The organism is Terriglobales bacterium (assembly GCA_035573675.1).
In the GTDB taxonomy this organism is placed as follows: domain Bacteria; phylum Acidobacteriota; class Terriglobia; order Terriglobales; family Acidobacteriaceae; genus DATMAB01.
Window position 1 is genome coordinate 1 of the sequence record DATMAB010000006.1, and the last position, 115,343, is coordinate 115,343.

Here is a 115,343-nt window from a genome sequence, read left to right on the forward strand (position 1 = left end):
GCCCGCCGCTGGCTGAAGGCGTACTCGGCCTGCATCTGCCCGATAGCTGCCTTCATGGCTACCAGCTCCAGCCGTTTTTTCGGATCACCGACTGCAGCGCCTCTTTGTCCAGACTCAGGTCCGCCACCAGCTTCTTCAGCCGCCCGTTCTCCTCCCGCAGCTGCTTCAGCTCCTGCGCCTGGCTCACCTCCAGACCGCCGTACTTCGCCTTCCAGGCGTACAACGTGTGCTTGCTGACGCCGATCTCGCGGGCCACGTCCTCCGCCCGCCGCCCTGCCTCCATCTGCTTCAGGGCCCCGATCATCTCCGCTTCACTGAACCGGCTCCTCGACATGCACTCCTCCCCTTTCCTTCGCTCCCGCGAAAGTGTGAAATCATACTCAGCTCTGTGCGGTTTTAGGGGAGCAGGTCAATCTTTCGCCGGGTGGACGAATCTGTTGCCCGGGTGAAGGTAACTTGTTCCGCAGAGGAGGCTGCTGCATACCAGAAGGCGGCCGGAAGGGTGGCGTGCGCAGTCGTCATGGATGTCCTGGAACCGCTGTATGCAAAACATCCAAATCTCAAACCGCACAACTGGGACGAAGAGCAAGGGGCTTGACCTGCCCCCCTCGGAAACCGCACAGCGGCAGGTATGATTTCGGACGAAGGAAAGGGGGAGACGCGTCTCGAAGGGCAGACACAGTCGAACCGTGCGGGTCCGGCATGAGTGTTCGTTAGGACGGGGTAGGGGGCTGCCCGCTGGCGCCGCTCGTCTCGCCGCCCGCTGCGCGCAGCCGTCGATTCACGATGATGATGTAATGCAGCCCGGAGAGCACGGTGAAGGCCATGGTGGCCCACAGCCCGACGACGGCCGCCGTCGCCACCCAGGCCTCCGGCCGCACTTCGCGCAGCAGCACGAAGAACAGCGTCACGATCTGCGCGCCGGTGTTGGCCTTGCCCAGAAAGCTGGGCGGGAACTCGCGCAGCGATGTGGTGGCATAAAGGATGGCGCTGGTCACCACGATGCCCACGTCGCGGCTGAACACCAGCACCGTGAACTTCCACGGGATCTTGTGCACCAGCGAGAGCACCAGAAAGAGCGTCGAGAGCAGCAGCTTGTCGGCGATGGGATCGAGATACTGGCCGAGCACCGTCTTCTGCTTGAGCAGGCGCGCCAGCAGGCCGTCGAGGTTGTCGGTCAAGCCGGCCAGCACGAACAGGCCCAGCGCCCACTTCCACTCCTCGTCCAGGATGGCGATGACGATGAAGGGGATGAAGATCAGGCGCAGCAGCGTGAGCTGGTTGGGGAAAGTGCGAAGCTGTGAGATCACCGCGCCGTCTCCGGCTGCGGCCGGCCGCCGAGGAACGCCGCCAGGTCCACGCCCGCTTTTTCTGCGAAGCGCTCACCCAGCGAGGGGATGTCGCCGCTGCGCGCGTCGGCTTCCATGCGCTCCACGCGATGCATGGGGAAGAAGACCAGGCCGGGCGTGAACAGCTCGCCGGCGCGCAGCAGGCGCGCGCAGTCGTCGAAGGAATTCAGATCGATGCCGCGCACGGCCACGCCGGCCACGGTGATCTCCGCCACCGCGCCCCAGAACTTTTCGCGCGGCGAGTTCAGGGTGATCAGGACGACCGTCCCGCTGCCGAAAGCCTGCCCGCTTGCGGTCTCGAGCTGCATGCGGAGATTCTCCGCCCGCCGAGGTCGTGGTTGCAACTCCAAGCGGATTTGCGGCAGCAGGCTCCGTTGCCCGAACCTTGGGGCGCGCGTAAAATGTCACTGTCCCTCCGTAGGCGCGTAGCTCAGTTGGTTAGAGCGCTACCTTGACACGGTAGAGGTCTGGGGTTCGAGTCCCCACGTGCCTACCATCGTTTTGCCCGCTGTTTATGCGGCTGTCCCGCACCAGGCCTTCACAAAGATCGGACCTGATAACCCACCGGTATGTCGGCGGTCTCGTCCGGCGGGCGCCCTTCACCGAGGCATGTGCCGGCATAGCGACAAAACCGGGCACGTGAGCAAGGGACCTTCACCGTCCCGGGCTCGGGTGGGACCAGGCACAGCGCCAGGAGCTTGGGACGTACGGTGATGAAGCACGCCAGCGCGAAAACGCCCAGCAGGACGAATCCGTACGTGTAAGCTCCCGTTGCTTTCAGCACGACGCCCAGCACCAGCGGCGGGAAGAATCCACCCAGACCGCCGGACGCGCCCACCAGTCCAGTGACCGCGCCGACGGAGTCAGGAAAATAGTCGGGGACGAGCTTGAACACGGCGCCGTTGCCCAGGCCGATAGCCGCCGCCATGCCCAGCGCTCCGATGGTGAACGGGATCATCATGGGAAACGTGAGCAGCGCCGACATGGCAGCCACGAAGGGAAACACCAAGGTCAGCACGGCGCGCCCACCGATGCGGTCGGCCAGCCAGCCACCCACGGGACGCATGGCCGTGGCCAGGACGATGAAGCCGGCGGTACGGAAGCCGGCGTCCCTGGGCGTGAGGCCGAAAATCTCGGTGAGAAAGATCGGCAAATATACCGCCATAGCGACGAATCCGCCGAACGTAAGGAAGTAGTACAAACTAAGTTCCCAGCTTCGGCGATTGGCCAGCGGGCGCATCATCTGCCGGAACGTCCGGGCGGGCTTGAGCCGGGGCGCATTGCGGGCCAGCAGAACAAACACCGCAAGCCACACAGCGAGCAGGACGCCGAAGGTGCGGTAGCCCCAGACATATCCCAACGTGCCGGCCAGTACCGGCGAACCAAACGCCGCCAGAGACTGGCCGATATTGCCGGCGCCATAGATGCCGAGCGCCTCTCCCTGACGCGCGGGCGGATACCAGTCGCTCACAAAGCCGACGCCGATGGCGAAGCTCGCCAGGGCGATACCGATGAAGAAGCCGCAGATCACGACCTGGGTAAAGGTTTCCACCGACCCCATCAGCAGCGCGGGGATGATGGAAGCCACCATCACCACGGAAAAGACTTTGCGACCGCCGTAGCGGTCCGTCAGGATGCCCAGCGGAATGCGCCCCAGACTGCCCAGCAGGATAGGAATGGCCAGCGCGATGCTGACCTGCATCGGTGTGAAATGGAGGCGTCCCCTCATGATGGGCATCATGGCCGAGACGGAGCCGAACACGGCGAAGCAGAGCGCAAAAGCGCCCGTCGCCAGCACCAGCTGAAGCAGGTTTCCCTCTGGCTTCCAGGGAGCGGACGGTGCGGGAGCAGCCGATTCTCTTGCAGTGGCGGCGGTTTCGGTCGGGGTCATAGGTCGTCTCTCACGCGTGATAATGCAAGCTGTCGGCCAGGTGCGGGTCCTTCACCGGGATGACCGGCGCCTGTTCGAGCACGCGCAGGAAAAGCAAGGCGAACAGGCCAGCGGCTCCCGCCGCCATGGCCAGCTCCCAGATGCCGATGCAAGGCCGGCCGGGACATAACGGGGGAGCGATCATCAGATGCAGATCCAGCCAGCGCCCCGCCAGCAGCACCAGCGAGATGCGCAGCAGCACACCGGGTTTGCGCTTGCTGGCCCGCCGCATGAGCAGCAGGAACGGCGCCACCCAGTTGACGAACACGTTCAGGTAGAACAGCGGCTCCCACATCCCCTGATGGCGGCGGATGAAGTAGGCGGTTTCTTCCGGAATGTTGGCGTACCAGATGAGCATGAACTGGCAGAACCAGAGGTACGCCCAGAAGGTGCTGAAGGCAAACAGCAGCTTGCCCAGGTCATGCAGATGTTGCGTGGTGAAGAAGCCCTGGAAGCGACTCTGCCCATGCAACCAGACGACAACCACGGTGATGGCGGCCAGCCCGCCGAGGAACAGGCCGGCGAAGTTGTAGAGCCCGAAGACGGTGCTGTACCACTCCGGCTCGAGCGACATGATCCAATCGAAGCTGGCCAGCCAGTAGGTCAGCCCAAAGGCCACGAGGAACCCGGCTGACAAGCGCTGGTTGCGATGCGTGTATTCGACGTCGCCTTCGGCATCCTGCCGGCGCGAAGCGCGCAGCATGGCCCAGATGAACAGCGTCCACAGCAGCAGATAGACGACAGTGCGCAGGCGGAAAAACGGGAGGCTGAGCCACATCTGGCGGAAGGCCGGCATGTGTCCGCTGAAATCCGCGTTGGCCCAGGGATAGACCTCAGGATGGAGGAAGATCACCGCCAGCAGTCCGGCGCCGCCGACCGGCAGCAGATACGCCATGGCTTCCGGCACCCGTCGCAGAGCGATGCTCCAGCGCGCGTCGGCGACGTATCCCAGCGCGACAAACACCACGCCTGCCAGCGACAGACCCGTCAGGTAGTAGCTCACAAGCAGCAGATTGGGCCAGGCGCGCTCCGGGGCGAACAGCAAAGCGGCAACGAAGGCGAAGCCGCCCAGCGCCGCCAACAGCCGCAACTGGCGGATGAGCGTGGGGGAGGGTTCGAACACCACGTCGAAGCGCTTCATGGCTTTCCCCCCTGAGCATGCGCCGGAGCCGCTCCGGCCGGCTCCGCGGCGGTCGCAGCCGGAGGCGGCGCAGCCTTCTCCTGCATCTGCCGCACATACGCGATCACGTTCCAGCGATCTGCGCGCGAGATCTGGCTGGCGTACGGCGGCATGTTGCCCTGTCCGTAGGTGAGCAGATGGAAAAGCTGCCCATTCTTCATGCGTACCGCCTTGGTCCCGAGCAGGGAAGGCGGGGGCGGGAAGCCGCGCATGGAAACCGGGCCATCACCGGCGCCGGTTGCGCCGTGGCAGGTGGCGCAGTAGTTGGAATAGACGGTCGCGCCGCGCTGGCGGGCCCACGCGTTGTCGGGCGTGATGGGACTGGACAGTTCCTCGCCCGCACGCACCTGATCCACGGGGGACGGACTGTAATGCAGAGGCATGAAGCCGCGCGGGATGGTCCCCGGAGCGGGGGCTTGCAGGGTCTTGCCGTCGGCAAAGTTCGGATTCGCCGCGAAAGCACCGTAGCGCGGTGCATGCGCCATCTGCGGCAGGAACTCGAAGTTAGGGCGGTCCGGCGCGGGCGCCAGCCAGTTCACCGCCAGCAACCCCACGAGCGCGGCGAAGAGCGCGAGATTGAGCACGACGCGTCCCATCATTGTTTCTCCGCCTGGATCTGTTCCTCCATGTGCACGGCATGGAAGCCGCGGAACAGCCGCTGCATCTCGGCGACGTCGAAGGTGGAGTCGCTTTCTTCCACGATCACAGCAAAGCGATTGTTCGTGACGCCCGCCACCGGCATCACCGCCCGCTTGCCGGGATACAGCCGACACACGATCAAGAAGCTGAATACCGCAGCCAACCCCGCACAGAGCACCATCACTTCGAAGGTGACCGGCACGAAGGCGGGCCAGGAGTTGTAGGGCTTGCCGCCGACGTTGATGGGCCAGTCGACGGCGGTGGTCCAGAACTCGAACCAGACCTTGAAGGCGGCGCCGGCCAGTCCCAGCAGGAACACGATCCAGGGCAGGCGCGACGGCGGCAGCCCCATGGCCTCCTCCACGCCGTGAAAGGCGTAAGGCCCGTGGACGTCCACGATCTTCAGGCCGCGCTCGCGCGAGGCGCGGATGGCGTTGAGCGTGTCGTCCTCATCCTCGAAGACTCCGATAAAGAGTCGCCTACTCATCGCTGGCCTCCAGGATGGGCCGGCCGTGCTTGAGCACGCCTTTGATCTCCGCCATGGCAATCACCGGCAGGAAACGGCAAAACAACAGGAAGAGCGTGAAGAACAGCCCGAACGTCCCCACCAGAGTGGCGATTTCGACTTTGGTGGGAGCGTAGCCGAACCAGTTGCTGGGCAGGAAGTCGCGCTGCAGCGAAGTGACGATGATGATGAAGCGTTCGAACCACATGCCCACGTTCACCAGGATGGAGATGGCAAACACCGCGGGCACACTGCGGCGCACGGCCCGGAACCAGAGCAGTTGGGGCACCAGCACGTTGCAGCCGACCATGGTCCAGTAGCCCCAGAAGAGCGGTCCCAGGGCGCGGTTGAAGAACACGAATTCCTCGTAGGCGTTCCCTGAGTAGAGCGCGGTGAAAAATTCGGTGGCATACGCCAGGCCCACGATGCCGCTGGTGGCGATGACCAGCTTGCACATGGCTTCCACGTGGTTGAGGGTGATGTATTCCTCCAGGCGCATCACCTTGCGCGCCACCAGCATGAGGGTGAGCACCATGGCCATGCCGGAGAAGATGGCGCCGGCCACGAAATAGGGCGGGAAGATGGTGGTGTGCCATCCGGGCAGGATGGCGGTGGCGAAATCCATGCTGACGATGCTGTGCACGGAGATGACGAGCGGAGTGCCCAAGCCGGCCAGCATCAGATACACGACCTCGTAGCGCTGCCAGTGGCGATAGGAGCCGTTCCAGCCCAGGCTGAAGAGCGCGGCCAGGCGACGCCGCCAGCGGTTGTGCGTGGTGTCGCGCACGCTCGCGATATCCGGCAGCAGACCGACGTACCAGAACATCAGCGAAATGGTGAAGTAGGTAGAGATGGCGAAGAAGTCCCAGACCAGCGGCGAGCGGAAGTTCACCCAGAGCGAGCCGCGGGTGTTGGGGTAAGGAATCATCCAGTAGGCGAACCAGGGACGCCCGGTGTGAATGATGGGAAAGAGACCGGCGCAGATGACGGCGAAGATAGTCATGGCCTCGGCGGCGCGGTTCACCGAGGTGCGCCAGCGCTGTCTAAAGAGAAAAAGGATGGCGGAGATCAGCGTGCCCGCGTGACCGATGCCGATCCAGAAGACGAAGTTGGTGATGTCGAAGGCCCAGCCCACCGTGCGATTCAAACCCCACGTGCCTACGCCCACGGCGATCTGGTAGCCGATGGCGGCTGCGCCCAGCGCCAGCAGGCCGAGGGAAACCACAAAAGCGGCCCACCAGAGCGGGCCAGCGCGCTTCTCCAGCGGCGCGGTGATCTCCGCCGTCACCTGGGCCAGGGACTTCTCGCCATGGACGAGCGGCTGGTGCAGCACGGTGGCGGCTTCAGCCATGGTGCTCCTTCTCCGGCTCTTCTTCGCGGTTGCGCACGATGCTGAGGTAGCCCACCGAAGGCGCGACGTTCAGCTCGGCCAGCAGGCGGTAGCGGCGCGGGTTGCTCATCATGCGCGAAACCTGGCTGTGCGGATCGTTCAGGTCGCCGAAGAAGACCGCCTGCGCCGGACAGGATTGCTGGCAGGCGGTCTGCAATTCACCGTCCTCAACGCTGCGTCCTTCGGTCCTGGCCTGGAGCTTGGCCTCCTGGATGCGCTGCACACAGAAGGTGCACTTTTCCATCACGCCGCGGGAACGCACCGTGACATCGGGGTTGAGCACCAGGTTCTGCAGGCGGTCGTCGCGCGCGTAATTGAACCAGTTGAAGCGGCGGCCCTTGTACGGGCAGTTGTTGGCGCAGTAGCGCGTGCCGATGCAGCGGTTGTAGACCTGCTCGTTGAGTCCTTCGGAGCTGTGCACCGTCGCCAGAACCGGGCACACGGTCTCACAGGGCGCGTTGCCACAGTGCTGGCAGAACAGCGGCTGGAAGGCCACATCCACATCTCCGGCGGCGTTCTCGGCGTAGTAGCGGTCGATGCGCATCCAGTGCATCTCGCGGTTGCGCCGCATCTCGTCCTTGCCCACGACCGGGATATTGTTCTCCGCCTGGCAGGCGAGAACGCACGCCGAGCAGCCGGTGCAGGCGCTCAAATCGATCACCATGCCCCAGCGATGGCCGGCGTAGGCGTGATCGGCGGGCCAGAGTTCTTCCTTGGTCTCATGTTCATGGACGCCGGAGTGCGGATCAGCCCGCCAGGCGGCCAGTGTCGTCTCCTGCACCAGCGGACGACGCTTGCCGTTGAGCGGCGCGAGCCTCTCCGGGACCGTGAGCGTGTGATGCGTTTGCGTCGAAGCCAGCGCATCGCGCCTTCCGTTGATGGTCGTCAGCTTCACCGGGCGGTGGTAGCGCAGCGTGCCGCGCAGGTCGGCGAGCGGCGCCGCATTCTTTCCGACCACTCCGTCTTCGTTCACGCTGGGCAGCGCATCCATCCAGGCCGGGCCGATGTTGGCAAAGCGCGCGCTCAACCGGCTGCCGTAGCCGAGCGCGATCGCCACCACGCGGTCGTGCTGGCCGGGCTGCACGTACGCAGGGAGCTCCAGAGCGAGCCCGTCTCGGGAAGTGACCCGCACCACGTCGCCCTCCGCGATTCCCAGGCGCCGGGCGAGGGCGGGACTGACGCACGCATAGTTGTCCCAGGCCACCTTGGTGATGGGATCGGGCAACTCGTGCAACCACGGGTTGTAGGCGTGACGGCCGTCCTGCATTCCGACCTTGGGGTACAGCACCAGCTCGAGCTCGTCCGGCGCGGGCGCGGAAGCGAACGCGGGCGCCGTGACCGCCTCCGTCCGGAACGAAGTCGAGGCCACGGTCTGGTACTCGACCTCGATCACACCGTCGTGCACGGCCTGATCCCAAAACGCCTGGAAGGGCTGCTTGCTCTGGCCGCGCGGGTAGACGTTCTTTCTCCAGCTCTCCTGCATGAGCTGGAGGGCGCTCTGCGGCTTCCCGCTCCAGGCCGCGAGAGTCTCGAGGAGCTGGCGGGTCGCGCCCAGCCGCTGCATGGCGGGCTGCGTGACCGCAATCAGGCCGCTGACCGGCTCGGCATCGCTCCAGGACTCCAGGAAATGCGGCTCCGGGCAGACGTAATGGGCGAGCGCGGCGGTCTCATCCACACGCTCGGCGAAACTGATGACGAGCGGGACGCGGCGCAGCTCGGCTTCCAGCTTTGCGGCCTGCGGCAAGTCGAAGAGTGGGTTCACGCCGTGCAGGAGAAGGGCCTGGACCGTCCCGCTCTCCAGCTCAGCGATCAGCTTCTGCAGGTTGCGATCGTCGCCCTGCGCCTGGAACGAGGGACGGTCGAGCTCGAGCGTCGCGCCGTAGTTGTCGAGCATCTGGTTGATGGCATTCACGAGAACCTGTTCGCCGACTTCCTGGCTGCCGCAAACGACCAGGCTCCGTCCGCGGGCATTCCACAAGCGCGCGGCCAGTTCGTCCAGGTAGGCCGCTGGAACCGGCGTGGAGGTCGCGGGAGCCAGCTTCAGCGCTGTCCCGGCCTTGGCCGCGATGCGCTCGGCCAGTTGCGCCAGCACGACTCCCAATTCGCCGGCCATGACCGCGAACCGCCGGTCGGCCTTGGCGCCGGTCAGTGACATGCGCGGTTCGAATTGCGTGTGGTAGGACATGCGCGGCGGGTCCGCCTCTAATTTCCGTCCGGCGCGGTAGCCTGCCGTGAACTCGACCGGAGAAATCCAGGTTCCTAGAAAATCGGCATCGAAGGCGGCGATGACTTCGGCCCTGTCGAAGCGATATCGCGGCAACAGCCGCACGCCGTGGGTCTGCTCATGCGCGTCCAGGATGGCCGCATGGGAAATGGCGTCGTAGATGACGTGGTTCGCGTCCTTGAAGCCGCCCAGGAACTCGGAAAGCGCTGCACGCAGCGTCGGGCTGGTGATAGTCCCTGAGAGAAAACGGATCGCACCCCCGCTCTTACGCAGTTCGTTGAGCCGGGCGGTGACCTCGCGGTCCACTTCTTCCCATGTGCCGGCCTTGCCATTCTTCATCGGTTGCATCAGGCGCTGCGAGTCGTACAACCCGAGCAGCGAGGCCTGGCCCACGGCGCACAGGCCGCCGCGCGACAGCGGGTGCTGCGGATTGCCTTCCAGCTTGATGGAACGTCCGTCGCGCACCTTCACCAGCACGCCGCAACCGGCGCTGCAAGCCCCGCAGGTGGAGGCGTAGAGCAGCGAGCGCCCCGGGACCAGCTCCTCAGGCTGCACCAGCATGGGAATCGCTTTTTCAACCGGCGCGCGGGAGCAGCCGGTCATGGCGGCTGCTAAAGCGAAGCCAGAAGCGCGCAGGAAATCGCGGCGCGGCAACTGTTTTCGGTTCGCGGTCTCCAGTCCCGAAAATTCGACCGCCGCCGCCTCCAGGAATTGCGGGTCGGCGTCGCGCTCTTCCGGGCTCTTCCAGTAGCGTTTTGTCGTCGGCTCGGCCACGTTCGTCCTCAGTAATGACAAGTGGAGCAGTCCGTCGATCCGTACACGCGATGCGACGCCGGTTGCGGACCGCGCGCCGCGGGAGCCGGGGCGCTGGTGAAATTTCCTTTGCCGTCGATACCCGTCTGATTCACCGAGCGATGGCAGTTCACGCACCAGCCCATGCCCAGGTCCTCGACCTGGCGCACGCGCTCCATGGTTTCCACCGGGCCGTGGCAGCTCTGGCAGGCCACGCCCGCATTCACGTGCGGCCGGTGATCGAAATAGACGAAGTCGGGCAGCGTGTGCACCCTCAGCCACTCGATGGGTTTCGGCGTCTTCGCCGGATCGGGCTTGCGGTCGTCGTTCAGCGCGAGGGCGTCGTAGATCTTGCGGATCTCCGGGGAGACGACGCGCTGCGGCGCGCGATTTTCCTTTTTCGCCAGTTCGTCTTCGGCGCGCACTGCGCCCCAGGGCGCGGTGACGAAGCTGTGGCAGTTCATGCAGGTGCTGGCGGCGGGAACGCCGGCGTGACGGCTGCGCTCCGCGCCCGAGTGGCAGTACTGGCAGGAGACCTGCAACTCGCCGGCGTGCAGCCGATGCGAGAAGGCAATGGGCTGCGTAGGCTCGTAGCCCTTCTGGTTTCCCGGAAGGCGCCCGGCCTCAAGGCGCGGCATGGCAGCCAGCAGCGCGAAGCTCGCGCCCACCAGCAGCACGATGCTCAACAGCGGGCTGCCCAGCCAGCGCACCATCGGCTTGTCGCCTTCGGTCATTCGCTAACTCCTTGCGCGCACTCCGCGTCCGGGTCGCATGCGGATGCCGTACCAGCGCACGACTTCAGGCTTTCTCCACAGATAGGGGATCGGCGCCACCAGCACGTGCACCAGGCGGGTGAAGGGGAAGACCGCGATGATCAGCCACCCGTTGATGATGTGCAGCTTCACCGACCAGGGCATGGTGGCGAGGAAACTCAAGTCGGGATTCAGCTTGAACAGTGACCAGAGATAAGGCGCAGCCGAGGTGGCGAACCACGACGAGCCCCAGGGCCGAAAGACCGCCACGTAAATGCCCGCGCCGATCTGCACAACCAGCAGCGCCAGCAGCAGCCAGTCGCCAAAGCTCGTTACCTGGCGCGGCTTGGAAAGCACCAGCCGCCGGTGCAGGATGCCCAGCAGTCCTACCAGCGCCATCAGGGCGAAGGCCAGGCCGGTGATCTCCAGCACGTAGAGGCGCAACGGCTTGCTGTTCCACAACAGCACCTGGCTGGGAATCAGGAGTCCCAGCAGATGCCCGAAGAGCACCACCAGAATCCCGTAGTGGAAGCTCACCACGCCCCAGAAGTGTTCGCGGTTCTCCAGGAACTGCGAGGACAGGCTGGAGTAGCTGAACGGCCGCGTCCGGTAGCGGTGGATGGTCACCAGAAAGAAGCTGAAGAAGGCCACGTAGGGCAACATGGCCAGCAGCAGGATGTCGATCACGGTCGCGTTCGTCATCACGTCACCTCTCAGGCCAGCACGCGCAGCGCGGGCTGGGGAGGCTCGGCCAGCGCCGGGACCTCCGGGAATTCGGCGCGCACCGCGCGTCTCGCCGCCAGCAGCAGGCTCTCGAACGGATTCTGCTTGCCGGAGAAGGCGGCCAGCAGCTTCTCCAGCGCGGGCAGGAGCACGGCGGCAGCGAAATCGGCGCCCGCTTCGCGCTCCATGCGTCCCACCAGGCGCAGCGCATGCGTCAGGTGGTCGGGAAGTTCGGTGGATTCCTCCAGGCCGTGCGACCGCAACTGCTGCCGCATGCGCACTAGCAGCAGTCCGCGGTCGTAGTTCTCGCCGAACAGGTGCCAGCCGATCTCCAGCGAGCACACCGGATTGAGGTCGAAGGTCTGGATGAACTGCTCCTGCAGCTCTTCCACGGAGAGCGCGTCCACATGCGCGACAAACGGCTCCAGCAGCGGCGCCAGTTCCGGCGGCGCGTTGCGCAGGCACTCGCGCGCGTCGTTGCGGTAGTCCGGACCGGGATACTCCAGCAGCCGGGCCAGAGCGTCGAGGGTGTCGCGCATCGCCATCACATCCCCCTCTCCGGCGCTTGCACAAACCCGAAGCCGGCGCTGGCTTTGTGCTCCATGGGGTCTTCCATCATCTGCAGCGCTTCCTCGCGGTGCATGGGCGGGATGACGAAGCGGTCCTCGAACGTGCACAGCGAGGTGAGCTGGTAGATGGCCTCGGCTTCTTCCGGGGTGCAGTCGGCCTCGGCCAGCATGCGCTGGGCGATCTCCAGGCTGACGTCGCCGACCGTGAGCGCCCTCCGGTACCAGCGCACGGCCTTCTGCTTGCGCAGCGCGTAGCGAACCTTGTTCTCCTGGCCGCCGCCGAACAGCTTGGCCAGGTAGCGCAGCGGCACGCGCGACTGTTCGATGTCGTGGAACAGGTCGCCGGAGGTGTGGTCGATCACGTCCTCCTGCTTGCTGGCCATGACCGGCGACATCGGCGGCACGTAGAACAGCATGGGCAGCGTGCGGTACTCGATGTGCGGCGGCAGCGCCAGCTTCCAGACCTTGACGAACTGGTAGACCGGCGAGCGCTGCGCCGCCTCGATCACCGACTCGTGCACACCGTTCTCACGCGCCGCCGCGACGACCCGCGGGTCGTTCGGATCCAGGATGAGCGAGCGCTGGCCTTCGATGAGCTGGTCGTCGGGCAGCTTGGCGACTTCTTCCAGGCGCTCGGCGTCGTACAGCAGCACGCCCAGGTAGCGGATGCGCCCCACGCAGGAGTGGAAGCACGCCGGGGCCTGGCCCGTTTCCAGCCGCGGATAGCAGAGGATGCACTTCTCCGACTTGCCCGTGGACCAATTGTAGAAAGTCTTCTTGTACGGGCAGGCGGCGATGCAGGCGCGCCATCCGCGGCAGCGCTTCTGGTCGATGAGCACGATGCCGTCCTCGCCGCGCTTGTACAGCGCGCCCGAGGGACACGCCGCCACGCACGATGGATTCAGGCAGTGATTGCAGATGCGCGGAAAGTAGAAGAACACCAGCCGCTCGGTGGCGAACAGTTGCGCACGCTGCTCGGGCGTCAGCGCGTCGAGATTGGGATCGTTCTCGGCGTAGACCGGCGAACCGCCGAGGTCGTCATCCCAGTTCGGCCCCGCCTCGATGTTGATGTACTCCCCGGTGATCATGGAGATGGGCCGCGCCGTCGGCTGGTCCGGCCCTTCGGGCGCGTTGAACAGGTGCTGGTAGTCGTACGTCCAGGGCTCGTAGTAGTCGTCGAGCGTGGGCTGCGCTGGATTGTGGAAGATCTTGAACAGCGCGTCGCCCTTGGTCTGCGACTTCAGTTGCAGCTTGCCGCTGCCATTGCCCTTCTTCTCCCAGCCGCCCTTGTACTTCTCCTGGTCTTCCCAGCAGGTGGGGAAGCCCGTCCCCGGCTTGGTTTCCACGTTGTTCCACCACATGTATTCCGTGCCGCGGCGGTCGGTCCAGATGTTCTTGCAGGCGATCGAGCAGGTGTGGCACCCGATGCACTTGTCCAGGTGGAACACCATCGAGACTTGGGACCGTACGTTCATCGCGTTCTCTCTTTCACCACTTCAGCTCCGGGAGACGGCGCACCAGCACGTGGGTGTCGCGGTTGCAGCCGATGGGCCCCCAGTAGTTGAAGTGGTAGGTGAACTGGCCGTAGCCGCCGGCCATCAGGTTCGGTTTCAGGCGCGTGCGCGTTAGGCTGTTGTGCCCGCCGGCGCGCCGGTTGCCGCGCAGCGGGGAAGTGGGCACAGAGTAGGTCCGCTCCGGCGAGTGGTACTGGATGCAGATGCCGCGGGGAACGCGCGCGCTCACTGCCGCCCGCGTCACCACCACGCCATGGTCGTTGTGAACCTCGACCCAGTCGTTGTCCTCGATGCCGATCTCTTCCGCGTCCTGGTCGTTCATCCAGAACGGCTCGACGCCGCGCGACAGCGTGGTCATGCGCTGGTTGTCGCCATAGGTGGAGTGGATGTGCCACTTCCCGTGCGGCGTCAGGTAGTTCAGCATTTTCGTCGGCCCGACCTCCCGGCTGAACTTGAGGTCGGCGTACTGCGTGGGCAGCGGGCGCGGCTTGTACACCGGCAGATGCTCGCCGAACTCCAGGTACAGCGGGTGATCGAGATAGAAGTGCTGCCGCCCGGTCAGCGTCCGCCATGGTACGTTGCACTCTTTGTTGTAGGTGAACGGTGAGTAGGCCCGGCCGTTCTCGATCAGTCCCGACCACATGGGGCTGTTCACGAAGCGGTGCGGGTGCGCCTGCAGGTCCTTGTAGCTGAGGCGGACGCCGCGACTTTTCTCCGCGAGCTGGACCAGCGGTACGCCCGCCCGCTCCTCCATTTCCTTGTACGAGCGATACGCCATCTCGCCGTTGGTGACGGTGGCGAAGCGCAGGATCAGGTTGCAGACGTGCTCATCGTCGTGCAGCGACGGATACGGCTTGCCGTTCCACTGAACGGTGGGCGTGTCTTTGAGCGCCCGGTCATACTCATCGGCGATGTCGTAGTGCGTGCCATGCGCGCCCAGTCCGTTCGCCCTCGCCAGCGGGCCGAAGGCGATGAACTGGTTGTAGAGGTTCTTGTAGTCCCGCTGGACCACCTTGAGCGCCGGCATGGTCTTTCCGGGGATAGCCTCGATCTCGCCGCGCAGCCAGTCTTTGATCTGCGGCTGCGCAATCTCCGCGGGCGTATCGTGCGCCAGGGGCGACGCCACCAGGTCACGCACGGGCTCCGGGAAGTGCTTGGCGGCCAGCTCAGAGAACTTGCGCGCGATCGAGCGGAAAATCTGCCAGTCGCTCTTCGATTCCCAGGCCGGTGGAACTGCGGCCGACAGCGGGTGGATGAAGCTGTGCATGTCGGTCGAATTGAGGTCGGCTTTCTCGTACCAGGTGGCCGCCGGCAGCACGATGTCCGAGTACAGGGCGGAGGTGTCCATGCGGAAGTTCAGGTCCACCACCAGGTCCATCTTTCCCTGCGGCGCCCGCTCGTGCCACGTCACTTCGCGCACGGCGTCGGCAGCCAGATCCTCCGCAATGGCGTTCGAGTGCGTGCCCAGGTAGTGTTTCAGGAAGTACTCGTGGCCTTTGGCGCTGGCCATCAGCGCATTGCCGCGCCAGATGAACCACAGCCGCGGCCAGTTTTCCTCGGCGTCCGGATCCTCGACCGAGAAGCGCAGCGTGCGCTCCTTCAGCGAGCGGACGACGTAATCCACGACTTCCTGGTCGTTCTTCGCGCCCGCGGCTTCTGCTTCCTTCACCAGCTCCAGCGGATTCCTGTTGAACTGCGGATAGAACGGCAGCCAGCCGGAGCGCACCGCGCGCACCTGCATGTCCATGGTGTGCCCCTGGGCGAGCGATCCGTTGCCGTTGGGGGCGGGCACGCGGTGGTACTCGGTGAAGGCGCGCTCATAGCGCCATTGATCGGTGTGGACGTAGTGCCAGCTCGGCGCGTTCTGCAGGCGCACGGCCGGCATCCAGTCGCGCGCGAACGCGATTGCCGCCCAGGACTCCCCTGGCGCCAGCTTTTCCTGCCCCACATAGTGCGCCAGGCCGCCGCCGTTCACTCCCACGCAGCCGCAGAACATGAGCGCGTGGATGGCGGCGCGGTACATCAGGTTGGCGTGGTACCAGTGATTGATCCCGGCGCCGATGATCACCGTGCATTTGCCGCCGGTCAGCTCCGCCGTCGTCGCCCACTCGCGCGCGAAGCGCAGCAGCATCTGTCGGCTCATCCCGGTGTATTTCTCCGCCCAGGCCGGCGTGTAGGGCAGGTTCTCGTCGTCGTAGTCGGCGGGATATTCGCCTTCCAGGCCGCGCGCCACGCCGTACTGCGCCATCAGCAGGTCATAAACGGTCGCCACCAGCACGGTTTCTCCTGCGGCCGTCTGTACGCGGCGCGCCGGTACCGCGCGGGAAAGCTTGCGGCCGCCGCCGAAGTCCTCGAACTGCACCCGGACGACTTCGTCGGATTTCCCCAGGAAGGTCAGAACCGGATCGATCTCGCTGCCATCCACGCCGTCTTTCAGCAGCAGGTTCCACTTCCCTTTTTCTTTTCCCCAGCGGAAGCCCACGCTGCCCATCGGCATCTTGGGACGATTCGCCTTCGCGTCCCACATGAGGAACTTCCAGTCGCCGTTCTCGATGCCCTCGTAACCGCCGACGCGTCTTGCGCGCAGCAGCTGTCCCGGCGCGAACGCCTGGCCTGACGCCTTGAGCTCCACCAGGTAGGGCGCGTCGGTGTAGCGTTTGGCGTAATCAAGAAAGTAAGGAACCTGCTTCTCGTGATGGAATTCCTTCAGCAGGACGTGGTTCACGGCCATCCACCAGGCGCCGTCCTGGCCGGCGTTGATGGCCACCCACTCGTCGGCGTACTTGGCGACCTGGGAGAAGTCGGGCGAGAACACCCACATCTTCGACCCGTTGTGGCGCGCCTCGGCGGCGAAGTGGCAATCGGGCGTGCGGGTCATGTTCAGGTTCGAGCCCATCACCGCCAGCAGCTTGGCGTTGTACCAGTCGGCGGACTCCGGCACGTCGGTCTGTTCGCCCCAGGTTTCCGGCGAGGCCGACGGCAGGTCGCAGTACCAGTCGTAGAACGAGAGCGAGATGCCGCCCATCAGTTGCAGCATGCGGGCGCCCGAGGCGTAGCTGATCATCGACATCGCCGGGATCGGCGAGAAACCCGCGATGCGGTCCGGCCCGTGCTTCTTGATGGTGTGGATCGCCGCGGCCGCGATCAGCTCCAGCACCGTCTCCCAGTCGCCGCGGCGGAACCCGCCCTTGCCCCGTGCTTTCTGCCAGCGCGCGCGCTTTCCCGGGTCTTCCACCAGCGAGCGCCAGGCTTCCACCGGATCTTCGAATTGCGCCCGCGCCTGCTTCCAAAGGTCGAGCAGCGCCCCGCGCAGGTAGGGATACTTCACGCGCAGCGGGCTGTAGAGGTACCAGGAATAGGAGATGCCACGCTGGCAGCCGCGCGGCTCGTACGGCGGCAGGCCGTTCTCCAGCGACGGATAGTCGAGTCCCTGCATCTCCCAGGTAACGATGCCGTCCTTGACGTGGATCTGCCAGGTGCAGCCGCCGGTGCAGTTGACCCCGTGCGTGCTGCGCACGATCTTGTCGAACTGCCAGCGGTTGCGGTAGAACTCCTCCCAACCGCGCAGCTTGGGGTCGAATTCATCCTTGATCCACGAGATCGCGTCCCGCACTTTCATGGCTCACCTCGTTCCCGCTTGCTGACCAGCTCACGTCGTACGCCCCGCAGCCGGTTCTTCCATATAGCGTCGAGCGAGACCATCGCGATCACCATCACGCCCAGTCCAAAGAGGAAGAAGTTCAGGGGCGCGGCGGAACTGTCCTGGCCGCCTTTGCGCGCGCTGTCCTCAAAAAACGCGACAAGGGCCAGGATCTCTTCCGGCTCGAGCGGTTTGCTCTTGAACACCGGGCCCATGGTCGGGCTGGCGGGGCTCATCATCCACGCACTGAGGCCTTTGCGGCCTTGCAGACGCTCGTACACCAGCGTGAGGTCCGGGCCCAGCCGGCCGCCGCCCAGTCCGCCCAGTCCTTTCACCGTGTGGCAGGACATGCAGGAAGCGCCACCGGATGCCAGCTTCTGTGTGCCCAGGAACAACTGTCGGCCCCGCAGGACGTCCTGCTCGGTGAGCGGCCGGTCGCTGATCTGCGATCCGGCGAATTGCGAGCGCGGCAGCTTCGATTCGGCGTCGATCAGCTCCAGCAGCGCCCGCGCCCGTGCGGCATCCATGCCGGGCGCGATGGGCATCACCACGCCGCGCGCCTCCTGCTGCAGCTTTACTGCGTAGCTGTCGCCGCTATCGATCATGGCCTTGGGGTTCTGCAGGAAGCGCACCAGCCATTCCCGGTCCTTGCGCTCGCTGACCCCTTTCAGGTCCGGACCCGTCAGCCGCCCGCCGCCCACGCTGTGGCAGTTGGCGCAGTTTTGCCGGAAGTAATCGGCCGGCGGCTGCTGTGCCCACAGGGATGCGGCGCTAAGCAACATCACCACCACGAGTCCTCTTCGCATCCGGTTCTTCATGGCTGTCCTCCAGAGCCGGGGTCCTTGACCGGCATCCAACGCTCCGGCTTTCGCGCGGCGAGATCCTCGATCGTCGTCTGGGTCAGGAACCGCAGATACTCGTCGCGCACTCTCTTCCACGCCGTGTGCCCCGCGCATGGGTTCGTCTCCATGCACACTGGGTTCACGCCCAGCAGGCATCCGGGTTCCCCCACGGGACCCTCGAACGCTTCCACCACCTCCAGCAGGCGTATCTGTCGGGGGGAGCGCTCCAGGTGGTAGCCGCCGCCCGTGCCCCGCGCCGCGCCCACCAGTCCGGCGTGGCGCAGCACCAGCATGAGCTTCGGCAGATACTGCTCCGGCACGTGCGCTTCCCGCGCTAGATCGCGCCCCAACAGCGATCCACCCTCCGGCTCAAGCGCCAGGCGGCTCAAGGCCCGCAGCGCGTAAGTGGACGTGGTCGAGAGCACCCTGTTGACCTCTGGATGAGCAACTCCTCTTTTAGCTGAGCCTCCACGTTCGGGATGTGACGGAAATCACGCTTCGCAGTGACAACGCTCACACGCGCCTCTTCAGGCTTGTGACATTTGTCACATACGCCCGTGACGGCTCCCGCTACGCTTGAGGCAGGTTCAGGAGGGATCGGATCGGCATGATTACCAGGGAGAGCAATGTTCGCGATGTGGTGGCGCGCCACCCCGCAACCCGGCGCGTCTTTGACCGGCACGGCTTGCAGGGCTGTGGCGGCGAGCTGGGCCCCAACGAGTCACTGGAGTTCTTCGCCGCCGTGCACCAGATGGATATCGATCAACTCATCCGGGAACTCGAGGAAGAAGCCGCGCGGCCAGGGGCTTCCGCCTACGTCTACCGCGAGACGCTGCCCGACTACATCTACCGCCGCTTCTTCAAGGCAGGCGTGTTGACGGTGCTGAGCGTCGGCTGCCTGTGGGGCGCGTTCAATCTGCTCACCATCGGATTGAAGGGCAGCTTCCTGCAGCTCGGCCTGCTCTCCTCCATTCACGCCCACGCGCACGCCATGATCTTCGGTTGGATCGGATTGTTCGTCATGGGCTTCGCCTATCAATCCTTCCCGCGCTTCAAGAACACCACCCTGTGGCGCCCGGAACTGGCCAACCTCAGTTTCTGGCTGATGGTGGCGGGGATCGTCTTCCGCATCGTCGCGGAGTTGTGGCAGCCCGCCGTCTGGGCGGTGGGACTGGCGGCAACCTCGGCCATGGCCGAGGTGTTCGCGGTCATTCTCTTTCTTCTCATCCTCTATCGCACGGCGCGGCAGTCGCTCGAACCGCACAACCCTTACGAGAAGTTCATGGGCGCCGCCTTCCTCTGGTTCTTTGCCGGGACGGTGCTCAGCCACGTGTTCTTCTTCGCCAAGCTGACCGCCACCAGCCAGGAGCAGCTCATTCACCGCATCGCGCTCATCGACGGCCCGCTGCGCGAAATTCAGTTGCTGGGATTCGCGGCGTTCATCATCGCCGGCGTGAGCCAGCGCCTGGTGCCGACCATCTACGGTTTGCCCGCGCCCCGGCGCGACCGCCGCTCCTTGATCTTCGGTCTCATGATGGCCAGCCTGCTGCTGAACATCGCCAGCTACGTGCTTTTCCTCACCACCCGCAACCGTTGGTTCGGCCTCGGGTTGGAACTGGCCTACATCCTCATGCCGGTCTGGGCGGTGCTGCTCGTCCGGCAGATCAATCTGTTCGCCACGCCTGAACGCCCCGACCGGACGCTCAAGTTCATCCGCGCCGCCTACTTCTGGCTGCTGGTTTCTGTGGTGATGATGCCCTTCTTCATTCCCTACAGCCTGGCCACGGGCCAGGGATTCGCCCACGCCTACATGGGCGCGCACCGGCACGCCTTCACCGTCGGCTTCATCAGCCTGATGATCATGGGCGTGAGCGCCAAGATCGTGCCCATCCTGGCGGGCGTGGACACGCGCTCGCTCAGTTCACTGTGGGGACCGTTCCTGCTGGTGAACGTGGGCAACGCATTGCGGGTCTCACTGCAACTGGCCACCGACTTCACACCCGTCGCCTATCCGCTCGTCGGCTTCACGGGCTTCATCGAGGTCGTCGGACTGGCGTGGTGGGGAGTCGAGCTGTGGCGAACCATGAACCTGGCCCGCACCCATCGCCCGAAGCAGTTGGTCATGCCAGCCGCATTGGGAGCGCGCTAGCGGTTGCGACATCGGCGCCGCCTACCTGCGCCAGTTGAGCTCCAGGTAGGAAAGACGTCCATTGCCGGCTTTGGGATAGCTGGCCGCAATCGCGCTGCGGGAGAAAGCGCCGCCGAGATAGAACGTGAGCGATACCTGGGAGTTGACCTTCCAGTCGGCGCTCACGTCGGCCATCGTGGCCAGGCTCTTCCGTCCGCCGCTCGGGCGTCCGGCGTAGCCGAACGTTGTGTCCTGGAACGCGCCTCCACCGAGATACCAGAGGTCACGCGCGTTGCCCAGCCGCAGCCAGTGGAGGTCGCTGCGCAACGTCACCTTGGCGTGTGGGCGCAGGATCAGCTCGGCGAAGGCGTCCTCATTATTCATGAGGTTGAAGAAAGGGAAGCGTGCATAGATGCGCGGCGTGGGCAGCACCTGGAAAAAAGTGTTGTGCTCGCCGTCCGCAGGATTGCCGTCTCCGCTGGAACGGAAGTAGCCCAGGCGGAACCAGGGCTTCAGCGTCCACGCGGGCTGATAGCCGACCTCGACGGCGCCCGCACCGGCCCTGTGGTCGAGCGCTCCCCAGTCGCCGAATTGCCACGCTCCCCACAGCAGCACGTCGGCTCGGCCGCGGCCGGCGGGAAACACGTCGAGGTAGTGCCCGCCAAGGGTCGTCAGGCGAATATTCCGGCGGTCGGCCTGCCGCGCCGCCAGCGGGCGATTGTCCACCTTTAGCGCGCCTCGACCGTCGTGGTAGTGGAGCACGAAGGCGCGCCATTCGCCCGTGTTTTGCTTGTGCAGGGCGCGCGTATAGGCGCCGTAGATCGCGTCCACATCCAGGTCGATGCTGCCGTGCGTATCGAACACGCCCTGCGTCACGCGGCCCGCCATCGCCGTGAAGTTGGCGGCGGGCGTCGAGCGCACGTACTCCACTCCATCGAAGCTGCGGCCCACGTGGGAGAAGGCGAAGTTGCCGATCAGGCGATGCGCGATGCGCTCGCGCTTGAGTGCGGCCAGGGTGGCGTCCTTTGGCGTAGTCTCCGCGCCTTCGATGAGCTCAAAGCGTCCCAGCCGCAAGCGGCTGGGCCTGTCGCTTCCCAGCCCTTTCAGGCGGACAAATGCCTGCTTGGGAAAAACTCCCGCGACGTTGCGCTCGGAATCGTTGGCTGCAAAGTAGCTCGGTCCCATGCCGAGCTGTCCCTGCGGAGCGGGCGCAATCGCGTTGTCGGGCAGCCCAAGCAGCGTCGGCTGGGCCAGCTCGATCTGCCATTCCCAGCTCTCGCGGTCTTGTCCGATTCCCAGCCGCACCTGCGAGGCGAAGTATTCGTAGGTGCCGTCTGCCAGCGGCGTGTCGAACCAGTCCCAGCTCTCCAGCCGCAGGCGCACCTGCAGCGTCACTTTGATTGGGAACTTCGCTGCCGGGGGAGAATCGGCCGGCGGGTTCTGCGCCCAGGCTGCACCCGCACTGATCAGGCACAGCGCGAGCACAGCCGCGAGCTTGCTCGAAGAAGACTGCACGAAGACCATCTCCTGCTTACTGCACGCATTTTGGGAGCTCCCGTTACGGTGGTCGGTGATGGGCGTCACAGCGGCGGCGCATCGTACTCCGCCCGATTGGACGAATGGCGTGCGCCACCTTGACTTGCCGGGAAGCGCTGCATAGTATGGCGCAACCGCTGCATTTCGGCAGACCTCAGCAAGCCCTTGGTTGACGGTGAGCTTCTGGCTCCTCCCCGCCCTTGCGGCATGAAAAGGAGAAACACTGTGCGAATCGGAATGATGGGTAGTGCCCGGCGGCTGGCGGCGCATGCGGCCGTTGTATGTCTCGCGGGGCTGCTTGCAGGCTTCCTGCTTTCCTCCACCCGCAGTTTCGCCGGAGAGAACGAAAAGCCGAAGACGCTCTACCAGCGCGTCGGCGGCTACGACGTGATTGCCGGCATCGTGGATGAGTTCCTCAATCAGTTGCGCGGCTCGAAGACGTTCGAGCGCTTCGGCGGCGGACGCGGTGAAGACTCGCTGAAGCGCGCGCGCCAACTCATCGTCGACCAGCTCTGTTCCTTGTCCGGCGGGCCCTGTGTGTACATCGGCCGGGACATGAAGACCGTGCATCAGGGGCTGAAGATTACGGCTGCCGAATGGGACGCCAACATCAAGGCCATGGAACTCGCGCTGGACAAGTTCAAAGTCGCCGGCAAGGACAAGGAAGAATTCATCGCCCTGATCCAGGACACCCGCAAGGACATCGTCGAAGTGGAGGAGAAACCGAAAGAAGTGAAAGCTCCGGGGCGGAACTGAGGTCCGGCCCGAACGAGGCCGAGTCGCATGCGTGAACCGGCGGCACCAGCAACCACCCGGCAACCGGCAGAGGTGACCGGCGAACGCTGGCTGCAGCCGGTTCGCGGGTTCGCCCTGGCGGTGTTTGTGGCGATGCCGGTGCTCGGCTTCCTGGCTCCGCATCGGCTGGGGCGCGTTTTCTGGACCGTCCTCCTGGCTTCCCTGCCCTTGCTCATTGTCCTCGCCGGCTACCATCGCTGGCGGCGCATCTGCCCGCTGGCCTGGCTCTCCCAGCTTCCGGCGCTCCTCGGCCATCCGGGAGAACGGCGCGCTTCCCCCTGGCTGCAGGCCCACTACTACAGCCTGACTTTCGCCATCTTCTTTGTCAGCCTGTGGCTGCGGCTGGTGGCCACCAACGGCCACGGCCAGACGCTGGCCGGCTTCCTGCTGCTGCTGTCTTTTGCCGCCTTCATTTGCGGCGCTATCTACACCGGCAAGACGTGGTGCAACTACGTCTGCCCCGTGCTGTTCGTCGAAAAGATTTACACCGAGCCCCACGGGCTGCGGCCCACGCCCAACTCGCAGTGCGCGAAATGCACTGCCTGCAAGCCCGCTTGCCCGGACATCAACCAGGAAAACGGCTACTGGAAAGAGATCCTCTCCAAGCCCAAGAGGTTCGTCTACTTCGCCTTTCCCGGACTGGTGTTGGCCTTCTACCTTTATTTCTATCTTCAGTCCGGAACCTGGGAGTACTACTTCGGAGGCCGGTGGACGAACGAGCCGCAAGTGCCCTCGACCGCGTTCCTGCCCGGCCACAGCGCCGCCACCGCCGGTTTCTACTTCCTTCCCTCGTGGCCGCGCGCCGCCGCAGCCTTCCTGACCCTGGCCCTGGGCGCGGCCTTGAGCTTCCTGCTGTTCTCGCTGGTCGAGCGATCGCTGGGCGGGCGTCTTCGGCAGCGCAACGAGGAGCTCGACGAGGCGGGCGTCCGCCACCTGATGTTCACCGCGGCGGCGTTCACCGCCTTCGTCACCTTCTACAGCTTCGCCGGCGCGCCCACCATCCGGCTGATTCCGGGAGCGCCGCACTTGGTGCAGATCCTGGTGGTGGCGACAGCGACGCTGTTCCTGGTACGCCGCTTCAAGCGCCGCCAGCAGGCCTATGCGGAAGAGACGCTGGCGCGGCAGATCATCCGGCGCTGGGAATGGGCGGACATGGAGCCGCCCAAGGACCTGCACGAAGCCTTCCTCATCCACACCATCCGCTCGCGCACGCACGCCGGCGGCTACGCGCGCCTGCTGGAGATCTACAAGGACGCGGTGCGCGAAGCCGTGGCCAGCGGCTTTGTCAGCCGCGCCGAGGTACAGCGGCTGGAATCGCTGCGCAACCAGTTGCAGATCAGCCAGGCGGATCACGAGCGCATCATGGCCGACCTCGACGAGGAAGAGCGCGCGCGCATCAGCGACCCGGCGCTGCAGGTCTCCGCGGAGAAGCGCCTGCAACTGGAGACCTACTCGCGCGCGCTGCAGGGATACCTGGAGCGGATGTCGCGCGCGGCCTCCGCGCCGGAGGAGAGCTTCATCCGCCATCTTCGCCAGGAGTACGGCATCACTGCGGAGGAACACGCGGCCCTGCTGCGCCAGTTGCTGGGCAAAGGAGAGACCGTAGCTCCGCACGTGGCCGGCGCGCTGGAAGCCATCGAAGGCGCCCTGCGCACCCTCCGCTTGCTGGCTGCCGCGCCTTCCTCGGCGGGAGATTTCCTGGCGGAAGCGCTGTCCCGAAGGTGCTCGCACGCGGCGGACGGCTTGTTGCTCGCCTTCGGCCGCGATCCGGAGAAGAAAGAGGACCGTGCGCTGCGCGATCAACTGATTTCCGGCGACGCCGCGGTGCGGAGCGCCGCGGCTCAGACGCTGGGCGAAGGCGTCTCCGCCGCCGTGGCGGCGCGCCTGCGAGAAGCGTGGGAGATTGCGGCACGTGAAACTGGGGCGCGAACTACGCTGGCCGACGCTGTGCGTCCGCACCTGGCGAGCGCCGACCCGTACGTGCGCGTGGCCGCGATGTACCTGCTGGGCGAACGTGCGGCCGTGGACGAGGAGACGCTCAAGGCCATGGTCCACGACGAGCACGACGTGGTCTCGGAGACCGCCATCTGCCTGCTGATGCGCGCCCACCAACTGGAGAGCCGCGAGCAGACCGGCCTGGTGACCGTGGAGCGGATGATCGCGCTGCGCTCGGTGCCGCTGTTCGCTTCGCTCGCTCCCCAGGACCTGGCCAGCCTGGCGCGCGCCAGCCTCGAGCTGGGTTTCAAGTACGGTCAGCCTTTGTGCGTAGAGGGCGAGCCGGGCGACGAGGTCTTCATCCTGCTGAGCGGCGAAGTCCGCGTCCTGCATGCCGACGGCAGCGAGGAGCGCATGACGGCCCGCGAGAACTCGGGAGGTTTCATCGAAGAGCTGTCGGTGCTGGATTCGGCGCCGCGCGCGGCCACGGTGCTGGCGGGAGTTGGCGGCGCGCGCGTCCTGTGCCTGAAGGGCAAAGCGTTCCGCGAGGTGCTGCGCACCAATCCGTCCGTGGTCTCGAGCGTCATCCACGCGCTGGCCGCGCGACTGCGCGGCGCGCGGGCGACCAGCACGGAGAGCAGCCGGCCGCAGGCCCGCGTTTCCTGAGAGGGTTTTCGCATGCACGCCATGGTGGTGCGGCGCTACGGGCCGCCGGAGGTGATGGAGTGGCGCGAAGTGCCCGACCCCAAGCCGGCCGCAGGCCAGGCGCTCATCCGCGTCCGGGCCATCGGGATTAACTTTGCCGACATCCTGGCGCGCCTGGGCGTGTACTCCACCGTGCCCAAGCCGCCGTTCGTTCCCGGGCTGGAGTTGGCCGGTGAAGTCGAGCAGGTCCCGGGCGCCAGCGAAACCACGCTGAAGGTCGGCGACCGCGTCGCGGCGCTGACCATGTTCAACGCCTATGCCGAGCGAGTGGCAGTCAACGCCGAGCAGGCCTTTCCCATCCCGGACGGGATGACGTTCGAAGAAGCGGCCGCCATCCCGGTGAACTATCTTACGGCGTGGCAGTCGATGTTCGAGATGGGGAATCTGCGCGCCGGCGACCGTATCCTGATCACCAGCGCGGCGGGCGGCGTGGGCGTGGCGGCGGTGCAACTCGCGCGCGCGCACGGCATCGTGACCTTCGGCACCGCCGGGCCGGCGAAGCAGGACTTCCTGCGCCAGACCGGCGTGGACCATCCCATCGATTACACGCGCCAGAGCGCGCTCGAGGTCGTGCGCCGCGCGGCGCCCGAAGGCATCGAGATGGCGCTCGATGCCATCGGCGGGAATTCGTTCCGGCAAAGCTACCGCTGCCTGGGCCCCATGGGACGGCTGGTGGTCTACGGCTTCTCGACCGTCGTGGGACCGAAAGGGAAGCTGAGCTATCTGCACGGCGCGAAGGAGATGCTGGAAACGCCGCGCTTCCATCCCCTGAAGCTCATCGACCGGAACATCGCCGTCATCGGCGTGCACATCGGCAAGCTGGCGCACAAGTCGCGCGTGCTGCGGCCGCAACTGGAAGAGATCTTCCGGCTGTATCATGCGGGCCGGGTGAAGCCGGTCATCGGCAAGACTTTTTCGCTCAAGGAAGCCGCGGCGGCGCATCAGTACATTCATGATCGGAAGAATGTGGGCAAGGTCGTGCTGATGGTGGACCAGGGCTAAAGCCCTCTTCAATTGGCCCGCTGACGCGGGGCTAAAAGCCCCGCTCTCCCACCGGAAGCCAAGGACAGGCGGAAAGATAAGCGATAGACTCGAAGCACATGGTGGCGACAGAAAATCAATCACGGTGGAGCTTCTGGCTGCTTTTCCTTCTGCTGGTGGCTGCGGGCCTGAGCCTGGTCGCCGTCCCCATGTACGTGATCCGGCCGTTCCGCGTGCAGGGCGCGGGCGAGCTGGAAATCGCGCTGGCCTTGGTGCGCTGGGCGCCCATCTGGACGGTGATCGATGGCGTGCTCGCGGCCCTCGTCGCCATTCTCTTGTGGCGAGGCAGCAGCATGACGCGCTGGCGCACCGCGGGACGGCGCCTCCTCGTGCTCGCCGGCATGCTGCTGGTCGCCAGCGCAGCGGTCATGGCGCGCGTGAACCTCTTCGAGCGCATGTTCCGCCCGGTCACGGGAGCGCAGTTCGTGGCCGCATCGGACGCGTCCGTAGACGACGATGACATGGTGCTGGCGGTGCGCGTGGGCGACCAGGCCCGCGCCTATCCGGTGCGCACCATGGCCTATCACCATCTGCTGAACGACACCCTCGCCGGCGAGCCTCTCATCGTCACCTATTGAACGCTCTGCCACACCGGTCTGGTGTGGAAACGGGCGGTCGACGGAAAGACGCTCACCTTCCGCCTGGCTGGCATCAACAACCAGAACTTCCTCATGCGCGATGAGGAGACCGGCAGCGTGTGGCAGCAGGTGACCGGCCGCTGCGTGTTCGGGCCGCTGCGCGGCAAAGCGCTGGAGCTGGCCGGCTCCGAAGAGTTGACCTTCGGGCTGTGGAAGCAAGAAGCGCCCGCGGGAACGGTGCTGGCCCCGGTGGCGGAGTACGCTGCCCTCTATGCCGAAAAAGACTGGGACCAGCGCATGGCCCGCTATCCCACGGTGCTCTCCTTCGACCCGCTCCCGCCGCGGGAGCTGGTGCTGGGCCTGAGCGTGGGCGGCGCGGATCGCGCGTTTCCGGTCAAGAGCGTGATGCAGCAAGCGCCCATCATGGATAGCGTGGGCGCAACGCCCGTGGTGCTGGTGGTGGGACCGGACGGCAAGTCGGTGCGGGCGTTCGTCGCCCGGCTCGAGCCCGGCGGCGAGGCGACCGAGTTCCATAAGAAGACCGGCGAGCCGTGGGCGCTGCTGGACTCTGCAACCGGCAGCGAGTGGAACTTCCAGGGCTGCGCCGTCTCAGGCCCAGCGCAGGGCAAGTGCCTCGAACGGTTGCCGCTGCTCAAGGACTACTGGTTCGACTGGCGGAACTACCATCCGCAGACCACGGTGTACCGACACTAGGCTTGGTGCATTTTCGCTGAGCTCCCTGTGATTCAAGTCACTGACGCCTCGAGCCATTCGGGCGAAGGTACACCCAGCGCAAGGGATGTGTGCGCAGAAGCGTGCCATGGCGGTTCGCACCATCATCGAGCCTTTCAAGATCAAGTCGGTGGAGCCCATCCAGTGGACGACGCGGGAGCGGCGCGAGGAACTGCTGCGCGCGGCGCACTACAACCTGTTCCAGGTGGCGGCGGACGAGATCCTGATCGACCTGCTGACCGACTCTGGCACCGGCGCCATGTCCACGGCGCAGTGGGCGGCCATGATGGAAGGTGACGAGAGCTACGCCGGCAGCCGCAGCTTTTACCACTTGCGGCGCTCGGTGCAGGGCATCTTCGGCTACCGGCACGTGATCCCGACCCACCAGGGACGAGCGGCGGAACGCATCCTGTTCAGCGTGATGTGCCGCAAGGGCGACGTGGTGCCCAACAACACGCATTTCGACACCACGCGCGCCAACGTGGAGTTCGTGGGAGCCGAAGCCGTGGACCTGCCCTGCATGGAGGGGCACGATCCGTCCCGCCCGGCGCCGTTCAAAGGCAACATGGACGTGGCCGCGCTGGAGAAGCTGATCGCGCGCGTGGGCCGCGAGCGCGTGCCCCTGGTGATGCTGACGGTGACCAACAACTCGGGCGGCGGCCAGCCGGTTTCGATGGAGAACGCGCGGGCGGTGAGCAAGGTGTGCCGGGGGCACGGCATCCCGCTGTACTTTGACGCCTGCCGCTTCGCCGAGAACGCCTACTTCATCAAGTTGCGCGAGCCCGGCTACGCGGAACGCTCGCCGCTGGAGATTGCACGCGAGATGTTCGCGCTGGGCGACGGGTGCACGATGAGCGCCAAGAAAGACGGACTGGCCAACATCGGCGGCTTCCTGTGCACCAACGACGATGCGCTGGCGCAGCAGGAAGAGAACCTGCTCATCCTCACCGAAGGCTACCCGACCTACGGGGGCCTCGCGGGACGCGACCTGGAGGCCATCGCGGTCGGCCTGGAAGAAGTGCTGGACGAGGGCTACCTGCGCTACCGCATCACTTCGACCGCGTACCTGGGCAACCACCTCGCCGAGCAGGGCGTACCCATCCTGCAGCCGCCCGGAGGCCACGCCATCTATCTGGACGCGCGCGCGTTCCTGCCGCACATTGCGCCGGAGCAGTTCCCCGGCGTGGCGCTGGCCAACGAGCTGTATCTCGAGGGCGGCATCCGGTCGGCCGAGATCGGCACGCTGATGTTCGCCCGGGCCGCGCAGCATGACCTGGTGCGGCTGGCGATTCCGCGGCGCGTCTACACGCAGAGCCACATCGATTACGTGATCGAGGTGATTGTGGCGGTGTGGAAGAGACGAAACGACATCCGCGGGCTGCGCGTGGTCTACGAGGCGCCGTTCCTGCGCCACTTCACGGCGCGGCTGGAGCCGGTGAACTGAGCGCGGGCGGGACGCCCGCGCGACAGCCGGCGAGTCGCCGGCGCTACCATGCCACTGGATCGAAATGTAGGCGGAGCCGGCGGCCGCGGCCGCAGGCTCCTGTTTCCCCTTTAGGCCAGGTCCTCGGCGCGAATAGGCAGGCGGCGCAGGCGCTTGCCGGTAGCCGCGAAGATGGCGTTGAGCACGGCGGGCGTGGCCGGCGGCAGGCCGGGCTCGCCGATGCCGGTGGGCCGCTCGGTGGAGCGGACGGTATAGACCTCCACCTTGGGCATGGCGTCGATGCGCATGAGATCGTACTCGTGGAAGTTGGACTGTTTGACTCCACCTTTCTCGATGGTGATCTCGCCATACAGCGCAGCGCTCAACCCGTAGACAATGGCGCTCTCAACCTGGGCGTGCAGGGCCTCCGGATTGATGACGGTGCCGCAATCCACCGCCGCGACGACGCGATCGACGCGCAGCTTGCCGCCCTCGACCGTGACCTCGGCCACTTCCGCCACATAGGTCTGGAAGGAGTAGTGGGCAGCGATGCCGCGGCCGCGGCCCTTGGGCAAGGGACTTCCCCAACCGGCTTTCTCCGCGGCCAGCTTGAGCACGCCCTTGAGGCGTTCGGTGTCGAGCGGTGGAGCCTCCGCATCGACCGGGTTCTTGACCTTGCGCGGCTCGGCAAGCAGGCGCAGGCGGAACTCGAGCGGATCGACGCCGGCGGCGGCGGCCATCTCATCCATGAAGCACTCGACGGCCAAGGCGTTCTGCGAGCTTTCGACCGACCGCCACCAGGCCACCGGCACGCCGGAGGGAACGGGCGCGTACTCGATGCGAAGATTCGCGAACGCATAGGGCAGATCGGCAGCGCCGGCGACCTCGGACTGCTCCGGCGGATCCTTGGGACTCCAGAGCGAGTTGATGGCGGTGGAGACGATGCGGTGCTGCCAGACCGCCGGCTTGCCTTCGGCATCGAGCGTGCCCTGGAAGCGATGGAAGCTGGCAGGACGGTAGAAGTCGTGCTGCATGTCGTCTTCGCGCGTCCAGACGAGCTTCACCGGCTTGCCGACGGCTTTGGAGACCTGCGCGGCCTCGACCGGATAATCGCCCTGGTAGCGGCGGCCGAAGCCTCCGCCCATGAAGGTGGTGTGCACCACGACCTTCGAGGGCTCGACGCCTGCGACCTGAGCCACGGCGCCCTGCGCCCACTGCGGAGCCTGGGTCGGAGCCCAGACTTCCGCGCCGTCGGGACGCACGTGCACGGTGCAGTTCATGGGCTCCATGGTGGCGTGAGCCACGAACGGCACCTGGTAGTCGGCCTCAATCTTTTTGGCGGACTTGCCGAGCGCGGCATCGACGTCGCCTTCGCTGCGCACTGACTTGCCGGGTTTGGCAGCCAGGTCCTGACATTGTTTCCACAACGATTCGCTGGACTCGGCGGCGTGCGGGCCGTAATCCCATTCGACCTCGAGCGCTTCGCGGCCCTGCATGGCGGCCCAGGTGCTCTCGGCGACCACGGCGACTCCGCCGGCGCTGTGCACATCGGCGACGGCGGGGATCTGCACGACGTCCTTGACGCCGGGAACCGCCTTCGCCTTGGCGGCGTTGAAGCTCTTCGGCTGCCCACCGAAGGTCGGGCAGCGGGCCACCACAGCGTAGAGCATGCCCGGCACCTTGACGTCGAGGCCGAACTTGGCGCTGCCATCCACCTTAAGTGGGACGTCCGCGCGCGGGATGGAGGTTCCGATGATGCGGAATTTCGCCGGCTCCTTCAGCGGAACCTGGTTGGGATCGGGCAGAGGGAGTTGTGCAGCCTTCTCGACCAGTTCTCCGTAAGGCAGGCTGCGCTGGCCATGCCAGACCGCCCCCTTCTCGGCACGGCATTCCTTCGCGGGCACGCCCCAGGTCTGGGCGGCGGCAGCAATGAGCATTTCGCGCGCGGTGGCGCCGGCGCGGCGCAGAGGAGCATAGGACTCGCGCACGCTGCTGGAGCCGCCGGTGCCGTGGCTGTAGATGCGGGGATCGGTGGGCGCCTGCTCGATGCGCACCCTGGCCCAGTCCACCTCCAACTCCTCGGCCAGGATCATGGGCAGAGTGCCGTAGACGCCCTGGCCCATCTCCGACTTGGCGACGATGAGCGTGACCTGGCCGGCCTTGTCGATGCGCACCCAGGCGTTGAACGGGTTGGGATTCTCGATGCGCTTGACCTGCTGCTGCGCCAGCGCGTCGAGCGGAAGGTAGAAGCCGATGACCAGCGCGGCGCCGCCGGAAGCGGTGGTGGCGAGAAACTCGCGTCGCGTGACTTTGGAAAGTGCGGTCGTGGTTTTCATCGGGCACCTCCGCCGACCGCGGCCGGGGATTCGACGGACTGGGCCGCGCGATGCACGGCGCGGCGGATCCGCTGGTAGGTGCCGCAACGGCAGATGTGCGTGCCGAGGGCGTCGTCGATGTCCGCGTCGCTGGGCTTGGGATTCCGCGCCAGCAGTTCGGCCGCGGTCATCAGCATGCCGGACTGGCAGTAACCGCACTGCGGAACCTGCTCGGCGATCCAGGCCTGCTGCAAGGGATGGCTGCGGTCGGGCGACAACCCTTCGATGGTGGTGATCTTTTTGCCGGCGACCTCGCTGACGGCGGTGATGCAGGAGCGGGTGGCCTGGCCGTCCACGTGGACAGTGCAGGCGCCGCACTGCGCGATGCCGCATCCGTACTTGGTGCCCGTCAGGTCGAGGACGTCGCGCAGCACCCAGAGCAGCGGGGTTGCAGGGTCGACGTCCACCTGGCGCGATTTTCCGTTGACGAAGAAAGAAATCATGCCCACCTCCCGTGCGTGCGGTTTGCGGGTTAGACGACTGTGCAGGCGGAACGTTTCGGGCGATTATTCTAGCTCCGGGCAAGCAAAAAATCCCGGCATGAGCAGATTTCACTGACGTGAACGGCAGCGAACCGGGCTGCTATACTCTGTGCCTCCGGAGAGCGTGATGCGCAAGCTGCTGCTGGCCGCGATCCTGCTCGTGCTGCTGCTGGAGTTCTCACGGGCGCAATCGAAACCCTCCGCCACGGACCAAGTGGTGATGCACGCCCGGGAGCTGAGCTGGAAACCACTCATCCCCGGTTTCGAAATGAGCGTGGTGAGCGGCGATCCGTCGAAGGCGGGAATCTACGTCCTGCGCATCCGCTCCCAGAAAGGCGCAAGGATTGCGCCGCACTGGCATCCCGAGGACGAAGCTGTCACCGTGCTGGCCGGAGAGTTCCGCCTGGGACACGGCGAGAAGTACGACCCGAGGCAGATGCGCCCGCTGCGGCCCGGAGATTTCGCCACCGTGCCCGCCAGGATGGCGCACTACGGCTACGCCTCGGCGGGATGCATTGTGCAGGTGCACGGCATGGGGCCGTTCGTGGTCAACTGGGTGAATCCGGAAGACGACCCCGCCAAGCAGGCGCCAGCGAAGTAGTTTCCGCTCGCCCCATACACGTTCTCAGCTTTCTGGGGCACCGGTACGCCCGGATGAAACCGGCAACGGACTGCTAGACTTCCTGCGCGCGGCATGAACAACCGGGACCTGGATGCGGGTTGGGCGTACCACAATGCGACCAAGCATTCCTACGCCAGCGTGCGCTCGGGAGCGCACTTCCTGGACTGGGCGAACCAGCCGCTGCCGTTCAAGATCTATCCGCACTTGGAAGCGATTCCGTTGCCGCGCGAAGCGCCGCAAACCGGCGTGGCCGCGCTGGCGGCGATCGCGGAGACAGGAAGCGGACGGCCGAATGCCGCTGCCCTCGACCTGCAAACGCTCTCGCTGCTGCTCTACTTCTCGGCAGGGATCACCCGGCAACGCAAGTATCCCGGGGGCGAGATTTACTTCCGTGCCGCAGCCTGTACGGGAGCGCTGTATGAGATCGAGCTGTACCCGGTGGTCCGAACTCTGCCCGACCTGGACGCCGGGGTCTATCACTTCAGTCCGGCTGATTTTTCGTTGCGGCAGTTGCGAGCGGGGCATTGGCGGGGGACGCTGGCGGAAGCCACCGGCAACGAGCCGGCCGTAGCCCAGGCGCCGCTGATCCTGGTTTGCACCGGCACATATTGGCGGAACGCCTGGAAGTACCAGGCGCGTACCTACCGGCACTTTGGCTGGGACAACGGGACGCTGCTGGCCAACCTGCTGGCCATGGCCGCTGCCTTGGGATTGCGCGCACGGGTGATCTGCGGCTTCGTGGATGCGCAGGTGAACCGGCTGCTGGGCGTGGACGAGAAGCGCGAGGTGGCGTTCTCGCTGGTAGCTATCGGAGAGGACCACGCGCCGCCGGCGGCGCCCGCGAGCGCTCCACAACTCACCTACGAGGTACTACCGGCCTCGCGGCGCGAAGTGGACTACCCCGCGATGCGCGAAGTGCATGCGGCGTCCAGCCTGACGACGCCGGAGGAAGTGGCTGCGTGGCGCGGCCAGTTGCCTGCGATCGAGCCGGCCCGCCGTACCGGTGCCCTCTTTCAGCTCCGGCCACTCAACGATGACGCCATGCCGCGCGATCCCATCGAGCGCGTGATCCTGCGGCGGGGCTCGACGCGGCGGTTCGCGCGCGCGCCCATCACGCAGGAGCAACTGGCGACGCTGCTCGATCGTTCGACGCGCGCAATCCCGGCCGACTTCCTCGAGCCCGGCGGGCGGATGCTGAACGAACTCTACCTGATAGTGCACGCGGTCGAGGGAGTGGCGGCGGGCGCGTACTACCTGCGGCGCGAGACCCTGGAGCTCGAACTGCTGAAGGAAGGAAGCTTCCGCGAGGAGGCGGCGTTCCTGGGTCTGGAGCAGGAATTGCCGGGGGACGCGAGCGTGGCGGTGTTCTTCCTGGCAGACTTGAAACGCATTTTCGAACGCTTCGGCAATCGCGGGTACCGCGCGGCGCAACTGGAGGCCGGCATCCTGGGCGGCAAGCTGTATCTGGCCGCCTACGCGCTGGGGCTGGGCGCAACGGGACTCACCTTCTATGATGACGAGGTCGTGCGCTTCTTCTCTCCTCATGCTGCGGGCAAGAGTGCGGTCTTCCTGACCGCGATCGGCCAAAAACCGAAACGGGAAAAGGCCGCGGATACCCAGTCAGCTTCAGCATGACGGCCTGTCTTCCGGTGTGGTAGGGTTTCGCAGCTCGCAATCGCTCCAGGGTTCGCCCGTACATGCTACGAACGCTGCTTCGCTTCCTCGCACGCCAACCCAAGGGGCTAGTCCTTTTGCTGGCCGTGGCGCTGGTCTTCTTCATCTTCGCAGTGGACTACGTCACGGGAACCGACATCGCCGTCTTCCTTTTCTACTGGATTCCGATCGCCCTGGCGGCCTGGCGCGGCAGGCTGCGTTCCGGAATCCTCATCGCACTGTTATGTGACGCCTCCTATGTCGCAGCGAACTACCGGATCGCCGCGGTATCGGGTCCCCTCGTGCTGTATTGGAACGCCGCCATTCGGCTGGGGTCCTACGTGATCACGGCAGCCCTGGTGGCGGAGGTCAAACTGTTGTTCGACCGGCTGCACGAACTCGCCCAGACGGACCCTCTCACCGGCGCCTACAATGCGCGCGCTTTTTACCGGATAGCGGAAGAGGAGCGCGCCCGTGGCCAGCGCTACCGGCATGCGCTGACCGTGGCGTACATGGACATCGACAACTTCAAGACGGTGAATGACGCGCACGGGCACGGCACGGGAGATGCGCTGCTCATCGCCGTGGCCCGCACCCTGCGCAGCCATTTGCGGCGCTCGGACGTGCTGGCACGGATGGGAGGAGACGAGTTCGCAATCCTGCTGCCGGAAGCAGATGCCCGCTCGGCTCGCCAGGCTTTCACCAAACTGGAAGACGCCTTGCGAGCGCTGGCCGAAAGCCAGGGATGGCCCGTGACTTTCAGCATCGGCGTGGTGACCTATGAAGTGCCGCCGGGCCTGACTGAAACCATGGTGCAGGCCGCCGACCACCTGATGTACTCGGTCAAGAACGGCACGAAGAACGGAATCGCGTTTGCGGTCGAACCGGGTCCGGGCTCGGCTCAGCGAGGCAGCTCCAGCGTGAGCTCGGCGGTGTAGGCGAGAAACGGGTCGGCGGTCGATTCCAGGGAGCGCTGCAGCAAGGCGCAGTCGTGGCGGAGTTCGCCGGAAAACACCGGCTTGCCGTTCCACTCGATGCTTATGTTCCCGGGCCTGGGAAGCAGTTCGGGACGCAGCAGCAAGCGCAGGCGACGGACGTTATCGGTGCGTAAGCGAATGGTGTTGTCGTCGCGCAGTTCGGCTTTGACGCGAGCATCCCCTTTCTCTTTCTCCAGGATCTCGAGCCAGTAGTGGCGCGGGTATTGGAGCGTCTGCGCGGTGAAGGTGAGGAGGCGAGGAAACGCCTGGCGCTCGAAGCGCTCCAGGAACTTCAGCGTCATGCCTTCGTCACGGGCAAGCGTGACCTCGTGCTCCCAATCGGGGAAGATGTGCATCTCCAGCGGGGCGCGGTGGGGCTTGAGCTGCTCCACGCTTTCGGTGGTGGCGGAGGCGCCGATGGTCCTGTCCAGCGCGCCGTGCAACCAGAGCATGGGGAGGTTGGCGGCGTTGGCAGGCTGCGGCAGCGCGTCCGCTTCGACCTCAGGAATAAAGAAGCCCGCACCCATCTGCGACACAACAGCGGCAAAGCGGTGGGGAAAGAGCGTGGCGTAGTAGGCGGCGCCCGTTCCTCCGTTGCTGACGCCGGCGATGAAAATTCGGCGCGGGTCGATATTGAACGTGCGCATCAGCTCGCCGAGCAAGGCGTGCATGCGGGCCGTGGGGGCGTGCTTCCACCAGAACCCGCCGGCGTGCGGGTACACGACGATGTAACCGGTCTGCGCCGCCGGCTCCGTGCCGATGAGCGCGCCCTCGATGGCGGGTCCGCTGTTTCCGGAAAGGTAGATGAGCAGGGGAAAGGGCTCGTCGCCGCGGTAGTCCTCCGGGATGCGAACAAGATAGGGCCAGCCCGGATCGGGGCCGGAGGTCATGGCGCGCGGGCGAACGTCCTCGGGCTCCCAGCGGAAACTGCGGCGGCGCAGGATGTCCTCGGTCCAGGCTTCGGGGTCCTCACAGCGCGAGACTGAACTTCCGGCGCCGTCACCCGCGCCGGAAGGAGGCGCCTTCTTCGCTGTACCCGCCTGAGGGTCAGGGCTGATCCTGTCCCAAGCCGCGAGGGCGCGAGCGGGATCGCGCAGATGCACGGCCTCTGCGGCGGGAAGGCGGGCGCGCATCCATGCCAGGGCGGCCTGACGCACGAAGTAGTCCGGGTCGCGGAGCGCACGTTCAATCAGGGGACGCGCGACCTCGCTGCCATCAGACTCGAGCGCGCGCACGGCCAGGGTACGTACGCGAGGATGTGCGGAACCAAGCAGCCTGGAAAGCTGTTCCACAGAAGGCGGTGTCAGGCGGCGGCGGTAGGCGAGTGCCAGCACGCGGCGCTGCAATTCGGCGTCGCCGCCATCGAGAACCGCGTAGAGATCTGCAACCTCGAGCGGCAGTGTGTCCGCGACGAGCAACGCCGCCATCAGCCCGTGCTGGAGGTCGGGTTGTGCCAGCCACTCTTCGGGCTCTTCCTCACGGCGGCGTTCCACCAGTTCCAGCTTCAGCTTTTCGCGCGTAATGCCGCGCAGAAACCCGGGATACGTTCCTTCGTACTCCAGGCGGGCAAGCGTGCCGGTAGCAGGACAGAACCAGTAGCGGACGGAGACGTTGCCCTCGGCGGAAACACCCTCGGAACGCAGGCAGCGCTGTTCGGCAATCGGTTCCCAGGCGACGGCGCGAAAGCGCAGGCCGAGGACGCTGGGCGCCTGCCAGGTATCGCCGGGCCCGACCGGGTGTTCGGGCAGCGGCTGAATCTCGTGGAAGTCGTACAGAATCTTGCTGCCCGATTCGCGAACCACCTGCCAGAACAGCAGCGCCGCGCCGGAGGCGGTCAGGCGGTTGGCCTCGGCGTAGCGGGCGGTGCGCGCCAGGACGGGTGCCGCGCGCTTGCGCTCCCGCTCCGAGCGGTCTTCGCCATCCAGCTTGAAGCGGACAAGCTCGTAGCTTTCGCGGTTGCGCTGAAAGCCAACCGCCATCGAACCGGCATGTTCATCCGCGACCAGCACGTGGGTGGTCCAGGAGGCGCGGGAGAGCGCTTCAACGCGTCCCCCGGTGGTTTCCCGCTCAAGGCTCTGATGGTAGACGAGGTGGTCGCCCGGCCGCAGGTCGTAGCGGAGTGCAACCAGCGGCTCCTGGGCAAGGGCCGGGAGGGAGAGGCAGAGCAAGCCGAGAGCGTAGAGCGCGGAACGATATGGCGTGCGTGTCAAGGAAACCCTGGTTCCCGACGAGCCCGATCGGCCGTGGAACGGTCGGGCGCCATATTAGACGCCGGAATGCCCGGAATCGTTTCCTGAGCGATCTATTTGTGGATGGCGCCCAGGTAGTCGTCCACCCACTTGCGCACGCGGTCACGATCGCCCGAGGGGGAAAACCGCACGCCCAGCAGGCTTTCCGCCTCGGTGACGTAGGAGACGATGGCGTTCATGGCCAGCCGGGGCAGGCCGGGAAGGCTGAAGGCAAGGGAGACATTACGGTTCAACGCCGGCCGTGCCGAGGTCACCATGGCCATGCCCCCGCCGGAGACCTCCTGGCTGTAGCAGGAGTGGCGCTTGCCCTCGGCGTCGAGAATCACTTCCGTGACCAAGGGAACGCGCACGAACAACCGCATGTGCCCGGTGACCAGGTTCTGGGTCGATTGCACGACCTTCAGCGCGGCTTCGCGCTCGACCGGATCGAGGAAGAGCGCATTGATGCCGTGCCGCGTGAAGGGGAAGGCTTCCTCGCTGCTGCGGGCCACGCCGTAGAGAAAGGCGCGCTGGTTCTCCCGGGAGGAGCGCAGGGTCTCCAGGACTTTGCCGGCCTGTTCGTTCAAGCGCACGACGCAGGCGTCGAACTTCTCTCGCGCCAGCCGCGGCTCCACGATGCCGCTGACAGCCACGGTGGCAATGCGGGACTGCTGGAAGCACTCGCGCAGGACGGCAGAGGTGGTTTCGTCCAGGTTGACCAGCGCCACGCGCACCGGCAGCTTCAGCGATCCGGTTCCGCTGGTGGTTGCGCCCGTGGCCATGGCGGACGCTATTGTGTCAACGTCAAAGGAGTTTGCGCAACTTACTTCGACAACGCACTGGTTGACACACTCGACGCCTGCCCGCAGAATGGCGCGCCAGTGGACTTCCCTTTCTACCTCCACCTGGGTCCCTGGAAGCTGCACCCGCATTGGGTGTTCGAGGGGCTGGGCTATGCTCTGGGCTTCCGCCTGTATCTGTTGTTGCGCGGCCGCTGGGGCGATCCAATCGCCGCGCCGTTGCGCTGGTCGATTGTCGCGGCGGCAGCGGCGGGCGCCGCCCTGGGCAGCAAGATCCTGTACTGGTTCGAAGACCCGTGGCAGACACTGCAACGCTGGCCCGATCCCGCGTACCTGATGGCGGGCAAGACCATCGTGGGCGCGCTGATCGGAGGGCTGGTGGCCGTCGAGTGGGCCAAGCGCCACCTCGGTATCCGCGCGCGGACCGGCGACCTGTTCGCCATTCCGCTGGCGATAGGGACGGCAGCCGGGCGCTTCGGGTGCTTCCTGACCGGCCTTGAGGACCACACCTTCGGCACGCCGACAACGCTGCCCTGGGGGGTGGATTTCGGCGACGGCATCGCGCGACATCCGACGCAGCTCTACGAACTCATCTTTCTATTGCTGTTGGCGCAGTTCCTGTGGCGGCGCTCGCGGGCACAGTATGAGAGCGGCGACCTGTTCAAGATGTTCATGGTGGGCTACCTGGGGTTCCGCTTGCTCGTGGACTTCATCAAGCCGGGTGTGACAGTAGCGGGACTGTCACTGCTGCAGTGGGCGTGCGTGGGCGTCCTGCTCTACTATGCGCGCGACCTGAAGCGCTGGTTGCGAGTGGGCGAACGACCTGCAACCGCCGTGAGCGGATAGGCCGGACGGGAGGAACAAGCTTGGCACGCGGAGCGGGCAAGGCGCTGCGCATCCTCGGCATCGTGGTCCTGTCCATTCTGATCCTGCTGGCCAGCCTGCTCATGCTGCTGCTGGCAGCGTGCGGCCTGTTTTCCTCTCCCAGCGCCGCAGACAGGAAGTTTCTGGCAGTCGTCGTGGTGACGTTTGTGGCGATCCTCGGAGGTGGTTTCTACGGAATCTTCAAGCTGGCCAAGGGAATGTCACAGGCGTCGCCGGGCGCGGAAGCGGCGCCGCCACTCCCGATCACGGCAGAAGAGGCGGCGAAACTGCTGCTGCCTTTGCGGTTGGCCATCGGAATCAGTATCGGCTTGAGCTTTCTTGGAATCGTGCTGAACCGGATGGAGCCCGGCTATCCGGCGAATCTGATTCCGGCGATGATGGCCGCATTTGTTCTCTATCAGCTTCCCTACGGGGCGGTCTTGTGGCTGACGCGCGAGCAACCGGAACGCAAAGGTGTAGCGCTGGCGCTGGCGTTCAGCGTGGTGAGCGTCCTCTACAGTCTGTGGACGTGGGGCACGTTGTTGCTGGTCTGGCGGCAGGCGGGCCTGTATGCCGGACAGATCGCCTCGCTCATCGATCTGGTGGCGACGGGCGCGGCCGCTTACTTTGCATGGCAATTGTGGCGCCGGGACCGTCGCAGCGCCGACGAAACCGCCAGCCTCATCCTGTGGTTCATCGGCTCAGCGGTGTACCTGGCCATTGTGCATTTTGCGCAAAGCGTCGCCTACCGCTGGGTGTTCTAGGAGCACGGGAGTCGACGTGGACGACACTACCGAAAAGCCGCAACCTGCATCACGGAGCTTCATCCGGGTTGTGCTGGCGATCCTGGTGATCCTGGCCAGCCTGATCTTCCTGCTGATGTCTGCCTGCTTCGGATTCTTTTTCGTGGCAGACAAAGGCAAGGAACCAGGCATGCTGGGCATCGCTCTGGTCTTCCTGGGCGTGTTTGTGGGATTCGTCTGGGTAGCTCGCCAGATGCTCAAGACGAGTTAGAGGAGATTCTGCCGATGAGCGCACCGAACTGGAAGCAGGGAGCCATCCTGTTCGCAGCCGGATCGGTGCTGGCGGCTTCTGCCTGCTACGGCGTCCTGCTGTACGACAGCAACGATTCGCTCTCACTGCTGTTCGCGGCCGGATTCATCGGCGGGATGGGGCTGGCGCTGGGCGGCACGGTGCTGATGGTGGTCCGCGCTTCGTCGGGAAGTGGGGCCGAAAGCGCCGCAGGCGGCGGGGTGATCACGCGTCCGACCTGGGGGCAGGTGCTGGTGATGCTGGCCAGCGGCGTGGTGCTCGGTGCGTCGTCGTGCTATGGCTTTCTGGAGACGCTGGGAAAGAAGGGCCAGTACTGGTACGGACCGTTCGCCGCCGGATTCTACGCCGGTTGTCTGCTGGTGCTGGGCGCAGGAGTCCTGCTCCTGCTCCGCCTGGTTCGCAAGCTGTTCACTCGATCCGCTTCGCCAACGCCGAGGTGATGCCATGCCGGTTCGCCCGTATCTTTTCTACGACGTCGCGCTTTCGCTCTGCTCGGCCTGCTTCCGCAAGGTGGAAGGGAAGATCGTCTTTCAGGATGACAAGGTCTTCCTGCTCAAACGCTGCCCCGAGCACGGCCACGAAAAAGTGCTGATCGCCGACGACGTCGACTACTATCGCCGCTGCCGGGAAGTGTTCATCAAGCCGCCGGAAATGCCGCTGGTGTTCAACACGCCGGTGAAGTGGGGCTGCCCCTACGATTGCGGCTTGTGCACAGACCATCAGCAGCACTCCTGCCTGTCGCTGGTCGAGATCTGCGACTACTGCAACCTGAAGTGCCCCATCTGCTACGCGGAGAGCGGACCGGCGCGCATGCAGTTCCGCTCGCTGAAGGAAATCGGATCCATGCTGGATGCCGTGGTGCGCAACGAGGGACGGCCGGATGTGGTGCAGATCTCCGGCGGCGAGCCCACGCTGCATCCCGACTTCTTCGCGGTACTCGATCTGGCCAAGCAGCGGCCCATCCGCCATCTGATGGTGAACACCAACGGCATCCGTATCGCACAGGAGGAGGATTTCGCCAGGCGCCTGGCGGGATACATGCCGGACTTCGAGGTCTATCTGCAGTTCGATTCCTTCGAGCGCGACGCGCTCCTGGAACTGCGCGGCGCCGACCTTCGCCGCGTTCGCGAACAGGCGCTCGAACGGCTGAACCGGCTGGGCGTTTCGACCACCCTCGTGGTCACGCTCAAGAAAGGACTGAACGACGGCGAAGTCGGACGCATCATCGACTATGCATTGCAGCAGCCGTGCGTGCGCGGCGTCACGTTCCAGCCCATCCAGGCCGCGGGCCGGCTGGAGCAGTTCGACCCGGCAACCGACCGCCTCACGCTGACCGAAGTCCGGCGACGGATTCTCGACGAATCGCCGGTGTTTCGGCCGGAGGACGTGATTCCTGTTCCCTGCCACCCCGACTCCCTGGCGATGGGTTACGCGCTCAAGCTGAACGGCAAGGTCGTGCCGCTGACGGGGATGATCGATCCGCAGGTGCTGATCAACGCCGGGCGCAACACCATCGTCTACGAGCAGGACGACGCCGTGCGCGAGGGCGTGTTCAAACTGTTCGCCACCAATCATTCGCCGCGCTCCGGCGCAGGCTCGCTGCGCGAGCTGTTGTGCTGCCTGCCTCGGCTGGCCGCACCACCCGACCTCAGTTACGAGAACGTCTTCCGCGTGCTCATCATTCAGTTCATCGACGCCTATTCGTTCGATGTGCGCTCGGTGAAGAAGACCTGCATCCACATCGTCCATCCCGACGGAAGGCTGATCCCGTTCGACACCTACAACCTCTTCTACAGGGATGACCTTGAGAAGACGCGCCTGCGACCGCTAAGGCGGGAGTGGCAGCAGGAACTCGTGCAGGTCGGCTGAGAACGCGCAGGTGGCGCTCAAGGTTTGGAAACAGGCAAACCAGCGCGCCGGAATATTCATCTAATCATGGGAGTCATCGGGAGGAGAGCGCATGAAGAAGTTGAGCCTTGTGATCGTCTTGCTCTGGGCGGGCAATGCTCACGCCGGCCTGTTCAACCATGTGATCAAGCCAGTGGGTAAAGCTGTGGTCAGCGCCTCCGTGGCCGCTTCCAAGGCCGTCGCTGGGGGCGGCTCGACGGCTGCGAAAGCAGCCGCAGAGGGCAGCACAACGGTTGCCAGGGCTTCCGGGAAGGCTGTGAAGAAAGTTGTGGTCTAGGCAGAACTCTTGGAGTGAGCAACGGGAGCACGCGCCGCATCACCGCGCAATCGTCGTGTTCGCGTAATAGAAGTTGAGGATTTGGAGAAAACCAGCGCCCCGGGCCGCCATGTGGGCGGCGCCGCGCTGGCATAGCCCCAGGCCGTGGCCCAGTCCGCGACCGCGCAGCAAGATGTGGTCGCCCTCATGCTCGGCTTCATAGTTGTTGCCGGGAACGGCGCTCCAGCCTCGGCGCCGGCCGAGTTCGAGACGCGAGCCTTCACTCTGGTTTCCGGATAAGAGCCGTTTGCCGTCGGCAGCCGACAGGCGACGCTCCCATGGCTCGGCGTGCTCCGGGCAAGCGACCGAGAAATACGGATAGCGATCACCCCGCATGCCAGTTTCGGCCAGCGTGCGAGTGCGCCCGCCGCAACTGGCTGAGTAAAGCGCAGGCAAGACCTTCCCTTCGTAGCTGAGCACGAGCCCCCGCGTGGCCGCCGTGGCCAGCCATGCTGGATTGTCTTTCTCCGGCGGATGTCGCAGGAACTGGCAGTGCGTGGTGTCGCAGAAGTCGAAGGCGGCGTGGCGACCGCCTCCGGCGACGTAGTAGGAACGTGTTACCACCGCCTGGGCTTTCAGCGCCTCGAGCGGCGCTCCGGGCGGGCTTTCGGCCGCCACCGCAGAAGCCACGGCGACCTCGAGGTCCATGGTCACAACGGGCTGCAGCGCACGACCGGAAACTCTGACTTCGAGGTTCCCGCGATAGCGGCGCTCGATCCTGCCCGGCACGGCAAGCTGGAACTCACCAGCGTCCGAAGGCCAGGCTTGCACTGACGTGCCCGTCAGGCGGCGCTCGGCCGAGCGACACTCTATGCCGCCTCCCGTGAGCCGCAGACGCGCACTTTGGCCGCCGGCCAGCGATATGACGTTCCCGGAAACCTTGATGGTGAGGGTGGCTCCGGGCGGCGCGCTGAGCACAAGCTCCTGCGGTCTGAACAGGCCGAACACGCCCACGCGCACGGCGGCCGGATGTGCCGGTTCGCCTGACGACAGAACAACCGGAGTCAGTACGAGTACGAGCGCTGCCGTGGGCCAGCGGCGTGCGGCGGGTTCGGCTGCCTTTTTCATGCTCACTCTTTGGCGATGACGCGCAGCATTTCCCCGGCTGACGATGCGGCCTCCGAACCCGGCGCGCCGTGTCGGCGGACCAGGAGGGCAAACTGCGGAGAGGTTGCAGGATAGAGCACAACCACGAATCCGTCGCCGGGCGCACCTGGCGTGTGCGTGCAGGGCGCGGTACCGGTCTTCACCAGCGCAGCGCGCCCGGGTACGGCACGGCCAACGGCGCCGCCGGTACCCACTTCTCCGGAGAGCATCATGCCGTGGAGTATCTCTTGCGTTCCGGGGTCATCGGTACGGGTGGCCAGTTGAATGTAGGCGCGCGCCACGGCCGCCGGCGGAGCGCGCCAGCGTCCTCCGAGGCCCAATCGCTCATCGGCCGTGGCATCCGTGGGCAGCGGCGAAAGTCCGTAGCGCTCCAAGACCGGCGAGACGTCCGCAGGGTGCACTTCTTCGGCCAGCCTATGGAAGTATGCGTTGCAGGAGTGGGCGATCGCAGCGGCGAGCCCCAAGCGCCCGTGGCCGCGGGGAAGCCAGCAACCGGTGCGCGCGCCATGGCACACGTGCTGGGGATAGCGGAAGGAGTGTGCTTCCCCCCACGCCAGCGCCGTGAAGGGCTTGAGCAGTGAACCCAGGGGCAGGGGCTGGCCGGCCTCTTCCCAGCGCTCGGCGACGACCTCGCCATTGCGCGTATCCAGCAGCAGAAACGAAAGATCCTCATCTGCGAACTGCTGCTCGAGCGCTCGCGCAACCGACTGCACGTAGAGATCAGGATGGGCAGTCCCGGCGGCGGCTCGACGCAACGGCCATTCCAGAGCGAGCAGCACGCTCGCGCACACCACGCACCGGAGCAGTCCATTCATGGGCGCAGACGATACCGGACGGATTCCCTGACGGCGGCAGCAGAACGCCGCCGCACGACGGTGGCGGACTCCACGCGCGCCAGCGCCTGGCTGAGACTGGCGATGTTTTCGGAGAAGAAGCGCGGCGGGCGTGACTCAGCGTCGCCGCTCTCGGCGTGAATGGCGGGGTAATCCATCCAACGCATCATGCGGGCGAAGTTTTCGTTTTCGCGGCCATGGCGGAAACCCGCAGCGTAGACAGCATCCGTGGGCGCGGACGCGGTCGAAGCTCTTCGCAACACAGACACCAGCATCTCGGGGGAATCCGAGACCAGCAGCAGCCGGCCGCTCGCCGCCACCGCCAAACGCGTCAGCCCGTCGAGGGCATGATAGCTTTCGCCGCCGTCGCGGCGCTCCACCCAAGCCGCACCGAGATGCGACGTCGTCCACAGGCCTTCGACCGTTTCGCGCAGAGCGTCACGAGCCGCCTCAGCCTTCCACTCCGACTCGCCGAGCAAGACGATGACGGAGCGATTGCCCACAAACCCTGAGTCTTTTTCGACAACGCTGGACTGGACTGACAAGAGCGCCCGCAATTGAACGGAATCGAGCATTCGGCGCAGGGCCTGGGGCGAGAACGCTCCGCCGGCCGTCGCCGGCGGCGCTTCGTCAATGCGCGTCTCCAAGTCGCTCTCGCTCCCGCTCACGCCCTCACCCAGGGTCACCGCCGGCGCCTCCTTCGACGCAGGTCCGGAGCCGGTGCGCGGCGCAAGCACCTTGCGCTCCAGCAGCTCTAGCGCCTGTTCCGTACTGGGCGACGCCCAAGCGCGGTAAAGACCGGCGTCCTCCGGAGCCAGGCGCAGCACTTCGGCCAGCGCCGTCGTCTCGCCGGCGGGCGCTCCGGGCTCTCCAGGATTCCGCGGTATCAGGACACGCTCTTCGTGATACTCCTCCGGCGAGCGGTGCAGATCGCTGACGCCGGCAGCGAATTCGCGAATCTCGCTGATGTTCTGCTGGATCCAGTAAGAACGGAAGTGCGGACTCCTGGCCAGCGTTTCCAGGTTCATGACCAGCCGCAAGTCGCCACGATCGCCGGCCAAGCCGACCGCGCGCTCATACCATGCTTCGCGCGCCGCTGAGGATCCGGACAGGCCGGCCATGCGCTGCAGCGCGCCTGTCAGCAGGTCCTCACGCGTGGCCAGCAGCAGGTGGTCGTCGGCGGCCGCGAAAGCGACCACGCGGCGGGATTCCGGATCGGCACGCACGAAGTATTCAAAGTCCGCAACTTTGCGCGGCTCGAAGTCCGCGCGCTTTCGCCACAGCACGCTTTCGAACGCGCGCGCGGCCGGCATGCGCGTGATGTACAGAAACTCCAGTTTGCCGATGTCATAGATGGCCACCGCCGATTCGCTTCCGGCGACCGACTGCACCAGAGCCATGTCCGGCGCAAGGCCGGCCGCGGAACCGAATTCTCCCACAGCCTCTTTCAGCCGCAGGAACAGGCGCGAACGTGAAAACACCTTGTAATTGTCGCCGGCCAGCCACAGTTCTTTTTCTTTCGATTGATTCCAGTCAGCCAGGACCGCGGAGAAGTCCCGGGCTTCGAGCACCAGCAGTGCACCCGGAGGCATGGAATCGGCCAGCGGGCGCTCGGCAGGCGTTGTCTGGTAGAGCGCGGCCGCAGCCACCACCAAGGCCAGAAGCGAGAGCACGGCATAGGACCTCGAAGTCGTCATGGCCGCCCTCCCTTTCCTGCCGCGTAAGCCGCCGCTGCCAGCCGCGGTCGCACCAGGTTTTCCTGTTCGAGGTTGGGGCTGATCTTGGGCTGACGGCGCTGATTCGCGGCCTGCCGGCGCAGCTCGGCGTTCAGCCGCTCGAGGCTTGCCCGCAGCGGTCGCCGCGCTGCATCGTCGGCCTGCAGATAGAGTGCGATGCGCACGAACCGTCGTGCTGCGCGGTGCTGTCCCTGAGCTTCCAGCGCCACCGCGAGATGGTGTGCCAAGTCGGCACGGGCCCCGTCCTCCAACCCCAAGCCGGCCAACCATCGGCCCGCTTCATAGCGCTCCTGGGAGTACTCAGTGGCGAACTCTTCGTCGCCAAGGGATGAAATCGGACGAGGCTCTTCTTCGGCTGCCCGGCCCTCGGAGGAATCCGCCTCCATCCCGTAGCCGGTGTCGGCTTCGCGGCCGAGGTTCGCCGCCTCCCGATAGGGCTCGAGCGCGACCAGCAACAGCCGGTGCCGGCCCGCCTCAACGGCGGCGCGGGCGAGCGCCAAGCGTGCGGCATGGGAGTCCGGGCGGATTGCCAGCGCATCCTCGAGCGGCTTGATTCTTGAGGATGGTGAGCTCATCAGAGTTCCCGCTTGCAACAGGCGGTCGAACCAGCCGAAAAACACGCCGGAATCAGGCGTGATTTTCTTGGCCAATTCAGTCAATTCCGTTGCCCCGGCATCCAGAGGACCTCCGTCGGCTCGCTCCCAGGCCCTTGCCGCTGCCACGCGTGTGCCGTAGGGCAACGATGGTTTCTGGACGACCGAGGCAAGCAACTTGAACGCTGGATCCCTCTGCCCACTGGCGGCGAGCAACGATTCGGCCTGCCGCGAACGCGCCTCGGCGTCCCACGGCACGGCACGAACACGCTGGCTGCGGAACTCGGCTGCTTCGGCGTGGCGGCCGAACCTGGCGAGCAAAGCCGCCGCCGGCTCCAGGTTCTCAAAGGGCGCACCGCCTATCAGCGTCATGCGACGCAAAAGCTCGAGGGCACCCGGCGTATCGCCCTGCTCCAGCCGAATCTCAGCCAAGCCGAGAAAATTCGAAGCCTCCAGGCTGTAGTTCTCCAGTTCGCGCGAGTATGCGAACTCCAAAACCTGGCGAGCTGTCGCCGCCTGGCCGTCGGAGCGCAGCGCGAGCGCGGCGTTGCGGAGCGCTTCCAGCGGAGGCGCTTCATCCGGCTGGCTGCGGTAGCGCGCGAACAGATCGGCGAGCTTCCCCCCCAGCGCCGCCACGCGAATCTCGACAGGAGCCAGTTCGTAGAGCAGGGCGGCTCGCCCCGCTTTCGAAATGGACTCCAGAACATGATGGGCCGCCTGCGGCTGGCCTTGGCGCGCGAGCTGGGCCGCAAGCCGCAGCCGGGCGCGATTCAGGCTCTCGATGGCGTATTCCCGAGAAGGCCCATGCGCCTCTTCCAGTTCCTTCTCGGCCAATTCCACCGTGCGGCGATAGATGGCCTCGCGTCCCGTCTCGGGGATCCAGCGAGCATTCCTGATGTCGTTCAGGAAACCGCTGGAGCTGGGAGCAACGCGGGAAAGTTCCAGAACCCATGCGGTGCCAGCCGCCGGATCGCCGGCCGCCGCCAAGGCTCCGCGCAGCAGGGGATCGGCACGGTACGAGCCGTTCCTGCGTACGTAGTTGTGCAACAACTGGTTGGCTTCACCGCGCAGCGCAGGGAGGAGCTTCTTGCGTCCCAGTTCCTCGAACGTGGCCTCAACATCCGGCCAGAAGCTCTCCGAGTAGCCGCTGGTGTTCTGCTGATGGTCGAACGCGACCAGCGCGGCACGCAGGCGCTCGAGCGCCTCGGCATCGCGGTCCTGCTGCCAGAGGATGCGTGCCGCCTCCAGGTGCGCCTCCCCGCGGCGGGGGCTCAACTCCAGCGCGTGATCGTAGTCCGCGAGCGCGCGCTCCCACTGACGCGTATCGCGGTAAAAACCAGCCAGCGTGAAATATGCGTCCGTGTTCGCCGGAGTGCCTTCGAGCATGGCCGGCAGATAGTCTTCGGTGTCCGCCGCCTTCATGCCCCACTGATACTCGCCGTAGCGAGAGCCGTAGTAAAACCACAGGTCGCCGGCGAGCGTCTGGTTGCGATCTACAGGGCGGCCGACGCGCTCGCCGATGGCGCCGCCTCCCAAAGCGGCGAGGAAGGATTCGCGCACGCGCGGCGCCTTCTCGTCCCGATAGAGTCCGGCGAGCCCCGTGTAGGCGCGCGTCCAGACCTGCGGGAGACCGCCGCCACGGGCGGCGATCACGTCCAGCGCCAACGCGTTCGGCGCACGGCGCACGGCGAAATCGGCCACCGAGTCGCGGAACCATGGCGGCCGTTCCGTCATCGCGGCTAACGTCACCAGGCGCTGCGGGTCGCGTTCCAGCAGGAACTCGTAATAGCGCTCCTGGCGCGGCCCTCCGTACCAGGTCTCGTAGCGCGCGCGCAGCACGCGGAATTCGGCATCCGCATTGCCGGCGTCGCGCCAGGCGTCGGCCGCCTGATCCAGGATTCCCCCTTTGCCTTCGTTGTGCGGAAAGACGCGCTCGTATGCCTCCAGTTGCGCCGCCAACTCGCTGAAGTGGAAGCGCCTGCGCTGCAGTTGCACCAGGCGACCGTAGTGCACCTGCGATTCAGGACTGCCGGGCGAAGACATCATCAGCTCATGACGCCACCGGGCTTCCAGATCGGGCAGGACGGCGTCCTGGGCGAGCGGTACCAGGACGCGCTCCAGGTCATCGCGTGATGCCGCAGCCTTCTGCGCCTCCAGGAACGCCGCGAAGGCAGCCCGCTCCTCTGGAGCGTAGTAGCGGTCGAGGGTCTGCCCGAGCTGCCGAAGGACTGCCTGGTAGGACGAGGCTGTGTTTTCCGCGCCACCGGCCTGACGCGCCTCGGCGAGGCGCTTCCACAGCGCTTCATGCTGGCGCAGCCGGATCATCACGCGGGCGTACGTTTGCGCGCCTGAGAGGTAGTCGTTGTCGCGCAGCAGGTCCTTGCCGGCCAGCTCGACGCCGCGTTCGGCGAACGCGCGCGCCTCTGCGGGCAGGTTCCAGGCGTCCAACTGCTCCGCCGTTTCGAAAAAAGTCTGCGGGCGTTCCGGCCTTCCCTCGATCAGCGCCTTGCGCAACGCCTCGACCGCCGGCTGGATTTCGCTCCTGCGGGCGTGCAGTTCGGCGACTTTCCGCATCCATTGCGCATCCTGGTACGTGAGGTCGTAGAGCTTGCGGTAATCGACAAGCGCTTCGTCGAAGCGCATGAGCCGCTCTTCCATCTGCGCCCGCGCCAGGTAGAGGTCGGAACGATCCGGGCGGATGCGCGTGGCCCGGGTGTAGGCCTCGATGGCCGCGGGGAAATCCTCGAATTGCGCTTCGAGGCGCGCCGTCACCGTGGGCCAGCGGAAATCGCGCGGCGAATCGCGCTCCGCCCTGCGGTAATAATCGAGGAGTTGCTGCTTGCGATCGTGCTCCTGTGCGTAGCGCGCGGCTTCCGCGGCGAGTCCCGCGTCTTCCGGATAGCGGTTGAGGATCTCGATGTACTGGTCGACCGCGAACGCGTAGTTTTTCAGGCGGGTGAGCGCCAGGATCAGCCCACGCCGCAGGGCGGCGATCCGGGCCGTGCGTTCCGCCGGCGCCAGAGGGGCACTCCGCATGGCCTCGATGGTGGCGACGTAGAAGTCGCGCAATCCGGCATCATCCCCGGCGCGCGCGAACGTATCGGCCACGGCGGTCAGGTACTCGGACTGGAAGGGATCGTCGCGCAACAGCGGTTCGAGCAGCTTTCGGGCGTGTGCGAACTGGCCGGCCTCGGTCGCCTTGCGCGCGGCTTCGAACTGGAATTGCCGGCGAAGCGCGGGATGCGACGCGGCTGCGGCCTGTTCGAGGATTTGGAGCGCGCGCTGCGCGTCCTGGTTGCGCCAGTGAAAGTCCACGGTGGCGCGCACCACTCCGAGCACCCTGGGGTTGTCCGCGTACAGCGACTCGATCTCGCGGCGCGCAGCCTCCACGTCTCGCCGCGATTCGCGGAAGCGCGCCAGCGCCAGGCGCAGCCGCAGGCGCTCGACCGGGTCTCCGGTGAGCGCGATGCGGCGCTCCAGGGAACGGGCACGCACGGCGTGGAAATCCTGGCGCTCCGCCAGTCCCTCGATGCGCTCCAGCATCTCGATCGATGCCGTGGTCTCCACCAGAGCCTGCAGCATCTTCTCGATGTCAATGCGGCGGTCCTGGGTCTCCAGCACCGCAACCCGCAGATTGAGTGCTTCCTGGGATGGATCCGGGAGAGCCACGGCGCGAGCGGTCACCTCATCCGCCAGTTGCCGGAAAGCGGGACGACGCGCCAGGGCCAACAAGCGATGCCACGCGGGCGAGTAGGGGTCGGCCAGCGCGCCTTGCAGGTATTGCTGCAGCGCTCGGCGGTAGTCGCGCTTGTTTTCGTACACTGCGCCGGCTTCATAGGCATAGAGCGCCGGACGGCCGAGCTTCCTGCGGCCCTCTTCCATCATCCGTAGCGCCTCATCGAACTGGTAGTAATCCCAGAACACGGTGGCGGCTTCCAGATAGCCCTCGGGTTTGCCGGGCGCGACGTGCGCCATGCGTTCCCACCAGGGCCGGGCGCGTGCCAACTGGTCGCGGTCGGCATAGACGTCACCCACGCGCGCCAGCGCCTCGCGATCGCGCGGATCGAAGCGAACGATCCTCTCTTCAATGCTTGCCGCCGCCTCGGTGTGCGCCGGCTCGTAGGCCGCCAGCGAGCGATGAATCGCGGCGGCTCGCCGGCTGAGATCCAGATCGCCGGGATGTTCATCCGCCAGCGCACCCAGCAAGGGCGCCGCCGCTTCAAAGTGCGACTGCCACGCCGCCGCCTCGCCCAGGAAGCGCGCCGCGGCGGGATTCTGCCGCGCCAGTTCCGGCCAGCGAGCGCCGCTGGTGGTCGAGGCATAGGCAAGTGCCGCAGCCAGCTCGCTCTCCATCTTCCTGTACGCCACCAGGTCTTCGAAGAAGCGGGCGCGCAGGTCGTCGCTGTAGAACCAGAACTCGCGGATGAGCTGCTGCCAGGCGGCGTGGTCGTAGGTGTCCTTCGAGTGGTAGGCGGAGAGCAGGTTGCGGACGAACGCCAGGCTGTATGGGAAGCGCTGGTGCGCGTACTGGTTGACGCGCAGGTAGAGCTGCGGTCCGAGGCCGGCGCCTGCCACCACATCGCGGAAGTAGGCCTCCAGTTCGCTGCCCGTAAAGACCTGGGCAACCTCCTGCGTGAGCTTCTCAAAATCCGCCTGCCGCTTGCTGCGCAGGTACCAGCGGGCCAGCTTGTGATGCCAGGAGCGGTCCGGGAACTGCTGCATGGCGCGCCGGTAGGTCTGCTCGACGTCGGCTCCGAATCGGTTGGCTTCCAGGAACGCGGCCAAGCGCTCGTAGAGGCCGGGGTCGTCGGGATTGCGGTCGATCTCCCGCCGATAGAGCGTCAGCACGCGCCGGGTTTCCTTGCGCGAGAGCAGGCGCGCGATGTAACGTTCCAGCACGCGGGCGTACTCCGGAGAGCGGGGCCCTGCGGTTCCGCCTTCTCGCGGCTGCTCTCCGCCTTCGTCACTTTCCTCGGAGGTCCGAACCAGCGCCGTCGCGTTTTCGCCCAGGGGCACGTTGCCGGCCTTGGCCGCCAGTTCCGCCAGCAAGGCATCGTAGGTGGCGAACTCCTCCTGCACCCGGTCCGAGCGCGAATAGGCCTCCGCGAGGAGCAAGGAAACGCGCGTCCGCTCCGCCGCGTCCGGCAAATCCGCGAGAAAGCGCCGGGCTGCGGCGATCACCGCGTCCGCATCGCCGTATTGCGCATAGGCCTCGATCAGCCGCGCGCGCAACGGCGCCCGCTCCGCCGACTGCGGGAAGCGCGACTCGAAAAGCGCCATCAGTTCAGCCGCCCGGGCGCGATGGAAGTAAGCAACGGAAAGCCGCTCCTGTTCGGCGTAGCGATACTCGGGCTCGGTGGAATTCAGAATCAGCGACAGGATGCCGTTCAGGAACCCGGGAGCGGGATCCATGGTGGCCACATCCTTGTAGAACGAGAGGTCGCCGGCGCCGAAGCGCACGGGATGCTCGGGCGCGTCGAACAGCACGCGCAGGATCCCGGCCAGGGCCGTCTCGCGGTCGGCATCGGCCGCCGCAGGCAGACTGTAAAGCGCATAGTAGTGCCGGGCAGCCTCGTCGTAGTCGAGCACGCCCTCGAACAGGCGCGCCATCACCCAGAGTTGCTGCGCGGTCCAGGACGCGTTGCGCGATTCCTTGCGCAGCCGGTACTCCACCAGGGCCCGCCGCGCCGCCGCCAGGTTCCCCTGCTGCTGGTAGTAATAAAAGAGGCGGGTAGCCGCGTTGAGATCGTCGGGATCGGCGGCGACCCCTGACCGCGCCCGGTCGAGAAATGTCCTCAAGTTGCGCGTCTTGGTCAGCAGGCTGAAATAGTTTTGCACGAGTTCGGGCGGCCACAGCGGCTGATACGAACTCTCATAGACGGCGAGCGCCTCCGCCTCCGCTCCGCGGGCATGAGCGAGTGCGGCACGCGCCCGCACGGGAAAGGTTGTGTCGTCGGGGAAGGCCTTGCGGTAGGCCTCGATCTGCGCCGCAGCCGCTGTGAAGTCCTTCTGCGCTACCAGAAAGTCGAAGAACCGCCGGTACACCTGGGCCTCGCGCGGATAGCGAGCCATCCAGGCACGGTATTGCGCCACGCTGTCTTCCGCCGGCATGGCCTGCTCCTCGATAACCGCGAACATGCGCTCGAAGGCACGCCACGAACGTTGCCGCTCCGGCGGTACGAGGCGCTCGGACGCCGGCGACGGCTGGGCAGCGACGGTCGCCAGTGCCGCGATCTCATCGCGCGGCTTGAGCCGCCGGCGATAAAAATCGGCCAGCGCCAGATATCCGGCAGCCTTGTCTGCCGATGCCTGCGCGCTCTGCTTCCAGTCGGCCTCGGCGGCGTCGAGGTCGAGCTGTTGTTCGGCTTCGCGGGCGCGCAGCGCCAGGAGTTCGGGATCGTTCGGCCGCGCCGCCAGCAATCGGGTCAGCCCTTCGCGCGTCTCGCGAGGCGTGCGTCGCACGTTGACCGGCCCGGAAGGCAGGGGCACCGAGCGAAAGAAGACGGCGCGCAGCGCGCTGGCCGAGTCAATCTCCTGCACCCAGCGTGCGAGGTCGGCGTGCGCAACGGCAGCCAGCGTTGCCGCCAGCAGCAGCCCGAGACGCCAGCGCGCTCTACGGCAGCACTTCAAGCGGCACCTCCTGGCTGCCGATGTTGTGGGCCATATCTTCCGCAATCACGCGCAACGTGTACCTGCCGGCAGGCAGCTCCCGCGGCACTATCAGCTCGCCCGTGTTCGCACCGGCGTTTTCGTTCCATCGCAGTTGGACGGGCGCGGCGCCATACAGCCGGGCCACAATGGTGCGTGTCGAGGCGGAGGCGCTCACCCGCAGGGCCACACTCTCTCCGCGCCGTACCTGACTCTTCGCCAGGCGGACCCGTACCACGGGCGGCTGGCTGGCGATCACAAAGCTCTTCGACTCGCGGTAGACCTGTCCCCGACGGTCGCGCAGCACCAGGCGCACCTGATACGTACCGTCCGCCAAATCCTTGGGCGCGAGGAAGCGGGTCTGCCAGGTGTCCTCGCGCGGCAGGTAGCGCAGCGGTTTCACCAGGCCGAAGGGGAACATCGCGATCACAGACACGATGGATGGATCGGTCTTGACGCGCAGTACGGGGTCACCGGGCCGAATGACGCGCGGACGAAGGAGCGCACGGGGCGCCGCCAGAAACGACGTGTAAGGCGTAACGAATTTGTACCTGCGCGCCAGGCGGATGATCTCGTCCACCGTATCGCGATCCTCGCCTTCGCGCTCGATTTTTTCCAGCAGCGCGTCCACGCGCCGCCGCGCCCACAATCGTGGCAGGTGTGGGTGCTCTACGTTACGCTCTGGCAAAGCGGCGGTCGTGCGCATCTCGAACGGCACGCCATCCCGTGTGCCCCGCACGCCAAAGTCCGCTTTCGCCATCGGGCGGCGGTATTGCCCGATCCAGGCGGCCACGGAGCCCGCGTACGGCGCCTCGTCCAGCGGATAGATCAGGTCGAAGTTGGATTCGGGAGCGGCCGAGAGTTGCAAGCCGGCCACCGGGCTGCGTCCGATCTTGGAGAGGAACGCCTGCAGCTTGAACTCGATGGGCTCGGTGGAACGAGCCCATTCCAGCACGCCGTTGTGCCGGGCCAGAAGGCGGAGCAACGGCAGGTTGGCGTCGTCCCCGACAGCGAAGACGAACGTCCGCGGACGCTGGGCTTCCGGCAGTTCCTTCCACTTCATTTCGTAGCCGGCAGCCAGCCGCGCGTTCAGGATGGAACCCCGAGTTGCGCCGCCGTCCGTGAACAGCACCAGGTAGCAGTCGGTCGCGCAGGTTGGAGTGCCTGCAGGTCGGGCGGCCGAACCGGCCCGCTGGCCCGAAATCTCGCCGAGCGCTGCCTTGACCACCCGCTCCATGTCGGTCCCACCGCGGATGTAGCCGGACTTCACGAAGGCCAGCGCCGCCTCCACCTGTGCCGGCTCCGCGGCTACGAACCCGGCAGCCCAGGGCGTCACTTCGGTGTTGAACACCAGCAGGTTGAAGCGGTCGGCCGGACGCAGGCCGCGCAGCAGCGCTTCCAGCGCCTGATAGCTGCGATCCAGCTTCTCCCATTGCATGGAAAGCGACGTGTCGAAGAGTGCCAGCACCGTGCGCGGCCTCCCGGAAGCGTCGGCTGCGCCTGTGCTCCCGGTGCCCAGCACGGCCGAGGCCTCAAAGAATCCCGGCTCGTTGCCCGCAGGCTCGGGTGCGGTCACGGTCGGCGGCGGCGTACCCGGCACAGGCTCGCGGTAGGTCAGCACTTCCAGGCGATCGGTCTTCGCGGAATCCAGCGCGTAGCGCACGGCAAAATCTTCCTGGAACGTGACCTTGCGGCCCTCGAATCTTCCTCGCACCAGGTGGGGAGTGCGTTCTTTCACTTCGAGCGGATAGGTCGTGCCCACCAGTTGGAAATCGCGCAAGGCATGTGCCGAGCGCAGCTCGAAGTCGATGCGCAGCCGGCCGGCCACCTGCGCCCGATATGCATCCGGTCGCAGAGGAATGGCAAAGTACGACTCCAGGTTCTCGACCGGAATGGTCTCGTGGTACTCAAGCTCCATGCGTTTGGTACCGTGGGCGGGGATGGGAACGATGCGCGCGCTGAATACGGCCGTGCGCCGCGCCTCGTCCGCGCCGCGCTCACCCACCTGCAGCAGGCCGGGATCGATGGACTGCCACTTCAGGTTCTCGTAGATCTCGCCCGCCCGCTTGCGCTCCAGGATGACCCCCGGGATGCGCGTAACGCCGTCCCACACGGCGAAGTCGGAGACGGTCGCCCGCGCCGGCAGTGCGAACAGATACTCGCCCTCGAGGATCGAGCCTTCATGGTTGGCGAAGATCTGCCGTACTTCCACCCGGGCCACGCCGTTGTCGATGAGGACTTTGATCTCCATCTCCTCCAATGAGAGGATGGAAGGATCGGGCGCCGGCTTGTTGGAGGGGATCAGCACGCCCGCATCCGCTCGAGAGAGGACCGGCACCGCCAACGCCAGGGCTAGCGCCACCCGTGGGACGGCCCGGACCGCGAGCGAGCTCGACAGGCACTTCATCGCAGCACGTCGTCTTCCCGCACACGCACCAGACCGTTGTCGGTGCCGATATAGAGATAACCGTTGCGCGCGGCGAGCGCCGTCACATTCACGGAAGGCAGGCCGCTCGTCACCGCAACCCAGCGCTCGCGGCTCTGGTCATACACCAGCAGGCCGCGGTCGAGTGTTCCCGCGTACGCGCGTGCCGCGGTCACCAGCATGGCGTTGGGATTGACCTCGAAGTCGGGCTTCGGGTCGGCGAACGTGTGCCAGTGTCCCGACCCATCCAAACGGAGGACGCCGGAACCGTAGGTGCCCACCAGCCATTCGTCGCCCAAAGAGACGATAGCCGTGATCCAGTTGTGCCGCAGGCCGGAATTGGCGGTAGTAAAACTGGCGCGCACCAGGCCGTTCTCCACCACCGACAGCCCTCCCAGTGTGCCCACCAGGAGCCTGCCGCCTTCGGCCGCCAGGGCGTAGGCGTGGTTGTTCACCAGACCATGGAAGGCATACAAGCTCCGAGCGCCGGCACCGTCGAGGAAAGTCACGCCGGCTGGCGTAGCCACAGCCATGCCGCCCGGATACAGCGCTACGTCGGTGACGTGGTCCGCAATCAATCCTTCCGCACGCCCCAAGACCTGGCGCTGACGACCGTCGGCATCGAACAGCGCCAAGCCGTTGGCGGTGGCAACGGCGATCAGGTTCCGCTCCGCGTCCGGCACGATCCGATTGACGCAGAAGACGCGCTCGTTCTCCACGTGGCTCGCGTGCCGGCCGCTGGCGTCCAGGATGTCCAGCCCGCGGTCGAAATAGCCCACCCACAGACGCCCCTGTGGGTCGAAGGAGAGCGCGGCGATGTTGCGGTCGGCGAGGAGCGCCGCTTCGCGCCCCAACCGGCGCTGCCATCCGCCGCCCCTGGTCAGCTCGTACAGCCCATCCCCGGCCAGCGCGTGCAACGCATTTTCGAGTTCGAGCAGCCGCACCACTGCGCCCGGCAGCGGCTCTCCAGCCTGGCGGAGTGAGCGCGGCCGTCGCTCACCCAAGGGCACTTCTATTGTGCCCTCCTCGAGCGTTCCCACCACCAGGCGCTCGCCTCGCCCGAGTAGACTCCGGGCAAAAAACCCAGAAGCCAGCCGGCGATAGAACCGCCCCGCGCGGAACTCAGCCACGCCCAGCGGCGTGCCCACGTAGGCCGATCCGTCCCCCAGCGCCAGCGCCGTCACTTGCGGATCGGGCAAACCTTCGGCCTCCGCGAAGCGATCCGCCTGCCCGGCGTGCCAGTGCACCACGCCCTGATCCAGCGTTCCCACCCACAGGCTGGCCTCGTCGCCCGCGAGCGCCGTCACGTTCAGGCCCCCGAGGGTGGGATGAAAGAAAGACAGCGTCTTGCCGTCGTAGACGAGCACACCCTTCGCTGTTCCCAGCAGCAGGCGTCCGGACTCCAACACCAGCACCGACGTCAGCTTCCGATAGGCGGGATCCTCGGGAAGCAACTGGCGGAAGCTCCTGCCGTTGAAGGCGAGCAAACCGGCGCCGGTCGTCGCAAGGAACAGTTCGGGCTCGACGGAATCGATGGCCGCTCCTACCGCGAGGGAAACGATGGGCGCGGGTGGCAGTTCCTGCCCCACACGGTAATGCGCGGCCACCTGACCCGCGGGTCCGTAGGCCAGGAGTCCGGTTGGCCCGGCTATATAAAGGAGAGCGCGATAGGAAGCGGCATCGGTGAACACGGCCGGGGAACTGACCCATTCCACCGCCGGCGCTCCCGACGGCTCCAGGGGAGCCAGCTTGAAGCGAAGGCGCCCTTGTTCGGCCACGTGGGCGGCCGATTCCCGCAAGGCCCGCCTTGCCTGCCACAGGGTCGCGCCCACGGAGAATACGAGTGCGCCCGCCACCACCGGCAGAGAGATGCGCCACAACCTGGCCACGAATCCATCCCCGGAAAGCCAGCGACTATACATCGGCATAGGAGCGAAGGAAAGCCGCTCGTGCTTCATTTGCGACATCGCTCGCTGTGAGCAGATGGATTCATTCCACAGTGCGGGAGTTGCACGATTTGAGGAAAGCGTCAAATTTTGTCCGGAAAAAGGAACAAAGGACTCGGCAGGGCGACCGAAGCACCTTGCGAGGCGCCGGGACGCAGCTCAACGCGCCCCGCAAACCCGCGAACGCAATGGCCAATCGCGAATGGCATTCGGCAAATGCCATTCGCGGACACCCAGTCCTTGACAGGAATCAGCGTTTCCAGCCCTCGCTGCTGCGGTCAATCCCGCCGGGCCTGGCTCTCGTCCCCTGCCGCCATCTTCCTGAGCTTGAATCGTTGGATCTTTCCAGTCGCCGTTTTAGGCAGCTCGGGTAGGAATTCCACCCAGCGGGGACGCTTGTATTCCGCGATGCGGGAAGCCACCCACTCTCTGATTTCGGCAGCCAGCACCTCCCCCGCGGCGAAGCCCGGCCGGAGGGCGACGTAGGCGGCAGGCTTCACCAGGCGGTCCCGGTCCTCCCGGCCGACCACGGCCGCCTCCAGCACGGCAGGGTGCTCGAGCAGCGTGCTCTCGATCTCCACCGGACTCACCCAGATGCCGCCGACCTTGAGCATGTCGTCGGACCGGCCGGCATGCCAGAAATAGCCCTGCGCATCCCGGCGATACTTGTCGCCCGTTCGCAGCCAGTCGCCCTGGATGGTGGCCTTGGTCTTCTCGTGCTGGTTCCAGTAGAAGGCGCAGGTGGAGTCGCCCCGAATCAGCAAGTGGCCCACCTCCCCGTCCGGCAGGTCGCGTCCTTCGTCGTCGACGATCCGCGCCTCGTAACCGGGAATGACCTGGCCGCTCGACCCCGGCCGCGTCGCGCCCGGCCGGTTGGCAATGAACATGTGCAAGGCCTCGGTGGAGCCGATGGCATCCAGGATCTCGACTCCGAAGCGCTCCCGGAAGCGATGATAGAGGGCGGCGGGCAGTCCCTCTCCGGCTGAAACCGCGCACCGGACTGACGAGAGATCAAAGTCCCGATCCTCCCGCCGGTGGGCCAGCAGGATGGCGTAGTTCGTGGGCACAGAGAAGAACAATGTCGGCCGGTGGCGCTCAACGACTTCGTACACATTGGCCGCCGTCGGCGGCCCCGGCCACAGAATGCTGGTTGCTCCTACCGCGAACGGGAAGTACAAGGCGTTCCCCAACCCGTAGGCGAAAAACAGCTTGGCCACGCTGAAACAGCGGTCCTCGGCGACGAGGTTCAGGATCTGCCGCGCGTAGAGTTCGGCGCACACCACCATGTCGTGGTGCAGATGAACGCAGCCTTTCGGCGGACCCGTAGAGCCCGAAGAATAAAGCCAGAACGCCGGCTCGTCCTTGCTGGTGGGTGCGGGGGCACTCTCCGAAGAGTGTGACGACATCAGTGCGCTCAGCGACGGCCGGTCGCCCCGTGCCGGCCCGACCACCACCACGTGCTCCAGGTACCGCAGCCGGTCCCGCGGGATGGCGTCGAGCTGCGGCAACAGGGCCTCGCTCACCATGGCTACGCGCGCTCGGCAATCGTTCAGCAGGTATTCGTAGTCGCGGGGCTTGAGCAGGGTGTTGAGCGGAACCGCCACCGCCCCCATGCGAATCGCCCCGAAGAAGCTGTAGGCGAACTCGGGCGTGTCGAGCAGAAGCAGCGCCACGCGTTCCTCGCGCCGCACGTGCAGCGCCCGCCGCAGGACGTTGGCCACCCGATTCACATTCTCGAAGACCTGCCGGTATGTGACGCGCTCGGAGCCGCACTCGATGGCCACGCGTTCGCCGCGCCCTTCTTCCAGGTTGCGGTCCACGAACCAGGTGGCCACATTGAACGGGTCGGGCAATTCGATGCGCGGCACGGGCAAACAGCGCGCTCCTTTCGGGGCGGTCTATTGTTCCAATGGCATGCGTCGGTTTCAACCGGGAAAACGTCTCCGGCTCCCGGCCATGGCTACGAGGAAGCTTGCGGCCCGGCCCTCGCGCCCCGCGCTTGACGACCGGCCGGACACTGGCATATAAGTAAGTGTTTACTTACTTATGTCCCGCGCCGTCCGTTACTCCGCCCCGGACCGCCGCCGCCAGATCCTGGAGGTGGCCCGCCATCTGTTTGCCCGGCAGGGCTTCCAGGGCACTACTACGCGCGCCATCGCCCGCCGCGCCGGCGTCACCGAAGCGCTGATCTTCCGCCACTTTCCCACCAAGCAGGCGCTCTATTGGGCCTTGCTGGAGCACACGTGCAAGGCGGAGCGCGCCCGCGAGCAGTTGCGGGAGCGCCTGCGCCACATCCGCGACGACCGGGAATTGTTCGCCACCATCGCCGAGGACATCCTGAAGCGCAACACCGGGGACCCGGAGCGCTCCCGGCTCATGCTCTACAGCGCGCTCGAGAACCATCGCCTGGCGGGCCGTTTCTTCCACACGCAATTCGACGGCTTCTACGAAGCCCTGGCAGAACATATCGCCGAGCGGGTGCGTGAAAAGCGCTTCCGCCGCACCGATCCGCGCCTGGCGGCCCGCGGCTTCGTCGGCATGGTGATCTACCACTATCTGGTCCAGGAGTTGTTCGGCGGCAAGCGCTATCGGCGCTTCTCCGACAGTAAAGTGAGCCGCACTCTGGCCGACATCTGGCTGGCGGGCATGGAGCCCCGCAATGGATCCCGTAATGGATCGCGAAATGGAAGCGACGCTTCGCACCGGCGCACATCTAAAAAGGGTTGACATGTTCTCCGGAATTAAACCGATGATGCCAGCACGCAGCGCGCGGCAGGTCGCACTGCTCCTCTTCGCCGCCCTGCTTTTTCTCGCAGGCTGTTCGAAGCAGCAGGCGGCGCCGGTACCGCCGGCGGCTCCAGTCACCGTTGCCCGGGTGGTGCAGAAGACCATGCCGGTCGAGCTGTCAGCCATCGGTTCGGTCGAGCCCACCTCCTCGGTGGCCGTCAAGTCGCAGGTCGCCGGGGAACTCATCGGCGTGCACTTCACCGAAGGCCAGGACGTTCGCGCCGGGCAGTTGCTGTTCACCATCGACCGCCGCCCGCTGGAAGCGGAGTTGCGGCGCGCGGAAGCCAGCCTGGCGCGCGACGAGGCTCAGCTCAAGAACGCCCGGGCACAGGCGGTACGCTACACCCGGCTGGTCGAAGAAGGCGTGGTGGCCAAGGAGCAGTACGACGCCATCGTCGCCAACGCCGAAGCCCTGGAGGCCGCGGTGAACGCCGACCGCGCCGCGGTCGAAAACGCCAGGGTACAGCTCGCCTACACCACTATTTATTCCCCCGTGGACGGCCGCACCGGCAGCCTGATGGTCCACAAAGGCAACGTCGTCAAAGAGAATGACGAGAAATCGCAGCTGGTGGTCATCAACCGGATCACGCCTATCTATGTGAGCTTCACGCTTCCGGAACAGCATCTGGCGGAAGTGCGTCGCTATATGGCCGAGGGCAAGCTGACGGTACAGGCCACGATTCCCCAGGACTCCGGCCCCCCCGTCGAGGGCGTGGTCAGCTTTGTGAACAACGAAGTGGACCGGACGACGGGCACCATCCGGCTGAAAGCCACGTTCCCCAACCAGGACCGCCGCCTGTGGCCCGGCCAGTTCGTCGATGTCCGCCTGAAGCTGACGGCCCAGCCGAATGCCATCGTGATCCCGGCCCAGGCCATCCAGTCCGGACAGCAGGGGGATTTCGTCTTTATCGTCAAGCCGGACCAGACAGCCGACAGCCGCCAGATCAAAGTGGCTCGCGTGCAAGACGGCCAGGCCGTGATCGCCGAGGGCCTTGAGGTCGGCGAAACCGTGGTCACCGACGGGCAAATCCGCCTGGTGCCCGGCGCGCGCGTGGAGATCAAAAACCCTCCGCAAACCAGCCAGGAGCGCCGGCCATGAACATTGCCGAACTCTTCATCCGGCGTCCGGTCACCACCACGCTGGTCATGCTGGCGGTGCTGATCTTTGGCGCCATGGGCTACCAGCGCCTGCCGGTCAGCGACCTGCCCAACGTCGACTTCCCCACCATCCTGGTGAATGCCAGCCTGCCTGGCGCCAGCCCGGAAACCATGGCCTCGGCCGTGGCCACGCCGCTGGAGCGCCAGTTCTCGACCATCGCCGGCCTGGACAGCATGACCTCTACCAGCGGGCTGGGCTACAGTTCCATCACGCTGCAGTTCAACCTCAGCCGCGATATCGACGCCGCCGCGCAGGACGTTCAGGCCGCAATCGCCAAGACGCAGCCGCAGCTTCCGCGCGACATGCCTGCGCCGCCTTCCTATCAGAAGGTGAACCCGGCCGATCAGCCCATCCTCTACCTGGCGCTGAGCTCGCCGACCTTGCCGCTTTCCGCCGTGGATGAGTACGCGCAGACGTTCGTGGCGCAGCGCATCTCCATGGTGAGCGGCGTGGCGCAGGTGCAGGTTTACGGTTCCCAGAAGTACGCCGTACGGGCGCAGCTCGATCCGCGCGCCCTGGCGACGCGCCAGATCGGCATCGACGAGATCGCCGATGCCGTCCGTGGCGGCAACACCAACCTGCCCACCGGCACCCTCTGGGGACGCTACCAGGCATTCACGCTGGAGACCAATGGCCAGCTCACCCAGGCGTCCTCGTACCGGCCGCTGGTGGTGGCCTACCGCAACGGCTCGCCGGTCCGCCTGGAGGAACTCGGCCGGGTCATTGACAGCGTCGAGAACGACAAAGTGGCGAGCTGGTTTCAGGGAACCCGGGCCATCGTGCTCGCCGTGCAGCGCCAGCCCGGCACCAACACCGTAGAGGTCGTGGACTCGATCCGCAATCTGCTGCCTACGTTCCGCGCGCAGATGCCGGCTTCGGTCAGCCTCGACATCATGTTCGACCGCTCGGTCAGCATCCGCGATTCCGTCCACGATGTGAAGTTCACCCTGGTGCTGACCATGGCGCTGGTCATCCTGGTGATCTTCCTCTTCTTGCGGAATTTCTCCGCCACCGCCATTCCCGCTCTTGCGGTGCCGCTTTCCGTGATCGGCACTTTCGCCGTCATGTACCTGCTGGGCTTCAGCCTGGATAACCTCTCGCTGATGGCGCTGACCCTCTCGGTGGGCTTCGTGGTGGACGACGCCATCGTCATGCTGGAGAACATCGTGCGCCACATGGAGATGGGGAAGAAGCCATTCCAGGCGGCGCTGGAAGGCTCGAAGGAAGTCAGCTTCACCATTCTCTCCATGACCATCTCTCTGGTCGCGGTGTTCCTGCCCGTGCTGTTCCTGGGCGGCATCATCGGACGCCTGCTGCACGAGTTCGCCGTGACCATCAGCGTGGCCATCCTGATCTCCGGCGTGGTTTCGCTCAGCCTCTCGCCCATGATGTGCAGCCGTTTCCTGCGCCCCTCCGCCACCGGCGAGCACGGCCGGCTTTACATGCTCTTCGAGCGCATGTTCGACCGCCTGCTCTCGGCTTACGACCACAGCCTGGTCTACGTCATGCGCCATCGTTTGGCGACCATGGTGATCTCTGCCGGCCTCCTGGTGGCGACCGTGTACTTGTTCATCGCCATCCCCAAGGGCTTCCTGCCCAGTGAGGACACCGGCAGCGTGTTCACCTTCACGGAGGCGCGGGAGGGCATCTCCTTCGACGATATGAAGGAGCACCAGTTGAGGATGGCGGCCATCCTGCAGGCGCAACCGGAGGTCGCGACTACGTTCTCCGCCATCGGTGGCGGCGGCAGCGCCGCGGCCAACAACTCCGGGCGCATTTTCGTCCGCCTGAAGCCGCGCAGCGAACGGGCGCACGTGGACGAGCTCATCGAAAAGTGGCGCTCCCAACTGGCCGGTGTCCCCGGCATCCGGGCCTTCATGCAGAATCTGCCGCCCATCCGCATCGGCGGCCAGCTCACCAAGAGCCAGTACCAGTTCACGCTGCAGAGCCCGGACACCAACGAGCTCTACGAATACGCTCCCCTGCTCGAAAGCAAGATGAAGGAGCTGCCCGGGCTGCAGGACGTCACCAGCGACCTGCAGATCAAGAACCCGCAGGTGAACGTGGAAATCGACCGCGACAAGGCCGCCGCGCTCGGCGTCACCGCGGCCCAGGTGGAAGAAGCCCTGTATACCGCGTACGGCTCGCGCCAGATCTCCACCATCTACGCGCCCAACAACCAGTACCGCGTCATCATGGAGCTGCTGCCCGAATACCAGGCCGACCCCGCGGCTCTCTCCATGCTGTATGTCCGTTCCTCCAGCGGCCAGTTGATCCCGCTCAACGCCGTGGCCAGCCTCACCCGCAACGTCGGGCCGCTCACGGTCAACCACCTGGGACAGCTTCCGGCCGTCACGCTCTCGTTTAACCTGAGACCGGGCGTGTCGCTGGGTGAAGCCGTCAGTCAGGTGGAGCGCGCTGCCGGCCAGACCCTGCCCGCCACCATCAGTACCAGTTTCCAGGGCACGGCGCAGGCCTTCCAGGCTTCCCTGCAGGGATTGACGCTGCTGCTCATCATGTCGGTCGTGGTCATCTATCTGGTGCTGGGGATTCTGTACGAGAGCTTCATCCACCCCATCACCATCCTCTCCGGGCTGCCCTCCGCAGGCTTGGGCGCGCTGATCACGCTGATGCTGTTCCGCAGCGACCTGAATCTCTATGCTTTCGTAGGCGTCATCATGCTGGTGGGCATCGTGAAGAAGAACGCCATCATGATGATCGACTTCGCGCTGGAGGCGCAGCGCAACGCCGGCAAGGACGCGGCCGAAGCCATCTACTACGGCGCCCTGGTGCGCTTCCGCCCCATCATGATGACCACCATGGCGGCGCTGATGGGCACGCTGCCCATCGCTCTCGGGTACGGCGCCGGCGCCGAAGCGCGCCAGCCGCTGGGCCTGGCCGTGGTGGGGGGCCTGCTGGTCTCGCAGCTCCTGACTCTCTACATCACCCCCGTCTTCTACACCTACATGGAACAGTTGGTGGCCTGGCTGCGCGGCGAAAGCAAGCTGCGGCCGGTGGCAATCATTCCCCAGCCCGCCGAGAAGACTCTGGCTGCGGTGGGCGAGCCGGTACACCACGACTGAGCAGGCCTGAATCGTTCTGCCAGGTATGTGCCCGGGGTCTGTACCCCGTGTACCTACCCCCCCATTTTTCTGCAAAATCTTGTTAACAAAGGACTTGACGAATTTGGGACGAGCAAAATATTCAAGGCAAATGGGTTAGAGGCAAAATCGTCAAAGCAAAGGAGTTATCCCTCCAAGCAATGCTATGCTCAATAACTATAGCAACATGGAGGAGAAGTGTCAAGCGAAAAGTTATCTGACCTGTCTCGAAGATAAGCAATGAGATAAGCACTGAGATGGGGCGGGCTTCTGCAACAGCGGGGCTCGGGTACACCGGAAAGGAGCCCCGGCCTCCTGGTCGCGGTTTGAAGGTCCAACCGCGACAACCCGGGAGTCGGTTCCCGAATTGCGTGAGCACGGACGAATCCCACGCCCATGGTGCGTTGCCGACATTTTGCCGCATCTCAGGCGGCAGTTTTTCGGCCGAATACAGTGCGAACGGTCCCAGCGCCAATCCGTCCAACTGCGCCCTTGTCCGAGCGAACTGCCGGAATCGAATCCGCCTGCTATAATCTCGTGTTTTCGCTGCCGCTCCTGTTGCGGCACTGTGTACTCGCGACGCTCGCGCTGAGAATCTGATGTTCAACCGCGCGGCCTGCGGCCGGGGACGCGCACGACGCAATCGCCCGTTCGATGTCGCAGATCTTTCATCGCAGCACGAACACCATCTCGCGGCTGACCATCTATGGAGCGGCGTTCGTGCTGGCATCGCTGGCCTGGACCACGGCTGAAGTGCAGCGTTCCGGCTACGTGACGCGCGAGGGCGACGCGCGCGAGCAGTGGCCGCCGTTCAGCCATCAGCACCATGTCGCCGGACTGGGCATCGATTGCCGTTATTGCCACACCTCCGTCGAAACCTCGAGTTTCGCCGGCATCCCGCCCACCCGCACCTGCATGGGTTGCCATTCGCAGATCTGGAACAACGCTCCCATGCTTGAGCCCGTGCGTGAGAGCTTCCGCACCGGCAAGTCTCTGGCCTGGACGCGCGTTTACGACCTGCCCGACTTCGCCTATTTCGACCACAGCATCCACGTGGCCAAAGGCGTAGGTTGCACCACCTGCCACGGCTCCATCCAGAACATGGCGCTGACCTACCAGGCCGTCTCCCTGCAGATGGAGTGGTGCCTGGAATGCCATCGAGCGCCAGAGAGATTCCTGCGGCCCAAGTCGGAGGTGTTCAGCGTCTCTTACGAACCGCCGGTTGCGGGCAAGCCTGTCACCGTGGCGGGACAACAGTTTGAAAGCCAGTTGGAGCTCGGCCGCTGGCTCAAACGCGAGTACAAGATTCGCGGAACCATGGACCTGACCAGTTGTTCGACGTGTCATCGCTGAAGAAAGGCAGCGGAACGGGACGGAGCTCAAGGAATCGGTGAGCGCAGGGGACAAGTCGATGTGCGCGGCCGAGCGTGCCAGGCCCGCACCATCCGCGGCCAAGCCGCTGGAGTTGAACGAGGTGCGCGCATGTTTGCAGGCGGCGCGTGGTCCGCACTACTGGCGGAGCCTTGAAGAGCTCGCGGCCACGCCCCAGTTCACCGACCTGCTGCACCGCGAATTCCCGCGCCACGCCACCGAATGGGACAACGCCCTCTCCCGCCGCCGCTTCCTCGAGGTCATGGCCGCTTCGCTGGCGCTGGCCGGCCTGAGCGGCTGCACCAGGCAGCCCACCGAGACCATTGTCCCCTACGTGCGTCAGCCGGAGGAGTTCGTTCCCGGCAAGCCGCTGTTCTACGCCACCGCCATGACGCTCTCCGGCGTCGCCCTGCCGCTGCTGGCGGAAAGCCACATGGGCCGGCCCACCAAGATCGAAGGCAATCCGGAACATCCGGCCAGCCTGGGCGCAACCGACATCTACGCGCAGGCTTCTGTCCTCGGTCTTTACGATCCGGACCGCTCGCAGACGTTGCGCAATCTGGGCGAGGTACGACCCTGGACGTCGTTTCTCGGCTCCATGCGCGGCCCCATGGCCATACAGAAAACGACCGGCGGCGGCGGCCTGCGCATCCTGACAGAAACCGTGAGCTCGCCGACCCTGGCGTGGCAAATCGGCTCCCTGCTCAGGGATTTCCCCAACGCAAAGTGGCATCAGTACGAACCGGTGAACCGCGACAATGCCCGGGCCGGATCGCAGATGGCTTTCGGCCAGTTCGTGGATGCGCAATACCGCTTCGAGAACGCCGACGTCATTGTCTCGCTCGACGCCGACTTCCTCTCCAGCGGCTATCCCGGCTTCGTGCGTTATGCCCGCGACTTCGCCAAGCGCCGCAAGCTCGAAGCCGGCAACACGAAGATGAGCCGCCTGTACGTGGTCGAGAGCACGCCGACCAACACGGGCGCAGTGGCGGACCATCGTTTAGCCATGCGCGCCACAGACATTGCCGGCCTCGCACATGCCCTGGCGGGTGCGTTCGGCATTGGATCCCACCAGGCGGCCGCGCAGTTCGAACAGTGGTCTACAGCCATCGCCAGCGAATTGCAGGCTCATCGAGGCACGTCGCTGATTCTCGCTGGCGAGAACCAGCCACCGACCGTGCACGCTTTGGCCCACGCCATGAACGAAGCGCTGGGCAACGTGGGCCGCACCGTCATCTATACCGACCCGGTCGCGGCCAACCCGGTCATCCAGACGGAATCCTTGCGCGAACTGGTTGCCGAGATGGAAGCCGGCAAGGTCGAGTTGCTGGTCATTCTTGGCGGCAATCCGGTGTTCAACGCGCCGGTCGACATTGCGTTCGCGAAGCATTTGCACAAGGTCGGCTTGCGGGTGCACCTGGGCCTTTATCACGACGAGACCGCCGCCCTTTGCCACTGGCACGTGCCCGAGGCGCACTACCTCGAATCCTGGAGCGACGCCCGTGCCTACGACGGCACGGTCAGCATCGTGCAGCCGCTGATCGCCCCGCTCTACGACGGCAAGACCGCGCATGAAGTGCTGGCGGCGCTCACCGATCGCCCTGACCGCTCCGCCTACGAGATCGTCCGCGAATACTGGAAGACGCAGCATCCCGCATCCGATTTCGAAATGTTCTGGCGCCGCTCCCTGCACGATGGATGGATCGAAGGTACTTCCTTCGCGCCAAGACAAGTGACCGCGAAAACAACGGCGTTCCCGCAGGCAGCCCCGATACCCGCCGCGCTCGAACTCACCTTCCGCCCTGATCCTTCCGTGTATGACGGCCGCTTCGCCGGCAACGGCTGGCTGCAGGAACTTCCCAAGCCGCTCTCCAAACTCACCTGGGAGAACGCCGCGTTCTTCAGCCCCAGGACCGCCGAACGCGAGCGCCTGAAGACGGGCGACGTGATCGAGTTGCATTTTGAAGGACGCCAGCTCAAAGCGCCGGTGTACATCCTTCCCGGCCAGCCGGATGAATCCGTGTGCGTGCATCTCGGTTACGGGCGTCATCGAGCCGGCCGAGTCGGCTCCAACATCGGGTTCAATGCGTACGCGCTGCGGAACGCGGGCTCCTTTTGGTTCGGCGGCAATCTGCGAATCGCACCGCAGCATGAGCGCCACGAACTTTCCGTCACCCACGGCCACTGGAACATGGAAGGCCGCGACCTGGTGCGGGCCGGCACCCTCGCCGAGTACGTCGCGAACCCACGCTTCGCGCACGAGCATCATGAAGAGCCTGCGCCCGGCCTCACGCTCTACCCGCCCCACAAGTACGAAGGCAATGCCTGGGGCATGGCCATCGACCTGAACTCCTGCATCGGCTGTAACGCCTGTGTTGTTGCATGCCAGTCGGAAAACAACATCCCCGTGGTGGGGCGCGAGCAGGTCATGGTCCAGCGCGAGATGCACTGGATCCGCATCGACCGCTACTTCGAAGGCTCGCTCGACGATCCGCGCATCTACTTCCAGCCCGTCCCCTGCATGCAGTGCGAGAACGCGCCCTGTGAGCCGGTCTGCCCGGTGGGCGCCACTGTGCACAGTTCCGAGGGCTTGAACGACCAGGTTTATAACCGCTGCGTGGGCACGCGCTACTGCGCCAACAACTGCCCGTACAAGGTGCGGCGTTTCAACTTCCTGCTCTACCAGGATTTCGAGACGCCCAGCCTCAAGCTGATGCGCAATCCCGATGTCTCGGTGCGCAGCCGCGGCGTGATGGAGAAATGCACCTATTGCGTGCAGCGCATCAACGCCGCGCGCATCGCGGCAGAGAAGGAAGACCGGACCATCCGGGATGGCGAGGTGCAGACCGCCTGCCAGCAGGCCTGCCCCGCCGGGGCCATCATCTTCGGCAATATCAACGACAAGGACAGCCGCGTGGCCCGGGTGAAGCAGGAAGCGCGCAATTACGGCCTGCTGGCGGAATTGAATACGCGACCACGGACCACGTATCTGGCTTCGGTGCGCAACCCCAATCCTGCTTTGGCAGCGGAGAAGAAGGCGTGATGGACGATCCCATCCAGGCCGAAGCTCGCAGCATCCCACGCCGCGCGCCGGTCATCGAGCCGGGGCACACGTTCGCCTCCGTCACCGACAAGATCAGCGCCATCGTCCTGCGCCGCAAGACTTCCCGCGGCTGGCTGCTGGGCTTTGCCATCGCCTTCCTCCTGGCCAACGTGATGTTCCTGTCGCTCGGCTACCTGGTCCTGAAAGGCACGGGCATCTGGGGCATCAACGCGCCCGTGGGCTGGGGCTTCGCCATCATCAATTTCGTCTGGTGGATCGGCATCGGGCACGCCGGCACGCTCATCTCCGCCATCCTGCTGCTCTTGCGCCAGAGCTGGCGCACTTCCATCAATCGATTTGCCGAGGCCATGACGCTGTTCGCCGTGGCCTGCGCGGCCATCTACCCCGGCATCCACGTCGGGCGCCCGTGGTTGGGCTACTGGCTCTTCCCTTATCCCAACACCATGGGGCTGTGGCCGCAGTTCCGCAGCCCGCTCATCTGGGACGTGTTCGCCGTCTCCACCTACGCCACTGTCTCGCTCATGTTCTGGTTCGTGGGCCTGATTCCCGACCTCGCCACCTTGCGCGACCGCGCCACCAACCGTTACGCGCGCATCCTCTACGGCATCCTGGCGATGGGATGGCGCGGTTCCGCCAAGCACTGGCATCGCTACGAGACCTGCTATCTTCTGCTCGCCGGACTGGCCACGCCGCTGGTGGTCTCCGTACACACGGTGGTCAGCTTCGACTTCGCGGTTTCCATCATCCCCGGCTGGCACACCACCGTCTTCCCGCCCTACTTCGTTGCCGGCGCCATCTACTCCGGTTTCGCCATGGTCATGACCCTGGCCATCCCCATCCGCGCCGTCTACGGCCTGGAAGACTTCATCACCATGCGTCACCTGGAGAACATGGCCAAGGTGATGCTCGCTACCGGCCTCATCGTCGGCTACGGCTACATGATGGAAACCTTCATGGCCTGGTACAGCGGCAGCACGTACGAGTGGTTCATGATCGTCAACCGCATGACCGGGCCCTACGCGCCGTTCTACTGGCTGCTGATCGCCTGCAACATTCTCATCCCGCAGGTGCTCTGGATCCACAAGGCCCGCACCCACGTGCCCACGCTGTTCGTGATTTCGCTCATCGTCAACGTCGGCATGTGGTTGGAGCGCTTCATCATCGTCGTGACCAGCCTGCATCGCGACTATCTGCCCTCGTCCTGGGGCATGTACTGGCCCACCTTCTGGGATTGGTCCACCTACGTCGGCTCCATCGGCCTGTTCCTCGCGCTGCTTTACCTGTTCATCCGCTTCCTGCCCATGATCTCGATCTTCGAGATGCGCACCATCCTGCCTGAGGCGGAGGTCAAGGAATAATGAAGAAGCCGCCCATCTACGGACTGCTGGCCGAGTTCGACTCGCCCACCGCCATCGTGTTGGCCGCGCGCCGCGCCCATGAAGCCGGGTACCGCCGGATGGACGCCTACACCCCTTTCCCCATCGAGGAGCTCACTGAGGCCATCGGCTTCCACCATACCCGCCTGCCGGCCATCGTGCTGTGCGGAGGCATCCTCGGCGGCCTGGGCGGATACGCGCTGCAGTACTGGGCCTCGGTTATCGAGTATCCCGTCATTGTCGGCGGCAAGCCTTTCCACTCCTGGCCGTCGTTCATCCCCGTGACTTTCGAGACCACGGTGCTGATCGCGGCCCTGTCCGCGGTGCTGGGCATGCTGGCGCTGAACGGACTGCCCATGCCCTATCACCCGGTGTTCAACGTGCCCGAGTTCGCCCTGGCCAGCAACAATCGCTTCTTCCTGTGTCTGGAAGCGGAGGACGAGCAGTTCGATCCTGCGGTCTCACGCAGATTCCTGGAGGGCTTGGGGCCAAGCGGAGTCTGGGAGGTGCCGCATTAACTTGCTGCGCCAATCCAGCCTTGTGCGTCTGCTGCCTGCGGCGTTGGCGTTCGCTGGCGTCGTCGCGGTCGGCGGCTGCCGCCAGGACATGCATGACCAGCCCAAGTACATCCCGCTGCGTCCCAGCGACTTCTTCGCCGACGGGCGCTCCGCTCGCCCGCCGGTGGAAGGCACCGTGGCCCGCGGGCAACTCCGCGACGACGTGCATCTCTACACCGGCATGATCGACGGCAAGCCGGCCGAGACCTTCCCTTTCCCGGTCACGCGTGAAGTGCTGGAGCGCGGCCGCCAACGCTTCAACGCCATTTGCGCTCCCTGCCACTCCCGCCTGGGCGACGGCAACGGCATCATCGTGCAGCGCGGCTATCGCCGGCCGGAATCGTTCCACACTGACCGCTTGCGCAAGGCGGCCGTCGGCTACTACTTCGACGTCATGACGCGCGGCTTCGGCGCCATGCCCGACTACGCCCCGCAAGTCACTCCGCAGGATCGCTGGGCCATCGCCGCCTACATCCGCGCCTTGCAGTTCAGCCAGAGAGCGACTCTCGACGACGTTCCCGCCGCCGAGCGCAAGTGGCTGGAGCAAACGCGCGGGGAAGGCATGACTCCTGCGCCGGAGGTTCCACAGCCACCGCAGACCGGAGGGGGAACGCGATGAGCGCTGCACCGCAATTCGCCGGCCTGGACTTCACGCCGCCTCCGGTGCTGGAGCTCATCCAGAAGCGTTCGCTCATCATCGGCGCCGCGGTGCTCGTCTTGTGCGGCATCGGCTGGGGGATGAACGCCGACCAGTTCTTCCGCTCCTACCTGGTCGGCTACATGCTCTGGTTGGGCATCAGCCTCGGCTGCTTCGCCTTCCTGCTGGTGCAGCATCTCTCCGGCGGAGGCTGGGGCCTGGTCATTCGCCGCGTGCTCGAGGCCGCTGCCAGCACGCGCGTCTTTTTCTTCCTGGCTGTGCTCTTTGTTCCAGTGGTGCTCGGCATGGGCCGGCTGTACGAGTGGACGCACGCCGACGCGGTCGCGAAGGACCATTTGCTCGCTCACAAGGCCGCTTACCTGAACACCGGCTTCTTCCTCGCTCGCGCGGCTTTCTACTTCGCCATCTGGCTCCTCTGGTCACGCTGGCTCGCCATCTGGTCCGAGCGCCAGGACAAGAGCGCCGACGTCCTGGTCCGCGCTCGCCTGCAATTCATCAGCGGCCCCGGCCTGCTCCTTTACGGCCTCACCGTCACCTTTGCTGCTGTGGACTGGGTGATGTCGCTCGATCCGCACTGGTTCTCCACCATCTACGGCATGCTGTTCATGGCCGGACAAGGCGTCAGCGCCATGTGCTTCGTCATCGCCATGGGCGTGCTGCTCACCAGGCACAAGCCCATGTCGGAGATCATGCGCGCCGAGCACTTCCACGATCTCGGCAAACTGATGCTGGCCTGCGTCATGCTCTGGGCCTATTTCGCTTTCTCCCAGTTCCTTATCATCTGGTCGGGAAACCTGGCCGAAGAAATCCCCTGGTACATCCGCCGCCTGGATAGCGGGTGGCAATTCGTCGCGCTGGCGCTCATCCTGTTCCACTTTGCGCTGCCCTTCCTGCTTCTGCTGTCGCGCGACCTCAAACGGCACGGGCGGCGCCTGGTGCGCGTGGCCATTCTCTTGCTGGCTGTGCGCCTGGTAGATCTGTTCTGGCTGGTCGCGCCCAATTTCGAAGCGCAGCACGGCGTCCAGGTCCACTGGCTGGACCTGGCGGCGCCGGTCGGTATCGGCGGCATCTGGATGTTTGCCTTTGTCTGGCAGTTGCGGCGGCGGCCGCTCATGCCGCTCTACGATCCACGTCTGAAGGACATAATGGAATCACAACATGCAGCCCACTGAGCAAAACCCGCAGCCGGGAGCGCCGCGCGTCGAGTCGACCGACATCAGCGCCCGCCCGGTGTTTCTGTTTGGCGTGGCGCTGCTGGTCGCTGCCGTCGTCATCTCGGCCGTGTTGTGGGCGCAGTTCCAGTATCTCGACCGTGCCGCCGCCCGCCGCGATCCCGAGGAAGATCCGATCCTCGCCGAGATGCGTCGCAAGGAACCGCCCCGCATGGGCCAGCCGGACCCGGTCGAGAAATTTCCCGAGCCGCGCCTGCAGTCCAACGCGGTCATCGAGCTCGACCGCATCCGCTTCACCGAACAGCGCAAGCTCTCGACCTACGGCTGGGTGGACCCCAAGGCCGGGGTCGTGTGGATCCCTATCGAGCGCGCCATCGAGCTGACCGCCGAACGCGGCCTGCCCGTGCGCCCGCAACCGCAAGCAACACAGAAGAAGGAATGACGATGTCGCGGCAGTCCACAATCCGAAGGTTGTCGCTGGCTGTGGTGATCGGACTCGCGTCGCCCGCGTTCGCGCAGCCGCCACAAGCGGCTCCGGCCCAGTCCGGCCTCCCGCCGCTGCTCGAGCAGGTCGGCATCGACCAGCGGCTCAACGAAACCATCCCCCTCGACCTCGCCTTCCGCGATGAAGCAGGGCGCTCGGTGACGCTCGGCCGGTACTTCGGCAAGCGGCCCGTGCTGCTTTCCCTCGTTTACTACACCTGCCCGATGCTGTGCGGCCAGGTGCTCAGCGGCACCACCAGCGCCCTGGGAGTGCTGAAGCTCGAGCCCGGCCGCGACTTCGAGCTCATCAGCGTCAGCATCAACCCCCATGAGACGCCTGCTGACGCCGCCCGCAAGAAGGAAGAAGTGCTCGCGCGCTACCGCCGTGCGGGCGCTGCCGAAGGCTGGCACTTCCTCACCGGCGAGCAGGCGTCTATTGACGCGCTGGCCAAGGCTGTGGGCTTCCGCTACGCCTATGACGCCAAGACCGGCCAGTACGCCCATGGCAGCGCCATCATGCTGCTCACGCCCGAGGGCCGCATCGCCCAGTACCGCATGGGGATCGAGTATTCGCCGAAAGACCTGCGACTCGGGCTGGTCGAAGCTTCCCGGAACAAGATCGGCAACCTGGTGGATCAGGTGTTGCTCTACTGCTATCACTTCGATCCCACCGCCGGACGCTATACCGCCGTCGCCATGAACATCCTGCGGCTGGCGGGCGCCGCCACGGTGCTGGCCCTGGGCACGTTCATCATTGTCATGCTGCGGCGGGATGCAGCGCATGCCCGCATGGGAGCGAGCGGCTAACCATGGGCTTCGACCTTCCACTGTTCCCCGACCAGGCGTCCACCATGGCGACGCGCGTGGACCACCTTTATTTTTATCTGCTCGCCGTCTCCGCCTTCTTCACCATCCTCATCACGGCGATGTTGATCTTCTTCGCCATCCGTTATCGCCGCGCCAGGCACCCGAATGCCGTCCCTATCGAGGGCTCCACCAAACTGGAACTCGCCTGGACCGGCATTCCGCTGATCATCGCCATGTCCATGTTCGTCTGGGCAGCGAACATCTTCTTCGCCATGAATCGGCCGCCGCGCGGCGCCCTGGAGATCTACGCCGTCGGCAAGCAGTGGATGTGGAAGTTCGAGCACGTCGGCGGGCAGCGCGAGATCAATCAGCTCCATGTTCCCGTGGGCCGCGACGTCAAGCTCACCATGATTTCCCAGGATGTCATCCACAGCATGTTCTTCCCTGCGTTCCGCGTGAAGCAGGACGTGCTACCCAACCGCTACACCACCGTCTGGTTCCATCCCACGAAGATCGGAACCTACCACCTGTTCTGCGCCGAGTATTGCGGCACCAAGCACTCCGGCATGATCGGGCAGGTGGTAGTGATGGAGCCGGCGCAATATCAGGCCTGGCTGGCCGGCGGCGCCCAGGGCGGTTCACTGGTGGCCTCGGGTGAGCGCCTCTTCCGCGACCTCGCCTGCGACACCTGCCATCGGCCGGACACCGGCGCCCGCGGGCCCGATCTCGCCGGCCTGTTCGGCAAGCCGGTGCGGTTCGCCGGCGGAGGCTCGGCAGTCGCCGACGAAACCTACATCCGCGAATCCATCACCAACCCGGCGGCCAAAGTCGTCGAAGGCTTCCAGCCCATCATGCCCACCTTCCAGGGACAGGTCAGTGAAGAGGGCCTGCTGCAACTGGTGGCCTACATCAAGTCGTTGCAGACGCAGACGCCGGCCGCTGCTCCCGGAGCGCCGCCGGCCGCGGCCGCTCCGCCCAGAGGGAATCCATGAGTACCGCTGTCGCCACTGCTCCCGAATCCATCCACCGCCGCCGGCACTATCTCAATGCCGACTACGGCATCCGCTCGTGGCTCTTCACCACCGACCACAAGCGCATCGCTCTGCTCTACCTGTTCTCCATCACGTTCTTCTTCGCGCTGGGCGGCCTGTTTGCCGTGCTCATCCGCCTGGAGCTGCTCACGCCCGCCGGCGACCTGATGACCTCGGACACCTACAACAAGGTGTTCACCATGCATGGCATCATGATGGTCTTCTTCTTCCTCATTCCCTCGGTGCCGGCCACCCTGGGAAATTTCCTCATCCCCATGATGATCGGCGCTCGCGACCTGGCGTTCCCCAAGCTGAACCTCGCCAGTTGGTACCTGTTCATGGCCGGAGGAGTCTTCGCCCTTTACTCCGTGGTGACCGGCGGCATTGACACCGGCTGGACCTTCTATACGCCGTTCTCCACCACCTACTCCAACACCAAGGTCATTCCAGCGGCCCTGGGCATCCTTATCGCCGGCTTCTCCTCCATCTTCACCGGGCTCAACTTCATCGTCACTGTGCATCGCATGCGCGCGCCGGGGCTGACCTGGTTCCGCCTGCCGCTGTTCGTCTGGGCCAACTACGCCGCCAGCCTCATCATGGTGCTGGGCACGCCGGTGCTGGCCATCACCATCATCCTGGTCTTCCTGGAGCGCGCTTTTCACATCGGCATCTTCGACCCGCGCCTGGGCGGCGATCCTATCCTCTTCCAACATCTCTTCTGGTTCTATTCGCACCCCGCGGTCTACATCATGATCCTGCCCTCGATGGGCGTCATGAGCGAACTGATCTCCGCCTTCTCTCGCAAGCGCGTCTTCGGCTACAGCTTCGTTGCCTTTTCCAGCGTCGCCATCGCCGTGTTCGGTTTCCTGGTCTGGGGACACCATATGTTCGTCAGCGGGCAGTCCGTCTATGCCGCCATGGTGTTCTCCATCCTCAGCTACCTGGTCGCCATTCCTTCAGCGGTGAAGGTGTTCAACTGGACGGCCACGCTCTACAAAGGCTCCGTCTCCTACCAGACGCCCATGCTCTACGCCTTCGGCTTCCTGGGACTGTTCACCATCGGCGGCCTCACCGGCCTGTTCCTCGCCGCCCTGGGCGTGGACGTGCACGTCACCGACACCTACTTCGTGGTCGCTCATTTCCACTACATCATGGTCGGCGGCGTCATCATGGGATATCTCGGCGGACTGCACTTCTGGTGGCCAAAGATCACCGGCCGCCTCTATCCCGAAGGTTGGGCCAAGCTTTCAGCGCTGGTGGTTTTCCTGGGCTTCAACCTCACCTTCTTCCCGCAGTTTGTGCTCGGCTACCTGGGGATGCCGCGCCGCTACCACGCCTACCCCGAGGAGTTCCAGGTGCTGAACGTGATGTCCAGCGCCGGCGCTTCCATTCTCGGGGTCGGCTATCTGTTGCCGCTGTTCTATCTGCTGTGGTCCATGCGCTACGGCCCCGAGGCCGGCCCGAACCCGTTCGACGCCCGCGGACTGGAATGGCAAACCGCCTCGCCGCCGCCCACGCACAACTTCGAGCAGGTGCCCATCGTCCAGGAAGAGGCGTACGCCTACCACGCCGCCCAGGAGGTGCCGGTTGCAGGATAGCCACGCCGCGGCGGCGCACCATCCCGCCTTCCAGCATCACTTCGAGACCATGGAGCAGCAGCGCGAGGCTTCCACCCTCGGCATGTGGCTGTTCCTCATCACCGAGATCCTGTTCTTCGGCGGGATGTTCACTGTCTACCTCGTCTATCGCAACTGGTACTTCGCCTCCTTCGCCGCCGGAAGCCTCACGCTCGATCTCACCCTCGGCGCATTCAACACCGTTGTGCTCATCGGCAGCAGCCTCACCATGGCTCTGGCCGTTCACAGCGCGGAAACCGGCCAGCGCAACTTGCTGGTGGCCTTTCTCCTCCTGACCATCCTGTTGGGCGCGACCTTCCTGGGCGTCAAGGCGGTCGAGTACAGCCACAAGTTCGAGGAGCACCACGTCCCCGGGCCTTCCTTCCGTTTCGGCAGCGAGGAACTGCGCCACTTCCACGAGGAAGCCACCGCTCTGCGCTCCACCCAGATCCATGGCGTCGAGCTGGGCGAAGTGCAGTTGTTCTTTTCGCTCTACTTCGCCATGACCGGCATGCACGCGCTGCACATGGTCATCGGCATCGGCGTGCTGAGCGTGCTGGCGTGGAAGTCCCGCCGCGGCGTGTATTCGCCGGAATACTTCGCCCCGGTCGAATACGCCGGCCTCTACTGGCATTTCGTGGATATCGTCTGGATCTTCCTGTTCCCGCTGCTTTACCTCATCACGCGCCACGTGGGGGTGCATCCATGAGCGGACACGTCGTCCCTTTGAAGGTCTATTTCGCGATTTTCGCCACATTGATGGTGCTGACCGCGCTCACAGTGCGCGTGGCCTTTATCAACCTGGGACCCTACAACGCCGCGGTTGCGCTGGGAATCGCCACCACCAAGGCCGTGCTGGTCATCCTCTATTTCATGCACCTGCGCTACAGCAGCAAGCTCACCTGGATCGTCGTGCTGGCCGGCTTCTTCTGGCTGGGCATCTTGCTGGTCATCACCATGACCGACTACGTCACCCGCAGCCTGCCGCATTTGCCCACCTAGTTAGAGCGGACCCGGCAGGCAGAAAATGTTGCCATCCGGTCAACCGCGACTGGCCGAGACGAGTCCAAACCTCTCTCTCTGCCCCTGTGCCTCTGTGGCTAAGCCTTCCCCGGCAGCGCATCCCGTAATGCCGCCAGCGACTTCTTCGAAAGCGTCGTCACCACCATGACGTTGCGCGCTTTCACTCGCGCCCGCGTGCGCGAGTCGCAGATCACCAGGTCCGCAGCTTCGGGCGGCGCATCCTTCGGTCCCAGCAGGCACTCCACGATCTCGTGCTTTCTTCCCGCGGCGGACGCGGCCAGCCCCCGCGCCGCCTCAATGAACTCCATGCTCTCGGATGCGATGGCGATGACCGAGGGCTCGTCCAGCGCCCGCACCCGTTCCACAAACTCCTTCGCTCGCGGGAATTCCACCGGTACCGGCGCCGAGCGCCTGGGATACACATCCGGAAACTTTTGCAGCGCATGCACGGGCACGGCCAGCACCGCTCCGAGGGCCAGCCCCGGCGTGGCCTGCAATTCCTGCGGAGTGCACGCGCTGGCTGGCGACCCGGTCGCTTCCGCCAGGTCGTGCGCGATGATCTGTGCCAGCGCCCGGTCTTCTTCCACTACCAGATAGTGGTCCGGCGGCTGCTCGGCCATCCGCGCCCGCACCCGCTCGCGAATCTCCTGCAGCTTGTAGCCGCGCTCGCGCGCGAACGCCAGAAAGGCGTTGATCAGTTCGTCGAGGTCGCGCGCCTGCTCCAGCGCCGTGTGCTCGTCGGGCAGGTTGACGAACACGCCTGCGCCCGGCTTCATGACCACCCAACCCCGCTGCGCCAAGTGCCGGTAGGCATGGCTCACGGTGTTGTGGTGGATGCCGAGCTGCTTCGCCAGCTCGCGTACGCTGGGCAGCGCATCGCCCGGCTCCAGCTCTCCCGCGCCGATCGCCACCCGCACCTGCTCGATGATCTGCTCCCGCACCGAAACCGCACCCGTCTTCGACACGAGAATTTTCATTGCGTGTGACGGCTGGCAGCCGGAGATCTGGAAACTTGCAGCTCGAAACTTGAAACCGTCATTTCGGCACTTCAAACGTCAGCGTCGCGAAAAAGCTCCGCCAGTCGATCTCCGGATCACCCTGCGCCTCGACCATGTGGATGAGCCGCGCATACCACAGCCCCGGACGGTCCAGCTTCAACTGGGCGCGTCCGTTGGTGTCTGTTTCCGCGGTCACCGGGAATTCGTGGCCTTTCACGACCGCGCCCGCATACATCGCGCTTACTCGTACCCCGCCCAGCGGCTTGCCCAGAAACAACACCCGCACCGCGAGCGGCTCGTCTTTGGCGAGCGTCGCCGGGTCTTTCTCCGGCACGATCTCCAGCGCATGCCCCAAAGCCTCGCTCGCCGCCGTTCCGGCGGCGCCTACCAGCAGCTTGGCGTAACGCGAGTACAGTTCGCGGCCTTCGCTCGCGCTCTTGCCGCTCTCTGCGCGGGCCCGGATCACGTCCTTGAATCCTTCGCCCTCGATGTAGCCGTTGAAGTCCTTCGCTGCCAGGCGGATGTAGCGCGGCGCCACGATCATCTCCGCCACTCCGGCCTCCGGTCCTCCCGGCGCGCAGAACTGCTTGCCGCGCTTCGTGCCCTCAAGCGGCCGAACGCCGCCACCGGCCTTTACCTGGAAGCGCTCCACGCGGTCCGCCGTCACCGCGTTCATGGACGCAGGAAAGTGCTCTCCGATGCGCGCGCATACGCGCTTTTCACCCCCGCGCTTTTCAGCCACCAGCCACAAGTCATGCGCGACGCCGTTCGCCGTCAGCAGACCCAGCACTGCCGCACAGATCATGAAAGTCCGTGTCCTCGACATAGCGCCGTATTCTACCGGACCCGTCGAACACCGGCGTCTTTGGGCTTTGTCTTTCAATGAATTCAATGAAGAAATGGTTCAATGAGCAAATCCTTCATCGCCACTCCGCGTTATACTCTCCCTTCACCCGAGGTGCCTCATGGCCTTCTGCACATCCTGCGGAGCGAATATCCCTGATGCCGCCGGCTTCTGTACCAGTTGCGGCAAGAAGGTCGAAGGAGCCGTGCCGGTTGCTGCTGCGCCTGCAACTACCGCTCCCGGCGATGCGCCGTCAAAGTCCGGCAGCGGCCTCAAGATCGTTCTTATCGTGCTGGGCGTCTTCTTCGTCATCGGCATGGTGGTGGTCGGCGCTGTCAGCTACGGCGCCTACCGCATTGCGCAGCAGGCCCGCATCGAGACCAGCGGCGCTGAGACCCGTGTGGAAACACCCTTCGGCACCGTGGAAACTCATCAGGACGTCGAGAAGGCCGAAGAGTCCCTGGGCGTCGCTATCTATCCCGGCGCCACCGCGAAGCCCGGCGGCTCCAGTTCAGTCGAGTTCGGCGGCATGAAGGTCGCGAGCGGCGTTTTCGAAACCGACGACGATCCCGAGAAGGTGATGGAGTTCTACAAGGAGGAGTTCCCCAAGGCCCGCATCATGGCCCAGGATGGCGACACGCAGTCGCTCATGGCCGACACCAAGGACGGCTTCATCACGGTCGCCATCGCACGCCAGGACTCCAAGACCGTCATCACCATTGCCCGCACCGAGAAGTGATGCGCTCCCGGCGGCCAGGGCTTCGCGAGAAGCTCCGCTGGTGGGCGCAGGCTTTTCAATGATTCACTGATTGATTGATTCAACCGCCGTCTCCCCGCTCGCCGCCGCCAGCTTCTGGGCCACGTCTTTCAGCTTCCGCAAATCCAGCTTCCCCGTCCCGAGATAGGGGATGTTGTCGACGTGGAAGAACTGACCGGGCTTGGGTTTCCACAGCGGCGGCAGCTCACAGTTGGCGAACTGTTCCAGTACCGGCTCCAGCTTCTCCTCGGGCAGGGTGTGCAGCACGATGAGCCGCTCGCCTTTCTTATCGTCCGGAACGCAGGTCACGGCGAACACCTGCTCGGTGATATCGGCTATCTCCTGCAGCTTCTCCTCGATCTTCACATGCGGCACCATCTCGCCGGCAATTTTGGAGAAGCGGCTCAACCGGTCCGACACGATCAGGAATCCGTCCAGGTCCATGGAGGCGATGTCGCCGGTGTTGTACCAGCCGCCGCGCAGCACCTCCGCGGTCTTCTCCGGGCGTCCCAGGTAGCCCGTCATCACGTTGGGACCGCGCACCAGCAGCAGCCCCGGTTGCCCGATCGGCACCGGCTCCTGCGTTTCCGGATGCACGATGCGCACGCTCACGCCCGGCAGCGGGTGCCCGATCGACCCCCGCTTGGCGCCCACCTGGCGGAATCCGGGCGCTCGATAATCGCGCGTGTTCACCGCCACGGCCGGCGCGCATTCGGTGCAGCCGTAGCCTTCGAGCGGGCGCAGGCCGAACGTGTCCTCGAACGCCATCGCCACGCGGTCCGGCAGCTTCTCCGCCCCCACCAGCACGAACTGCAGGCTGCCGAAGTCCTCCGGCGAGCAGCGCCGGATGTAGGCCTGCAGGAACGTCGGCGTCGCCACCAGGAACGTGGCCTGGTAGTCGCGCGCCAGCTCGCTGATGCCTTTGGCGTCCAGCGGATTGGGATGGAACACCACTCCCACACCCAGTGTCGCCGGCAGCCATAGCGTCACCGTGTACCCCATGGAGTGGAAGAACGGCAGGATGCCAAGGATGCGGTCCTTCGGGCGCAGCGCGAACGTCTGCGCGATCTGCTCCAGGTTCGAGCCGATGTTGAAGTGCGTGAGCATCACGCCCTTGGGGTCGCCGGTCGAACCGCTGGAGAAGATCACCGTGGCCAGATCGTCGAGCGAGGTCCGTTTCTCTGCGCCTAGCGCCGTCTCCACCAGCTCCTCGGGGAACGTCCACGCGATCAGCAGCGACATCAGCTTCTCGTGTAGCCGCGGCTTCTCCACCACGTCTTCCAGGAAGACCGCGCGCGTCGGGACCTCGATCTTCACTTTCTCCAGGAAGAGCCGCGAGGTGATCACTGTCTGCAGGCTGCACTGCCGCGCGCACGACTCCAGCACCTCTGCGGACGCCGTGTAGTTCAGGTTCACCGGGATCTTGCCCAGGAACGAGGCCGCGATGTTCACCAGCGCGCCGCCCACCGAAGGCGGCAGCAGCACGCCCACCATCTCCTGGCCCTTCCACACGCCGGCCAGGCGATGGGCTACGAACATGGCTTGTGTGAGCGTGGTCGCGAAACTCATGTGGGGCACACGTCCGTCGGCCATGGCGAAACGGAACGGATGCCACCGCGCCCGCCGCAGGAACATGCGGTGCAACGGGCGCATGCGCGCGCGATGATGCTTGTAGGCTTCCGTCTGCAACTCCATCACCGCCTGCCGCACCTCCATGGGGGTCGCCGAGGGCGACAGCGGCTTGCCGAAGCTCACCGTCACCGGATACGGCACGCGCCGCGGCACCTTCCACAGGAAGCGCCCGCGCTCGAAGCTGAAGATCGAGCCCCACACCTCGTCCAGATGCACCGGGATAATGGGCGCTTCGATGCCCTTCATGATCATCTCCAATCCCCGGCGGAAGGGCAGCAGGTGTCCGATGCGCGTAATCTGTCCTTCGGCGAAGATGCACACCACTTCGCCGTCGCGGATGGCGTCGCTGGCCGCGCGCAGCGAGCGGATCATCTCCCGCGGCCGCAGTTGCGACGAAATCGGAATGGCCCGCATGACCCTGGCGAACGGCTTCACGATGGGATGCTCGTAGATCCCTTTGAACATGATGAAGCGCACCCGCCGGTCCGTGGCCGCCATCAGCAGCAGCGCGTCCACGAATGACAGGTGATTACAGACGAACAGCGCACCGCCTTTCTCCGGGATGTTGTCTCGTCCCTCCAGTCGGATGCGGTAGACGGAGTGCGTCAGCAGCACCAGTCCCAGGCGCAGCAGCGCGTCCGGCAGCAGGAAGATCGCGTACCCGGTCGTCGCCAGGGTCAGCACCGAACAGAACAGGAAGATCTCGTGCGGCCCCAGGCCCACTTGCGTGAGGGCGAAGTTGGCCGCCGCCGCCAGCCCCACGGCGATCCACGAGATCAGGTTCGCGGCCGCGATCACGCCGCCCCGGCGCTCTTCCTCCGGGCGATGCTGCAGCAGTGCGTTGATGGGAACGATGAAGAACCCGGCGAAGAATCCCAGCAGGCCCAACAGTGCCAGCACTTCGCGGAAGCTGTGGCCGCCGTACGCCAGCGCCCCGCCGAAAATCATCATGCCCAGCGACCCCAGCGGCACCAGGCCGTACTCGATCTTGTTCCCGGAAAGGTAGCCGGCCGCCAAACTGCCCAGGCCGATGCCCACCGCGATGGCGGCCGAGAGATATCCGTTCTCCACGTAGCCCAGCCGCAGCACGTCGTTCCCGAAAAGCAGGATGTTCAGTTGCAACAGCGCGGCGATGAAGAAGAAGTAGGTGTTGCCGGCCACCGCCAGCACCAGCACGCGGTCGCCGCGGATGTGCGTGATCTGCTCCCATAGTTCTGCCAGGAAATTGGCGCGAAACTTCTTTTCGGGATCGGCAGCGGCGAGGCGCGGGATCCCCGTGGCGAACGTCAGCCCGATCACGGCCAGTCCCAGCAGCAGCGCACCCGACCACGCCTGCCGTCCCGCGAACCACTCCGCCAGCAGCGGCCCGGCGATGATGCCGGCGAGGATGGCCAGGAACGTTCCCAGTTCCAGCACGCCGTTGCCCCACGACAACCGCTTCTCCGGCAGCAGCTCAGGCAGGATGCCGTACTTCGTAGGCGCGAACAGCGCGCTCTGTGAACTCATCAGGAACAGCGCCGCCAGGCATAAGGGGATGTTGTGCAGCGCCAGGGCTGCCAGCGCCACCAGCATCACTCCGACTTCGAGCAACTTCGTGGCCAGCGCGACCGTGCGCTTGCTGAAGCGGTCGGCCAGAAAACCGCCGCTCATGGAGAACAGGATGGGCGGGGTGGCGAACACGATGCCCAGCACCAGCACCAGCCGGTCGCGTTCCGCCGCCGGCAGGTTCATCCCCAGGATGAGGAAGAACAGCAGGTTCTTGAACGCGTTGTCGTTGAACGCGTTCTGGAACTGCGCTGCAATCAGGCACCAGAAGCCGCGCAGGCCGCCCGGCGGCAGGGCATCTTCGGCTCTCGCCATCCTCGCATTCCCCAAAGACTGGCGGGATTGTACCGTTCCTTCCCACAGCGCAGCCACCATTGCTCATGCATCGCCCCCGGGAGCACAATGACGCCGTGCCCGGTGCGAACCATCTCGCCGTCGAATTCCGCCAGGTTTCCTTCCGGGCGGGCGAGCGCACGCTGCTCGCGGACCTCAATCTCGAGGTGCGTGCCGGTGAAACCCTGGTGCTGCTGGGCCGCAGCGGATCGGGCAAGACCACCGCGCTCAAACTCATCAATCGGCTGCTGGAGCCGAGCGCGGGCGAGGTCCGCGTCGAGGGCCGCTCCACTCGCGAGTGGGATGCCATCGCCCTGCGCCGTCGCATCGGCTACGTCATCCAGGAGACCGGCCTCTTTCCCCATTTCACCGTCGAGCGCAACGTGGAAGTGGTGCCGCGCCTGGAACGCTGGCCGGAAGAGCGCCGCCGCGCCCGCGTGGAAGAACTCCTGGCACTGGTGGGCCTGGAACCAGCGCAGTTCCGCGCGCGCTACCCGCACCAGCTCTCCGGCGGACAACGCCAGAGGGTGGGCGTGGCGCGGGCGCTCGCCGCCGACCCTCCCATCCTGCTGATGGACGAGCCCTTCGGCGCGCTCGATCCGCTGACTCGGGCGGAGATTCAGCGCGAATTCCTCGCTCTGCAGCGCCGCCTGGCCAAGACCATCGTCTTCGTCACCCACGACCTGCGCGAAGCGCTGCTGCTCGGAACGCGCATCGGGCTGGTGGACGAAGGCCGCCTGCTCGGCCTGTACTCGCCGGAGGAGTTCACGCGTTCGACCGATGCAGCGGTGGTGTCCTACTTGGCGGCGTTTCGCGGCGTGGACGGAGGCGCGCCCTAGATCCTGTCAAGCAGTTTTTTTCTTGGGGGCGATGAGAACAAGAGGGGCGAGGGACCCGCAGGCCCGCAGGGCCGGAACAGATTAGCCCAGCCCGTAAGGGCTGGGTACCGGTGGAGGTAGGATGCGGCCAGCCCGTGAAGCGGGCGACACGGAGGAGGCCACAAGTGCCGCAATCCTTCGTCAGCAACATGCTCCCTGTCGAACTCGTCGTTGAAGCTGCTAGTCTTACGCCATGTCTTGGGGAGCCGTAGTGGCGGAAGCGGTTTGAACTGTCGTTGAGCAGTTTTCCCTCGCGCTCACCGAAGAACTGTTCGGCAAGGGCTTCCGGAGCAAGAAGCGAAAGCCACCGACCCTCCCGCCTCTCCTGTCGTCCGCTGACCCTCTGCAGTAACTTGCAAGAAATCAGCCCATCGCGCAAAGAATCTCTTGACACCCCATTGTCTTTTTGTTATTATTCAACTGCTGTGATTGATTCACAGCTAAGTCCTTCGGAATCAAAGACCGAGGACTTAAGCTCTTTGAAATCAAAGACCTCCGCACACCGCGACCGGCAAGTCCTGTGTTTTCAAAGACCCAGGGTATAGGGGGAGGGGGTATTGCCGCTCGTCTTTTCTCCCCGGCCGGAGTACCCTCTCCACCCATGTTCGACTTCCTGCTGAAGTATCGGGCTGAAATCTTCACCCTGAGCCTGGAGCACTTGTGGCTGGTAGGCGCGGCGATGGCGCTGGCGGTGGGCATTGGGCTGCCGCTGGGTGTTTTGCTCACGCGCGTGCCGGGACTGAGGCGTGCGGTGCTGGGTTCGGCCAACGTCATGCAGACCATTCCCAGCCTGGCGTTGTTTGGCTTCTTGTTGCCGCTGCCCTGGCTGGGAGCGCGCGCCGACCGCCTGGCCATCACCGCGCTGACGCTCTATGCCCTGCTGCCCATCATCCGCAACACCTACACCGGCATCATGGGCGTGGACCCGGCAGTGCGTGAGACCGCACGCGGCATGGGCATGACCGACGGCCAGGTGCTGTGGCAGGTGGAATTGCCGCTGGCACTGGGCGTCATCCTGGCCGGCGTGCGGGTGGCGGCGGTGATCAGCGTGGGCGTGGCGACCATCGCCGCCGCCATCGGCGCGGGCGGCCTGGGCGAGTTCATCTTCCGGGGCGTGGCCAGCGTCAACAACCAGTTGATCCTGGCCGGAGCGGTGCCCGCGGCCGCGCTGGCCTTGCTCGCCGATCAGGGATTGGGATTGCTCGAACGGCGCTTGCGGCCTGCGGCGTAACGAAAGGGAGATTGGCGCTGCATGGCCATGCTGAGCGAAGCGGAGCATCCCTATCTCCGACAATCGCACTCGAGTAGGGATTCCTAGCTTCGCTCGGAAATGACTTGAGGACGGCCGCGAATCAGATGAAGCGATTGCGATGCATCGCGCTTCTGGCGCTCGTTGCACTCGCGGGCTGCGGCCCCGCGCGCGAAGAGCGCATCGTCATCGGCTCGAAGAACTTCACCGAGCAAGTCGTTCTGGGCGAACTGATGGCGCAGCACATCGAAGCGCGCACCGGGCTGCCCGTCGAGCGGCGCTTTTACCTGGCAGGCAGCTACATCTGCCATCAGGCGATTCTCGCGGGCCGCCTCGATCTGTATGTCGAATACACGGGCACGGCGCTCTCGGCCATCCTGAAGCAGGAGCCACACGGAACCAGCGCGGAAGTGCTGGAGCGCGTGCGGCACGGTTACGGCGAGCAGTTCGGCCTGGAAGTGGGTGAGCCGCTGGGCTTCAACAACACCTTTGCCATGGTGATTCGCGGCGAGGACGCACAGCGGCTGAATTTGCGCACGCTCTCGCAATCAGCGGCGCAGGCGCCGCGGTGGCGATTAGGCATCGGCTACGAATTCCTGGAGCGGCCCGACGGCTACAAGGGCCTGGTCGCCACCTACGGCCTGCGTTTCGCCGAGCCGCCGCGGGTGATGGACCTGGGACTGCTCTATCGTGCGCTCCAGGAAAGACAGGTGGATATGGTCGCGGGCAGCGCCACCGATGGCGTAATCTCCGCGCTGGGCATGGTGGTGCTGGAGGATGATCGGCATTACTTCCCGCCCTACGATGCGGTGCCCATCGTGCGCAGGGAAACGCTCGCGCGGCATTCGCAGGTGCGCGCCGCTCTGGCCGAACTGGCGGGCCGCATCACCGAGGACGACATGCGCCGCCTGAACTACGCCGTGGATGGCGAGCATCGCGACGTGAAAGACGTGGTGCGCGAGTTCCGGCAGGCGAAGGGATTGTGATAGGTTGCAGGCCGTCCTCAAGCTGAGCACGTTCATGCGCAATGAAGGTGATCTATGCAACAAACTCGTCCTCGATTTCTAGGTTGGGGTTGGAAGCTCGCACTGCCACGCATGGCGCTCGCGGCCCTGGTTGCAATACCGCTGCCGGCAATCGGCGCCGAGAAGCCGAAGGTGCGCGCCATCACCGCTTTCGTGAAGCTGGATCGCGCGCGTTACCAGCACCAGGTGCACGAGGCGCTGGGGATGCTGCGGCAGGCACGGCAGGCGTTCCAGCAGGCGGGATACGAGGTGCAGTCGCTGCGCATCGCCACGCAGCCCTTCCCGGAGTATGTGCGCGGGCTGTCGCGGGAGGAAGCGCTGGCCTTCTTCAAGGAGTACGACGAGCTGGCGCGCGCCGAGCAGTTCGACCCGGCGATCGGCCCGGCGATGCCGCTGGACTCGGACGATGCGGCGCAGGCCGATCTGCTTGTGGACATCCTGCGCCAGACCAAGCTGTTGAATGCCAGCCTCACGGTGGCCGATGAGCAAGGGGTGCACTGGAGAGGAGTTCGGGCCGCGGCCCGAATCGTCAAGTCGCTCAGCGAAACGTCGCCGCAGGCCAACTTCAACTTTGCGGCCGCGGCGCGCGTCCCCTCGGGCACGCCGTTTTTCCCCGCCGCGTATCACAACGGCGAAGGACACGAGTTTGCCATCGGCCTGGAGTCAGCCAACGTAGTGGCCGAAGCGCTGGCTTCGTCGCGGGACCCGGAACTGGCACGGCATGCGCTGGAACTGGCGCTCGGGCAATACGCCGACCAGATCGAGCAGGTCGCACTTACCGTGGAACTGCGCACGGGATGGAAGTATGGAGGGCTCGATCTTTCGCCCGCGCCGCTGAAACAGGTCTCGATCGGCGCGGCCATCGAAGGCTTCACCGGCCACCACGTGGGTGCGAGCGGCACCATGACCGCCGTGGCCGTGATCACCGGCGTGCTGCGCTCGCTGCCGGTGAAGCGCGCCGGTTATTCCGGGCTGATGCTGCCGGTGCTGGAGGACGAAACGCTGGCCCGGCGCTGGAGCGAAGGCGCCATCACGGTGGACGAACTGCTGGCTTACTCGGCGGTGTGCGGCACCGGCCTCGATACCGTCCCGCTACCGGGCGAGATCACGGCCGAGCAACTGGAGCGCATCATCGGCGACATGGCGACCATGGCCGTGCGCTTGCAGAAGCCTCTTTCCGCGCGCCTGATGCCGGTGGCCGGAAAACGCGCCGGCGACAAGACGGAGTTCAACGATCCGTTCCTGGTGAATGCGGTCTTACAACCGCTGCCTTAAGAGGACTCCGCCCAGGATTTGCACCGATAACACGGATTTCCAAGCATGAACACTTCGGTTTGCATCGGCGTTCATCTGTGGTGAATCCGCAGCTGTCTCTTAACGAAGAAATGGCATCGCCCAGTGGACCAGGGCCACGATGACGACGATACCGGCCAGGTCCAGCAACAGGCCGTAGCGGATCATGCGGCCCAGCGGGATGTACCCCGAGCCGTAGACGATGGCGTTGCACGGGGTGGAAACGGGCAGCATGAAGCCCAGGCTGGCAGCGAAGGTCGCGCCGAGCGCGGGCTCGAGCGGGTCCAGGCCTGAGGCGCGCGCGATGGCGATGACGACCGGAACGATCATGTTCGCAGAGGCGGTATTCGACGTGGTCTCGGAGAGCAGCACGGCCGCGACCGTGGAAGCGATGAGCAGGCCGAGTGAGCCGTGCAGAGGCAGCAGGCCGGTGATGCCGCGGCCGACCGCTTCCGCCAATCCGGTCTGGAAGCTGAGCACACCCAGCGCAAAGCCGCCCCCGTAGAGCAGCACGACGCCCCAGTCGATCTTTACCGCTTCTTCCCAGGTGATGGCGCGGCGATCGCCGTCGCCCGGCAGCAGGAACAGCAGCAGCGCTCCGACCAGAGCGGCCACGGCTTCCGGCAGGCGCTCGGAGAGCAGGCGGTAGGCCGGGCTGTTCGCACCGGCGAACAAGCCCACGAAACCGGGAACGACCCACAAGGCCACGGTGACCAGGAAGGCGGCGAAGGTGGACTTCTGCGCGCGCGTCCAGGGTCCGAGCTTCTGCTTTTCGCGATGCAGCATTTGGCTGCCGCCGGGGATTTCCGCCACGCCCGCGCCGCTCAGGTAGTTCAGGTAGGCGAACAGGAAGAAATAGAGCAGCAGCACGACGGGCGCGCCGATCATCACCCAACGGAAGAAGGGGAACTCGACGCCGGCAAGCTGGCGGATGAAGCTGAGGCCGATGAGGTTGGGCGGCGTGCCGATGGGCGTGGCCAGGCCCCCGATGGAGGCCGCGAACGAGGTCATGAGCATGAGCCCGGTGGCATAGCGGCGTGCGGAGACGCCGCCCACGCCGTCCGTGTACTCGAACAGGAAGGCCAGAATGGACAAGCCGATGGCGAACATCATGGCAGTCGTGGCGGTGTTGGAAATCCACGCCGAGGAAAACGCGGTGACCGCGCCGAAGGCGAACAGGATGCGTCCCGGGCGCGCACCCACCCAGCGCAGAGAGAGCACGCCGAAAGCCAGCCTGCGGTGCAGGTTGTGGACGAACAGAGCGCGCGCCAGAATGAAGGCGCCGATGAACAGGAACATCAACGGGTCGGCGAAGGGAGCGAACACGTCCTTGGCGGGCGCCACCTCGAGCAGCACGCAGGCCGCGGCGCCGGCCAGCGCCGTCACGGGCAGCGGCAGTGCCTCGCTCATCCAGAGCACGACCACCGCCACCATCACCGCCGCCAGACGGTGCGCCTCGGGCGGAAGATTCGGGAAGGGCGCGAGCAGCACCGCGAGAAACGCGGCCGGCGCCAGCCACAGGCCGACGCGGCGGCGCAGGCGCTCGAAGCGCATTTCGCCGGCGCTCAGCTTTTCCAGCGCGTGATGTGGAGGATCCACGGCCACGGGCGAGCAAGGTAAACGGCGCAGGAGCGGGACGTCAAACGGCGGACATTGTCCGCTTATGAAGATGAATGGCCTGCTCGGGGGTAGGGTTCAGTGTTGGGGAATCGGTTTCCACTTCGGTATATTTTCCCGGCCCGGGGAGAGACGCCCATCGGCGACCGCATCCGCAGATACTTCGAGTTCGAAGCACACCGCACGGACTTCCGCCGCGAGGTGCTCGGCGGGGTGACCACGTTTCTGACGATGTCCTACATCGTCGTGGTGAATCCTGCGATTTTGAGCGCGGCGGGCATTCCGGCGGGTCCTTCGGCGGAGGCCACCATTCTGACCGCCATCTTCGGCACGCTGCTGATGGGCCTGTACGCACGGCGGCCGTTCGCGGTGGCTCCGTACATGGGCGAGAACGCGTTCATCGCGTTCACCGTGGTGGGCCTGCTGCACTTCTCCTGGCAGGCGGCGCTGGGCGCGGTGTTCCTGGGCGGCGTGCTGTTCATCCTGCTCACGGTAATGCGGGTGCGGCAGTGGCTGGTGAGCGCCGTGCCGCCCACGCTGCGCTACAGCTTTGCGGTGGGTGTGGGACTGTTCATGACCTTCATCGGGCTGAACGTCAGCGGGATCGTGAAGCTGGGAACGCCGGGCGCGCCGGTGCACATCGGCGACCTGCGCTCGGCCGCTCTGCTGGTTTCCGTTTTCAGCTTCCTGCTGATGGCGGTGCTGATGATCCGCCGCGCCCCGGGCGCCATCCTGTTGGGCATCCTGGGAAGCACCGTGGTGTCCTACGTAGCGGGAGTGGCTGCGCCTCCGGAAAAGGTGCTGAGCATGCCGCCGAGTTTGGAACCGATCTTCCTGAAGATGGACCTGGCAGGCGCGCTCGACCTGGGCTTCTTTGCCGTGGTGCTGACGGTGTTCGTGATGTCATTCGTGGACACGATGGGCACGCTGATCGGGGTGGCGGCGCGCGCGGGCTTCCTGGACGCCGAAGGCGACCTGCCGCAGATCGAGCGCCCCATGCTGGTGGACGCGCTGGCCACCACGTTCGCCGCCGCGGCAGGCACGACCACGGCGGGCGCGTACATCGAATCGGCGACGGGCGTGGAAGCGGGCGGGCGCACGGGCTTTTCTGCGGTGATTACCGCCGGGCTGTTCGGGTTGACCCTGTTCTTCTCGCCCTTTGTCGCGGCCATTCCGCCGCAGGCCTACGGGCCGGCGTTGATCATCGTGGGCCTGCTGATGCTGGAGCCTATCACGCGCATCAACTTCGGCGACCTGACCGAACTGATCCCGGCGTTCGCCGTGGTCACACTCATGAGTTTCACCTACAACCTGGGCATCGGGATCACCGCCGGGTTCGTGCTCTATCCCTTCGCGAAGCTGGTGGCCGGACGGAGCCGCGAAGTGCGTTCGGGAATGTGGGTGCTGGGGGCGCTGTCGCTGCTGTTCTACGTCTTCTACCCGTACGGGTAGAAGACGGCGGTTAGCGGTCAGCAGTCAGCTCTTAGCTTTTGGCTCTTGGCTGAGGCAGTCCCAGCGTTGCGCCTAGTGGTAAGCTTTGGAGCCTTAAACTCACGCGGTGCGAGGTGCAGGAATGGCTGCTGGCGACGACAAGTTCTACCGGCCCCGGATCCTGGAACGCAAGGACTTTGCTCCCGACCTATGGAGCATCCGCGTTGATCCGGGCGGCGAATTCAAGTTCGCCGCGGGCCAGTACGCCACGCTGGCCGTGCAGACCGAACAGAAGCTGGTGCAGCGGCCGTACTCCATCGTCTCCTCGCCGTACGAGAAGGAGATCGAGTTTTTCTTCGAACTGGTGCCGCAGGGTGAGCTGACGCCGCTGCTCTACAAGCTGCAGCCGGGCGATGAAGTGCTGATGCGCAAGGCCGCAAAGGGCCACTTCACCATCGACTTCAAGAGCGGGCGCACCAGCCACCTGCTGCTGTGCACGGTAACGGGCATGGCGCCCTACGTCAGCTACCTGAGGACGCTCTATCGCGATTGGAAGGAGGGCAAGTATCCGGAGCCGCATCGCTTCTTCCTGGTGAGCGGAGCCAGCCGGTCGTGGGAGATGGGTTATCGCGGGGAGACGGAAAAGATCGCCGGCGAAGTGCCGTGGCTGGAAGCCGTGCACACCATCAGCCGTCCGTGGGAGGACCCGGAATGGAAGGGCGAAACCGGCCGCGTGGATGATCTGATCCGCAAGTACACCGATCTGTGGCAGCTCGATCCGGCGAAGACGACCGCCTATCTCTGCGGACATCCGGACATGATCGAGAACGGCAAGGGCATCCTCAAGCGCAAGGGTTTCGCCAAGGAAGCGATGAAGGAAGAGGTGTACTTCATTCCCGGCAAGGGTGGCGGGACGTAGAGCGGGCAGGTGCGCGCCGAAGGTGCAAGGCTGCGGCCGCGCCTGCTATAAGGTTGGGCCATGGCCAGGGCCCTGAAGCGAATCGCGCGCCGCAACGGGTTCCTGTACGTGCTGTACAACATCCCGCGGCTGCTGAAGGGGTATTACCCCATCTTCCTCGACTACGCGGTGCGGCCGGTGCCGCGCTACGGTTACGGTCGGCCTCCGCACCCGCAGCTCTACGCGCTGTTCTCCCAAGAGAAGGCGCGCTATCGTGAGATGCTGCGTGGTTTCCTCGCCTTGGAGCCGTTCCTGGTGAAGATTCCTCTCCGAGCGGAGAAGCATTCGACCGAGCCCTGCTGGATCAACAACTGGCTGGACGGGTTGGATACCCTGGCCCTGTATGCGCTGGTGGCGCAGCGCAAGCCGGCACGCTACATGGAAGTCGGCTCGGGCTATTCGACCAAAGTAGTGCGCCGCGCCCTCCGCGATCACGGGCTGGGGACGCGGGTGACGTCGATCGATCCGCGGCCACGCGCCGAGATCGACGCCCTGTGCGACGAGGTGATCCGTCACGGCCTGGAAGATGTGGAACTGGCGCGTTTCGACGAGCTCGGCCGAGGCGACATGCTGTTCGTGGACGGCTCGCACCGCAGCTTCATGAACTCCGATGTGACGGTGTTCTTTCTCGACGTGTTGCCGCGGCTGAAACCGGGCGTGCTGGTGCACGTTCACGACATCGACCTGCCGTACGACTACATGCCGGAACGCGCGGAGTGGTACTACTCGGAACAGTATCTGCTGGCGGCCAGCCTGCTTGCGGGGCACCAGGATTACAGCATCGTGCTGCCCAATGCGTTCATCAGTAAGGAGCCGGACGTGATGGAAGTGTTGCAGTCCTTCTGGTCGCGGCCGGAGCTGGCGGGCGTCGCGCCGAAAGGCGTCTCCTTCTGGCTGGAAACGCGCACGAAGACGGAGTAATCAAGACCCATCATGTCCACGAAGAGTCCGGTCTCCACCAAGCGGATGGTCAGCGAGAAAGCGGAGCGGTTTACCGAGAGCGTGATCCGCGAGATGACGCGCCAGGCGATGCTCCACGGCGCGGTGAACCTGGCGCAGGGATTTCCGGATTTTGCGGCGCCGGAGCAAGTGAAGCGTGCGGCACAGCAGGCCATCGCGGCGGACATCAACCAATACGCCATCACCTGGGGCGCGAAGAGCCTCCGCCAGGCGATTGCGCGGCAGATGCAGGCGTGGCAGGGATTGGAGGTCGATCCGGAACGCGAGATCACGGTGTGCTGCGGCTCGACCGAGGCCATGATCGCCTCCCTGATGGCGGTGACCAACCCGGGCGATGAGGTGGTAATCTTCGAGCCCTTCTACGAGAACTACGGGCCGGACGCCATCCTCTCCGGCGCCCAGCCCCGGTTCGTGAAACTGCGTCCGCCGGAGGATCCTGCGGGCGAATGGACGTTCGACCGCGAGGAGCTGCGCGCGGCCTTCAACGAGCGCACCAAAGCCGTCATCGTCAACACGCCCAACAATCCCACCGGCAAGGTGTTCACGCACGCGGAGCTGGAGTTCATCCGCGACCTGTGCGTGGAGTTCGACGCGCTGGCGCTCACCGACGAGATCTACGAACACATCCTGTACGACGGGCGGGAGCACATCTCCATCGCGCGGCTGGAGGGCATGCGCGACCGCACCGTGACCATCAACGGGATGTCGAAAACCTACAGCGTCACCGGCTGGCGGGTCGGCTGGGCGGTCGCGGCGCCGCACTTGACTGGCGCCATCCGCAAAGTGCACGACTTCCTCACCGTGGGTGCAGCCGCACCGCTGCAGGAGGCCGGCGCTGCGGCGCTGGCTCTGCCGGCGACGTACTATCAGGAGCTGGCGGCTGCGTACCGGGCGCGGCGGGAGCGGATGCTGGCGGCGCTCCACCAGGCGGGCTTCCTCGCCTACGTGCCGCGCGGCGCGTACTACATCATGACCGACATCCGCAGCTTCGGCTTCCCGGACGATGTGGCCTTTGCCCGCTACCTGGTGGAAGAGGCCGGGGTGGCGGTGGTGCCCGGCTCCAGCTTCTACAACCATCCGCGCGACGGCGCCCAGCAGGTCCGCTTCGCCTTCTGCAAGAAGGACGCGACCCTGGACGAAGCGGGAAAGCGGCTGCTGAAGCTCGCGAAGGAGTAGGAATTTGTCATTGTGAATTTGTAATTGGTAATTTCTCTCCATGCCCTATCTATTGAAAACCGAACCGTCGGAGTATTCCTTCGACGACCTGGTGCGCGACAAGAAGACGCTGTGGGACGGCGTGACCAATCCGGTGGCGTTGAAGAACCTGCGCGCCATGAAGCCGGGCGAGAAGCTGGTGATCTATCACACCGGCGATGAGAAGCGCGCCGTCGGAACGGCTTCGGTGGCGAAGGTGGACGCAAGCGACCCGAAGTCCCCGCAAGTCATCATTGCGGCGGGACAGCCTCTCAAGACGCCGGTGACGCTGGCCGAGGTCAAGGGAAGCCGGCTGTTCGCCGACTCGCCGTTGGTGCGGCAGGGCCGGCTCTCCGTAGTTCCGCTGAGCGGAGCGCAATACAAGTTCCTGACAGGAGCCCAGTGATGCGTCCGTACGGGTTGGCTTTCATTCTTCTGATGGCGACTGCCGCGCTGTTCGCCGCGGCGCCGGCAGGCGAAATCGAAGTTCAGATAAAGGAGTGGGACGTGCCGACACCCTCGTCGCGCCCTCACGATCCCGCGGTCGCGCCCGATGGCGCGCTCTGGTACACCGGCCAGAACGCGAACACGCTGGGACGGCTGGATCCCAAGACGGGCGCCATCCGCGAGTACGCCATGAAGACGCCGCAGTCGGGTCCGCATGGCCTGGTAGCCGACGCCGAGGGCAACATCTGGTACACGGGCAATTACAAGGCGCACGTCGGCAAGCTCGACGCGAAGACCGGCACGGTGACCGAGTACGCGATGCCGGATGCGCGCGCGGTGGATCCGCACACGCCCATCCTCGACCAGAAAGGCGTGCTGTGGTTCACGGTGCAGCGCGGGAACATGGTCGGGCGCCTCGACCCGAGAACAGGCAAGGTGGAACTGCGCGAATCGCCCACGACGAATTCGCGCCCCTACGGGATCGTGGTGAACTCGAAGGGCGTTCCGTTTTTCTGCGAGTTCAACACCAACAAGCTGGCCAGCATCGATCCGGCGACCATGAAGATCACCGAGTACACGCTGCCGGAGGGGGCGCGGCCGCGGCGTCTGGCCGTCGCTTCGGACGATACCCTCTATTACACCGACTACGCGCGTGGCTACCTGGGTCACCTGGATCCGAAGACCGGCAAGGTCGAGGAGTGGCCCACGCCCGGCCAGCCCATGCCCAATCCGTACGGGATCGCCATCACGCCGGACGGGATGGTATGGTTCAGCGAAGCCGGGGTCAGCCCGAACACCTTGGTGCGCTTCGATCCGCGGACGAAGACGTTCCGTAGCTGGCCGATTCCTTCGGGCGGCGGCGTGGTGCGTCACATGGTCGCGACTCCGGACGGGAAACTCTATCTGGCGTGCAGCGGGGTGAACAAGGTGGCGGTGGTCGAGGTCCGTCAGTAGCGCGTGACGCCCATGACCTTCCACACCGGTTCGTTGTCGGCATAGACGCGCCACTCCGCCACCAGGCCCTCGCGGACGACGGCCAGCCAGGCCGCGGGAATCTCCCACTGCCGCGCTGGATCCAGGTCACCCTGAACGGCGTACGTGCCACGAGCGTTGCCGATCAGGGCCGCGGCATCACCGCGCTCGAAGCTGTACTCCACGATGATGGTGTAATCAGGGAACCAGGCGAAGTAGGTGCGCCAAGGCTCGCGCATGTTGTCGCGTCCGCGCACTTCGTTGCCCAGCCCGTCCACGAAGCGATGGTCCTCGGTCATGAGAACACACATGGCCTCCACGTCGTGGCGGTTGATGTGCTCGACGAACTGCAGGGCGATACGGAGAGAATCCGGTTGATCCATCGCGTGCACAAGAATGCGGCACGGAGCCTGCGTTGTCCAGCTTCCGCGGCGGGTGATAGATTGCGAAGGCCATGGCCCGACTCTACGCCGGCACCTCGGGATGGTCGTATCCGAGCTGGAAGCCGGACTTCTACCCTGCGAAGCTGCCGTCGAAGAAGTTTCTCGAGTTCTACGCCACGCGGCTGAACTCGGTGGAGCTGAACGTCACTTTCCGCCGCTTTGCCACGGCCTCCATGCAGCAGGGTTGGATCAGCGTGACGCCGGCGGAGTTCCGCTTCTCCGTGAAAGCGCATCAGAACATCACGCATGTGCTGCGTATGCGCAATGCGGAGGAATTCACCCGCAGCTTCCTCGGTTCGCTGCAGCCCATGGCGGAGGCGGGCAAGCTGGGCACGGTGCTCTTCCAGTTGCCTCCATTCCTCAAGTGTGACGCCGCGTTGCTGGCGGACTTCCTGACACTTCTTCCGCGTGCCGCCCGGCCGGCGTTCGAGTTCCGCCATGCGTCCTGGTTCCGCGACGAGGTCTACAAGCTGCTCGCGGATTCCGGCGCCGCGCTGTGTGTCGCAGAAAGCGAAAAACTGGAAGTTCCGGAGGTCGCGACTGCGGACTTCCTCTACTTCCGGCTGCGCAAGCCGGAGTACTCGCCGGCGGAGCGCACGGAGATCGCAAACAAGACGCGGGGACATCTGGCTGCAGGCCGCGATGTGTTCGTGTACTTCAAGCACGAGGAGACTCCAGACGGGGCGCGATACGCCGAAGAGCTCCTGAAGACCCTGCAGGCCTAGAGATTCGTTTCTGACACGACGCGTAGTAGAGCGCGTACACTGAACCCAGGCTCCGACTCGGGAGACCACGATGGCGGAGATCATCACGGCGGCGAAGTCATTCGGCTTCCTGCTGGGCGGAGAATGGCGCACCGAGGGAGATGCGGTTGAAGTGCGCTCGCCGTTCGACGGCTCGGTGGTGGGCACGACCTTCCGTGCGACGTCGCAGCACATGGACGCCGCCATCGCGGCGGCCGTGCAGGCGTTTGCCGTCACGCGCAAGCTGCCCGCGTACGAACGGCAGCGGGTGTTGAGCACCGCGGCGCGAACGATCGCCGAGCGGCGCGAGGAGCTGGCACGGACCATCGCGCTCGAAGCTGGCAAACCCATCAAGACGGCGAGAACGGAAGTCGACCGCGCCATCCTTACCTTTTCCATCGCCGCTGAAGAGAGCACGCGAATCTATGGCGAGTACCTGCCGCTCGACCTGCAGGCCGCCACCGCCGGCCGCTGGGCGCTGGTGCGCCGCTTCCCCATCGGTCCCATCGCTGCCATCACGCCCTTCAACTTTCCGCTGAATCTGGTGGCACACAAGATCGCGCCGGCCATCGCCGCCGGCTGCACCATGGTGCTGAAACCTGCGCCGCAAGCGCCGCTGAGCGCGCTTTCCCTGGCCCAGATCGTCCACGACGCCGGCTGGCCGGCAGGCGCGCTGAACGTGCTGCCGGCCGCCAACCCGGTCGCGGAAATGCTCGTCACCGACGATCGGCTCAGGATGCTGACCTTCACCGGCAGTGCTGCAGTGGGCTGGGAGCTGAAGAGGAAGTCCGGCAAGAAGCGGGTAACGCTGGAGCTGGGCGGCAACGCCGGCGTCATTGTGCATTCCGACGCCGACATCGCCTACGCTGCCGAGCGCTGTGCCATGGGTGGTTACTCGTACGCCGGGCAGAGCTGCATTTCCGTGCAGCGGGTGCTGGTGGAGGCCGGAGTGCACAGCCAGTTCCTGCGCGAGTTCGTGCCGCGCGTGCAGGCGCTGAAGCTGGGCGATCCGCTGGACGAAGCCACCGACGTCGGCCCGCTGATCAGCGAAGACGCGGCGCGCCGCGCCGAACAGTGGATCCGGGAAGCGGTGGCCGGCGGCGCCCGGCTGCACTGCGGTGGAGCACGCCGCGGCTCGATGGTTGAGCCCGCGGTGCTCACCGGCACCACGCCTGCGATGAAGGTGAACTGCGAAGAGGCCTTCGCGCCGGTCGTGACTGTGGAGCCGTACGAGGACTTCCAGGAAGCGCTGCGCCTGGTAAACGATTCGCCGTACGGGCTGCAAGCCGGGCTGTTCACCAGCGACGCGCGCCTGATCTTCCGCGCCTACGAGGAACTTGAGGTCGGCGGGTTGATGGTGGGCGAAGTACCGACCTTCCGCATCGACCACATGCCCTACGGGGGCACCAAGGACTCCGGTTTGGGACGCGAGGGACTGCGCTACGCCATCGAAGAAATGACCGAACGCCGCCTGCTGATGATGAACCTGCGCTGAGGTCAGCCGACCGCTTCGCCCTCGGGCGCGTCGCGCAGGCGCGCGGCGTCGGATTCCGGGGTCGAATCGCGTTGACGCGAGGCAACAAGGCCAAGGGCTTCTGCGGATTCCGATTCCGCCGGAAGCAGCGGATAGAAGTGCGCGTGCAGGTGCCACTCGCTGTGCGGAAAACCGTCCGTGGGGCGCTGGTGCAGTCCCATCACGTAAGGAAGCGGCGCGCGGAAAAGATTGTCGAAGCGGGCGGTAAGGCGGCGCATTACGTCGGCCAGCGCGTCTCTCCCTTCGCTGTCCAGCAGGTCGAGCCCGGTCGTGTGGCGCCGGCTTATCACCATGGTCTCCAATCGCTGCGCCGCCCAGAAGGGCGCCAGCGCGGTGAACAGCGCGTTCTCACACACCACGCGCTCGCGATACACCTGCTCCAGCGCCAGGTAATCGCAGAGCAGGCAGGTCTGGCGCGCGTCGTAGTATCCGGTGAACGATGCCTGTTCGCGAAAGGGCCGGCTGGGAAGGCTCGAACCGGCCCAGATGTCGCAATGGGGGTGTCCGCCGCGCCGCTCAACGATCTGCACGTAACGGATGCCGGGCGTCTGCCCGAGCGCAGTGTACTGCTCCGCCCAGGCGTCCACTACCGCGCGCGCTTCGGCAGGAGTGAACAGCGGGAAGGAGAGATCATGCCGCGCCATGTAGGCCACCTGGCGGCAGATCCCCGGCTCGCCCTGTACGATGATGAGGCTGCCCTCGTCGAGGGTAACCTCCGGCGCTCCGGGCAGCAGTGCCGGCATGTCGTCCTCGAAGACGGCGACACCGTCATAATCAGGATTCCGGACGCCTCCGGTGCGTTCGTTGCCGGGGCACAGCCGGCAGCGCGGATCGTAGATGGAGGCCGCCGGTGGAGCCGCTTTGGCCGCTGGCAGTCCCGGATTCAAGGCGCGTTGCGGCGAAACCAGCACCCACTCGCGCAGCAGTGGGTTGTAGCGCCGGTGGGGCTGGTCGCGGAACAGATGGAGTTCCATCGCGCCGCATCATACTCCGCGCACCCGGCGAAGGCGATGGAGGCTCCGGGCACAGGGTGGTTTCCTAGTCACGAAGTCATGTGACCTGGATCACATCCCGCCCCGCGGGGTGCTGATGTAATCGCAGCATCCACGCTCACCGGTCCGGGATGGCAGCGATGCTGCAAAGCAAGCTGCTGTCCCGGACATGATTTTTTGGGGGGATCGGCAGCGTGCGCGGGGACATCAACAAAAAGGCCGGGCGGAGTGCCGGTCCTTTGACCACTAGAATGCGGCGTCTATTGCCCGTGCGCCATCGCCGCACAGCAGCCGGCGCCCGCATGCTTTGCGTGACCCTGGCAGCAAGCTGCTCCCTGGGCACAGCAGCCGGCAGCGCCTTCGGCTCTCATCTTGCAGCAACCGCCTTCGCCGCAGGCGGCTGATCCGCTCGCCTGCTTCCTGGCACAAGCCATCGATTCGCTGACCGTCTGCTGGAACTCGGCCAGCAAGCGGGCGTGCTCGTCGGAGGCAGCCTTGCGCGCGGCGTCATCCTTGGCAGTGCGCACGCGCTCGAAGCTGGCCGTGAGGTCAGCGGCCATCTTCATCACTTTTTCGTGCTTGGCCATCATGGGACAGCCAGCCGGCGTCGCCGGAGTTGAGCTCTGCCGGGCGAGCGCACCTGTGACCAACACCGCCAGCGAAATCAGAACGATTGCGTACAAACGCTTCACCGGATCTCTCCTCTCATGGAACGGGACTTGTGCCTCGTCGGCATCCTACGTGCACCCCGGGAGCCGGTCTGTGACAAGAATCACAGGCGTCATGAGGATTGTAGCCCGTGACCTGCCCGTGATATCCGTCACAGCCGGTTGTGCGTTGCCCCGAATACCCTGACCGGGAGAGTGGGAGGTACCGCGTAATGCTGTCACTCATTCGACCCGCCAGAGCTTTTCTGGTCTGGATGGTGGTTCTGCCCTGCTGCTCAGCGCAAGGGCAGGCGCCGCCGAATCTGACCCTGCCCCAAGCCGTGGCCAGGGCGCTGGAAGCCAATCCGATGCGTGCCGCCGCGGTCGCGGACCGCGATGCCGCCGCCAGCGGAGTGCGTGAGGCGCGTGCCGAGCTGCTGCCTTCCGTTTCCTTTTCGGAAGGATTCACACGCAGTACGGACCCGGTGTTCGTCTTCGGAACCAAGCTGCGGCAGGAGCGCTTCACCGCCGCCGATTTCGCGCTTGCCGAGTTGAACACGCCCGCGCCCATCAATAATTTCTCCACTCGCATCTGGACCGAGTGGAGCCTGTTCGATTCCGGAGGCAAGCTGTTCAAGCTGGCGCGCTCGAAGCGCCTGAGCGAGGCCGCCGACCTCCGGTTCGAGCGCACCGAGCAGGAGATCGCCTTCCGCGCGGTCGAGGCGTACCTGGCGGTGCTGGAAGCCGAAAAGCAGCGGCAGGTGGCGGAGCAGTCGCTGCGCACCGCTGAGGCCGTACGCGATCGCAGCCAGGCGCGGGTCGCGGCCGGTGTGGCCGTCGAGTCCGACCTGCTCAGTGCCCGCGTCAATCTAGCTGAACGGCAGCATCAGCTCCTGCTCGCGGACAACGCCGCCAAACTGGCGCGTGCGCAGTTGAATAGCGTTCTGGGGGAACAGATGGGTACAGGCTTCGAGCTGGCTGAAGTCTCGGACGCGGCGCCGCCCGCGGTTGAGCCTCTCGAGGCGTTGGAGCAGCAGGCGTTGGCGAAGCGGCCGGACCTGCGCCGGATCGAGGCGCAGCTGGCGGCCCAGGCGAAGAGCGTCTCTGCGGCCAAATCCGCGTTCGGGCCGCGGGTGAATCTGTTCGCCGGCTGGGAAGCGCACAACCAGGAGCTGACCAGCGGCGGCAACACCAACTGGACGGGCGGGGTCGAGCTGCAGTTCGACCTGTTCCAGGGCGGGGCCAAGGCGGCGCGCCTCTCCCGCGAGCGGGCTGGCGCGGCGCGCCTGGCAGCGTTGCGGCAGGCCGCGCAGGATGCGGTGCGGCTCGAGGTCCGCCGCGCCTACTACGACCTCGACGCGGCACGCCAGCACGTGGAGGTGATGCGCGCCGCGATGTCGGAAGCGGGTGAGAGCCTGCGCATCACGCAGAACCGCTATGACGCCGGGCTCAACACCATCACCGACCTGCTGCGGGTCGAGGAAACCTCGCGCCGCACGCAAAGCGACTACTGGGGCGCAGTGTTCCGGCTGCGGAGGGCACAGGCTGCGCTGGAACTGGCCACAGGCATTCTGGGTCCCCATTCTCCGGCGGTGCAACCATGACGCGTATGTGGAAGTTGTCCTCTTTTCTGATCATGCTTGCCTTCGTACTGTCGGGGTGCAGCGAGAAGAAAGCGGAACCGGCAGCGGCCGCCGAGACCGTGCGCGGCGTACGCGTGGTCGCCGTGACCGCGGAGCCCGCGCCGGATTTCGCAGAGGTCACCGGCACGGTTCGGGCAGCACAGACGGCGATTGTGTCCAGCGAGACCATGGGCATTCTGCGCCACGTGGCTGCCCGCGAGGGCGAACGCGTCCGGCGGGGGCAAGTGCTGGCGCTCATCGATGATTCCGCGCCTCAGGCCGCGCTGCACCGCGCGCAGGCTGGAGTGCGCGCCGCCGAGCAGCAGGCGGCTGCGGCAGAAGCCGACTACAACCTGGCCTCCGCGACTTTGCGGCGTTATCAGGACCTGCGGGAGAAGAAGTCGGTGAGCCCGCAGGAGTTCGACGAGATTCAAGCCCGCCACGACGCCGCCGCAGCGCAGCGCGAGATGGCGCAGGCCGGGCGCGTTCAGGCCCAGGCCGAGCTGGCGCAGGCACAGACCGCCTTCGGGCACACGCGGGTGCGCGCGCCGTTCGACGGTTTAGTGGCGGAGAAGCGCGCCGACCCGGGCACGCTCGCCACTCCCGGCATGCCCCTGTTCGTGGTCGAAGACACCAGCAGCTTCCGCGCCGAGGCTCCCGCGGATGAACAGGACCTGCAATACCTCGCCATCGGGAAGTCCGTTCCCGTGTTCGTGGAAGCGCTGGGCATGGAGTTCACCGGAAGAATCGCCCAGGTGCTGCCCGCGGCCGATCCGGCTAGCCGCAGCTTTCTGGTGAAAGTGCAGTTGCCGCAGGACGCGAGGCTGCGTTCCGGTCTGTTCGCGCGTGTGCGTTATGCACGCGGCGAACGACCCATGCTGCGGGTGCCGCGCTCCGCTGTGCTGGAGCGAGGGCAGGTTCGCGCGGTCTTCCTGCTCGACCCGGACGGCATTGCCCGCCTGCAGTTTGTGACCCTGGGCCGGGAACAGGGCGAGCGGGTCGAGGTGCTCTCCGGACTGAAGGCGGACGACCGTATCGTGGCCGATCCGGGCAGCCGTGACCTGGCCGGCAAGCGAGTCGAGGTGGCGCCGTGAACGCGTTGCGCGCCGCGGGCAAGCTGGCCCACGCCTTCATCGACTCCAAGCTCACGCCGCTGGTCGTCGTGGCCTCCATCCTGCTGGGCCTGTTCGCGACGTGGCAGACGCCACGGGAGGAAGAGCCGCAGATCGTCGTGCCCATGCTGGACGTCTTCGTCCAGGTGCCGGGCGCGTCCGCCCGCGAGGTGGCCGAGCGCGCCACCATCCCCATGGAGAAGCTGCTGCGCGAAGTGCCGGGCGTCGAATACGTCTACTCCATCACGCGGCCGGGGATGAGCCTGGTGATCGTGCGCTTCTATGTGGGCCAGAAGGAAGAGGATGCCATCGTCAAGACGTACAACAAGCTCTATTCCAACTTCGACCGCATCCCGCCTGGCGTTTCGCAGCCGCTCATCAAGGTGCGCTCTATCGACGATGTGCCCATCCTGGCGCTCACGCTCTGGGGAAAAGGCTACGACGGGTATCGGCTGAGGCTCATCGCGGCGGAGCTGGAGGATTCCCTCAAGCAACTGGACGACGTTTCCGAAACCACCATTCTGGGCGGGCGTCCACGCCGCCTGCGCGTGGTGCTCGATCCGCAGCGGCTGGCCGCCTACGGGGTCACGCCCGCCGGCGTGGCTTCCCAGCTCGAGCAGGCGAACCGCCGCGGACAGGCGGGCAGCTTCGCGCGCGACAACCAGGACTTCCTGGTGGATGCCGGCAGCTTCTTCACCTCTGCGGAAGAACTGCAGAAAGTCGTGGTGGGCGTGGCGCAGGGACGCCCCATCTACCTGCGCAACGTCGCCGACAAGCTGGAGGACGGCCCAGCCGAGCCGGAGAGCTACGTCCAATACAGCAACGCGGCCGGCAGCGGCGCAAAGGACACGGCTGAGTACCCGGCCGTCACCATCACGCTGGCCAAGCGCAAGGGCGCGAACGCCACGCTGATCGCTCACGCAGCGCTGGAGAAAGTCGAGTCGCTGCGCGGGTATCTCCTGCCGGCGGACCTGAACGTCACCGTGACCCGCAATTATGGCGAGACCGCCAAGGACAAGTCCGACGAGCTGCTGAAGCACCTGCTGTTGGCCACGCTTTCCGTCACGCTGCTCATCGCGCTGGCGCTGGGCTGGCGCGAGTCCGGCGTGGTGCTGCTGGCCATCCCGGTCACGCTCGCGCTGACGCTTTCCATCTTCTACTTTTACGGCTACACGCTGAACCGGGTGACGCTGTTCGCCCTCATCTTTTCCATCGGCATCCTGGTGGATGACGCCATCGTCGTGGTGGAGAACATCGTGCGCCACTTCCGATTGCCGGAGAGTCGCGGGCGAACGCTGAGCGACGTTGCCGTGGAAGCCGTGGACGAAGTGGGCAATCCCACTATCCTCGCCACCTTCACCGTGATCGCGGCCATCCTCCCCATGGCGTTCGTCCGGGGGCTGATGGGGCCGTACATGCGGCCCATCCCGGTCGGCGCCTCGGCGGCCATGATGTTCTCGCTGGTAGTGGCGTTTGTGGTCTCGCCCTGGGCGGCATTGCGCCTGCTGCGGCACTACAGCGAATCGGCGGCCGGTGAACACGAGGCCGAAGGCTGGACCACGCGTACCTACCGCCGGTTGATGACGCCGCTCGTGGCCCATCGCCGCCGCCGCTGGATTTTTCTCGGCGGCATGGTGGGCCTGTTGCTGCTGGCCGTGTTGCTCATTCCGCTCAGACTCGTACGCGTGAAGATGCTGCCCTTCGACAACAAGAGCGAGTTCCAGATCATCATCGATATGCCCGAGGGCGCCACGCTCGAAGAGACCGCGCGCGTGGCGCAGGCGCTGGGACGCTACGTCGCACAGCAGCCCGAGGTCGTGAACTACCAGATCTACGCCGGGCTCTCCGGTCCTTACAACTTCAACGGCCTGGTGCGCCATTACTTCCTGCGCCGCGGCCCGAACGTGGCCGATATCCAGGTGAACCTGCTCCCGCGCCACGACCGCGACCAGCAGAGCCACGCCATCGCCCGCCGCATGCGTCCCGAGCTGGAAAAGATTGCGCGTCCCTTCGGCGCACGCATCAAGGTGGCGGAGGTGCCGCCCGGCCCTCCGGTGCTGCAAACCATGGTGGCGGAAGTCTACGGGCTTGATTACACGCGCCAGATCGCGCTGGCCGCCGAGATCCGCAAGATCTTCGAGCAGACTCCGGGCGTCACCGATGTGGACTGGTACGTCGAAGACCCGCAGACCCGTTTCGACATGAAGGTGGACCTGGACAAGGCCGCGCTGCACGGCATCTCTGCCGCCGACGTCACCCGCACGGTGGAGATGGGACTGGGTGGCGCCGTAGTCGGCCTGCTGCACGCGCCTGAAGCACGCGAGGACGTGCCCATCGAAGTGCGCCTGAGCCGCGCCGGGCGCTCCGGTGTTGAGACGCTCGGCTCCCTGCGCCTGCCCACGCCTCAAGGGGGATCCGTTTCGCTCGCGGAAGTCACCACCACGGAAAGGAAAACGCTCGAGCCTTCGGTCTATCGCAAGAACATGCGGCCTGTCGTTTACGTCACCGGAGACTTGGCGGGCGCAGAGGAGAGCCCGGTCTACGCCATCCTCACCATGCGCAAGACCATCGCGGCGCTCAAGCTCCCGGAGGGTTACGAGATCGCCCAGTACTCCAGCGTTCTGCCCGAACGGTCCGATCGCTACGCCATGAAGTGGGACGGCGAGTGGCACATCACCTACGAGGTCTTCCGCGACCTGGGCCTCGCGTTTGCCGCCGTGCTGGTGCTGATCTACGTGCTGGTGGTGGGCTGGTTCCATTCATTCCGCACGCCGCTGGTCATCATGGCGCCCATTCCGCTGACCCTGGTAGGCATCCTGCCGGCGCACGCGCTGATGGGCGCGTTCTTTACCGCCACCTCGATGATCGGCTTCATCGCCGGCGCCGGCATCATCGTGCGCAATTCCATCATCCTGGTCGACTTCATCGAGCTGCGCCGCCGCCAGGGCATGCCGCTCGAAGATGCCGTGGTGGACGCGGGCGCGGTGCGCTTCCGTCCCATGCTGCTCACCGCGGCTGCGGTGGTGGTGGGCGCGAGCGTCATCCTGTTCGATCCCATTTTCCAGGGGCTGGCGATTTCGCTGATGGCGGGCGAAGTCGCCTCCACCCTGCTTTCCCGCATGGCCGTGCCCGTGCTCTACTACATGAGCCAGCGCGGCCACGCGGCGGAACTCTCTGCCGATGAGGAGGAGGTATGACCGTCAATGCAGGTTTGCGGGCCGTTGCCGGGACTTTCGTTCTGCTCTCCCTGGCGCTGGGCTACTGGGTAAGTCCTTACTTCTTTCTGTTCACCGCCTTCGTGGGACTGAATCTGTTGCAGTCGGGCTTCACCAATTGGTGTCCCATGATGCTCATCCTGCGCAAGCTGGGCATGCCGGAAGTCTGCCCGCCCAAGACGGCGCCGGTGAAGTAGGGTGGCGAACGTCTTGGGTCTGGCAGGCTACCGACAGCGCTCCCGAACGCGCGAAGGCGCGCCGTTGTGAAGGGGAGGCAGACCGATGAGCACGCTCGCTTACGGGATCTCTTGCGCAGCCTTCGATTTCTGCATGGCGGCGTATTTCTATGTGCGCGGCACCGAGTGGAAGGCCGCGTGGAGGCCTCCGCAACCCTGAGGATCGAGCACCGCGAAGAAAAACCGATACCCGCAGCGCCTGTTCAGGGGATTCGGCTTGGAAAAGTTGGTCGGGGAGAGAGGATTTGAACCTCCGACCCCCTGGTCCCGAACCAGGTGCTCTACCAGGCTGAGCCACTCCCCGACGCGTGCGGATGGGCAGAAGAACAGGAGCCGCAGCAGACGGAGCGGCTCCGCATTCGATTCTCGCAGCGGCAATTATAACAAACAGGCGCTCCTCGCCGATTGCCGCTCTTGCGCCCGAACCGTTTTCCGAACGGAGTCGGGAGACTCCACAGCAGAAGCGAACGCCGCGTCCCCGCTTCTATTTCTCCACGCGCAGGTTGTTGGTCACGGAGAACAGACCGGAGACGCCCTTGGCACGGATGCCGGCGGTGTTCTTGTCGGCCTCGCTGTCCACTACTCCCTCGAGCGTGGCGTGGCCTCGCTTGACGATGATGCGGATGGGCGGGTTCACCCCCAACGCATAGCGCTGCAGCGACGGGAATCCATAGATCGCGCGATACAGGCGCAGGCGCAGACGATCGTCGTTCTGCGAGGCGGGCAGGACCTCGATCTGGTTGTCCACCTGCTCCACACCTTCAATGCTCTTCACCGCGCGCTCGGCGTCAGACTTGAGCGTCTCCCGCGTGACCTGCCCCACCAACGTGACCTTGTACCCTTCGACCTTGAACGCGATGTTGTCGAACACGCCCAGATAGGGGAGCATCAGCAGCTCATGCCGGACCTCTTTGATAATCCGCTGCTGGGCCCGCTCCGAGGGCTGCTCGCCCTGCCCCAGGAGCGTGGCCGGAATCAATAGCGCAACCAGGCTGGCGACAACCATCAGCTTGCGTAGCTTCATAGGCAACTCCTCTCCATATAGATGCGCCGGCGGGCCGCTGCGGATAAGGGAGAACCGGCCAGCGCACAGCTTTCGCATGTGTTTCTCATAGCTTTCTTATGACCGCGGCCGGGCCACAGAGCCTCCGGTACCAACGATGCTACAATAACGCCTCTTTTGCGCGGTAGGTGGGGCCTTCCGCGCTTCCAGGAAGCGAGTGACCCAGCCTCTGGCCAAGACGCGCACCATCCGCTACGCCGACGCCGGCGTGGATATCGAGCGCGCCAACCGGGTCAAGCAGCGCATCAAGTATCTGGCCCACCGTACCTTCACCCGTGGCGTGCTGAGCGAGATCGGCGGTTTCGGCGGACTGTTCGCGCTGGATAAGAAGCGCTACCGCGAACCCGTCCTGGTCTCCAGCGTCGATGGCGTAGGCACCAAGCTGAAGGTCGCCTTCGAGATGGACCTGCACCACACCGTGGGGGCCGACCTGGTGAACCACTGCGTCAACGATATCGCCGTGCAGGGCGCCACGCCGCTGTTTTTCATGGACTACCTGGCCACCGGGACATTGAGACCGGAAGTGGCGGAAAAGATCATCAGCGGCATCGCCGCTGCCTGCAAGGCGAACGGATGCGCGCTCATCGGCGGAGAAACGGCAGAGATGCCGGGCTTCTATCCCCCGGGCGAGTACGACCTGGCGGGCTTCATCGTGGGCGTAGTGGACCGCGAGCGCATCCTTACCGGCAAGCAGGTGCGCGCCGGGGACGTGCTCGTCGGGCTGCCCTCCAATGGCCTGCACACGAACGGCTACTCGCTGGCCCGCAAGCTGCTGTTCGAAGTGGCCCGCTACACGCCGGAGACCTTCGTCAGCGAGATCCGCTCCAAGGTGGGCACTGAGCTCATGCGCACCCACAAGAGCTACTGGCCGGTGGTCCGGCGGCTGCTCGACGGAGAAGCCGTGAGCGCCATGGCGCACATCACCGGCGGCGGCATCACCGAGAACCTGCCGCGGGTGCTGCCGCGCAACTGCGGGGCCGTGGTCGAGTTGGGCTCCTGGCCGGTGCCGCCCGTCTTTGACCATCTGCAGAAGCTGGGCAACATCCCGCGTGAGGAGATGCTACGCACCTTCAACATGGGTGTCGGGATGGTGCTGGTGGTGCCGACAGCCAAGTTCAAGAAGGTGCAGAGCGTGCTCGACCGCGCCAGTGAAAAGGGATATACCATCGGCCGCATCGTGCGCGGCGAGCGGCGGGTCACCTACTCCTGATTTGGTAATTGGGTAATTTGGAAATTTGGTAAGTGAAGATCAGCTCTCCGGGCAGTCAGATTTCTCAATTACCGAATTACCCAATTTCCCAATTCCCCAATCACCATGAAGAATCTCGGCATCCTGCTCTCCGGACGCGGCACCAACTTCCAGGCCATCGCGGATTCCTGCGATGCCGGCCGCATCCCAGCTCGCATCTCGGTCGTGATCTCGAACCGCACTGAGGCTCCGGGCATCGCGATCGCGCGCCAGCGCGGGCTCCCTGCGCTGGTCATTCCTTCGAAAGGCAAGCAGCGCGAAGAGCATGACCGCGAGGTGGTGGCGGCGCTGCAGGAGGCAAAGGTCGACCTGGTCTGCATGGCCGGGTACATGCGCCTGCTCTCGCCCTGGTTCGTGCAGCAGTTTCCGCAACGTATCCTCAACATCCATCCTTCGCTGTTGCCCGCTTTCCCCGGCCTCGAAGCCCAGAAGCAGGCGCTGCAATACGGCGTGAAAGTCAGTGGCTGCACCGTGCACTTCGTGGATGAGCAGCTCGACCACGGCGCCATTCTCGTGCAGCGTACCGTGCCGGTGCTGGATACCGACGACGAGCACACGCTGGCGGCGCGCATCCTCGAACAGGAGCACATTGCGTATACAGAGGCGATCAATATTGTGCTCGGGGGAAGATTTGAGGTTGTTGGGCGGAGAGTGGTCAGGAAAGATTGACGATTTGTTCATTTGCTCATTGAGGATTTGGCCGCATGAATCAAGCCGAAGCCCTGAAACAACGCACCACGCAGTTTGCGTTGCGAATCCTGAGGCTTTGCAGGGCCCTGCCCCGAACCGATGAAGGTCGTGTAGTTTCGCGGCAATTGCTTCGCTCTGCTACTTCCGTCGCCGCGAACTACCGCGCGGTTTGCCGAGCGCGTTCCAGGGCCGAGTTCACTTCACGCCTCGGTGTGGTCGTTGAGGAAATGGATGAAACTGCATTCTGGATGGACTTCCTCATTCAAGGAGAGTTCCTGCCCGCAGAGCGACTCGACGGCCTGAGAAAGGAGGCGGATGAGTTGCTCGCAATCTTCGCCGCTTCGCAACGGACCGCCAAGGGTCGACAGTCTTCAATGAACAAATGAACAGATCGTCAATTCAATTTAATGTGTCCGACTCGCAATCCGTCTGCGGGCCACCGCTTTTCAATCTTCAATGACCAAATGAGAAAATCGTCAATCCCTCTATAATCCCTCCGATGGCTTCTTTTCGTTCCGTCGACGAACAGCTTGAACTCCTGAAGAAAGGTGCGGCCGAGATCATTCGCGAGAGCGAGCTCCGCGAGCGCCTGGAGCACTCACGCAAGACGGGCACGCCGTTGCGCGTCAAGGCGGGCTTCGACCCCACGGCGCCCGACCTGCACCTGGGCCACACCGTCCTCATCCGCAAGCTCAAGCACTTCCAGGACCTGGGGCACACAGTGATTTTCCTGATCGGCGATTTCACCGGCATGATCGGCGATCCCACCGGGCGCTCGGCCACCCGTCCGCCGCTCACCCGCGCCGAGATTGATAAGAACGCCGAGACCTACAAGGCCCAGGTGTTCAAGCTCCTGGACGCGGAGAAGACCGTGGTCGACTTCAACAGCCGCTGGTTCTCCAAGTTTACGGCCGAGGACTTCATCCGCCTGGCGGCCAAGTACACCGTCTCGCAGATGCTCGAACGTGAGGACTTCCACCAGCGCTTCGACCACGAAAAGCCCATCGCCATCCACGAGCTGCTCTACCCGCTGGCCCAGGCGTACGACTCGGTGGCGCTGAAGGCGGATGTCGAGCTGGGCGGCACCGACCAGAAGTTCAACCTGCTGGTGGGCCGCGAGATCCAGCGCGCCTACGGCCAGCCCTCGCAGGTCGTGCTCACTACGCCGCTGCTCGAAGGCACCGACGGCGTGCAAAAGATGTCCAAGTCGTTCGGCAACGCTATCGGCATCACCGAGCCGCCGCTGGAGATGTACGGCAAGCTCATGTCCATCTCCGACGAGATGATGTGGCGCTACTGGGAACTGCTCACCGACGCCTCCATGAGCGCCATCGAGAACATGAAGCGCCAGGTCTCGGGCGGCAAGCTCCACCCCATGAACGCCAAGAAGGGTTTGGCCGCGAAAATCGTAGCCGACTTCCATTCCGAGAAGGCCGCGCAACAGGCCGCCGACGACTGGGCCAAACAGTTCCAGAAGGGCGAAGTGCCGGAGAGCGTGACAGTCATCACTGTGCGCGTCGTCGACGTCAGTTCTATTCGTCCGGGATCTCTCACGGTGGAGGGCACAATACCACTGCAATTAGATAAGGTGCTGGCCAAGACTGGTCTCGCAGCTTCAAGATCTGAGGGAATGCGCAAGATTCGCGAGGGGGCGGTAAGCATCGACGGTACGGTTGAGCGGAGTCAGTCGATCGCAATCGACCGGTTACCAAAAGAATTCGTCCTCCGGCTGGGACGAAGACTATGTCGGGTTCGCGTCGAGAGCTAGTCCCTTAACCGCACCAGCCCTAGCCTACCCTCAACCAATCACCCGCAGCGCTCGTCGCTCCACCGAAACCTCAATCGGCGTCTGGCAGATGTACTCACCGTCAGCGTAAACGTCGAGTGGAGTTGCCGTCTCGATCCGCACGCGCTCGGCCTGGTAGTACGTGACCTCCGGCATCTCGATGTGCCGTCCGGAGTAGACGCGGTGCAGGCAGCGCATCAGGCGGGTGCGGGAGGCGTCGCGGATCAGGCACAGGTCCAACCGGCCGTCGTCCGGCAGCGCGCGCGGCGCGATTTTCATGCCTGCCCCGTAAGCCGAGGCATTCGCAAACGCCACCATCCAGGCCCGCCCTGCGAACGCATCTGTGGGCGCTTCCGCGCCTTCCGCCGCAATGCGGAACTCGCACGGGTGGAAGGCGGCGATCGCCGCCAGCGCCGCCAGCACGTAACCGCCATGCGCGCGCAGCCACGCCGGCATAGCATTGGCGCGGCGGTTGGCCTCGGCGTCCACTCCGGCGCCGCCCACGCAGCAGAAGTAAGTCGCGCATGCGGTATCACTGGTGGCCGGGCTCCGGATCACGCCCAGGTCCACGTCGCGGACGCTGCCGGCGCCGGCGGCGAACTTCCGCCAGGCGGCCAGCGCGTCGGCCGGACGCAACAGGCCCAGCGCCCGCGCGAAGTCGTTGCCGCTGCCGTGCGGCACGGGCAGCATGGGAATGCCGCTGCGCGCCAGCCGGGCAAGCTGCCGATGGATGGTCCCATCGCCGCCCAGGATCAGCACAGCCTCGGCGTCCTGCGGCGAATCCGTCACCGCGATCGGCACTCCGCACTCGCGGAATGGCCGCAGTTCGCTCTCACTGGCATTAGGCCCGAGGATGGCGGCGGCCGGCACGGCCGTGCACTCTACACCGCCGCCTGCGGTCGCAGCCAGCGCGGAGCCTCCCGGACGGTGCTAGACTAGGCGTCTGCCCCATGAGTAACGACGGCAAATCGCGCACCTTCCTGTGGATCGTGGTCGGAGGCGGGGCGTTCTTCCTGTTCCTGCTGGCGGTGTTCACGCTGGTCTACGTGAGCGTGAAGTCGGATGCGGACAGCGCCTTCGCCGGGTTCGGTGACCGCATCGCGGTGGTAGATATCGAAGGTGTGCTCATCGATTCCAAGACCACCGTGGAGCACATCAAGAAGTACGGGGACGACCGCTCCATCAAGGCCATCATCCTGCGGGTGAACACGCCCGGCGGTGGCGTGGCCGCCTCGCAGGAGATCCACGACGCCGTCAAGCGCGTGCGCGAAAAGAACAAGAAGCGCATCGTGGCCTGGATCAGCACCGTGGGCGCGAGCGGCGGTTACTACATCGCCGTGGCTACCGACAAGGTGTACGCCAACCCCGGCTCCATCGTGGGCTCGGTGGGCGTGATCGCGCAATATTACATTTATCCCGAGCTCATCCGCTGGCTGAAGCTGAAAGACATCACGCTCAAGACCGGCGAATTCAAAGACACCGGCTCGCCCGCGCGCGACATCACCCCTGCCGAGCGCGAGTACCTGCAGAAGCTGATGAATGACATGCACGCCCAGTTCGTCCAGGCCGTCGCCGAAGGCCGCAAGCTCAAGGAAGAAGAAGTGCGCGCCCTGAGCGATGGCCGCGTGTGGACCGGCCAGCAGGCCCTGCCGTTGAAGCTCGTCGATCAACTGGGGGACTTCCAGGCCTGCGTGGATGACACCGCGAAGGCGGTGGGCATCGAGGGAGAGCCTACGTTAGTCCGTCCCATCAAAGAGCGTCGCACCCTGCTCGACGTGCTGTTCGGCGACGCCAGCGCCTGGTTCCCCGACCGCTCCAAGCTGATGGAAACGCACGTCGGTTTTTATTACCTGTGGAAGTAAAGCTGCGGTAGGATAGGCGCGCCGCGGGGTCCCCGCCCGCACGAAGAAACCGGCTGTCGGAGAGAGGCACCCATGACCAAGGCGGACCTGATCGATCAAGTCTCGCAACTGGTGGAAGTGACGCGCAAGGACAGCGAAGTCATCGTGGAGACGATCTTCGACAGCATCGTGCGCTCCCTGCGCGCCGGCGACAAGATCGAGATCCGCGGCTTCGGCAGCTTCCGCACCCGCAAGCGCAAACCCCGCGTCGGCCGCAACCCCAAGACCGGCGACCGCGTCGAGGTCCCGGCCAAGACCATCCCCTATTTCAAGCCCAGCAAGGAACTCAAAGACCTCGTCAACAGCAAGTAGCTGCCAGCTTCTAGCTTTTGGCCTTTAGCTCTTGGCTCTTAGCCCTTGCATTTTTCATTTTGACTTTTGCACCCGGACGCAGTCCGACGACTCCCATCATCCGTCCCGTCGTCCCCTTCTCAGCGCGGTGGGAGAACAACAGGTCCGTCCGGCACGACGTGCACAGTGGCGAGGCCCAGATGTGGCGCGGCCTAAGGCCGGCGGAGACCAGTTGCCTGCGGTTGGCCTCCACCAGGTCGAGATGGAGCTTGTGCAAGTCGCTGTGGCCCGGAGCGCGTGCGGTGAGGAACAGCAACGGATATCGCTCCCGCACGGGATCGGATTCCGAAACTTCCCGGAAGAGCGCAGCGGCATAGTCGAACTGGGAAAGGAAGCGCTCGCGGACTTCGCTTCCGACCTCATAACAGCAGGCATGAATGCCCGGGCCGAGCGCGGCCAGCAGTCTCCGCGGGTCGCTCCCGTAGCGCTGCCGCATCACGCCCACGCCTTTTTCGACAATGCGCGCCAGCGTCCCCCGCCACCCGGCATGAAAGACGCCGACCGCACGATGTTCCGGATCGACCAGCAGCACGGGCAGGCAGTCGGCCGTCTGCACCGCCAGCAGCAGGCCGGGGACGTCGGTCACCATGCCATCGCCTGCCAGCGCCGATTTCGGCACGTGATCCAGGCCGTGGATCACATCGGAGTGCACCTGCCGCAGCGTCATCAGCTCGGGTCTTGCGCGTCTTCCAGGGGCCAGCGCCGCCAGGAAGCGCCGGCGGTTCTCCACCACGGCGGCGCGCGCATCCTGGGCGCCGAAGCCCAGGTTCAAGGCGTGGCCGCCGTAGCGGCGGGTGACGCCTCCGCGGCGCGTGCTGAACCCATGCAGCAGCCAGGGGAAGCGGGAGAGCGCAGGCGCGCGCAGGATCTCGAGGCGTGCGGTTCGGCGGGCGGCCGGCACGCCTTCCATTTTATCGGTCGGCGCGGTTTGCCGGTGCCGCACGCCTCCGCTATAGTCGATGCCACGATGTACCACGACTTCCGCGCGCGCGACCGCTGGACCGGCGAAGAGCTGCACTGCGTCTACAAGGCTCTGATCGTGGCCATCGCCACCCGTCACGCCGATGCCGTTGACATCAAGTTCCTGGTCAACGGCCGCCCGGTGTGGATCAGCCTGCCGCACCCCGCCTGGGTCGAATACCGGAAGCGCACCGGGCAGACCATTACCGATCCGCTGGCCGTAGCCATCGCCGGCCATTTTCTGAAGAAAGCCATCGAGTCCGGTTTGGAAAGCGGCCGCGAAATGTACACCCTGACGGTGGAAGAGACGCTGGAGCACCTGGAGCAGGTGCGGGCAGAAACGGCCGTGACCCCCGCACCAGGGTGAATTTTCGCGTCACTCGGGCCTTGTGACGCAGGCCACAGCGGCCTTTGGCATCAATAGGTTAGCGTGAGGGTGTGGCAAACCCGCTTCTCTGACCGCACGTGAAGCTGGAATCCGGGCCTTCGCATCAGGCAGAATTGAAGCTTTGGCCCGAGTCGAGGAGGCCCGCCCTCATGTCTGATGATGCCCTGATGAGCGCCATTGCCGCCCTGGTCCACGGCAAGGATGTCCATCGCAACCTGCCTCCGGGAGCCCTTGTAGAGCACGCCATCCGCAGGAGCGAGGGCCGCTTGGCCTCCAACGGCTCCCTGGTTTCCGAAACCGGCAAGCGCACCGGCCGCTCCCCCAAGGACAAGTTCACGGTCAAGGATGAGATCACCGCCGACCGGGTGGACTGGGGCGCTGTCAACCAGCCGTTCGATCCGGCGAAGTTCGACGCCTTGTGCGACCGCGTGGTGGACTACCTGGCTCACCGTACCCTGTACGTCCAGGACCTGTTCGCTGGCGCCGACCCGCTCTACCGCCTCCCCATCCGGGTGATCAACGAGCTGGCCTGGCACAACCTGTTCGTGCGGCAACTGTTCGTCCGGCCGTCGCCGGGAGAGTTGG

92 protein-coding genes, 2 tRNA genes and 1 pseudogene (1 of these 95 running past the window's edge) are annotated in these 115,343 nt (G+C 65.4%); 56 read left to right on the forward strand and 39 right to left on the reverse strand.

Features of this window, described 5'->3' with window-relative positions:
• From VNK82_00475 to VNK82_00485, 3 genes and pseudogenes are all read right to left on the reverse strand, one after another.
• A pseudogene (locus VNK82_00475) lies at positions 1-334 on the reverse strand (transposase).
• A 379-nt stretch (positions 335-713) separates the two neighbouring features.
• A complete protein-coding gene (locus VNK82_00480) occupies positions 714-1,310 on the reverse strand; it encodes a CDP-alcohol phosphatidyltransferase family protein (protein ID HXE89417.1) in 597 nt (198 codons plus the stop codon).
• Complete coding sequence (locus tag VNK82_00485; protein HXE89418.1) at positions 1,307-1,657, reverse strand: hypothetical protein; 351 nt, start codon at positions 1,655-1,657, stop codon at positions 1,307-1,309. The genes VNK82_00480 and VNK82_00485 overlap by 4 nt, the downstream gene beginning before the upstream one ends.
• 111 nt (positions 1,658-1,768) lie before the next feature.
• Between VNK82_00485 and VNK82_00490 the strand changes: the two genes are divergently transcribed.
• A tRNA-Val gene (locus VNK82_00490) sits at positions 1,769-1,845 on the forward strand.
• Between the two features lie 42 nt (positions 1,846-1,887).
• Here VNK82_00490 and VNK82_00495 read toward each other — a convergent pair.
• The 13 genes from VNK82_00495 to VNK82_00555 are packed head-to-tail and all read right to left on the reverse strand — an operon-like array spanning position 1,888 to position 18,474.
• Entirely contained in the window at positions 1,888-3,240 is a 1,353-nt protein-coding gene (locus VNK82_00495) for a nitrate/nitrite transporter (GenBank protein HXE89419.1), read from the reverse strand.
• Between the two features lie 10 nt (positions 3,241-3,250).
• A complete protein-coding gene (locus VNK82_00500) occupies positions 3,251-4,420 on the reverse strand; it encodes a hypothetical protein (protein ID HXE89420.1) in 1,170 nt (389 codons plus the stop codon).
• Positions 4,417-5,058 carry a cytochrome c gene (locus VNK82_00505; GenBank protein ID HXE89421.1) on the reverse strand — a complete coding sequence of 214 codons (642 nt, stop codon included), beginning with the start codon at positions 5,056-5,058 and terminating at the stop codon, positions 4,417-4,419. Before VNK82_00505 ends, VNK82_00500 begins: the two co-directional genes overlap by 4 nt.
• Entirely contained in the window at positions 5,055-5,585 is a 531-nt protein-coding gene (locus tag VNK82_00510) for a DUF3341 domain-containing protein (protein HXE89422.1), read from the reverse strand. The genes VNK82_00505 and VNK82_00510 overlap by 4 nt, the downstream gene beginning before the upstream one ends.
• A complete protein-coding gene (nrfD, locus tag VNK82_00515; protein ID HXE89423.1) occupies positions 5,578-6,954 on the reverse strand; it encodes an NrfD/PsrC family molybdoenzyme membrane anchor subunit in 1,377 nt (458 codons plus the stop codon). The genes VNK82_00510 and nrfD (VNK82_00515) overlap by 8 nt, the downstream gene beginning before the upstream one ends.
• Complete coding sequence (locus tag VNK82_00520) at positions 6,947-9,991, reverse strand: TAT-variant-translocated molybdopterin oxidoreductase (GenBank protein HXE89424.1); 3,045 nt, start codon at positions 9,989-9,991, stop codon at positions 6,947-6,949. Before VNK82_00520 ends, nrfD (VNK82_00515) begins: the two co-directional genes overlap by 8 nt.
• A gap of 8 nt (positions 9,992-9,999) precedes the next feature.
• Positions 10,000-10,743, reverse strand: a complete 744-nt coding sequence (locus VNK82_00525) for a cytochrome c3 family protein (protein HXE89425.1) — start codon at positions 10,741-10,743, stop codon at positions 10,000-10,002.
• A gap of 3 nt (positions 10,744-10,746) precedes the next feature.
• Positions 10,747-11,463: a respiratory nitrate reductase subunit gamma gene (gene narI / locus VNK82_00530; protein ID HXE89426.1), complete on the reverse strand. Its 717-nt coding sequence runs from the start codon at positions 11,461-11,463 to the stop codon at positions 10,747-10,749.
• An 11-nt stretch (positions 11,464-11,474) separates the two neighbouring features.
• Entirely contained in the window at positions 11,475-12,029 is a 555-nt protein-coding gene (gene narJ, locus VNK82_00535; GenBank protein ID HXE89427.1) for a nitrate reductase molybdenum cofactor assembly chaperone, read from the reverse strand.
• Entirely contained in the window at positions 12,029-13,528 is a 1,500-nt protein-coding gene (narH, locus tag VNK82_00540) for a nitrate reductase subunit beta (protein HXE89428.1), read from the reverse strand. Before narH ends, narJ begins: the two co-directional genes overlap by 1 nt.
• Before the next feature lie 13 nt (positions 13,529-13,541).
• Positions 13,542-17,186 (reverse strand): nitrate reductase subunit alpha, encoded by a 3,645-nt coding sequence (locus tag VNK82_00545; GenBank protein HXE89429.1) that lies wholly within the window; start codon positions 17,184-17,186, stop codon positions 13,542-13,544.
• Positions 17,183-18,025: a cytochrome c gene (locus tag VNK82_00550; protein HXE89430.1), complete on the reverse strand. Its 843-nt coding sequence runs from the start codon at positions 18,023-18,025 to the stop codon at positions 17,183-17,185. Before VNK82_00550 ends, VNK82_00545 begins: the two co-directional genes overlap by 4 nt.
• Positions 18,022-18,474, reverse strand: a complete 453-nt coding sequence (locus tag VNK82_00555) for an Rrf2 family transcriptional regulator (GenBank protein HXE89431.1) — start codon at positions 18,472-18,474, stop codon at positions 18,022-18,024. Before VNK82_00555 ends, VNK82_00550 begins: the two co-directional genes overlap by 4 nt.
• Before the next feature lie 182 nt (positions 18,475-18,656).
• On the opposite strand from VNK82_00555, the gene VNK82_00560 reads away from it, so the two are divergent.
• Complete coding sequence (locus VNK82_00560) at positions 18,657-20,198, forward strand: NnrS family protein (GenBank protein ID HXE89432.1); 1,542 nt, start codon at positions 18,657-18,659, stop codon at positions 20,196-20,198.
• A gap of 21 nt (positions 20,199-20,219) precedes the next feature.
• Here VNK82_00560 and VNK82_00565 read toward each other — a convergent pair whose 3' ends face one another.
• Entirely contained in the window at positions 20,220-21,692 is a 1,473-nt protein-coding gene (locus tag VNK82_00565; GenBank protein ID HXE89433.1) for an alginate export family protein, read from the reverse strand.
• 246 nt (positions 21,693-21,938) lie between these two features.
• Between VNK82_00565 and VNK82_00570 the strand changes: the two genes are divergently transcribed.
• The 5 genes from VNK82_00570 (at position 21,939) to VNK82_00590 (ending at position 28,943) form a co-directional block, all read left to right on the forward strand.
• On the forward strand, positions 21,939-22,469 hold the full coding sequence (locus VNK82_00570; GenBank protein HXE89434.1) for a group 1 truncated hemoglobin: 531 nt from the start codon (positions 21,939-21,941) through the stop codon (positions 22,467-22,469).
• Between the two features lie 27 nt (positions 22,470-22,496).
• Positions 22,497-25,109, forward strand: coding sequence for a cyclic nucleotide-binding domain-containing protein (locus VNK82_00575; protein HXE89435.1), 2,613 nt, complete (start codon positions 22,497-22,499; stop codon positions 25,107-25,109).
• A 12-nt stretch (positions 25,110-25,121) separates the two neighbouring features.
• Entirely contained in the window at positions 25,122-26,150 is a 1,029-nt protein-coding gene (locus VNK82_00580) for a medium chain dehydrogenase/reductase family protein (GenBank protein HXE89436.1), read from the forward strand.
• 434 nt (positions 26,151-26,584) lie between these two features.
• Positions 26,585-27,481, forward strand: coding sequence for a DUF3179 domain-containing (seleno)protein (locus VNK82_00585; GenBank protein ID HXE89437.1), 897 nt, complete (start codon positions 26,585-26,587; stop codon positions 27,479-27,481).
• Positions 27,482-27,587: 106 nt separating this feature from the next.
• Positions 27,588-28,943, forward strand: coding sequence for a tryptophanase (locus tag VNK82_00590; protein ID HXE89438.1), 1,356 nt, complete (start codon positions 27,588-27,590; stop codon positions 28,941-28,943).
• Between the two features lie 110 nt (positions 28,944-29,053).
• Here the strand turns inward: VNK82_00590 and VNK82_00595 are convergent, their stop codons facing one another.
• Positions 29,054-31,258 (reverse strand): xanthine dehydrogenase family protein molybdopterin-binding subunit, encoded by a 2,205-nt coding sequence (locus VNK82_00595; protein HXE89439.1) that lies wholly within the window; start codon positions 31,256-31,258, stop codon positions 29,054-29,056.
• Positions 31,255-31,740, reverse strand: coding sequence for a (2Fe-2S)-binding protein (locus VNK82_00600; protein HXE89440.1), 486 nt, complete (start codon positions 31,738-31,740; stop codon positions 31,255-31,257). Before VNK82_00600 ends, VNK82_00595 begins: the two co-directional genes overlap by 4 nt.
• A 166-nt stretch (positions 31,741-31,906) precedes the next feature.
• Between VNK82_00600 and VNK82_00605 the strand changes: the two genes are divergently transcribed.
• The 3 genes from VNK82_00605 (at position 31,907) to VNK82_00615 (ending at position 34,992) form a co-directional block, all read left to right on the forward strand.
• Positions 31,907-32,380 carry a cupin domain-containing protein gene (locus VNK82_00605; GenBank protein HXE89441.1) on the forward strand — a complete coding sequence of 158 codons (474 nt, stop codon included), beginning with the start codon at positions 31,907-31,909 and terminating at the stop codon, positions 32,378-32,380.
• A gap of 93 nt (positions 32,381-32,473) precedes the next feature.
• Positions 32,474-34,036: a SagB/ThcOx family dehydrogenase gene (locus tag VNK82_00610; GenBank protein HXE89442.1), complete on the forward strand. Its 1,563-nt coding sequence runs from the start codon at positions 32,474-32,476 to the stop codon at positions 34,034-34,036.
• 62 nt (positions 34,037-34,098) lie between these two features.
• A complete protein-coding gene (locus VNK82_00615) occupies positions 34,099-34,992 on the forward strand; it encodes a GGDEF domain-containing protein (GenBank protein HXE89443.1) in 894 nt (297 codons plus the stop codon).
• Here VNK82_00615 and VNK82_00620 read toward each other — a convergent pair.
• Both VNK82_00620 and VNK82_00625 read right to left on the reverse strand, forming a co-directional pair.
• Positions 34,956-37,241, reverse strand: coding sequence for a HEAT repeat domain-containing protein (locus tag VNK82_00620; GenBank protein ID HXE89444.1), 2,286 nt, complete (start codon positions 37,239-37,241; stop codon positions 34,956-34,958). The genes VNK82_00615 and VNK82_00620 overlap by 37 nt on opposite strands.
• A 92-nt stretch (positions 37,242-37,333) precedes the next feature.
• Positions 37,334-38,041 (reverse strand): PilZ domain-containing protein, encoded by a 708-nt coding sequence (locus tag VNK82_00625; protein HXE89445.1) that lies wholly within the window; start codon positions 38,039-38,041, stop codon positions 37,334-37,336.
• A gap of 99 nt (positions 38,042-38,140) precedes the next feature.
• Between VNK82_00625 and VNK82_00630 the strand changes: the two genes are divergently transcribed.
• The 6 genes from VNK82_00630 to VNK82_00655 all read left to right on the forward strand — a co-directional run bounded on the left by VNK82_00630 (position 38,141) and on the right by VNK82_00655 (position 42,161).
• Positions 38,141-38,905, forward strand: coding sequence for a prolipoprotein diacylglyceryl transferase family protein (locus VNK82_00630; GenBank protein HXE89446.1), 765 nt, complete (start codon positions 38,141-38,143; stop codon positions 38,903-38,905).
• 20 nt (positions 38,906-38,925) lie between these two features.
• Positions 38,926-39,687, forward strand: a complete 762-nt coding sequence (locus tag VNK82_00635) for a hypothetical protein (GenBank protein ID HXE89447.1) — start codon at positions 38,926-38,928, stop codon at positions 39,685-39,687.
• 16 nt (positions 39,688-39,703) lie between these two features.
• Positions 39,704-39,937, forward strand: a complete 234-nt coding sequence (locus VNK82_00640; protein HXE89448.1) for a hypothetical protein — start codon at positions 39,704-39,706, stop codon at positions 39,935-39,937.
• Positions 39,938-39,951: 14 nt separating this feature from the next.
• Positions 39,952-40,416 carry a hypothetical protein gene (locus VNK82_00645; protein HXE89449.1) on the forward strand — a complete coding sequence of 155 codons (465 nt, stop codon included), beginning with the start codon at positions 39,952-39,954 and terminating at the stop codon, positions 40,414-40,416.
• 4 nt (positions 40,417-40,420) lie between these two features.
• The gene (locus tag VNK82_00650; protein HXE89450.1) at positions 40,421-41,845 is read left to right on the forward strand and encodes a radical SAM protein; all 1,425 of its coding nucleotides are present in this window, start codon (positions 40,421-40,423) and stop codon (positions 41,843-41,845) included.
• A gap of 91 nt (positions 41,846-41,936) precedes the next feature.
• On the forward strand, positions 41,937-42,161 hold the full coding sequence (locus tag VNK82_00655; protein HXE89451.1) for a hypothetical protein: 225 nt from the start codon (positions 41,937-41,939) through the stop codon (positions 42,159-42,161).
• Between the two features lie 39 nt (positions 42,162-42,200).
• On the opposite strand, the gene VNK82_00660 is transcribed toward VNK82_00655, so the two are convergent.
• The 7 genes from VNK82_00660 to VNK82_00690 form a co-directional block, all read right to left on the reverse strand.
• The gene (locus VNK82_00660) at positions 42,201-43,268 is read right to left on the reverse strand and encodes a SpoIID/LytB domain-containing protein (GenBank protein HXE89452.1); all 1,068 of its coding nucleotides are present in this window, start codon (positions 43,266-43,268) and stop codon (positions 42,201-42,203) included.
• A 2-nt stretch (positions 43,269-43,270) separates the two neighbouring features.
• Positions 43,271-44,122, reverse strand: coding sequence for a penicillin-binding transpeptidase domain-containing protein (locus tag VNK82_00665; GenBank protein HXE89453.1), 852 nt, complete (start codon positions 44,120-44,122; stop codon positions 43,271-43,273).
• Complete coding sequence (locus VNK82_00670) at positions 44,119-45,837, reverse strand: hypothetical protein (protein HXE89454.1); 1,719 nt, start codon at positions 45,835-45,837, stop codon at positions 44,119-44,121. Before VNK82_00670 ends, VNK82_00665 begins: the two co-directional genes overlap by 4 nt.
• The gene (locus VNK82_00675; protein HXE89455.1) at positions 45,834-53,099 is read right to left on the reverse strand and encodes a hypothetical protein; all 7,266 of its coding nucleotides are present in this window, start codon (positions 53,097-53,099) and stop codon (positions 45,834-45,836) included. The genes VNK82_00670 and VNK82_00675 overlap by 4 nt, the downstream gene beginning before the upstream one ends.
• Entirely contained in the window at positions 53,083-55,524 is a 2,442-nt protein-coding gene (locus VNK82_00680) for a VIT domain-containing protein (protein HXE89456.1), read from the reverse strand. The genes VNK82_00675 and VNK82_00680 overlap by 17 nt, the downstream gene beginning before the upstream one ends.
• Positions 55,521-57,464, reverse strand: coding sequence for a hypothetical protein (locus tag VNK82_00685; protein HXE89457.1), 1,944 nt, complete (start codon positions 57,462-57,464; stop codon positions 55,521-55,523). The genes VNK82_00680 and VNK82_00685 overlap by 4 nt, the downstream gene beginning before the upstream one ends.
• Before the next feature lie 302 nt (positions 57,465-57,766).
• The gene (locus VNK82_00690; GenBank protein HXE89458.1) at positions 57,767-59,356 is read right to left on the reverse strand and encodes a benzoate-CoA ligase family protein; all 1,590 of its coding nucleotides are present in this window, start codon (positions 59,354-59,356) and stop codon (positions 57,767-57,769) included.
• A gap of 178 nt (positions 59,357-59,534) precedes the next feature.
• Between VNK82_00690 and VNK82_00695 the strand changes: the two genes are divergently transcribed.
• The 15 genes from VNK82_00695 (at position 59,535) to VNK82_00765 (ending at position 77,672) form a co-directional block, all read left to right on the forward strand.
• A complete protein-coding gene (locus VNK82_00695; GenBank protein ID HXE89459.1) occupies positions 59,535-60,215 on the forward strand; it encodes a TetR/AcrR family transcriptional regulator in 681 nt (226 codons plus the stop codon).
• Between the two features lie 22 nt (positions 60,216-60,237).
• Positions 60,238-61,374 (forward strand): efflux RND transporter periplasmic adaptor subunit, encoded by a 1,137-nt coding sequence (locus VNK82_00700; GenBank protein HXE89460.1) that lies wholly within the window; start codon positions 60,238-60,240, stop codon positions 61,372-61,374.
• Positions 61,371-64,517 carry an efflux RND transporter permease subunit gene (locus VNK82_00705; protein ID HXE89461.1) on the forward strand — a complete coding sequence of 1,049 codons (3,147 nt, stop codon included), beginning with the start codon at positions 61,371-61,373 and terminating at the stop codon, positions 64,515-64,517. The genes VNK82_00700 and VNK82_00705 overlap by 4 nt, the downstream gene beginning before the upstream one ends.
• Positions 64,518-65,189: 672 nt before the next feature.
• The gene (locus VNK82_00710; protein HXE89462.1) at positions 65,190-65,888 is read left to right on the forward strand and encodes a cytochrome c3 family protein; all 699 of its coding nucleotides are present in this window, start codon (positions 65,190-65,192) and stop codon (positions 65,886-65,888) included.
• Between the two features lie 37 nt (positions 65,889-65,925).
• Positions 65,926-68,949 (forward strand): TAT-variant-translocated molybdopterin oxidoreductase, encoded by a 3,024-nt coding sequence (locus VNK82_00715; protein ID HXE89463.1) that lies wholly within the window; start codon positions 65,926-65,928, stop codon positions 68,947-68,949.
• On the forward strand, positions 68,949-70,328 hold the full coding sequence (nrfD, locus tag VNK82_00720; protein HXE89464.1) for an NrfD/PsrC family molybdoenzyme membrane anchor subunit: 1,380 nt from the start codon (positions 68,949-68,951) through the stop codon (positions 70,326-70,328). The genes VNK82_00715 and nrfD (VNK82_00720) overlap by 1 nt, the downstream gene beginning before the upstream one ends.
• Complete coding sequence (locus VNK82_00725) at positions 70,328-70,864, forward strand: DUF3341 domain-containing protein (GenBank protein ID HXE89465.1); 537 nt, start codon at positions 70,328-70,330, stop codon at positions 70,862-70,864. Before nrfD (VNK82_00720) ends, VNK82_00725 begins: the two co-directional genes overlap by 1 nt.
• Before the next feature lie 22 nt (positions 70,865-70,886).
• A complete protein-coding gene (locus tag VNK82_00730) occupies positions 70,887-71,522 on the forward strand; it encodes a cytochrome c (GenBank protein HXE89466.1) in 636 nt (211 codons plus the stop codon).
• Positions 71,519-72,733, forward strand: coding sequence for a hypothetical protein (locus tag VNK82_00735; protein HXE89467.1), 1,215 nt, complete (start codon positions 71,519-71,521; stop codon positions 72,731-72,733). Before VNK82_00730 ends, VNK82_00735 begins: the two co-directional genes overlap by 4 nt.
• A complete protein-coding gene (locus tag VNK82_00740) occupies positions 72,720-73,175 on the forward strand; it encodes a hypothetical protein (GenBank protein HXE89468.1) in 456 nt (151 codons plus the stop codon). Before VNK82_00735 ends, VNK82_00740 begins: the two co-directional genes overlap by 14 nt.
• A gap of 2 nt (positions 73,176-73,177) precedes the next feature.
• The gene (locus VNK82_00745) at positions 73,178-74,023 is read left to right on the forward strand and encodes an SCO family protein (GenBank protein HXE89469.1); all 846 of its coding nucleotides are present in this window, start codon (positions 73,178-73,180) and stop codon (positions 74,021-74,023) included.
• 2 nt (positions 74,024-74,025) lie between these two features.
• The gene (gene coxB / locus VNK82_00750; GenBank protein ID HXE89470.1) at positions 74,026-75,015 is read left to right on the forward strand and encodes a cytochrome c oxidase subunit II; all 990 of its coding nucleotides are present in this window, start codon (positions 74,026-74,028) and stop codon (positions 75,013-75,015) included.
• On the forward strand, positions 75,012-76,652 hold the full coding sequence (ctaD, locus tag VNK82_00755; GenBank protein HXE89471.1) for a cytochrome c oxidase subunit I: 1,641 nt from the start codon (positions 75,012-75,014) through the stop codon (positions 76,650-76,652). Before coxB ends, ctaD begins: the two co-directional genes overlap by 4 nt.
• Entirely contained in the window at positions 76,642-77,379 is a 738-nt protein-coding gene (locus VNK82_00760; GenBank protein HXE89472.1) for a cytochrome c oxidase subunit 3 family protein, read from the forward strand. The genes ctaD and VNK82_00760 overlap by 11 nt, the downstream gene beginning before the upstream one ends.
• Complete coding sequence (locus tag VNK82_00765; protein ID HXE89473.1) at positions 77,376-77,672, forward strand: cytochrome C oxidase subunit IV family protein; 297 nt, start codon at positions 77,376-77,378, stop codon at positions 77,670-77,672. The genes VNK82_00760 and VNK82_00765 overlap by 4 nt, the downstream gene beginning before the upstream one ends.
• Before the next feature lie 98 nt (positions 77,673-77,770).
• Here the strand turns inward: VNK82_00765 and VNK82_00770 are convergent, their stop codons facing one another.
• Both VNK82_00770 and VNK82_00775 read right to left on the reverse strand, forming a co-directional pair.
• A complete protein-coding gene (locus tag VNK82_00770; GenBank protein ID HXE89474.1) occupies positions 77,771-78,670 on the reverse strand; it encodes a GntR family transcriptional regulator in 900 nt (299 codons plus the stop codon).
• Between the two features lie 58 nt (positions 78,671-78,728).
• A complete protein-coding gene (locus VNK82_00775) occupies positions 78,729-79,496 on the reverse strand; it encodes a DUF4198 domain-containing protein (GenBank protein ID HXE89475.1) in 768 nt (255 codons plus the stop codon).
• Positions 79,497-79,656: 160 nt separating this feature from the next.
• Between VNK82_00775 and VNK82_00780 the strand changes: the two genes are divergently transcribed.
• Entirely contained in the window at positions 79,657-80,274 is a 618-nt protein-coding gene (locus VNK82_00780; protein ID HXE89476.1) for a zinc ribbon domain-containing protein, read from the forward strand.
• A gap of 63 nt (positions 80,275-80,337) precedes the next feature.
• Here the strand turns inward: VNK82_00780 and VNK82_00785 are convergent, their stop codons facing one another.
• On the reverse strand, positions 80,338-83,784 hold the full coding sequence (locus VNK82_00785; GenBank protein HXE89477.1) for an acyl-[ACP]--phospholipid O-acyltransferase: 3,447 nt from the start codon (positions 83,782-83,784) through the stop codon (positions 80,338-80,340).
• 65 nt (positions 83,785-83,849) lie between these two features.
• On the opposite strand from VNK82_00785, the gene VNK82_00790 reads away from it, so the two are divergent.
• The 4 genes from VNK82_00790 to VNK82_00805 all read left to right on the forward strand — a co-directional run bounded on the left by VNK82_00790 (position 83,850) and on the right by VNK82_00805 (position 88,229).
• Complete coding sequence (locus tag VNK82_00790) at positions 83,850-84,641, forward strand: ATP-binding cassette domain-containing protein (GenBank protein HXE89478.1); 792 nt, start codon at positions 83,850-83,852, stop codon at positions 84,639-84,641.
• A gap of 640 nt (positions 84,642-85,281) precedes the next feature.
• Complete coding sequence (locus VNK82_00795; GenBank protein ID HXE89479.1) at positions 85,282-85,911, forward strand: ABC transporter permease; 630 nt, start codon at positions 85,282-85,284, stop codon at positions 85,909-85,911.
• A gap of 125 nt (positions 85,912-86,036) precedes the next feature.
• Positions 86,037-86,915 carry a glycine betaine ABC transporter substrate-binding protein gene (locus tag VNK82_00800; protein ID HXE89480.1) on the forward strand — a complete coding sequence of 293 codons (879 nt, stop codon included), beginning with the start codon at positions 86,037-86,039 and terminating at the stop codon, positions 86,913-86,915.
• A 111-nt stretch (positions 86,916-87,026) separates the two neighbouring features.
• Positions 87,027-88,229: a DUF711 family protein gene (locus VNK82_00805; GenBank protein ID HXE89481.1), complete on the forward strand. Its 1,203-nt coding sequence runs from the start codon at positions 87,027-87,029 to the stop codon at positions 88,227-88,229.
• Positions 88,230-88,328: 99 nt separating this feature from the next.
• On the opposite strand, the gene VNK82_00810 is transcribed toward VNK82_00805, so the two are convergent.
• Positions 88,329-89,846, reverse strand: coding sequence for a DASS family sodium-coupled anion symporter (locus VNK82_00810; protein ID HXE89482.1), 1,518 nt, complete (start codon positions 89,844-89,846; stop codon positions 88,329-88,331).
• 219 nt (positions 89,847-90,065) lie between these two features.
• Between VNK82_00810 and VNK82_00815 the strand changes: the two genes are divergently transcribed.
• The 6 genes from VNK82_00815 (at position 90,066) to VNK82_00840 (ending at position 95,808) form a co-directional block, all read left to right on the forward strand.
• Positions 90,066-91,316, forward strand: a complete 1,251-nt coding sequence (locus tag VNK82_00815) for an NCS2 family permease (GenBank protein ID HXE89483.1) — start codon at positions 90,066-90,068, stop codon at positions 91,314-91,316.
• 121 nt (positions 91,317-91,437) lie between these two features.
• Positions 91,438-92,214 (forward strand): FAD-binding oxidoreductase, encoded by a 777-nt coding sequence (locus tag VNK82_00820; protein HXE89484.1) that lies wholly within the window; start codon positions 91,438-91,440, stop codon positions 92,212-92,214.
• A 60-nt stretch (positions 92,215-92,274) separates the two neighbouring features.
• Positions 92,275-93,174 carry a class I SAM-dependent methyltransferase gene (locus VNK82_00825; protein HXE89485.1) on the forward strand — a complete coding sequence of 300 codons (900 nt, stop codon included), beginning with the start codon at positions 92,275-92,277 and terminating at the stop codon, positions 93,172-93,174.
• A gap of 12 nt (positions 93,175-93,186) precedes the next feature.
• Positions 93,187-94,389 carry an aminotransferase class I/II-fold pyridoxal phosphate-dependent enzyme gene (locus VNK82_00830; protein HXE89486.1) on the forward strand — a complete coding sequence of 401 codons (1,203 nt, stop codon included), beginning with the start codon at positions 93,187-93,189 and terminating at the stop codon, positions 94,387-94,389.
• A 40-nt stretch (positions 94,390-94,429) separates the two neighbouring features.
• Positions 94,430-94,813, forward strand: coding sequence for an EVE domain-containing protein (locus VNK82_00835; GenBank protein ID HXE89487.1), 384 nt, complete (start codon positions 94,430-94,432; stop codon positions 94,811-94,813).
• A complete protein-coding gene (locus VNK82_00840) occupies positions 94,813-95,808 on the forward strand; it encodes a hypothetical protein (protein HXE89488.1) in 996 nt (331 codons plus the stop codon). The genes VNK82_00835 and VNK82_00840 overlap by 1 nt, the downstream gene beginning before the upstream one ends.
• Here the strand turns inward: VNK82_00840 and VNK82_00845 are convergent.
• Positions 95,802-96,209, reverse strand: coding sequence for a nuclear transport factor 2 family protein (locus VNK82_00845; GenBank protein HXE89489.1), 408 nt, complete (start codon positions 96,207-96,209; stop codon positions 95,802-95,804). The two genes, VNK82_00840 and VNK82_00845, sit on opposite strands and share 7 nt — an antisense overlap.
• 71 nt (positions 96,210-96,280) lie before the next feature.
• Here VNK82_00845 and VNK82_00850 point away from each other — a divergent pair, with 71 nt between their 5' ends.
• Both VNK82_00850 and VNK82_00855 read left to right on the forward strand, forming a co-directional pair.
• Positions 96,281-96,994, forward strand: a complete 714-nt coding sequence (locus VNK82_00850) for a DUF72 domain-containing protein (protein HXE89490.1) — start codon at positions 96,281-96,283, stop codon at positions 96,992-96,994.
• A gap of 70 nt (positions 96,995-97,064) precedes the next feature.
• Positions 97,065-98,507: an aldehyde dehydrogenase family protein gene (locus VNK82_00855; protein ID HXE89491.1), complete on the forward strand. Its 1,443-nt coding sequence runs from the start codon at positions 97,065-97,067 to the stop codon at positions 98,505-98,507.
• A gap of 2 nt (positions 98,508-98,509) precedes the next feature.
• Here the strand turns inward: VNK82_00855 and galT are convergent, their stop codons facing one another.
• Together galT and VNK82_00865 are read right to left on the reverse strand one after the other, a co-directional pair.
• On the reverse strand, positions 98,510-99,520 hold the full coding sequence (galT, locus tag VNK82_00860) for a galactose-1-phosphate uridylyltransferase (GenBank protein ID HXE89492.1): 1,011 nt from the start codon (positions 99,518-99,520) through the stop codon (positions 98,510-98,512).
• 278 nt (positions 99,521-99,798) lie between these two features.
• Positions 99,799-100,230, reverse strand: coding sequence for a hypothetical protein (locus VNK82_00865; GenBank protein ID HXE89493.1), 432 nt, complete (start codon positions 100,228-100,230; stop codon positions 99,799-99,801).
• Between the two features lie 230 nt (positions 100,231-100,460).
• Here VNK82_00865 and VNK82_00870 point away from each other — a divergent pair, with 230 nt between their 5' ends.
• From VNK82_00870 to VNK82_00885, 4 genes are read left to right on the forward strand one after another with little or no spacing between them, the layout of a single operon-like run.
• Positions 100,461-101,789, forward strand: coding sequence for a TolC family protein (locus VNK82_00870; GenBank protein HXE89494.1), 1,329 nt, complete (start codon positions 100,461-100,463; stop codon positions 101,787-101,789).
• Between the two features lie 14 nt (positions 101,790-101,803).
• A complete protein-coding gene (locus tag VNK82_00875; protein ID HXE89495.1) occupies positions 101,804-102,901 on the forward strand; it encodes an efflux RND transporter periplasmic adaptor subunit in 1,098 nt (365 codons plus the stop codon).
• Positions 102,898-106,116 (forward strand): efflux RND transporter permease subunit, encoded by a 3,219-nt coding sequence (locus VNK82_00880; GenBank protein HXE89496.1) that lies wholly within the window; start codon positions 102,898-102,900, stop codon positions 106,114-106,116. Before VNK82_00875 ends, VNK82_00880 begins: the two co-directional genes overlap by 4 nt.
• Entirely contained in the window at positions 106,113-106,331 is a 219-nt protein-coding gene (locus VNK82_00885) for a DUF2892 domain-containing protein (protein HXE89497.1), read from the forward strand. Before VNK82_00880 ends, VNK82_00885 begins: the two co-directional genes overlap by 4 nt.
• Before the next feature lie 266 nt (positions 106,332-106,597).
• On the opposite strand, the gene VNK82_00890 is transcribed toward VNK82_00885, so the two are convergent.
• A tRNA-Pro gene (locus VNK82_00890) sits at positions 106,598-106,674 on the reverse strand.
• A 180-nt stretch (positions 106,675-106,854) separates the two neighbouring features.
• The gene (locus VNK82_00895; GenBank protein HXE89498.1) at positions 106,855-107,394 is read right to left on the reverse strand and encodes a BON domain-containing protein; all 540 of its coding nucleotides are present in this window, start codon (positions 107,392-107,394) and stop codon (positions 106,855-106,857) included.
• A gap of 196 nt (positions 107,395-107,590) precedes the next feature.
• Here VNK82_00895 and purM point away from each other — a divergent pair, with 196 nt between their 5' ends.
• The 4 genes from purM (at position 107,591) to tyrS (ending at position 111,140) form a co-directional block, all read left to right on the forward strand.
• On the forward strand, positions 107,591-108,643 hold the full coding sequence (gene purM, locus VNK82_00900; GenBank protein HXE89499.1) for a phosphoribosylformylglycinamidine cyclo-ligase: 1,053 nt from the start codon (positions 107,591-107,593) through the stop codon (positions 108,641-108,643).
• Between the two features lie 105 nt (positions 108,644-108,748).
• Positions 108,749-109,351, forward strand: a complete 603-nt coding sequence (gene purN, locus VNK82_00905; GenBank protein ID HXE89500.1) for a phosphoribosylglycinamide formyltransferase — start codon at positions 108,749-108,751, stop codon at positions 109,349-109,351.
• Between the two features lie 35 nt (positions 109,352-109,386).
• A complete protein-coding gene (locus VNK82_00910; GenBank protein HXE89501.1) occupies positions 109,387-109,758 on the forward strand; it encodes a four helix bundle protein in 372 nt (123 codons plus the stop codon).
• A gap of 113 nt (positions 109,759-109,871) precedes the next feature.
• On the forward strand, positions 109,872-111,140 hold the full coding sequence (gene tyrS / locus VNK82_00915) for a tyrosine--tRNA ligase (GenBank protein ID HXE89502.1): 1,269 nt from the start codon (positions 109,872-109,874) through the stop codon (positions 111,138-111,140).
• A gap of 30 nt (positions 111,141-111,170) precedes the next feature.
• On the opposite strand, the gene VNK82_00920 is transcribed toward tyrS, so the two are convergent.
• Positions 111,171-112,028, reverse strand: coding sequence for a diacylglycerol kinase family protein (locus VNK82_00920; GenBank protein ID HXE89503.1), 858 nt, complete (start codon positions 112,026-112,028; stop codon positions 111,171-111,173).
• Positions 112,029-112,108: 80 nt separating this feature from the next.
• On the opposite strand from VNK82_00920, the gene sppA reads away from it, so the two are divergent.
• Positions 112,109-113,020, forward strand: a complete 912-nt coding sequence (gene sppA, locus VNK82_00925) for a signal peptide peptidase SppA (protein HXE89504.1) — start codon at positions 112,109-112,111, stop codon at positions 113,018-113,020.
• Between the two features lie 72 nt (positions 113,021-113,092).
• Positions 113,093-113,371 carry an HU family DNA-binding protein gene (locus VNK82_00930; protein ID HXE89505.1) on the forward strand — a complete coding sequence of 93 codons (279 nt, stop codon included), beginning with the start codon at positions 113,093-113,095 and terminating at the stop codon, positions 113,369-113,371.
• A 10-nt stretch (positions 113,372-113,381) separates the two neighbouring features.
• On the opposite strand, the gene pgeF is transcribed toward VNK82_00930, so the two are convergent.
• Positions 113,382-114,386, reverse strand: a complete 1,005-nt coding sequence (gene pgeF, locus VNK82_00935; protein ID HXE89506.1) for a peptidoglycan editing factor PgeF — start codon at positions 114,384-114,386, stop codon at positions 113,382-113,384.
• Between pgeF and VNK82_00940 the strand changes: the two genes are divergently transcribed.
• Together VNK82_00940 and pckA are read left to right on the forward strand one after the other, a co-directional pair.
• Positions 114,378-114,737, forward strand: a complete 360-nt coding sequence (locus VNK82_00940) for a hypothetical protein (GenBank protein ID HXE89507.1) — start codon at positions 114,378-114,380, stop codon at positions 114,735-114,737. The genes pgeF and VNK82_00940 overlap by 9 nt on opposite strands.
• A 170-nt stretch (positions 114,738-114,907) precedes the next feature.
• On the forward strand, positions 114,908-115,343 hold the 5' end (the start) of the coding sequence (gene pckA, locus VNK82_00945; GenBank protein HXE89508.1) for a phosphoenolpyruvate carboxykinase (ATP). 1,160 nt of this gene lie beyond the right edge of the window; 436 of the gene's 1,596 nt are visible here — the first part of the coding sequence; it begins with the start codon at positions 114,908-114,910; the stop codon falls past the right edge of the window.

Coding starts and splice junctions, on each gene's coding strand:
- VNK82_00485 (HXE89418.1), bottom strand. CDS start 1,657: ATGCAGCTCGAGACCGCAAGCGGGCAGGCTTTCGGCAGCGGGACGGTC.
- VNK82_00495 (HXE89419.1), bottom strand. CDS start 3,240: ATGACCCCGACCGAAACCGCCGCCACTGCAAGAGAATCGGCTGCTCCC.
- VNK82_00500 (HXE89420.1), bottom strand. CDS start 4,420: ATGAAGCGCTTCGACGTGGTGTTCGAACCCTCCCCCACGCTCATCCGC.
- VNK82_00505 (HXE89421.1), bottom strand. CDS start 5,058: ATGATGGGACGCGTCGTGCTCAATCTCGCGCTCTTCGCCGCGCTCGTG.
- VNK82_00510 (HXE89422.1), bottom strand. CDS start 5,585: ATGAGTAGGCGACTCTTTATCGGAGTCTTCGAGGATGAGGACGACACG.
- nrfD (HXE89423.1), bottom strand. CDS start 6,954: ATGGCTGAAGCCGCCACCGTGCTGCACCAGCCGCTCGTCCATGGCGAG.
- VNK82_00525 (HXE89425.1), bottom strand. CDS start 10,743: ATGACCGAAGGCGACAAGCCGATGGTGCGCTGGCTGGGCAGCCCGCTG.
- narI (HXE89426.1), bottom strand. CDS start 11,463: ATGACGAACGCGACCGTGATCGACATCCTGCTGCTGGCCATGTTGCCC.
- narJ (HXE89427.1), bottom strand. CDS start 12,029: ATGGCGATGCGCGACACCCTCGACGCTCTGGCCCGGCTGCTGGAGTAT.
- narH (HXE89428.1), bottom strand. CDS start 13,528: ATGAACGTACGGTCCCAAGTCTCGATGGTGTTCCACCTGGACAAGTGC.
- VNK82_00545 (HXE89429.1), bottom strand. CDS start 17,186: ATGAAAGTGCGGGACGCGATCTCGTGGATCAAGGATGAATTCGACCCC.
- VNK82_00550 (HXE89430.1), bottom strand. CDS start 18,025: ATGAAGAACCGGATGCGAAGAGGACTCGTGGTGGTGATGTTGCTTAGC.
- VNK82_00560 (HXE89432.1), top strand. CDS start 18,657: ATGATTACCAGGGAGAGCAATGTTCGCGATGTGGTGGCGCGCCACCCC.
- VNK82_00575 (HXE89435.1), top strand. CDS start 22,497: ATGCGTGAACCGGCGGCACCAGCAACCACCCGGCAACCGGCAGAGGTG.
- VNK82_00580 (HXE89436.1), top strand. CDS start 25,122: ATGCACGCCATGGTGGTGCGGCGCTACGGGCCGCCGGAGGTGATGGAG.
- VNK82_00590 (HXE89438.1), top strand. CDS start 27,588: ATGGCGGTTCGCACCATCATCGAGCCTTTCAAGATCAAGTCGGTGGAG.
- VNK82_00595 (HXE89439.1), bottom strand. CDS start 31,258: ATGAAAACCACGACCGCACTTTCCAAAGTCACGCGACGCGAGTTTCTC.
- VNK82_00600 (HXE89440.1), bottom strand. CDS start 31,740: ATGATTTCTTTCTTCGTCAACGGAAAATCGCGCCAGGTGGACGTCGAC.
- VNK82_00605 (HXE89441.1), top strand. CDS start 31,907: ATGCGCAAGCTGCTGCTGGCCGCGATCCTGCTCGTGCTGCTGCTGGAG.
- VNK82_00610 (HXE89442.1), top strand. CDS start 32,474: ATGAACAACCGGGACCTGGATGCGGGTTGGGCGTACCACAATGCGACC.
- VNK82_00615 (HXE89443.1), top strand. CDS start 34,099: ATGCTACGAACGCTGCTTCGCTTCCTCGCACGCCAACCCAAGGGGCTA.
- VNK82_00625 (HXE89445.1), bottom strand. CDS start 38,041: ATGGCCACGGGCGCAACCACCAGCGGAACCGGATCGCTGAAGCTGCCG.
- VNK82_00645 (HXE89449.1), top strand. CDS start 39,952: ATGAGCGCACCGAACTGGAAGCAGGGAGCCATCCTGTTCGCAGCCGGA.
- VNK82_00650 (HXE89450.1), top strand. CDS start 40,421: ATGCCGGTTCGCCCGTATCTTTTCTACGACGTCGCGCTTTCGCTCTGC.
- VNK82_00655 (HXE89451.1), top strand. CDS start 41,937: ATGAAGAAGTTGAGCCTTGTGATCGTCTTGCTCTGGGCGGGCAATGCT.
- VNK82_00660 (HXE89452.1), bottom strand. CDS start 43,268: ATGAAAAAGGCAGCCGAACCCGCCGCACGCCGCTGGCCCACGGCAGCG.
- VNK82_00665 (HXE89453.1), bottom strand. CDS start 44,122: ATGAATGGACTGCTCCGGTGCGTGGTGTGCGCGAGCGTGCTGCTCGCT.
- VNK82_00670 (HXE89454.1), bottom strand. CDS start 45,837: ATGACGACTTCGAGGTCCTATGCCGTGCTCTCGCTTCTGGCCTTGGTG.
- VNK82_00680 (HXE89456.1), bottom strand. CDS start 55,524: ATGAAGTGCCTGTCGAGCTCGCTCGCGGTCCGGGCCGTCCCACGGGTG.
- VNK82_00685 (HXE89457.1), bottom strand. CDS start 57,464: ATGTATAGTCGCTGGCTTTCCGGGGATGGATTCGTGGCCAGGTTGTGG.
- VNK82_00695 (HXE89459.1), top strand. CDS start 59,535: ATGTCCCGCGCCGTCCGTTACTCCGCCCCGGACCGCCGCCGCCAGATC.
- VNK82_00700 (HXE89460.1), top strand. CDS start 60,238: ATGATGCCAGCACGCAGCGCGCGGCAGGTCGCACTGCTCCTCTTCGCC.
- VNK82_00705 (HXE89461.1), top strand. CDS start 61,371: ATGAACATTGCCGAACTCTTCATCCGGCGTCCGGTCACCACCACGCTG.
- VNK82_00710 (HXE89462.1), top strand. CDS start 65,190: ATGTCGCAGATCTTTCATCGCAGCACGAACACCATCTCGCGGCTGACC.
- nrfD (HXE89464.1), top strand. CDS start 68,949: ATGGACGATCCCATCCAGGCCGAAGCTCGCAGCATCCCACGCCGCGCG.
- VNK82_00725 (HXE89465.1), top strand. CDS start 70,328: ATGAAGAAGCCGCCCATCTACGGACTGCTGGCCGAGTTCGACTCGCCC.
- VNK82_00735 (HXE89467.1), top strand. CDS start 71,519: ATGAGCGCTGCACCGCAATTCGCCGGCCTGGACTTCACGCCGCCTCCG.
- VNK82_00740 (HXE89468.1), top strand. CDS start 72,720: ATGCAGCCCACTGAGCAAAACCCGCAGCCGGGAGCGCCGCGCGTCGAG.
- VNK82_00745 (HXE89469.1), top strand. CDS start 73,178: ATGTCGCGGCAGTCCACAATCCGAAGGTTGTCGCTGGCTGTGGTGATC.
- coxB (HXE89470.1), top strand. CDS start 74,026: ATGGGCTTCGACCTTCCACTGTTCCCCGACCAGGCGTCCACCATGGCG.
- ctaD (HXE89471.1), top strand. CDS start 75,012: ATGAGTACCGCTGTCGCCACTGCTCCCGAATCCATCCACCGCCGCCGG.
- VNK82_00765 (HXE89473.1), top strand. CDS start 77,376: ATGAGCGGACACGTCGTCCCTTTGAAGGTCTATTTCGCGATTTTCGCC.
- VNK82_00770 (HXE89474.1), bottom strand. CDS start 78,670: ATGAAAATTCTCGTGTCGAAGACGGGTGCGGTTTCGGTGCGGGAGCAG.
- VNK82_00775 (HXE89475.1), bottom strand. CDS start 79,496: ATGATCTGTGCGGCAGTGCTGGGTCTGCTGACGGCGAACGGCGTCGCG.
- VNK82_00780 (HXE89476.1), top strand. CDS start 79,657: ATGGCCTTCTGCACATCCTGCGGAGCGAATATCCCTGATGCCGCCGGC.
- VNK82_00785 (HXE89477.1), bottom strand. CDS start 83,784: ATGGCGAGAGCCGAAGATGCCCTGCCGCCGGGCGGCCTGCGCGGCTTC.
- VNK82_00790 (HXE89478.1), top strand. CDS start 83,850: ATGCATCGCCCCCGGGAGCACAATGACGCCGTGCCCGGTGCGAACCAT.
- VNK82_00795 (HXE89479.1), top strand. CDS start 85,282: ATGTTCGACTTCCTGCTGAAGTATCGGGCTGAAATCTTCACCCTGAGC.
- VNK82_00800 (HXE89480.1), top strand. CDS start 86,037: ATGAAGCGATTGCGATGCATCGCGCTTCTGGCGCTCGTTGCACTCGCG.
- VNK82_00805 (HXE89481.1), top strand. CDS start 87,027: ATGGCGCTCGCGGCCCTGGTTGCAATACCGCTGCCGGCAATCGGCGCC.
- VNK82_00820 (HXE89484.1), top strand. CDS start 91,438: ATGGCTGCTGGCGACGACAAGTTCTACCGGCCCCGGATCCTGGAACGC.
- VNK82_00825 (HXE89485.1), top strand. CDS start 92,275: ATGGCCAGGGCCCTGAAGCGAATCGCGCGCCGCAACGGGTTCCTGTAC.
- VNK82_00830 (HXE89486.1), top strand. CDS start 93,187: ATGTCCACGAAGAGTCCGGTCTCCACCAAGCGGATGGTCAGCGAGAAA.
- VNK82_00835 (HXE89487.1), top strand. CDS start 94,430: ATGCCCTATCTATTGAAAACCGAACCGTCGGAGTATTCCTTCGACGAC.
- VNK82_00840 (HXE89488.1), top strand. CDS start 94,813: ATGCGTCCGTACGGGTTGGCTTTCATTCTTCTGATGGCGACTGCCGCG.
- VNK82_00845 (HXE89489.1), bottom strand. CDS start 96,209: ATGGATCAACCGGATTCTCTCCGTATCGCCCTGCAGTTCGTCGAGCAC.
- VNK82_00850 (HXE89490.1), top strand. CDS start 96,281: ATGGCCCGACTCTACGCCGGCACCTCGGGATGGTCGTATCCGAGCTGG.
- VNK82_00855 (HXE89491.1), top strand. CDS start 97,065: ATGGCGGAGATCATCACGGCGGCGAAGTCATTCGGCTTCCTGCTGGGC.
- galT (HXE89492.1), bottom strand. CDS start 99,520: ATGGAACTCCATCTGTTCCGCGACCAGCCCCACCGGCGCTACAACCCA.
- VNK82_00870 (HXE89494.1), top strand. CDS start 100,461: ATGGTGGTTCTGCCCTGCTGCTCAGCGCAAGGGCAGGCGCCGCCGAAT.
- VNK82_00885 (HXE89497.1), top strand. CDS start 106,113: ATGACCGTCAATGCAGGTTTGCGGGCCGTTGCCGGGACTTTCGTTCTG.
- VNK82_00895 (HXE89498.1), bottom strand. CDS start 107,394: ATGAAGCTACGCAAGCTGATGGTTGTCGCCAGCCTGGTTGCGCTATTG.
- purN (HXE89500.1), top strand. CDS start 108,749: ATGAAGAATCTCGGCATCCTGCTCTCCGGACGCGGCACCAACTTCCAG.
- VNK82_00910 (HXE89501.1), top strand. CDS start 109,387: ATGAATCAAGCCGAAGCCCTGAAACAACGCACCACGCAGTTTGCGTTG.
- tyrS (HXE89502.1), top strand. CDS start 109,872: ATGGCTTCTTTTCGTTCCGTCGACGAACAGCTTGAACTCCTGAAGAAA.
- sppA (HXE89504.1), top strand. CDS start 112,109: ATGAGTAACGACGGCAAATCGCGCACCTTCCTGTGGATCGTGGTCGGA.
- VNK82_00930 (HXE89505.1), top strand. CDS start 113,093: ATGACCAAGGCGGACCTGATCGATCAAGTCTCGCAACTGGTGGAAGTG.
- VNK82_00940 (HXE89507.1), top strand. CDS start 114,378: ATGTACCACGACTTCCGCGCGCGCGACCGCTGGACCGGCGAAGAGCTG.